This is a genomic window from Bacteroides sp. L008 (assembly GCF_040812255.1).
Taxonomy (GTDB): domain Bacteria; phylum Bacteroidota; class Bacteroidia; order Bacteroidales; family Bacteroidaceae; genus Bacteroides; species Bacteroides vicugnae.
This window is the reverse complement of sequence record NZ_JBFNXO010000001.1, coordinates 2,306,860-2,422,202: the sequence shown is the minus strand read 5'-3', so window position 1 is coordinate 2,422,202 and position 115,343 is coordinate 2,306,860. Positions and strand designations below refer to the sequence as shown.

Sequence of the window (115,343 nt, the reverse complement as noted above, 5' to 3'; positions counted from 1 at the left end):
TGTCATGTCGGCATTGACGTAGGTACGAATACTACCGCCCCGAAGATTTTGATGGAGCGCATCGGCATGGGATTGGATGATGCTGCTTTTGCAACCAGTCTTTATTTTATTTTCCGTACGGCAGGTTGCTTTCTGGGTTCTTTCATCTTGCGTAAGATGTCTCCGAAATCTTTCTTCGGCATTAGTGTGGTGATGATGTTGATTGCCATGATCGGTTTGTTTATCTTCCATGAAAAGGCAATTATCTATGCTTGCATCGCTTTGATTGGTTTCGGCAACTCCAATGTGTTTTCCGTTATCTTCTCGCAGGCATTGCTTTATCTGCCGGGTAAGAAAAACGAAGTTTCCGGCTTGATGATTATGGGACTTTTCGGCGGGACGGTGTTTCCGTTGGCAATGGGAGTGGCTTCGGATACTTCCATGGGACAGAATGGTGCTATCGCCGTAATGACGGTGGGCGTGCTTTATCTCTTGTATTATACGTTCCGTATCAGAAAATAATTTTATAACTTTGGAAACAATAAAACCAGTATATCATGAATAATATAATTGTAGGAATGGGCGAAGCACTTTGGGATGTGTTGCCCGAAGGAAAGAAAATCGGTGGTGCTCCGGCAAACTTTGCCTATCATGTATCACAGTTTGGTTTTGACAGTCGTGTAGTGAGTGCCGTAGGCAGGGATGAACTGGGAGAAGAAATTCTGAAAGTATTCAACGAGAAGAAGTTGAAGATGCAGATTGAACAGGTAGACTATCCTACCGGTACGGTGCAGGTGACGCTCGATGACGAGGGCGTGCCTTGTTACGAAATCAAAGAGGGCGTGGCGTGGGATAACATTCCCTTTACGGATGAACTGAAACGTTTGGCCTTGAGCACACGTGCTGTTTGCTTCGGTTCGCTGGCTCAACGTAATGACGTGAGCCGTGCCACTATCAATCGCTTTCTGGATACGATGCCCGATATAGACGGACAGCTCAAGATATTTGATATCAATCTCCGCCAGGATTTCTACTCAAAAGAGGTATTGCGTGAATCGTTCCGCCGCTGCAACGTCCTGAAGATAAACGACGAAGAACTGGTGACTATCAGCCGTATGTTTGGTTATCCCGGTATCGATTTGCAGGATAAATGCTGGATTCTGTTGGCAAAATACAACCTGAAGATGCTGATTCTCACTTGTGGAATCAATGGCAGCTATGTGTTCACTCCGGGCGTTGTCTCTTTCCAGGAGACGCCCAAAGTACCGGTTGCCGACACAGTGGGTGCAGGCGATTCTTTTACGGCTGCTTTCTGTGCTTCCATTCTCAATGGAAAACCGGTGCCCGAAGCGCATAAACTGGCTGTCGAGGTTTCTGCTTATGTCTGCACACAGAGCGGTGCGATGCCCGAACTTCCGCAGGTTTTGAAAGATAGACTGATGTAATTCTTTTATTGATAGTAAGCATAGAGGTATATTTCATTTCGTGGGGGTGTACCTCTTGTTTTTTGTACGTACGAAAGATACAGGCATAAAAAAAGGAGCAACGCCTTGCTCCAACCTTTGTTAACCTTAAATCTAATACTATGAAAAACACATTGCAAAGATACGGACTTCTGTCAACTTTGCAAATAATCCAAATAAAAAGAGATGTTTTATAACATCAATTAAGTGTTTGTATCACGCTTTATACGTTTGTTAATGGTTTCCTGGGTAAGTATGGGGACTATTTTTACTTTTTTTCAGAGGATAAGATTGCGAATAATCGGGTGATTTATAGCATACTCACAGTTTTATTTTCTATTTTTGTTCTCAATCTATCTATTTATCGAATACCATGAACACAATGCTATGCCAGCTAAAGAGCCTGTTGTTATTGGGAGTCCTGCTTTTTGCCAATGGAGCATTCGGACAACCGATGCTCTGGGACGATGCCTCTTCCGAAACGATCGTTTTCGAACTGACCAACAAAGAGGCCTTGAAACTTCTCAAAGGCAAACTCCGACAGAAACAGTGGAAAAAAATACAGCAGACTCCTTTTGCCCGTTTCACGGAAACTTGGAACAACCCTCCGGTCAAAGGGCATTTTCTGCTGGCTGATGTAGAGCGGAACGAAGTTCATTACCGTTATGCTCCGGTGATTCCTTTTCATGTTTTCCTTTTCAAGGAGTATGGTGTACTTACCTTGCAGGTGGTTGATGCCGGGGGAACAATCAGGAAAGATGCCAAAGTGCGGGTAGGCAGCAAGGTTGTTTATTACGATGAAGACAGTCAGACATATACTGACGATAACTGGTCCCAGAAAGAACAGCACATTTTGACGGTTGAAGTGGATAAGTTTCGTGCGGTATTCGATTTGAGGAAACACCTTGTACCACCCTGGTATAAAAATGATTATGACCGGCAAGATGCACCGGAGTTTTATAGTTACCTGATTACTGACAAGAATAAATACAGACCGGGCGAAACTGTCCGTTTCAAGTCTTATGCTCTCTCCGAACATAAACGCCCTTTGAAACAGGAACTTTCATTGTGGATGCGTGTCGGTTCTTCCTGGCGTGACTATAAGAAGATAATGTCCGTCGTCCCTTACCATCCGGGAGGCTTCGCCGGAGAATTCCTGTTGGCGGATTCATTGAATCTGAAGCTCGATCAGAGATATACTGTACAGCTTCGGGATAAGCGGGGACGCATCGTAGCCTCCACCAATTTCAAATATGAAGACTACGAACTGAACGGAAACAAGTTGTTGGTGAAGCTGGCTTCGAATGTGCAATATGCACCGCAGAGTAACCGCATGGATATCAGTGCAACGGATGCCAACGGACTTCCTTTGCGGGAGGTGAATGTAGAAGTGACTGTGGGCAGACAGCAGGTACTGAAGTCGTATGCGCAGATACTTTCTTTGCCCGATACACTGATGTCCGTGCAGGCGGAACTGGATGCTTCCGGGAAAGCCTCGGTAGATATTCCTGCTCGGATATTCGGAGCTTCCGATTGCTTCTATGCAGTGAATGTAGTTTTGCTTACGGCAGACAATAACCGTTTGGAGCAGCAGAGCAAAGCGACTTTCTACTATTCGTGCTATGATATGCAGTGCACTACGCAGGCGGATACCATTTGCTTTTCATTCTTCGACTTGGGAGTGGAGCGTCCTGTGGCAGCCGAACTGACCTATGGTGAAAAGAAAGAAGTGAAGAAAGTGCGTTTGCCCTATCGCGAACCGTTCAATCAGGCAGTGACGGACTATCGTTTCAAAATACCGGAAACAGGATATGAAACGACGATTGCTTCCGCCGCACTTGACTCCAAACTGGAACTGAATGGCGGCATAGAAAAAGATTCGTTCTGTGTCTCCCTTTCCAATCCTTTGCAGCTGGAGCTTTCCTGGTATGTGTATCAAGGCAACCGCCTGTTGCAGAAAGGTTCGGGAAAAGAGATGGAACACAAATCCGGAGAGATCGATCCCTCTTCCGTCTATTACGTAGAAGTATTTTATTTCATGGGGAATAAGGAATGTATGTTGAAACGCTCGTACACTTCACCCTCCGAACGGCTGGTGATTGAATCTGATTTGCCGGAACGAGTGTATCCCGGTCAGAAAGTGAAAACAAAACTGAACGTGACCAATATACAAGGGCGTCCGGTATCCAACGTCGATCTGACAGCTTTTGCGGTCAACACGCAGCTGGATTATCACGTACCTGATTTACCCTATTACGGGAGTGCACCCCGTCCACGCGAGCAACGTGCTTCCTACTCAATGAAGCAAAAAGAGTATCTGCATACGGCCACATTGGATTATCAGCATTGGAACCAGTTGCTTCATTTGGATAAGTTGCCTTATTATCAGTTTGCTTATCCTGCGGGAAAGCTGTTCCGTCAGACGGTTGACACACCGGATGGAACCACCCAGTTTGCTCCTTATGTGATGCTGAACGGACGAGCGGTGAATATCTATGTGATTGAGCAGAACGATGTTCCCTGCTATTTTTCGTGGACGGAACAGCCCAAGCAGTATTCTTTTCCTGTATTGCATCCTTCGGGAAAGCAGAAGATAACGTTGCGAATGCACGACAGGGCTTTCATCATTGATTCTCTGGCTTTCGACCGAGGCAAGAAAACGATTTTGAGTTTCGATATGAATCAGTTGCCGCAAGGAGTGGAAGTAGTCTGGTTGCGGCAGAAGAAAGGGAAATATGATGAGTATAAATTTACTTCGGAAGAGAAGAAGCGTTATGAACGGTATCTTTGCCGTCTTCCGGTGATGGATGGGGCGGTATATACTTCGCTCGAACATAATGGAAAGCAGTTTCCGGTTTCACTCATGGAGCTGTCGCGCTACAAGAAAAAGATATTGGCAGGTCCTGTGGAGCCGGGACCTTGGAAATATATGAATGGTGTGTTGTATCGGCATGAGGGAGGTTTCTCTTATGAATTCGAGGGCAATGTGGTTTATAAATATAAGGATGAGGAACTGTGTCCGGCTTATTTGAATTTTTCGTCTGTGGCAAAGATTCCGACTTTGAATGATTACCACTTATCACCGGAAAGATTCTGTAGTCTGGTGGCAGAACTTCGCAAGGGGAAGAGTTGGCATCCTACCCGGATTTATTTCTCCCTACCGGATAAGACGCTGAATTTCCGGCTTCCGGAAGAAAAAGATTCTATCGGAGTGGCTAATTTGCTCTTTAAAGACTGCACTACCGGAGAACTGGTTTATCCGGATACCTTGGTGCAGATGAACAGGATATACTCCAAATTTCCTGCCGGAACGTATGATGCGATTTTACTTTATAACAATGGAAAGTATCTGAAACAGGATGCTCTGAAGATACAATCATATACCTATCTGGATGTAGATATGGAGTCTCTGCCTCTACATGAACGTGATTCGTTGTCATCTGGGTGGCTCTTGCTGGGAAGAGGAATTGGCAGGATCGGTACAAACTTTCTTGGTCACAGGGAAATGAGGATCAGGCAGTATGTACGCAATTATGGCGGTAAAGTCTCCGGTTATGTGACGGATACTACCGGAGAGCCTTTAATCGGGTGTAGCGTGGTGGTGAAAGGAACGACGGAGGGAACGATCACCGACATGGACGGATATTTTGAAATGGATTGTGACAGGGGAGGGGAGCAGCTCTTGTTTAGCTATGTCGGCTTTAAACAGCAGGAGATGAGAGCAACTCCCGGAGCCAATCTGTTGGTTACTTTGGAAGAAAATAGTCAGACGCTGGAGGAAGTGGTCGTTGTAGGATACGGCACGCGTTCAAGATATTCGTTGACGGGATCCGTTGCCGGACTAATGACTGGTTCTTCTTCTGCTGCTGCAACCGCACCTTTGGAGAAATTGGAGGAGCAGGATCGGGAAGCGAAAGAAGAAGCGGATACCGAACAGTTGTATAATGAACTTATGCAATTGAACGGCTTGCGTCGGAATTTTTCGGATGTGGCTTTCTGGCAACCTCGTTTGTTTACGGATAAAACCGGAACGGTACAGTTTGAAACAACTTTCCCCGATAACGTGACGAAATGGGAGACTGTCGTTTATGGTATGAACCGTCGTTTGCAGACGGGTACTTTCCGACGTTCCGTCCGCTCTTACAAACCGTTGATGGCGGAGTTGAAAACTCCCCGTTTCTTGGTGGAGGGGGATCAGAGTACGGTGGTCGGGACTATCCGCAATTATCTGGATGGGCAGCACATAGCCGGAAAAACACAGTTCTGCGTCGGAACGGATACATTGAAACGGCAGGAAGTGGGTCTCACGGAGGGATTTCATGAAACAGTGCCGATGCAGGCAGCACATGCCGATAGCGTGACCATCAGCTATCTTTTCACTCGCGATGATGGGTATCAGGATGGAGAGGAATATACGATTCCGATACTACCACAGGGAACTGAATTGGCACAGGGCACATTGGGGATTCTGTCCGATGCAAAGACGGTCAAAGTGCAATCCGGCGAGGATGAAGAAGTGATGGTGAGTATCACCGATAATCAGTTGGATATCTATAAAGAATCGGTGAATTATCTGACAGGATACAAATATTTGTGCAATGAGCAGCTGGCATCCAAGTTGATCGGTCTGCTGGCTTACCAACAGTATATGCAGAGTAAGGGGGAAAAGGTGAAAGTAGACAAAGCGATCCGATCTATTATCCATCGACTGACGAATCATCAGAACAAACATCAGTTATGGTCGTGGTGGGGGAACTCTGAAAATACTTCTTTCTGGATGTCTGCGCATATCCTGCGGGCTTTGAAGATGGCGCAAGATGCAGGTTATCCTGTGGAGTTGAATCTGAATGGTTTGAAAGTGGAGTATGCTCATACGAGTCCTTATCGAGGAATGAAACTGGAAGATATAGAAATAGTTCATGCTCTTCATGAGTGGAAAGTGGAGGCGGATTATTCTTCGGCAGTCAGATTATTGGAACCTTTCGTCCGGCAACTGGAACAGAAAGAAGACTCGTTGGCAAATAGAAACAAGTATTATCGTCCTCTTTCCTACCTGAAAGAGAAACTGCTTCTCTGGGAAATCAAGCAACAGGTGGATTCGGTGAATGTGGGTGATAGTGTACGTCCTTATCTGAAAAAGGATCTGCTCGGAGGTGTTTACTGTGACGACGGACGGCGTACTTATTATTGGGAGGGAAATCAGCTGATAAATACATTGATAGCCTACCGGATTATTAAAAATGACTCTTCTCTGTGTAAGTTGAAAGAAAATATGCAATTGCATATTTTGCGGACTAAGGAGCACGGATGGAATACGTATCAGGCTTCTTCGGCTGTGACAACTGTTCTGACCGATTTGCTGGCAGATTCCGGAGGGATGTCAGGAACATCGGTATCTGTGAGCGGTAAGGATCACCAACGGATTACGGATTTTCCTTACCATACCCGGCTGACAGCAGGCGACAGTCTGCTTATTTCAAAAACGGGAAAAGAGCCTTTATTGTATAGTGTCTATTCAATGAAGCGTGTGATGGATGCTCGTCAGAGTGATGCTTTCAAGGTGGAGGCGACTTTGGACAAAGATTCTTTGGTGGCGGGTGTACCTGTTACATTGACAGTTACCTTGCAGGTGAAACAGGAGGGTGCGCAATACGTGATGCTTGAAGTTCCTGTTCCGGCAGGTTGTAGTTATGCCTCAAAACCTGTTAATTTCTCTCGTTCTGAAGTGTATCGTGAGTATTTTAAAGAGAAAACTGTTATCTTTAGCGAAAAATTACCGGTAGGTACTTATCAGTTTACGGTTCTTTTGCTTCCACGTTTTACTGGAAAATACACGCTGAACCCTGTGAAAGTGGAACTGATGTATTTCCCGGTGGTGAATGCAAATAATGCGGGGAGAGAAATTTGGATTACAGAAAGAAATACAAAAGATATACGAAAGAAAGGGAATGATTGAAGCGATGAAATATACGAAGTGGATAACAGTCTTGTTTTGTCTTTTGGGCTTGGCGGCCTGTCGGCAGGATGCGCCTCGTTTCCGTATTGGGGTGGCCCAATGCAGCGATGACTCTTGGCGGCACAAGATGAATGATGAGATTCTTCGTGAAGCGATGTTTTATGATGGAGTATCGGTTGAAATCCGCTCGGCGGCGGATGATAACCGTAAGCAGGCGGAAGATGTTCATTATTTTATAGATAAAGGAGTTGATTTACTGATAATTTCCGCCAATGAAGCGGCTCCCATGACTCCAATTGTGGAGGAGGCCTATCAGAAAGGAATACCCGTCATTCTTGTAGACCGGAAGATACTTTCTGATAAATATACTGCCTATATCGGTGCCGATAATTATGAAATAGGTCGTGCGGTAGGAAATTATATCGCATCAAGTCTGAAAGGGAAAGGGAATGTAGTGGAGCTTACCGGACTGGGTGGTTCCACCCCTGCCATGGAACGCCATCAGGGATTTATGGCCGCTATCAGCAATTATCCGGATATCAAACTGATTGATAAAGCGGATGCTGCTTGGGAACGTGAACCGGCAGAAGTGGAAATGGATAGTATGCTTCGCCGTCATCCGAAGATTGATGCGGTGTATGCACATAACGACCGTATCGCTCCGGGAGCTTATCAGGCTGCGAAGAAAGCCGGACGTGAAAAAGAAATGATTTTTGTTGGCATTGATGCACTGCCCGGCAAAGGAAATGGGCTTGAATTGGTGCTTGACAATGTGCTGGATGCAACTTTTATTTATCCGACTAATGGGGACAAAGTGATGCAACTGGCTATGAATATTCTTGAGAAGAAGCCTTATCCTCGCGAAACGGTCATGAATACTGCCGTTGTAGACCGCACGAACGCGCACGTTATGCAACTTCAGACTACCCATATCTCGGAACTGGATCAGAAGATTGAAACATTGAACGGACGTATCGGTGGGTATCTGTCGCGTGTAGCTACGCAGCAGGTCGTGATGTATGGCGGCTTGGTTATTCTTTTATTAGTAGCGGGATTGTTGTTGGTAGTTTATAAATCCCTCCGTTCCAAGAATCGCCTGAATAAAGAGTTGTCCGAACAGAAGAAACAAGTAGAGCAACAACGCGATAAACTCGAAGAGCAGCGGGATATTCTTGAAGAACAGCGGGACAAACTTGAGGAACAGCGGGATCAGCTTATCCAGCTTTCTCACCAACTGGAAGAAGCGACTCATGCCAAGCTGGTTTTCTTCACAAATATATCTCACGATTTTCGTACTCCACTGACATTAGTTGCCGACCCGGTAGAGCATTTACTGGCTGATTCGTCTTTGAATGAAGACCAGCGACGAATGTTATTGTTAGTTCAGCGAAACGTGAATATCCTCTTGCGTCTTGTCAATCAGATTCTGGATTTTCGTAAGTATGAGAATGGAAAAATGGAATATACTCCTATTTCGTTAGACATTCTTTCTTCTTTTGAGGGATGGAACGAATCTTTCATGGCTGCAGCCCGGAAGAAACATATTCATTTCTCATTCGATTATATGCCGGATACGGATTACCGCACGTTGGCAGATGCAGAGAAATTGGAACGCATCTATTTCAACCTCCTTTCCAACGCTTTCAAATTTACTCCGGAAAACGGAAAAGTAACTGTACGCTTATCTTCCCTGACTAAAGACGATCATTGCTGGATTCGCTTTACCGTTGCCAATACCGGTTCAATGATTTCTGCGGAGCATATCCGGAATATTTTCGACCGTTTTTATAAGATAGATATGCACCATGCCGGTTCGGGTATTGGATTGGCATTGGTAAAGGCTTTTGTGGAATTGCATAAAGGTACCATCACGGTGGAAAGTGATGAAAAGCAGGGAACTATCTTTACCATTGATTTGCCTGTACAGACTTGCGAGACTGTTATTTCTGAAAACTTTCCGGCATTCTCTGTGCCTGCTACTTCTGTAACCTTCACCGATGCAGCAATCTCTGCCGTTGCTGGGGCTCCCGTAACTCCTGCAACTTCCGGTTATTCCGGTTCTTCGAGCTTGAATGATGCTTTAACTTACGAAGAAGAGGAATTGGAAAAAAGCTACGACTCTTCCAAACCTTGCGTTCTGATTATTGATGATAACGCTGATATTCGCTTATATGTGCACGGATTGCTCCATACCGATTATACTGTTATAGAAGCTGCAGACGGCTCGGAAGGTATTCGTAAAGCTATGAAATATGTCCCGGATTTGATTATCTCCGACGTAATGATGCCCGGAATAGATGGAATTGAATGTTGTCGTCGTTTGAAAAGCGAATTGCAAACGTGTCATATCCCTGTCATTCTGTTGACAGCCTGTTCTCTGGACGAACAACGGATTCAAGGATATGATGGTGGAGCAGACTCCTATATATCCAAACCTTTCAGTTCGCAATTACTGGTGGCACGTGTCCGCAACCTGATAGACTCACATCGTCGTCTGAAACAATTCTTTGGTGACGGGCAGACATTGGCCAAAGAAGATGTCTGCGATATGGACAAAGACTTTGTGGAGAAATTCAAGGCTTTGATTGAGGCTAAGATGGGAGACTCTAATCTGAATGTGGAAGACTTGGGCAAAGATATGGGATTAAGCCGTGTGCAACTCTATCGCAAAATCAAATCCCTGACTAATTATTCTCCGAATGAATTGCTTCGCATCGCCCGTTTGAAAAAAGCAGCTTCTTTGCTTGCTTCCTCGGATATGACAGTGGCGGAGATTGGTTATGAGGTTGGTTTCAGTTCTCCCTCTTATTTTACCAAATGTTATCGGGAACAGTTTGGAGAAAGCCCGACGGATCTGTTGAAGCGGAAAGGATAGCATTAGCTATTTGCGCCAAGATATAATAAATCCCAGTAATTTGAGTTTTCAATACTTACCGGGATTTATTTATATGGGTTAATTGTAAATCAATAAACTTTTATCTGCATTTCCTTGATTATACCAGTTCTGTTCGTTTTTGCCGCTGCTTTGCGCCCATTTTGCGAATCCTTTATAGGCCTTTAAGAAATCCGCTTTCTCAATAGCATGCGCTGCATTACCTGGTACTCTTAATCCCCAAATTAGGCGTTCTGCGCTAAAATAATAGTTGTCATCTTCTTCGTCTCCGTTTGTATATATCGGCAACAGATTTTTGTTATTGAATGGATATTGGTAAATTATCGGTTCGATACCATTCATATGGATTTCTATTCCATTATCATTCCGTTTTAAATATAAGTCGAGCTCATCGTCTTCTAATATTTCCTTTACTTCTTTTCTTTTCTTTAATTCGATCAGAATATGAATCTCCGGTAAATCATTTGTAGTAACCAAAGCATTCTTCTCTGTATTATAATATTGACTGCCTGCAGGTTTAGCCAGATTCTTTATTAAAGGACTATAATCAATAATAAGATGTTTGTCAGGGATAAGTGCTACTTTATCAGGTATAGGGTTCATATTTTTAGTTTCATAAACCTCTATATTTTCCACTTCGTCAGAATTTATTTCTTTTAGCCTTAAATACGGAGAATAAGGAAATATCCCTCCAATAGCCTTTAGACGTAATCCTATTTGTATAAACTGTGCGGTATATTCATGATCAATCTTCTTAATACCTTGGAACTGTACCTTATAATTAACTACAAAATCATTAAAGTCATAATCGCCCAATGATGGGAATTGGTCTTCGAACATGATTGTTCCCCAACTGTCTTTAGGGTGATAGATAACTCCTCCTTTGTGTGCTATATCATCTTCTATATCGTGTCCACGAGTGATTGCCCGAGTAGTGTTAGCTTTAACATCATCGGTGATATTTAATGAGAAACTTCCATCTGCATTGACAGGTATGGACACTTTTCTTGTTCCGTTAGCGTTGGTTTCGTATTGGGCATACAATGTATTTACGCAGGTCGGAATACTTAAAGGGAGACTTGAGATTTCTGTATCTACAGGAATGGTTGCTACTTTCTCTTCATTACTGCATGCTTCATCTAGGAAGAAAGAAACCATAGTGGGAATGGTAGCTGTTACTGTTCCTCCTGCTACTTGAGTTAATTTCCACTCAAAGTCTGCGGGTATATCCAAGTCTTTTACTTGAATTTCTTTTTCAGGTTGTTTACTTTCATCGTAGAGGTTCTTCTCACAGGAGCTGAAAGCAAGTGCTCCTAACAAACAAGAAGTGAATAGAATGTTTTTTCTTTTCATGACGGTAGTGTTTGTCTTGTTAATAATCGGGTTGTTTTATGGTTACAAAGGTCGGTATTATTTGTATAAGAAACAAGTAAAGTTGCATATTTTATTTGATGCGATCTTATTATTTGCAGATTCTCTTCTTTTTATTTAGCTTTGGGAATGAAATAAGTGAAATCTGGGTGATGAAAGATTATAAAGTAGACAAGGCGAGCCTTTCCGCATCCTTTTGTCGAGAGGTGTATCAGGTTGTCCGGGAAATTCCGGTAGGTAAGGTTTCTACCTATGGAGGAATCGCAGCATTATTGGGAATGCCTCAATGTTCCCGTATGGTGGGGCGTGCTTTGAAGCAGATTCCGGATGATTTATCTGCACCCTGTCACCGGGTTGTCAATGTGTCGGGACGCCTTGTACCCGGTTGGACAGAGCAAAAGCAGCTCTTGCTGGAAGAGGGGATTTCTTTCAAGCAAAATGGATGTGTAGACCTGAAAAAGCATCTTTGGAATTACTCCACTTCTGAATAAAATTTGCATGTTTAATCTATTTTCCTTACCTTTGTGCCAACAATATGCAAGAACAGACTGTTATTTATTTATGAAAATACTGTTTTTTACTGTTCATTGAGAGGATAATCTTATCAAATTCTATTCCTTTTAAACTACTCAGTCTGTTTTTTTATCATTAAGAAACTCATCGGATTGTCATGTTGCCATGTGACAGGATTGAACCATGCGGATATTCAACTTGTTTATCGTAAGTGAGAATAATGGACGCAGCAGTTGAGAACAAAACAAATATTATAATCTAAACCAATATATTATATGAGTAAAATAGAAATAAAGGATTTGTACCTTATCTTTGGTCACGAGAAGCAGAAAGCACTCAAGATGCTGAAAAAAGATAAGAGTAAGGCGGAAATACTGAAAGATACCGGTTGTACGGTAGGAGTGAAAGACGCCAATCTTTCAATAAATGAAGGAGAGTTTTTTGTGATAATGGGGCTCTCGGGAAGTGGAAAATCGACATTACTGCGTTGTATCAATCGTCTGATACGTCCTACAGCCGGACAAGTGCTTGTAAATGGAGTAGATATATCTAAAATATCCGAAAAAGAATTGTTGCAGGTTCGCCGGAAAGAGCTGGCGATGGTTTTCCAGAATTTCGGTTTGTTGCCTCACCGTTCTGTATTGAGTAATATTGCGTTCGGCCTTGAACTTCAGGGAGTGAAGAAAGAAGAGCGTGAAAAGAAAGCCATGGAAAGTATGAAGCTAGTCGGGCTGAAAGGATATGAGAATCAGATGGTAGGTGAACTTTCCGGTGGTATGCAACAGCGTGTCGGACTGGCACGTGCCCTAGCCAATAATCCCGAAGTACTTTTAATGGATGAGGCTTTCTCTGCGCTCGATCCTCTGATTCGCGTGCAGATGCAGGATGAACTACTGGCCTTGCAATCAAAGATGAAAAAGACGATTGTCTTTATTACCCACGACTTGAGTGAAGCGATTAAACTAGGTGACCGTATTGCAATTATGAAAGACGGAGAAGTGGTGCAGGTAGGTACTTCGGAGGAAATCCTGACTGAACCGGCTAACGATTATGTAGCCCGTTTTGTTGAAAACGTGGACAGGAGCAAAATTATTACCGCCTCTTCTTTAATGATTGACAAACCGTTGGTAGCCCGTCTGAAGAAAGAAGGTCCCGAAGTTTTGATTCGTAAGATGCGTGCGAAGAATATAACTGTATTACCAGTAATAGATGCCGACGATAAACTGGTCGGAGAAGTACATTTGAACGATTTGCTTAAGCTGCGTAGCAAACAGGAAAAATCCATTGAAGCGGTTGTGCGTAAAGAAGTACATTCAGTGTTGTGTGATACAGTGCTCGAGGATATACTTCCTCTAATGACAAAGAGCAATTCACCGGTATGGGTGATAGATGAAACACACGAGTTTTTGGGAACAATCCCACTTTCATCCTTAATCATAGAAGTGACCGGGAAAGATAAAGAAGAAATAAATGAAATAATTCAAAACGCAATAGACTTATGATAAATATAGGACAATATATAGAAATTGCCATCAATTGGATGATGGTACATTTTTCCACATTCTTTGATGCCGTGAATACAGGCATCGGTAGTTTCATTACAGGTTTCCAACACATTCTTTTCGGAATTCCATTTTATCTGACGATTTTGGTACTTGCCGCAATTGCATGGGTAAAGGCAGGACGGGGGATTTCCATTTTTACCGTATTAGGATTATTATTGATTTATGGAATGGGGTTTTGGGAGGCAACCATGCAAACTCTGGCTCTCGTTTTATCATCTACCTGCCTGGCTCTGATTTTTGGAGTACCTTTAGGAATATGGACAGCAAACAGTCCGCGTGCGGATAAAATACTTCGCCCTATTCTCGATTTGATGCAGACAATGCCTGCCTTTGTCTATCTGATTCCTGCTGTTTTGTTCTTCGGATTGGGAACAGTGCCCGGAGTTTTTGCGACAATCATATTTGCCATGCCTCCTGTGGTCCGTCTTACCGGGTTGGGAATCCGGCAGGTTCCTAAAAATGTAGTGGAAGCTTCCCGTTCGTTCGGAGCTACCCGTTGGCAGCTGTTATATAAAGTACAGCTTCCTTTGGCGCTGCCCACCATCCTGACTGGTGTAAACCAGACAATAATGATGTCACTTTCTATGGTCGTAATCGCTGCAATGATTGCTGCCGGTGGTTTGGGAGAAATCGTATTGAAAGGTATTACCCAAATGAAAATCGGACTTGGGTTTGAAGGTGGTATAGCAGTTGTTATTTTGGCTATCATTCTGGACCGTATCACACAAGGAATGGCAGGAAGAAAAAATAAACAGGATTAAAATGGAAAGAACTAAACCCAAAAGGACTAAAAACAGAAAGGAAGAAAAATGAGAATATATAAATTAGTAGGAATAGTACTGTCCGCGCTGCTTTTGCTAGCTTCCTGCACGAATTCCGACCCAAATAAGAAAAAAGTAAAAATAGCCTATGCCAATTGGCTGGAAGGCATTGCCATGAGTCATTTGGCTAAGGTGGTATTGGAGGAACATGGATATGAGGTTGAACTGCAAAATGCGGATCTTGCCCCTGTTTTTGTATCCATGTCTCGGAAAAAGTCAGATGTCTTTCTGGATGCCTGGCTACCGATAACGATGAAAGATTATATGGACCAATATGGTGATAGCATCGAATTCTTGGGTGAGGTATATGAAGAAGCTCGCATCGGGCTGGTTGTACCTGAATATGTCACGATTCAATCTATTAGTGAACTGGCAGATTATAAAGACCGTTTCTCTTCTGAAATAGTGGGAATTGATGCCGGGGCAGGAATTATGAAGACTACGGATAAGGCCATTGCTGCTTATGGACTTGACGGATATGCTCTTATGACTTCAAGTAGTTCAACCATGTTGGCATCTTTGAAAAAAGCGATGGATAAGGGAGAATGGATTGTCATTACAGGGTGGACACCACATTGGATGTTCGATCAGTTTGACTTGAAATTCCTGGATGATCCGAAGAAAGTATATGGAGATTTGGAAGAAATACATGCCATTGCCTGGAAAGGTTTCAGTGAAAAAGACCCGTTTGCCGCTGAATTTTTCGGTAATATCAAATTAACGACAGAAGAACTTAGCTCTTTTATGACAGCTATGAAGGATGCCCGGATGGATGAAGAAGAAATAGCCCGTAAATGGAGGGATGAACACCGGGAACTGGTTGATAGCTGGATACCGAAATCAAAGGAATAAATAGATGAATAGACTGATTAAATAATGCGAATCTGTAGTTGAATAAGAGTAAAAACGGTCTAAAATTGATTCAAAACCGGCCTAGATATGAAATTGGCTTAGACATAAAAAAGGGAGTCTGCTCAATGCATGACTCCCTTTTTATATTTATCTGAGTGTGATTAATTATTCAGCACCCCAGTTTTCTCTAGCCAAACGTTTGTAACTGTTATAACGCCATTTTGCGTTTTCTTCAGCAGCCTTGAACAGTTCTTCAGCTTCAGTAGGATATTGTTTCATTACAGAAGCGTAACGAACTTCACCCTTCAAGAAACCTTGGAATTCTTCCCAGTTCGGTTCTTTGCTATCCAACTGGAATGGGTTCTTGCCTTCTTCTTCCAAAGCAGGGTTGTAACGCCACAAGTGCCAGTAACCGCACTTAACGGCCTTTTCTTCTTCTTCCTGACTCTTACCCATACCTGCTTTCAGACCGTGGTTGATACACGGAGCGTAAGCGATAATCAAAGATGGTCCAGGATATGCTTCAGCTTCACGGATAGCTTTCAGAGTTTGAGCTTGGTCAGCACCCATAGCGATCTGTGCAACATATACATAACCATAAGTAGTAGCCATCAGACCGAGGTCTTTCTTACGTACGCGCTTACCAGCAGCAGCGAACTTAGCGATAGCACCTACCGGAGTAGCCTTAGAAGACTGACCACCTGTGTTAGAGTAAACTTCAGTATCCAGAACGAGGATGTTAACGTCCTTACCGGAAGCGATTACATGGTCAAGACCACCGTAGCCGATATCATAAGAAGCACCGTCACCACCAATGATCCACTGGCTGCGTTTAACAAGATATTGTTGCAGTTCAGCGATTTGTTTGCAGTGGTTGCATTTATCTTTGTTAGCTTCAACAATAGGAATGATCTTAGCAGCCAATTCCTTAGTCTTGTCTGCATCCAGCATATTGTTGATCCATTCAGCGAATAGTTCTTTCACTTCAGCAGGAGTACAGTCAGCAGCAATAGCTTCGTTCATCACTTTCACGATACGGGCACGCATCTTTTCGTTAGCCAATTCCATACCCAGACCGAATTCACAGAAGTCTTCGAACAGTGAGTTAGCCCAAGCAGGACCGTGTCCGTTTTCGTTTGTAGTATACGGAGTAGAAGGAACTGAACCAGAGTAGATAGAAGAACATCCGGTAGCGTTAGCAATCATTTCACGGTCACCGAACAATTGAGAAATCAATTTCACGTACGGAGTTTCACCACAACCAGAGCAAGCACCAGAGAACTCGAACAACGGAGTAGCGAACTGTGAGTTCTTCACGTTAGACTTGATATCAACAAGATGTTGTTTAGTCTTCACGTTTTCAGCACAGTAAGTCCAGTTGTCAGCTTCAGCCAATTGGCTTTCGAGGTGTTTCATTGTCAATGCTTTGCCACCTTTCTTCGGATTACCCGGACAGATGTCAGCACAGTTACCACAACCCAGACAGTCGAGAACGTCAACCTGAATACGGAATGTCATACCATCGAATACTTTACCTACCGCTTTCAGTTGTTCGAACTTGGCACCCTTCTGCTCTTCAGCATCGAGTACGAACGGACGGATAGAAGCGTGAGGACAAACGTATGCACACTTGTTACATTGGATACAGTTTTCAGGATTCCATTCGGGAACGAATGCGGCTACACCACGTTTTTCGTATTTAGAAGTACCTTGATACCAAGTACCGTCTTCGATACCCTTGAATGCAGATACTGGCAACAAGTCACCGTCTTGTGCATTGATCGGACGAACTACTTCGTTGATGAATGCAGGATCATTGTTTTCAGCTTTAGCGTCATCCGGCAGGTTAGCCCAAGCAGGATCAACAGCCAAAGTCTTGTATTCACCACCGCGGTCAACGGCAGCATAGTTCTTGTTGACAACGTCTTCACCCTTCTTACCGTAAGACTTAACGATGAATTTCTTCATCTGCTCAACAGCTTGTTCTACAGGAATAACGCCTGTGATACGGAAGAAGGCAGATTGAAGGATAGTATTGGTACGGTTACCCAAACCAATTTCCAGTGCAATCTGTGTTGCGTTGATATAGTATACAGAAATGTTGTTCTGTGCGAAATATTTCTTAACCTTGTTAGGCAGGTTCTTAGCCAGTTCTTCACCTTCCCAGATTGTGTTCAGCAAGAAAGAACCGTTCTTACGCAAACCACGAGTTACATCGTACATGTGCAGGTAAGCCTGAACGTGGCAAGCTACGAAGTTTGGAGTATTAACCAAATAAGTGGAACGGATCGGAGTGTCACCGAAACGCAGGTGAGAACAAGTGAAACCACCAGATTTCTTAGAGTCGTAAGAGAAGTAAGCCTGGCAGTGTTTGTCGGTGTTGTCACCGATAATCTTCACAGAGTTCTTGTTAGCACCTACTGTACCGTCAGCACCCAAACCGTAGAATTTAGCTTCGAACATACCTTCGCCGCCTAAAGCGATTTCTTCTTTTTGAGGAAGAGAAGTGAAAGTAACGTCGTCTACGATACCGATAGTGAAGTGGTTCTTTGGCATTGGCATAGCCAAGTTTTCGAATACTGAAAGGATTTGAGCAGGAGTAGTATCTTTTGAACCCAAACCGTAGCGACCGCCAACGATAACCGGAGCATTTTCTGCACCGTAGAAGCAGTCTTTAACGTCAAGATAAAGAGGCTCACCGTTAGCACCCGGTTCTTTAGTACGGTCAAGAACTGCGATAGTTTTGGCAGTCTTAGGTACAGCGGCCAGGAAGTGCTTAGCAGAGAACGGACGATACAAGTGTACGGCAACCATACCCACTTTTTCGCCGTTTGCTACCAAGTGGTCGATAGCTTCGCGGGCAGCTTCTGTTACAGAACCCATAGCGATAATTACGCGTTCTGCATCTTCTGCACCATAGTAATCGAACAAACCGTATTTACGACCTGTAATCTTAGAAATTTCATTCATGTATTCTTCTACGATAGCAGGAACTGCTTCATAGTAGTTGTTGCATGATTCACGATGTTGGAAGAAATGGTCAGGATTTTCAGCCATACCACGAGCTACCGGTTTCATCGGATTCAGTGCGCGGGCACGGAATTCTGCCAAAGCTTCCTGGTCGATCAGCGGAGCAAGATCATCATTTTCCAACATTTCAATCTTTTGGATTTCGTGAGATGTACGGAAACCATCGAAGAAGTTCATAAACGGAACGCGGGATTTGATGGTAGCCAGGTGAGCAACACCAGCCAAATCCATAACTTCCTGTACAGAGCCTTCAGCCAACATCGCAAAGCCAGTCTGACGAGCTGACATTACGTCTTGGTGGTCACCGAAGATACACAATGCGTGAGAAGCCAATGTACGAGCAGATACATGGAATACGCAAGGCAAGAACTCACCGGCAATTTTGTACATGTTAGGGATCATCAGGAGAAGACCCTGAGAAGCAGTGTAAGTAGTAGTCAACGCACCAGCCTGAAGAGAACCGTGAACTGCACCGGCAGCACCACCTTCAGATTGCATTTCCTGTACCAATACTGTTTCGCCGAAGATGTTCTTACGTCCTGCGGCAGCCCATTCGTCTACGTACTCAGCCATAGTCGAAGAAGGAGTGATGGGGTAGATAGCCGCTACTTCAGAGAACATATACGAGATATGTGCTGCAGCCTGGTTACCATCACAAGTGATGAATTTCTTCTGTTTAGTCATAACTAAATTAAATATTTAAGTAAATAAATCTTTTAATATAAAAAGCCGAACATCCAGAGAGGTATCTGGTTGCCCCGACCTATTTCAGCCTTATGCAACGCGTACGTCACATTCGGATTGTTCTTGATCTTTGCGCCTTCCTGGCAAATTTTGAACGGCATTACTTCGTCCACCATAAAAGAGACGTTTTTATCTCCTTTATGTACCTTATGGTCTTTCCATAAAGAATTTGCAAAGAATGTGTCGAGCACATCCTGCTCCTCCACTTTCACCGGATAGATGGAGTACATCAGGTTGGAGTTGTGCATCATTATCTTCGACGGTTTTTTAGGGAATTCTTCCCCTTTCGGATAAACCAGATTAATGAGTCGCGCATCTGCCAGATACTTGATATAGTTCATCACCGTGGCGCGAGATGTCTGTATGTCGCTTGCCAGTTGGCTCACATTCGGAGCCTTCGGTCCGTCGACAGCGAGCAAATATAGCAATTTTTTTATCTTTGAAAGATATTTCAGTTCAATTTGTTTGATGAGCAGGATATCTACTTCTACCATCATGTTCATTGTTTTCAGCAGATTCTCCGAAAAGTTACGCTTCTCGAGGAAGAATGGATAGAATCCATGATGCAGGTAATCCTGGAAGTAATCCAGCGGACGAACTTTGGAGAGTACTCCTTTGGCAATCTGTTCGTGAGTGCTAAGAATTTCTTCGAGGCTGTATGCCCTGAATTTCATGCCTGTCTGCAAGTTCAGGAATTCACGGAAAGAGAATCCGCGCAGGTTATAGCTCTTTGCAATATCACGCAGTTCAAGATTTTCCTCTTTCAGTCGCATTACGGATGAGCCGGTAAAGACAATCTTCAAATTAGGAAAACGGTCGTAACACATGCGCAACTCTCTGCTCCATTCCGGGTGTTTGAACACTTGGTCGATCAACAATACTTTTCCACCACGTTTCTGGAATTCGTTAGCAAAATCTACAATGCTGTGGCCAGAGAAGTAGAAGTTGTTCATGTTGATGAACAGGCAGGAGCGGTCGTTCCCGAATTTTTCTTTGGCGTATTGGAGAAGGAAAGTGGTTTTTCCTACGCCACGTGTCCCTTTGATACCAATCAGGCGGTCGCTCCAGTCGATCTCGTCCATAAGATCGCGGCGAACGGGGGCATTGGTGTGCTCAACGAGGTAGGCGTGTGTGCGATAGAATGATTCCATTTCAGTTCTTTGTTTTTCGGGTGGCAAATATACTGCTTTTTTTAGGATTTGCAAAGTAGAGATGGCAAAATTGTGCTTTTAATTCCAACTTTCTGTTTATTGTAGCTATTCCTGATTATTTCCTGTATATATTTGCAGAATAAAGTTTTGAATTCGTTTAAAATGACAAAAAAGGCTCTTTATATATTCAATCCGGAACATGATTTGGCGTTAGCCAGCGGTGAAACAAACTATATGGCACCGGCTTCCGCCCGGCAAATGGCATCCGAATTGGCTTTGTTGCCGATGTGGTATGCGGAAGAGGGAAGTGTTGTTTTGGCTCCTTCCGCTTATAATCTCGACTATGTGAAGAAGATACAGGAATTATTAGGACTTTCGGTTGATTTGATGACAGAACCTGAACTTGCTTCCGAGCGGAATTTGGATATTCATCCTTGGGGCTGGGATATAGCAGTAAGAAAACGACTGTTGGATTTGGGAGTGGAAGAAAGCGAACTTCCTTCTATTGAGCAATTGGATAAACTGCGTTCTTGTTCCCATCGTTCCTGCGCTGTGGAACTATTACCACAGTTACAACTGGGAGCTTGTTTTTGTGGAGAGTCTTTTTACCTGACGATTCCCGAAGAATGGAAGTCATTTGTAGAATCACATGATACTTGTTTACTGAAAGCTCCTTTATCCGGTAGTGGAAAAGGATTGAACTGGTGCAAAGGTGTATATACTCCTTCCATTTCCGGTTGGTGCTCACGCATTGGCAATCAGCAAGGAGGTGTTATTGGTGAACCTTTATATAATAAGATGGAAGATTTCGCTATGGAATTTCGTTCTTCGGGTAACGGTAGATTTGACTTTGCCGGATATTCTCAATTCCGTACGGGTGGGAGTGGGGCATATGAGGGTAATTTGCTGATTTCGGATGCTGCCATCGAACGGAACCTTTCGGAATATATCCCTGTTGAAGAAATTTATAAGCTGCGTAACCGTCTTGAACAAGAGTTGCTTCTTCGCTTCGGAACTATTTATAATGGTTATTTGGGAGTGGATATGATGATCTGCCGTTTCCCGGATTCCCCTGTTTATCGTATTCATCCCTGCGTGGAAATCAACTTGCGGATGAATATGGGAGTGGTGGCGCGTCATATATATGACCGTTATATATATCCTACTTCGACAGGAGCTTTTCAAATAAACTATTATCCTTCGGAAGGAGCAGCTTGGAGCGCACATAAAGAAATGGAGGAGACTTATCCTTTGGAGATAGAACAAGGAAGAATAAGATCAGGCTATTTGCCATTGGTGCCGGTTCATAAAAAAAGTAGTTATCGGGCGTGGATTCTTATCTCAAAAAGCGTACATTTATAACTTTATGCATGGCATACATACATGCATCCATCCATACAGTGGTATAAAGTCTGATTATTCTACTTCTTTCACCAGCCATTTTTCTATATTCCGGGTCTTTGAGCTGAAATTAACCCCAACCTTTACAATCTTACGATTATCTTTTGCAAAGGGTAGTATATATCTTTTTTCTTCAATTTGCTGAAGAGCTTCTTCCGCACTTCCGTCAAATTTGAATTCCATTACATAAATGTATTTATCAGTTTGTACAGTAAGATCAATGCGTCCGTCAGAGGTGTGATACTCTGCCTGTACATAGAACCCCAGTAATTTGCTGACGATAAATAATACATTCTGATAATGTAATTCCAAATCGCGTATCAGTTCGTAAGGAGTGTCGGCAAAGAGACTCTGCAGACGTATGAAGAAGTCCTCATAATTACCTTCTTCTACATCATGGACGAATTCTGTAATGTAGAAAGCGGTCTTTCCTTCGTCGATTGAAGTATAAAAAGGGACTAGGTATTTAATGAATCCCTCTTCTACTTCCCGGTTGGGGAATCCTAAATAGTAGATACCGAAACGTTTATCATAATCTTTGATGGTAAGATAACCACTCTGATAAATCACGGGCACAGGATTCTTGGAAGAAGAATCAATACTATTCAGCGTATCGGAAGTCGCTTTATCATTGGCCAATTGGTGTAAGTCATAATTATCCCGTTTCAGAAGTTTGACGAGATAGGAAGGAGTACCGGTTTCAAACCAGTAATTACCGAATGACATAGAGTCGAATGTATTCAGTAAACTGAAAGGGTTATATATACCTGCCGAATCGAAAGTAAAGTGGTATCCGTCATAGCACTCTTTCAATTCTTGGCACGTCTCTTCATAGCTCATGCCTTGCGTATCTGCAAGGATATGTAAATCCGTCTCTAAATAATGGTGGATTTCTTCGTTTGTGATACCGCAAAGTTCGGTATACCGTTTATCCATAGAAATATCTTTAAGATTATTCAAATCGCTGAATACACTCACTTTCCCGAACTTTGTCACTCCTGTGAGAAAAGCGAATTGAATATACTTATCCATCGTTTTGAGTACTGAATAGAACGCTTTTAAAGTATCACGATAACTATCCTGCAATTCTTCATTCCCAATGGCCTGCAACATCGGCTTGTCATATTCATCAATGAGAATCACTACCCGCCGACCACTCTGTTCAGCGGCACGGCGAACAATGCCGAGAAAACGGAGAGGTGCACCTATTTCCACCGGATTGGATCCATATAGCGATTCCCATTCATCCAGCTTCATGTTAAGTATATTATCCAAACTTTCGGGGCTGTCATACTTCTGCGTATTTAAGTCGAGATGCAGAATGGGGTATTGAATCCAGTCTTTCTCCATTTTTTCAACAGCAAGACCTTGAAATAGCTCCTTTTTGCCTTGGAAGTAAGCTTCGAAAGTGGATAGAAGAAGGCTTTTCCCAAAACGCCGGGGACGGCTAAGAAAGTAGTAGGAACCGGATTTTACCAGTTCATACACGAATGAAGTTTTGTCTATATAAAGATAATTTTCTTTACGCAATTTTTCAAAACTCTGTATTCCGATGGGATAAAGCTTCTTCATAATATTCTTGCTTTTGTTTATTCAAGTAACAAAGATAATAATTCTTCTGTTTATCTATGCCGCTAATGATCATTTTATATGTTTCATTGGTTATCATTCTTTCGCATACAGTGTAGCTAACTTTTGGTACAGTTGCCTAGTTTGTTCGTCTATAACACTATGTAAAAGTGTCCCAACTTATTTTCAATATTGCACTATATTAGAAATAATTGTCTGAAAACGGACAACTTCCGAACAAAATCAAACTTCATCGAAACGGAAACGGACATAAAAAGATAGTTTTATAAAACCAATGCCTGTAAGTTAGTCTAACTTTGTTGCTAGTGATAGAGTGTAATAGCAGAATGAATATCTAATGAGACAATGAATAGCAAATATCTTATGGTGGCAGCGGGAATTGCTTTCCTGACTGCTTGCAATGTCCCGAGAGAAAATGAGATGAAATGGTTTGACCATGCGGTGAGTACGTCCGAACATCAATTGCTCTATATGGCAGAAAAGTTGAAACACGAACCGGATACCCTCTGTTTCCCACGTTCTCTAAAATATGGAGAATATCGGTTGGAAAAACCATCAGATTGGACTTCCGGTTTTTTCCCCGGTTCCATGTGGCTGGTGTATGAGCTTACTGCTAATGAGGAATTGGCACAACAGGCACGCTTGTATACAGACCGCCTGGAAGCGATGCAATATTACACGAAAAATCATGATTTGGGCTTCATGATGTTTTGTAGTTATGGTCAGGGCATCCGGCTGAAGCCGGAACCAGCGGACAGCCTGATTCTCGTTCACTCTTCCGAAAGCCTTTGTACACGTTTTGAACCGAAAGTCGGATTGATTCGTTCCTGGAACTTTGGTAATTGGAGCTATCCTGTCATTATTGATAATATGATGAATCTGGAAATGCTTTTCTGGACATCAGAACAGACTGGTAATCCGAAGTACAGGGAGATTGCCATAGCACATGCTGATAAAACGTTGAAAAATCATTTTCGGAGAAATATGACATCTTATCATGTAGTCAGTTATTTGCCGGAAAATGGTGTGGTTGAGTCGAAGGGAACTTATCAGGGATATGATGATGAATCGTCTTGGGCGCGTGGTCAAGCTTGGGGCCTATATGGATATACCATGTGTTATCGTTTCACAAAACAACATACCTATCTGAAAGCGGCATATAAAATCGCAGAATTTATAATGAATCATTGTCCGTCTGAAAAAGATTTAATTCCTTATTGGGATTATAATGCTCCGAACATTCCCAACGAACCTCGTGATGCTTCGGCGGCTGCCATCACAGCTTCCGCATTGTTGGAGTTGAGCGGGTATGGGGATAAAAAACAAGGGCAGAAATACTTCCATTATGCAGAACGAATCTTGAAACAGCTTTCTTCAGAAACATACTTGGCAAGGGAAGGAGAAAATCATGGATTTATTCTTATGCATTCGGTGGGAAGTTTTCCACATAATAGTGAAGTCGATACTCCGTTGAATTATGCCGATTATTATTACTTGGAAGCTTTGAAACGATATAAAGAGATCAAATCTAATGGATATATGTGATCAATGAAGCTGTTTATGGCAATTGTAGTTTGGCGATAGCCGGACTTTTAACGAATGAGTCGTTTTGGATTCTATTGGAAATGCGTATCTTTGCTTTAGTTGAAGTGTTCTTGAATTATAATTGCTTATGAAAGACCGATATATACAAATTTGTTATTTGATTGTTTTGTCCATTTGTTTCCAGTTTGTTACGATATCTACTTTATTGGCAGATGAAACTCAAATTCGTTTTAAACGTTTGTCCGTAGACGATGGTTTGTCGTACAATACGGTGCTTGCTTTAACTCAAGACCATAATAATAAAATATGGGTAGGCACTACCGAGGGGTTGAACTGGCATGATGGCTTCCGGTTTGCATCTTTTTATAAATCGTTGGGCGATACTACCAGTTTGGGGAATAACTATATCTATTCTCTCTATACCGACCGTAAAGGAACCGTATGGGCAGGGACAATGGTCGGACTTTCTCGCTATAATATTATAGGTAATGACTTTACAAATTATTCATTACCGGGCGATCAGTCGGTTCAGGTGTTTGCAATAGAAGAGCCGCTAGACAAGGAACAACTGTTGTTAGGAACGAATCGGGGATTAGTTCTTTTTGAGAAAGCAGATGGCAAGATGAAAATTCTTCCCCAGTTAAAGGAGGAGAATGTTTATTCTGTTCGTGCTATAGGAGACGGGGCATTACTTGGAACTTCAAAAGGTATTTATTTCTATTATTTTCGTAATGGTAATATTGTTCAATTGCTTCCTGAATTAAAAAATGAAGTAATCTCCAGTATCATTTATGATGATAAGACTCGGAATTGTTGGTTGGCGTCATTGACGAACGGAGTATATTTGATAGATGACAAATTTCAGGTTCGAGAACATTATAACCGGAAAAATTATCCGAAACAGTTTGTTTCTGATGCTGTCCGGGCTCTGCAACTGGATGACCGGGGAAGATTATGGATTGGAACGATAGAAGGACTGCTGATTCTCCAACCAGATACAAAAAGTATTTCGCAATATCGCTTTTCTTATGAAGACCCTTCTTCTTTGGGACATAATTCTGTACGTTCTCTTCTAAGGGACCATCAAGGAGGAATGTGGGTAGGCACTTACTATGGAGGACTTAATTATTATCATGCATTAGCTCCCGACTTTCGTGTCCTGCAACATTCTGTCTACCGTAATTCTCTGAGTGACAATACCATCAGTTGCATTGTGGAAGACCCTTTTAACCATACTCTTTGGATGGGTACAAATGATGGAGGGGTGAATCATTATGATAGGATAACAGGGCATTTTACTTGTTATTCCGGTAAAGAAAACAACAACAACTCTTTGCGGTCGAATAACATAAAATGTGTGTTTCCCGAGAAAGATGGTTCTGTGTATATAGGTATGCATAACGGAGGGTTGAGCCATTTGGACGTTAGGACCGGACGTATAAGTAGTTATGATATTCCCGGCACTACGTCGTTGAGAAATAGTTGCTATTCGCTGTTGGATGGAGAAGATGGCACACTTTGGATTGGTTCGATGGCTGGCTTATATCGTTTTGATTATCAAACAAAAGAAATGTCTTTGCATCCATTGGCTATAAGGTATCCTCAACTGAAAGATGTGCTTGTCTCTACTGTATTCCGTGATTCAAGGCGGCGTGTCTGGATTGGCACGGAAGAAAGCTTGTATATGTATGCTGATGGAGAAATGCAAGTTATGGCTGATTCGGCAGGGATTTATTCACTTGGTCTGATACAAGCATTGTGTGTATATGAAGACAGTAGCCATGCCATTTGGATAGGTACTACTTCCGGATTGTACCGCTATAAAGAAGGTTCTTCTTCCTCATGGGAGCGTTATTCTATGAACGACGGTTTGCCCAATGATTGTATCAGTGGTATTTTGGAAGATAAAAAAGGGCGGTTGTGGCTGGCTACAAGTAAAGGACTTTCTTGCTTTGATTTGCAGAAAAAGAATTTCTGTAACTATATCAAACAAGATGGATTGCCGCACAATCAGTTTATGCAGTCGGCTGTATGCAGTACTAAAGACGGCACTTTCTTTTTAGGAACTTTGAATGGGGTCGTCTTTTTCAATCCCGAACATTTCTCCAACAGTCCTTTTACTCCCAATGCGGTAATAACCGGATTGTCCATACAGAATCATCCTATAAGGCAGGCAAAAGACGGAGATATCAATTTTTATCAGGCTGACAACGGGAAGTTGTTGGGTGTCTCTTTTCCTTCGGAACTCAAAATGTTCAGAATCACTTTTTCTGTGATTAACTACCTGTCAAACAGCCGTAACAAATTTGCGTATAAGTTGGAAGGTTATGATTCGGACTGGATTTATGATGTATGGGCAGGAAGCCGTGGAGTGAACTATTGGAATTTGTCTCCGGGAAGATATGTTTTTAAAGTGAAGGTTTGCAGTGACAATGGACAGTGGTCTGAAACACCTGCGGAATTTTTTATTGATATTATTCCGATGTGGTATCAGACATGGTGGGCGAAAACTCTGTTCGTTTTCTTCATTATCGGTATTTTAGTTTTTATATTTTATTTCTTTATTGTTCGTGCCAAGATGAGAATGCAGGTACAGATTGAGCATATCGAACGGAATAAAATTGAAGAAATCAGTCAGGAGAAAGTTCGTTTTTATATTAATATGTCTCATGAACTGCGGACACCTTTAAGCCTGATATTGGCTCCGTTGGAAGAACTGCTGGGAGAAAAGAATTCTTTTGATCCCGGTGTACAACAGAAGCTGTCTTATGTTTACAAGAATGGACAAAAGTTACTGCATATCGTCAACCAGCTACTCGACTTCCGGAAAGCGGAGTCGGGGACATTACCTATCAATATAGTTTCAGGACCGGTTGAAAGTTTGTCAATGAATGTATTCAATTTATTTAAAGAGAATGCAAGGAAACGAAATATTAATTTTCATTTCCATTCGGATTTGAAAGACGAATTACTTCCTGTCGACAGGATGTATTTGGAAACCATATTGATGAATTTGCTCTCCAATGCGTTTAAGTTTACTCCTGATGGTGGAGAAATTTCATTATCATTGTGGAAAACGGAAACTGTTTATGGGCTTACGATACGTGATAATGGCATAGGAATCTCTGTGGAGAAACTTTCCCGTATTTTCGAACGCTTTTACCAAGTGGATGATAATAAGAAAGGTTCAGGCATTGGTTTGTCTTTGGTGAAATTATTGATAGACAAGCATCGGGGCACAATAGAAGTCGCTAGTGAAATCGGAAAGTTTACAGAATTTAAAGTGACTCTGCCTGCTGATATTCAGGTGTTTCCGGCTGAAGAACAAAGACAGGATAAAGAGGTGCCATTTTCTTTATCCGAACCTATGCCATCTTTGGACGTTTCATATACGGAAGAGGTTGCAGTGCCCCCTGCTGATATGGATAAACAGGATAGCTTGGAAGGGGAGGGCAGAGCGACTATCCTGCTGGTGGATGATAATAAGGAGATGGTTGATTATTTGAAAAATAATTTTAAGTCGGAGTATATCACGTTGATAGCCGGAAACGGAGAGGAAGCTTTGGAAATGATGAAGGAACAGAAAGTGGATTTAATTCTTTCTGATGTCATGATGCCGGGAATAGATGGTATTAAACTATGTGAGATTGTGAAAAAGAATATGCAAACCTGTCATATTCCGGTTATTCTGTTGTCGGCGGAAGGTAGTATCGAGGCGCAGGCTGCCGGTATTCAGGTAGGTGCGGACGATTATATCTCCAAACCTTTCTCTATGTATCTTCTGAAAGGGAAGATTAATAATATTCTGAAAGCCAGACAACGTTTGAGATATTATTATTCCAGTACGATTGATATCGATGCGGCAAAAATGACTTCAAATAAACTGGACGAAGAATTTATAACCAAAGCTATTCAGACTGTAGAAGAAAACATTTCTGATGAAGACTTTACGGCTGATGACCTTGCGGAGAAACTCTTTATGAGCCGTTCGTCACTATACTACAAAATGAATTCTATATCGGGTGAACCGCCGGCAAATTTTATTCGGCGAATACGTTTCAATATGGCTTGCAAATTATTGTTGGATGGTCGTTACTCCATATCGGAAGTGAGTGCCATGGTCGGTTTTGCATCTCGGTCTTATTTCTCTACCAGTTTTAAAAAGTATATGGGATGCTTGCCTTCGGATTATGTGAAAAAGCAGAGAAAATAGTACTCTGAAAGCTCTTCTGAATAAAATCTAAAAAACTTTGATAGTTTTTAGCACTCTTCTGGCAGTTATCGGACAAACAAAAAATGATACAAAACACCCTTTCATTCTAATCCTCATATCTTAGCGGAGGAATTTAAAACCTCTAAAACAACGATAAGTATGAGACAAATGAAAAGCATGAAAGTAGTGTTGGCTACTTTGTTCGGACTCTCTTTTTCCTGGAATGTATATGCACAGCAAAGTGATATTAAAGAACAAGGGTATGTGCATAAATCATCAACTTCCTATGAATATCCGACAGAACCGGCAGTTCTGCAGAAATTAGACCAATGGAGAGATTTGAAATTCGGTGTACTGTTCCACTGGGGACTTTATTCCGTGCCCGGAACTTTCGAGTCATGGCTGTTGTGCTCGGAAGAGAAATTTATTCCTCGCCGTACCAAAATTTTCGGTGATATGCCTTATGACGATTTTAAAAAGTGGTATTGGGGATTAAGCGAGTCTTTCAACCCAACAAAGTTTGAACCGGAAGTATGGGCAGATATTATGAAAGATGCCGGCATGAAGTATATGGTTTTCACCACCAAACATCACGACGGTTTTTGTATGTTTGATACGAAGGAGACTGATTTTTCCATAGCTAAAGGACCTTTTAAAAATAATCCTTTAAAGGATGTGGCTTATCATGTATTTGATGCTTTCCGTCAGAACGGATTTATGATAGGTGCTTACTTCTCCAAACCGGACTGGCACTGCAATGATTATTGGAGCACAGACAGGGCGACACCCACCCGGAATGTGAATTATGATATCAAACTTAATCCTGATAAATGGAAGCGGTTTCAGGAATATACAGCTAATCAAATCAATGAACTTATGACACGTTATGGCCGGATGGATCTTCTTTGGTTGGACGGAGGCTGGGTAAGAGCCCCAAAAGAAGATATAAAAATGGATCAAATCATAGATAAGGCGCGTGACAGCCAACCTGGGCTGATAGCAGTAGACCGGACTGTACCCGGCCGGAACGAAAATTATCAAACGCCGGAATTGACTATTCCTAAGCAGCAATTGGATCACCCTTGGGAAAGTTGCATCACACTGACCAATCATTGGGGGTGGTGGAAAGACGCTTCATATAAATCTGCTGCTCAAGTAATCAACATTCTCACGGAGATTGTAGCCAAAGGAGGTTCTTTGGTTTTGGGGGTAGGACCTACGGCAGAAGGCACTATCGAAGAAGAGGGAATACAGCGGCTGAAAGAGATAGGGCAATGGCTGAAAGTAAATGGTGAAGCCATCTATAATACACGTATTACCCCTGTCTATCAAAGTGAAAGTGTCTGGTTTACAGCTAATAAAGATGGAAAAACGCTGTATGCCATCTACTCATTGCCGGAGAATACGGAATTGCCGCAGAAGATTGTGTGGGAAGGAAATGAACCTATCGGCAAGATGGTACTGCTTCAAACTGGCTGTAGCGTGAAGTATCAGACTAAAGATGGCAAAGTGACGGTAATTCTGCCAAAAGGATTGAAGAATGAATCGCTGGCTTTCAAATTTAAACAGAAATCCTAATAATACTTTTTGTTTAACTATTTAACATTATCAAAGTATGAAAAACATTTTAACAGGTTGTCGCATGCGGAAGATTTTATTTATTGCCGTATGCATTAGATCGTCTTTGTGGGGGGAGGTTTGTTATTCCGCAGAGACGAGTAGTAATTGGCTGGGCAGAGACACTGGCAAAGAGTGGGTAAATTCCGGTTTACAACAGAACAATAGTATAAAAGTTACCGGAATTGTTACGAGTGAGAGTGGCGAACCTATTATTGGCGCTACTGTGCAAGTGAAAGGAACTTCCACAGGAGTTATCACAGATATTGACGGCCGTTATACAATTACGGTACCTTATGGAAATTCAATTTTATCGGTTTCATTTATTGGTTATCAATCACAAGAAATAAAAGTAAACTCCCGAAGGGGAATTAATGTACGTCTGCAGGAAAATGTTCAAAGTCTGGATGAAGTAATGGTTGTTGCTTATGGTGTGCAGAAGAAGGCCACACTGACTGGTGCTATATCGAGTGTCGGTACAGAAGCTTTACTGAAATCGCCTAGTGCCAGTGTTACCAACTCTTTGGCAGGGCAGTTGCCCGGAGTCTCTTCTATGCAGGCAAGTGGGCAACCGGGAGCTGACAATGCGAAAATATTTGTACGTGGTGTTGGATCATTGACAGAAGGGGGAGCTTCTCCGCTTATTCTTGTGGATGGTGTAGAACGTTCTTTCTATCAGATGGACCCTAATGAGATAGAATCTATTAATGTTTTAAAAGACGCTTCGGCTACGGCAGTGTTCGGTGTGCGTGGTGCAAACGGAGTTATATTGGTTACTACTCGTCGGGGAGAAGAAGGAAAAACTAAAATCTCGGTTAGTTCGAATGTCGGCATCCAGATGCCTACACGTATACTGGATGTGGCAGACAGTTATACAACCGCTTCTTTATTCAGAGAGGCTCAACGTAATGACGGAGTTGCCGATGACCAACTGGCTTTCTCGGAGTATGATATGGAACGTTTTCGTTTGGGAGATTCCCCTATTCTATATCCCAATGTGAACTGGTATGATTATTTGATGAATAAGGCTGCTGTTCAGACTCAACATAACGTCAGCATTTCCGGAGGAACAAAAGATATCCGTTATTTTGTATCGTTAGGCTTTTTGTATCAGAATGGTTTGTTTAAACAACTGGACGGGCTTGATTATAACAACAATTATAGCTATACCCGTTATAACTATCGTGCTAACCTGGATGTAAATCTCACACGTACCACTACGTTAAAATTCGGCATGGGTGGAATTGTTGGTAACCAACGTGACCCAGGAGGTAGTGGCAATGTGTGGAAACAACTGACGTGGTCGTTACCATTCTCATCTCCGGGAATTGTTGATGGGAAAAAAGTGATGACACAAAGTACACGTTTTCCCGGAGTTAAAATGGAGAATCAAGTATTTAATGGATTTTATGGGTATGGCTATGACCGCAAAGTCTCGAATAATATGACATTCGATTTGAATCTGTCTCAAAATCTGGATTGTATAACAAAGGGGCTTTCTATTGAAGTGAAAGGAGCATATAATACTGATTATTCTTACATTAAAACCGTACGGGGACATGTGGAAACGTATACTCCTTTTTATAAATCCGAAATAGACGGTTCAGGACTTGATGTGAAGGACCCTGATTTTGATAAGAGTCTTGTGTATCGGATAACAGGAGAGAATATGATGAAAACGTATGGAACCGGAGATAAAAGTCGTGCCCGTGACTGGTATGTGGAAGGAAGCATTCGTTATAATCGCAAATTCGGAGAACATAATGTCGGTGCCTTATTGCTGTACAACCAAAGTAAAAAGTACTATCCTAATTATCCTAATAAGTTTTGGGATGTTCCGACTGCTTATATTGGTTTAGTAGGTCGTTTGACTTATGATTACAGGTCGAAATATATAGCGGAATTTAATATTGGTTATAATGGTTCCGAGAACTTTGCACCGGACAAACGTTTTGGTACATTCCCTGCGGGTTCTATCGGTTATGTAATAACGGAAGAAAAATTTATTCCTAAAAATGATTTCTTAACCTATCTGAAAGTGCGTGCCTCTGTTGGATTGGTCGGTAATGACAACATGTCTAGTAACCGCTTCCTTTATTTGCCGGACTCTTATTCTATAAATAATTCCGATTGGCTCCAACAAGCCTATCAGGATAAGAACGGGTATATCTTCGGCTTGACAAATATGGCCTATCAGACAGCAGCGAAAGAACTTATGCTGGGAAATTCGAATGTAACCTGGGAAACTGCCTTAAAGCAGAATTACGGTATAGATGCTTATTTCTTCAGCGACCGTTTGAAGTTGACTGTCGATTATTTCCGTGAAAATCGGCGTGATATTCTGATACAACGTAGCACCGTTCCTTCTTTGATTGCAATGAATGGCATATTACCTGTGGTTAATATGGGTAAAGTCAATAATCACGGATATGAGGTGGATTTAAAATGGAATGATCGTATTAAGGACTTTTCATATTATATAAATACAAATATCTCTTATTCTAAAAATAAAATTATTTATCAGGATGAAATAGAACCGAACGAGCCTTATATGTGGCGTACCGGACATGAAGTGGGAGCCCGTTTTGGATATTTGGCACAGGGATTCTATAATGAAAATGACTTCGACGCGGATGGTAATGTTCGTGAGGATTTGCCTCAGCCGCAAGGGAAAAAATATCCCGGTGATATTAAGTTTGCAGATTTGAATGGCGATAATATAATTGATAATGACGACCAAACCAAAATAGGGAATCCCAAACGCCCGGTTTACACTTTCGGTTTAAATTTGGGTGGAGAATATAAAGGCTTTTTTGCTTCTATGAATTGGACGGGAGTTGCCCAATGTGATATTGAAATGGCGAATGCTTATAAGCGTCCTTTTTATGAGGGGCAGGTACTTTATCAATATATGGCTGACGGGCGTTGGACACCTGAAACAGCAGCAACGGCCATATATCCACGTTTGTCCATTGCGAGTTCGACTAATCAGGAGACATCAAGTGTGTGGCTAAAAGATGCCTCATATGTAAAACTGAAAAATCTGACGATTGGATATAATATCACTCAACAGAAGATTTTAAAAGCTATCGGTGCTTCTAAATTGACCGTTCAATTTACAGGCTATAATCTTTTGACATTTGACAAATTAAAAGTTTTTGATCCCGAAGGAGAATTGACACGTGATACGAATACGTATCCTATTATGAAAATCTTCAGTTTGGGAGTGAATGTAACTTTTTAAAATGATTATTATGAAAAACAAAAGTTTAATTATTCTATGCGGACTTCTGGCTAGCTTATTCATCGGATGTGAGGACTTGAAGTTCGGTGATAATTTTTTGGAGAAGCCCAATAGTGACGATGTATCTATTGATACGGTGTTTTCTTCCAAGAAATATGCAGACCAGGCTCTAAACCAGTTTTATAAAAGTTTGTGGGATTTTATGCCTACCTTGAGAGGGTGCCATCCGGAAGGACTTATTTTGGATGGATATACTGATATAGGATATGCACAAGTAATCTCATGGACACGTGGAGACTTTAATTCTTCTTCCAGTTGTATCAACTTTCCTTATTTCCCTTTTCATCCACAGATTACTGAGGTAACGGGAAATCCTTCTTTTGGTATCCGAAAGGCTTATATCTATATTGAAAATGTGGATAAAGTTCCCGATATGACTGCTGAAGAAAAGCGTATTCGAAAAGCGGAAGCTAAAGTAGTCATTGCTTTTCACTACACTCAAATGATTCGTTTTTATGGCGGCATGCCTTGGATAGACCATGCGTATGCGGCAGATGAGATATTTCAGTTTCCTCGTTTGACGTTAGAAGAAACAGTCAACAAAACAGTGGCGTTACTGGATGAGGCAGCAGCCGATTTACCTTGGTATACAACTGCAGAGGAATATGGACACATGACGGCTGCTGCCGCTAAAGCGTTGAAATTTCGTTTACTCTTGTTTGTCGCCAGTCCATTATTTAACAATAAGGCACCTTATTATGACGGACAAGCGGCTACTGAACTTTTAAGTTGGTATGGAAATCAGCAGGATAGTCGTTGGGAAGCTGCTTTGGAAGCAGGAAGGGAGTTTTTGCGTCTGAACAAAAAGAATAGTGATTATTATCGGATTGAAAATACAGGGAATCCCAGAGAAGACTATGTAAACGGTTATTTTACCAAAGGCAATCAGGAGGTTGTGATGGCTTCTTTCCGTTGGGGAACCTATGATGGCGTAGATAAGCCGTTCCGTATGTATGAATCCGGCTATGGTATCCCGCGTGGAAATTATGCGGATATGTTTCAATGGAAAGATGGTTCTACGTTTGACTGGAATAATCAGACCCATCGTGCGCATCCGTTTTTTGATGAAAAAGGGCAACCGAACCGTGATGTGCGTTTATATGAAAACTTGCTTGTAAACGGTGATAAATGGCAGGGACGGACAGCAGAAGTTTATAAAGGTGGACGCGAAGGATATGGTTCGGGAAGTTCTGTACAGAAGAAAACTCAATTTGGCTATGGATTCCGTAAGTTTATTCGAGATAAGAAGAATGAGATGAAAGGTAAACCCTACTCTTGTCCCTTAATTCGTATGCCTGAAATTTATTTGAGTATAGCCGAAGCTATGAATCAATTGGGAAAGGCTAATGTACCCGATGAATTTGAAAAGACCGCTTATGATTATCTGAATCTGGTATGTGAACGGGCAGGGTTACCGTCAGTAACTTCTGCTAAAGTACCGCAAGGTGATGCATTGCTGAACTACTTATTGGATGAACGTGCCCGTGAATTCGGACAGGAAGATGTTCGCTACTTTGATATGATACGTCATAAAAAAGGAGCGGAATGGGCTACACGTCCTATGGAAATGCTGGAAACGACGAAGGTGGGAAGTGGCTTCGAGTATACAGTGAGTACGCGTGATGATATTAAATATTATTGGAATGAATATTGGTATTTATTGCCATTTCCTGTGAGTGAAATCAATAAGAAATATGGATTGGTTCAAAATCCCGGCTGGTAATAAGGTTAATTAAACGATTTGATTATGAATAAATTATTATTTACGATAAGCTTGTTATTCATCTCTTCGGTAAGCCTAATGGCGCAGGAGATGATGAATGGCATTGTGAAAGATGTCTCCGGTAAACCTCTTTCGGGTGTAAAGGTATCAAAGGTAGGAGAATTCAGAAATAACAATGTCACTAATGAAGACGGTTTGTTTTCACTCATGTTGGAGAAAGGTGATTATATTGAATTAAATTATGCGGATGTAGCAACCAAACGGTTTAAAGTCACAGGGGATGCTCTGGATTTGGTGTTTGATATCAAGAAAGACGCGATTGTTGACTTGGGATTCCTAAAACGGACAGAAGATACCCAAACCCAATCTGTGACTGCTATTTATGCAGACTTATTAGAAAAGAACGCGACTTCTCCCGACCGGGTGAATAATGCACTTTTCGGATTGATATCAGGGCTTCATCTGACTCAAAAAGTTGGTTGGGATGCTAATGCCGGGATGAATATACGCGGCCGTGGTGGTTTGGCTGGCGGAGAGCCTTTGGTGTTGGTGGATGGATTTGAACGGGGACTGACTAATATGACAATAGAAGAAATAGAGTCCGTCCAAGTCTTGAAAGATGGTGCCGCTACGGCTTTGATGGGCGCCAGAGGAGCTAATGGAGTAATTTTGGTGAATACTAAAAGAGGTATTTATAATTCGTTTGATGTGGATGTGAACTATCGTCATGGTTTTGATTTCCCGATCAACCGGCCGGAAATGGCAGATGCTTATACATATGCCATGGCACAGAACGAAGCGCTGTATTATGATGGCTTGCCGTTGCAATATACGAAAGGAGATTTGGAACGATTTAAGGATAGAACGAATCCGAATTATCATCCGAACGTCAATTGGTATGAAGAAGGTACGAGGAATTTCAGCGAAAACAACCAGTTTAATGTCATGATGCGGGGTGGTGGAAAAAGAGTACGCTATATGGCATTGTTAGATTATAAGAATAAGTTTGGTTTGTTGAATGAAGATTATACTCACTATTCAGACCGTTATAATTCTCAAATACGGACTTATGAACTAGGGCTGCGTATGAATTTGGATGTGGATATCACTTCCAGCACCCAAATGAAGTTTGGCTTATATGGCATTATTGGAGAAGATAAGCGACCGAATACGGATATTAATACAATCTTCCAGAATTTTTATAAAGTACCTGCCGCTGCGTTTCCGGTGAAGACGTTGAATAACAATTGGGGTAGTAATACTCTTTTTAAGATGAATCCGATTGCAGCTATTGCAGATGTGGGATATGTACAGGAAAATCGTCGTATGTTAGAAACTGATATGCGGATTACTCAAGATTTCTCTATGTTCCTGAAAGGGTTGAGTGCAGAAGTGGCTGTCGCTTATGATAATACTGCCACTTTTCAGGATATAGGTAGTAAGACCTATAAGTATGAAGTCGGTTATCTGTCGGAAGAGGGACTCCCTGTAAGTGAAACTTATGGTACGGATAGCAAAGTGCAAATAAGTAAGTCGGCATTGTCTGCCCAATTGATACGTGCCAGCGTTGAGGCTAAATTAAATTATGACTATACATCCGGTAAGCATCAATTATCAGCTTCGGCTGTCTATCGGCAGGATATGAAAGAACCGTTAGAAAATAACGCGTCTTACTATCGGCAGAATGTGATGGGATTTGTCGGTTATAATTACGATAACCGCTATATGGTAGATGTTGTCGGCAATTATTATGGTACAAGTGTTCTGTTGAAAGGCGATAAGTTCCGTTTCTATCCGGCTGTTTCTGCCGGTTGGAATCTGGCTAACGAAGATTTCTTGAAAGGGGCTTCTAACCTGGACTTGTTGAAGCTTCGAGCTTCTTGGGGACGTTCTGCGGTAGATGAACTTGATTATGGATTGGGGAATTATTTCTGGACAGGGGGTACGGGATATCCTTTTGGAGATGGTATGACAATAGTTAATGGTCTGAAAGAACAAAGATTACCTGTATACAGCTTGAATCTGGAGACTGCTGATAAATATAATGTGGGAGTAGACGTACGTTTATGGAAGAACTTCACTGCAACGGCGGAGGTGTATTATGATCATCGTACAAATATTTTGGTCGCTAATAACAATGTGTCTGGAATTTTAGGTATCGAACCGTCGAAAGCTTGCATTGGTGAGGTAAAGAGTCGTGGTGTAGAATTAAGCTTGGGATGGAGTGGACAGCATAAAGACTTCAATTATTTTATAAATGCGAATTGGGCATTGAATGATAGTGAAATTGTTGAAAGCGGACAGGCCTATCAGCCTTACGACTATTTATATACACGCGGACATAAAGTCGGGCAACTGTTTGGATTGGAAGCCATCGGTTATTTCCGTGATGAGGAGGATATTGCCAAGAGCCCGGAACAGACATTTTCAGTGGTTCGTCCGGGAGATGTGAAATACAAAGACCAGAATGGCGATGGAAGGATAGATAGTGAGGATAAGATAGCAATCGGCAAGTCTACAACTGTGCCCGAAATGGTGTTCGGATTGAATCTTGGTTTTGAATATAAAGGGTTTGGAATAGATATGGTCTTCAATGGAGTAAGTGGACTGACCAAACAATTAAATGTAGCAAATGTGCATCAGCCATTGCGTAATGGCAATACCAATATCGCGACTTGGTATTTGAAAGATAAGATTCGTTGGACAGAAGCTATGAAAGATGTCGCCAATGTGCCCCGTCTTTCTACATTGTCGAATGAAAATAATTATCAGACTAGTACACAATGGATTGAAGATGGTTCATTCTTGAAATTACGTAATCTGAATGTCTATTATAATCTGCCGCAGAAATGGGTTAAAAAGATAAAACTAGATAAACTTCAGATTTATGCTAAGGCACAGAATGTATTTTCTATAGATAAGATTGATTATTTCAATTGTGAAGATCTGACATTGGGGTATCCGGATTTATTCTCTGTATGTCTGGGTCTGAATATAAACTTTTAAATAAAGATAGTTATGCGAAATATAAAGAACTATGTAGTAGCGGCTTTCGCTCTGTTTTTATTGGACGGATGTGATTTTCTTGATTACGATGAAACTAGCGGAAAAACCAAGGAAGAAGCCTACAGCTATTTTAATAATATGAACTCATCAGTAGCTTATGTATATAGTTTCTTGCCGACTGATTTTGGGAGGGTGAGTGATGCGATGATGGAATCTGCTACCGATAATTCTGTCTATACTTGGGAGAATAATAGTATCTATTATATAACCAATGGTATTTGGAGCCCTCTAAAGCGTGTCGACGATGGCTGGAGTTTCTGGAACGGAGTTCGTAGCGCCAATTTATTCCTTGAAGATTTTGATCCGAAAGTGCTTGAACGTTTTCAGTATAATGAAGATTATGATGAAATGATAGACAAGGCTTCTAAATTTTCTTTGGAAGTCCGTTTCTTGCGTGCGTTTTATTTATTCGAACTGGCTAAGCGTTATGGGGATATTCCTTTGATAACACGTACTTATACGCAGGAGGAGATTAATTCTGTACGAAAGACTTCATTTGCGGATGTGATAGATTTCATAGCAAAGGAATGTACGGAGATAACCCGGGAAGGGGGACTGCCGGAAGATGGTGTCAGAGGCGAGACAGGCAGGGTGACCAAAGGTGCGGCACTGGCCTTAAAATCAAGAGCTTTACTATATGCGGCGAGTGAATTACATAATCCCGGTCATGACTTGACAAAGTGGGAAGCGGCAGCTAAAGCGGCTTATGAGGTTATAAAAATGAATAAATATCAATTGCCTAAAGTTTCTACTGACCCGTTGTATTCGGATTTGGGGGGTAATGAGGTCTTGAAGTCCAAACAGTTGATTTTTGAGCGTCGTGCCATTGCAACTACCAGTGATTTTGAATCACGTAATGAACCGATGGGATATGAAGGTGCGGAAGGAGGAAATACTCCTACACAGAATTTGGTCGATGCTTATGAAATGAAGGACGGAACTCCGTTTGACTGGAATAATTCGACTCATGTGGCAAATATGTATTATGATGCTTCCAATAAGGAAACACGCGATCCGCGTTTATACAAAAACGTACTGACCAACGGTTCTACATGGCAGAAACAAAAGGTGGAGACTTTTGAAGGTGGTAAAAATAAGATCTTGGATGGTTCAACGAAAACAGGATATTATCTGCGTAAATATATGAATCCGTCCGTATCACTCGACCCGGACAAACCGAATAAACTGTATCATCACTATGTTTTGTTCCGTTATGCCGAAATATTATTGAATTATGCAGAAGCTATGAATGAGTGGAAAGGCCCGGATGCTACGGCAGAAGGATGTCCATTGTCGGCACGTGAAGCCCTGAATCAAGTTCGTGATTGCGCTGATATGAAACATGTGACTGAAAACGGAACTGATTTTACAGCAAAGGTTCGCAATGAACGTCGCATTGAGTTAGCTTTTGAAGGACATCGTTTTTACGACATTCGCCGTTGGAAGATAGCGGGGTTGGATGAAGTCAGAAATCTTTATGGAGTAAAGATAACAAAGAGCGGCACTTCCCTGTCTTATGAAAAGGTGTTATTACAGCAAATGTATTGGAATGATAAGATGTATTTATTTCCTTATCCTCAGAATGAAATTTATATGAATCCGGACTTGGGGCAAAACCCGGGATGGAGTACTGGTAATTAATTAAATTTGAAACAATATGAATTCAAAAATATTTAGTTTGTTTTTTTTGCTGGGTCTGTTCATGACTGCCTGCAATGATGATAAGATTATTTTCTTTGAGAATCATGTCAAGGAAGAGGATAATGGTGGAAGTGAAACATCAGTTCCGAGACTTTTTGAAGTAATCAATCTTGATTATCCCGGTTTGGAAAAAGTGAAAGCATATTATGACAAGAAAGATTACAACTCGGCCACTTCTGAATTGTTGGAATACTACCGAAACAGAGAGACTGTTGTCAATCCTAATATAAATATGAATCAGACCTCTATTGGCGATTTCAATAAAAATATTGCTGACCAAGCCTTAGAATATCGTTTTTATATAAAAGATAAATATGAGTCTAAAGATGCATCAGGAAAAGAGACGTATGTTCTGTTTAAACAAGATGATAAGATAGACTGGAAATATATTCCTGAAAAGTATAAGGGAGATGCTGAATTTGTTTATCAGTTGCATCGTCATCAATGGATGATACATCAGGCTAATGCGTATGTGGTTACTCATGATGAAAAATATGTCAAATCATGGATAGAAGTATATGGTGACTGGCTGAAAACATTTTCTTGTCCTGAAGGGAAAGTGGATAATAGCAAAAATTCGGAGTGGTATGGGCTTCAACCTGCTCATAGAATACAAGCGCAGCTTGACATGATGTCCTATTTTCTTCAATCGGAGAATTTTACTCCTGAATGGCTTTCTACATTTTTGGTTGCACTGTCGGATGGAGTGGAATGTATCCGTAAGAATTATTATAAAGAAACTAATATTCTTATTACCCAAGTGGAAAGTGTGGTTTCTGCCGGAATATTAATGCCGGAATTTAAGAAAGCGGGCGAATGGTTGAATGAAGGTACAGCGAAAATCACTGAACAGGTGGAATCACAATTCCTGGATGATGGAGTACATGTAGAATTGACTCCAGGTTATCATATAGAAGCTGTTTATGCTTGCAATAAGCTTTATAATATGGCACAAGTTAATAATAAAGTCGGGTATTTCCCGGCCAATTATGTCAGCTTATTGAAGAAAGCCGCCCGTTTCGTAATGGATATTACGTATCCTGATTATTCCTTTGATAATTTTAATGATACTGGAGCCAGTTCATGGACTAAAAGCGTATTGTTGGGTAATTTCCGTAGATATATGGCTATGTTCCCTGATGATAAAGAAATTGAATGGATGGCAACCGAAGGGAGACAGGGAAATAAACCCAAAGAACTAATCCAGCTTTATAAGGATGGCGGTTATTATATGATACGCAGTGATTGGGCACCAAATGCAACAATGATGGTTTTGAAAAATAACAATAATCCCAAGAATTATGTGCACTGTCAGCCGGATAACGGGACTTTCAGCCTATATCGTGACGGACGTAATTTCTTACCGGACGCAGGCTTCTTTACTTATGGAGGAGATACTGAAAGTGATGCTTTGCGTAAAGCATATCGGGCAACAACCATGCATAATACGATGACAAAAAACTCGGCTACTATAGCAGATGGTTATATGAACGGAAAATTCTTGATGCAAGAAAGCAAAGATAATATTGATGTGGTTGTGACGGAAAATAAGTCTTATGGTGACTTGACACACCGTCGTGCGGTATTCTTTGTGAACAAGACATTTTTTGTTTTGGTGGATGAGGGCTATGATGTTGGCAAAACTACTCCTACGGTCGATGTGACTTTCAATTTAGGGGAGGCTCGTTATGTGCTTATTGATGATGCTCACGCGGGCTTTCAATATGGTGCTTATACAAATTTTGGAGATAATAATAATATGCAGTTTAAGACATTTGTTGAAACAACTGCTGGTTATCAATATAAATGGAATACTAATTACTCATCTAGTAAACAGAATGAGAAAACACTTCAACGCAAATGGTATCGGGTGAGTATAACTAAACCGATGGGAGGTGCGGCACGTTTTATAACGGTAATTCATCCGTTTACAAATGAGGCTGAACGTGCAAACTTGAATATTAGTGCCAAATTCACGGATAATACAAATGAAACTGCCGGCACATTCCATGCAGACGGTGCTTCTGTAGAAGTCTCTGTAGGTGGTAAAAAGTACGATTTATCTTATAAATTAAAGTAGATTTCTTTATTTTGATAGTTGTATTATAGGTGAGAAAATTGATATAGAGGTAAATTTATGAATTGACTCTTTTTCAGGTAACTGGAATGGTATGGGATTGATTATTTTTGATGTAATACCCATACCATTTCTTTTATGGTACGTAAAGTTATTAAAATTTCATTTACTGTTAATTAAGTATTTTATTTAAGCTATCTTTGCTCGTGCATATAGCCAAAACAATCATATCGTATGAAAACGCAAAGAATAAAAACAATCCTTCTTTTTCTGTCAACAATACCATTTATGAGTATTTATGCTCAATCCATATACTATGTTTCTCCTCACGCATTATCGGGTGGGGACGGCAGTCTGGCAGCACCTTTTCATTTAATTCATGAAGCTGTCGAAAAAGCTCGAAAGGATAAGAATTGTACTACCATCTATTTGAGGGAAGGGAAATATATTTTAGATAAACCTTTGGTGCTGACCTCTGATGATGGTAATGATTTGAAAGAATTAGTGATAAAGAATTATCCCGGAGAGAAAGCCATCATATCGAGTGGAATTATTTTGGACTTGAAATGGGAAAAATACAGAAATGGTATGATGCGGGCTACTGTGAAAGGGAATCCGGTTATGGATATGCTGATTGTGAATGGAGATTTGAAGTCTATGGCACGTTATCCTGATTATGACAAAAACGCAGTCCGTTTTAATGGTACATCTGCTTTGGCAACAGCTCCGGAACGAGTGAAGAAATGGAAGCATCCGGAAGGAGGTTACCTTCATGCTATGCACAGTCATGATTGGGGTGATTTTCATTATCGTATTACTGGTAAAAATGAAAAGGGAGAGTTGCAATTGGAAGGTGGTTGGCAGAATAACCGTCCAATGGGGATCCATAATGAAAACAGGATGGTAGAGAATATCTTTGAAGAACTGGATGTTCCGGGAGAATGGTATTATAATAAAGAAGAAGGCCGGTTGTATTATTATCCTTTACCTGACGAAAAAATAAATGAACTGACGTTTGAAACTCCGCAACTTAAAAACTTGATTGAATTTGCAGGAACCTTATCCGCGCCAGTGAAGAACATAACCATCGAAGGAATTGAACTGACGCAAACGATACGGACATTTATGGAACATTACGAGCCCCTGCTCCGTTCGGACTGGACAATATACCGTGGAGGAACCGTTATTTTCAGAGGAACGGAGAAATGTGCTCTGCGTGATTGTTATATCCATAACGTAGGAGGAAATGGTGTCTTTTTTGATAAATATAATCGCTATTCGGCAGTGACCGGCTCTTACCTGACTTCTATTGGAGCCAGTGCAATCTGTTTTGTCGGAGATGTGGCGGGAGTACGTTCGCCGAGTTTTAAGTACGGGGAATTTGTTCCTTTGGATAAAATGGATGATGCTAAAGGTCCTCAGAATGACAATCATCCTGCTTATTGTGAGGTTTATGATAATTTAATATGTACTATCGGTTTGTTTGAAAAGCAGATTACCGGAGTGGAACTCTCCATGTGCCGTAACATAACGGTAAGTCATAACAGTATTTACAATACTCCCCGTGCCGGAATTAATATCAGTGAAGGTACATGGGGAGGACATATAATCGAATACAACGATATTTTTAATACAGTGAAAGAAACGGGTGATCATGGAACTATCAACTCTTGGGGACGTGATCGTTTTTGGCATCCGGATTATAATGTAATGACGCAAATTACGGATGAAAACCCTGCGTTGATTTTGGCAGATGTAGTTGAACCTATTATTATCCGTCATAATCGATTGCGTTGTGATAGAGGATGGGATATTGATTTGGACGATGGCTCCAGTAATTACCGAATCTACAATAATCTTTGTTTAAATGGTGGTATTAAATTGCGTGAAGGTTTTTATCGGACTGTTGAAAATAATATTATCGTCAATAATACTCTACACCCGCATTTGTGGTTTAAAAATAGCGGAGATGTCTTTTCACGTAATATTGTAATGACCAAATATAAACCTATAAGAGTGTATGGCTGGGGCAGAGAGGTAGACTATAATATCTTTACGGACAGTTTGGCGTATCTTGCAGCCCGTCAACTTGGTGGGGATGCTCATTCCATAGTAACTACAATCAGGTTTATGGATGCTGCGAAAGGTAATTTTAATGTAGTGGACGATTCCGACGTCATAACCAAAGGAGGTTTCCGTAATTTTTCGATGAATAATTTCGGAGTGTTGTCTTCCCATCTGAAACAGTTGGCTGAAAGTCCTGTAATGCCTGTTCCGCTTGTGACAGATAATGCTTTGAATGCTGCTAAAATAATGCTTTGGAAAGGAGTAACGTTTAAGAGTTTGGATACATTGGAAGAACGTTCCGCTACAGGTATGGATATGGAACGGGGAGTTTATGTCGTTTCTGTAGATGCTCTGGGAAGTCCGGTCAGAGATTTTATTGCTCCGAATGATGCTGTTCTTAGTGTAAATGGAAAGCCGGTCAATTATCTGGATGACATGAAAGAGGCGTTGAAAAACGTGAACACACGCAAAAATGTAGAGTTCGTTATTTTTAGAAATCAGAAGGAACATAAAGTTATTATTCCTCTTTGATTTTATATTATTGCTGTCCGATAAATATTCGCTAGGCTTAAAAATTAGGGCTGATTCCATTTGCAGGAGTCAGCTCTTTATGGTTATTTAGCAGTTTTCACGCAAATCCAAATAACCATGTAACGTTTAAAAAATAACTTGGGACAGAGATCGGTCTAGGAATTAAACACCCCATTCTTTCTGTCAACTTCAGCTTCTCCTGAAAAAGATTTTTCATTTTCATTTCTCATATTCTCATAATGTTCTCATAAAGCAGAGATTATCAGATAGATAGTCTATGAGAAATGATTTCTAAATAGGCATTTCTCATACTGCTATGGCAAAATATCGCAGGATTCAGGTCATTTCTCATACTCGTTTTAGGTATTTCTCATCGTATTCTGTCACATTTCTCATTCACAGAAGGGATGGCTTTCTCTGTGTACTGTTCTCTTGTTCCTACGCAATAGCATCTTGCAAACAGTTCATTGTTTATCTGTATGAAATGCACTAATTAATCATTTGTGAATCATTAAGTTATACTGTTTTTTATAAGGGGGATCTCATTCGTTCCACTTTAGTGAACAGATCGTTGCACTCCAGTGGAAAGAATCGTTCACTCTAGTGCAAAGATCTGTTCACTGGAGTGCAACGAACCGGATAGCGGTAAGACAAAACGGTAATGGTGAAGGAAAAACAGATAAGTATACGGTGAATGATACACAGAAAAGCAATAAACAATAGAGAGTTGCTAAGGAAACTGAAGAAGGAAAGGAGTATGAGAATAAGATGAGAAATGACTCGGAACCTATGAGAAATGCACCGTTTTTAGCTAAAAATAGTGAAAATACTATGAGAAATGCTATTTTATGTTTTATTTCTCATAGTGTCATGTAGATGATTTACAGTAGATTAGCTTGATTTTATGAGAACATGAGAAATGAAAATGAAAAATCTTTTGCAGGAGAAGTGAAAGTCGATAACAGGGCAGGGCAAACGCTCAATAATTTAGACACCCTTCTATAGGAGGAATACAGCGCATTTCTATAACAATTGTATCATGATATTGCGAAAATGCATGGTATATGTCTCTACTGTATGGCCTTGAGAGGCTTATAAGGGCGTCAATATTATTGAGCGTTCGCCCTGATAAAGAATCGGTCTTTGTATATCATATCTGCGTCGCTGCACTTTCATTTCCGTAACGGTCTACGGCTGTAACGGCAAAATGTTTCTTACTATTCCAAGGGAGGATGGGAGCATAGATATAACTTGTATCCCGAATACCCTGTGCAACAATATTTTCCGGTCGGCTGATGTCTACCGGATATTCATTTGATGCGTAAATAACATACATCGGCTGATTACGCGAATCATTGTCAGTAGCAGCCTGCCACTTTAATTCCGTATATCCATTGTCGATATTCGTTGTTTTCAGTTCGGATGGAGCCGTAGGCGGAACATTGTCCAGCCACGGCATAGGTGGCTGTAAAGCTGGATATGCATAGAAGTTCTCGGCCAATTCGTCATAAATACCTTGTGTGTTTTCCATTAGATATTTCACTCGGTAGTGTGCTTCACCCGCCAGTTTATGAGTGCGAATGAAATTCATCTGACGGTCAATCTCGTCACGCGTCCATTTTCCTTCGTCGGGATGAAGGAAGTAGATGCCGAGTCCCGGAATGACCTGCCGTCCGTTACTCTGTTCCTGCCAGTCGAGGGCAAAAGGATAGAAACTGTTTCCTTGAAAATACATCATTGGATATATTTGATCCATGATACCTTCGCCAAGCCATCCTTGCGGGTCTTGATAAACGGTAAAGAAGGCGTTCCAACCACGGGAAGGGTAACGCGAAGTGTCCTTGTATTTTCCTACCGGACTGGCACTTAGTTTCACCCATGGCTTCATGGCCTTTACACCTTTATGTATATAGCGTACGATTTCCGAAATATTATCCCGCCGCCACTGTTCCACTGTGCGGCCTTTGCCATATCGGCGGAAGTCGTACTTGTCGGGGAAGAAAGGAGCATTCTCCGGATAGCGCAGATAATCGAAATGCACTCCGTCGATGTCATAGCGACTGACGACTTCCCGCACCAGCTTCATCAGATATTCTTTAGTCCCCGGGTGTCCCGGATTCAGGAAATATTCATTTTTATACGGTACGCAAATATCTTTCATTCGTTTGGTAACAGACCGGCTACCGAGAGAAGCAACATGCTTTCTGTTTCCCAACGGGATAGTCACCATCCAGGCATGACACTCCATGCCTCGCTTATGACACTCTTCAATGGCAAAAGCGAGCGGGTCATAACCGGGATTCCCATCGGATTTCCCTGTCAGGATAGAATTGAAAGGTTCGATGGACGAAGGATATAATACATCCCCGCGTGTACGCGTCTGAAACAGGACAGTGTTGAAGTTGGCAGCTTTCAGTTTATCGAGAATATCTACCAGTTCTTCCTTCTGCTTACGGATACTTTGCGGACTTACAGCACGTGTACGAGGCCAGTCGAGACCATACAAAGCAGTAAGCCAGGCCGCACGGACTTCATACTTGGGCTGCGCAGCCATCGGGAGTAAAGGAAACAAAAGTGAAAGAATGAAAATAGTCAGGCGCATATTCTTTATTTTTTGTTTTAAATCCCTGCAAAGTTAGTAAAAGTGTCGGTATTGTTGGGCTGTTTCGTGAGATTATGTTACATTTGCCAAGCTAAAAAACGACACACTATGATTACATTTACTCTATGCCTGCTTGCGTTGATAGTAGGCTATTTTACGTATGGACGCCTGATGGAGCGCGTCTTTGGTCCTGATGATCGTAAAACGCCGGCACTGACCAAGGCTGATGGAGTGGACTATATCCCTTTGCCAACCTGGAAGATTTTCATGATTCAGTTCCTTAATATTGCGGGATTAGGTCCGATTTTCGGGGCGATTATGGGAGCGAAGTTCGGTACTTCTTCTTATTTATGGATTGTACTGGGAAGTATTTTTGCAGGTGCGGTGCACGATTATTTTGCCGGGATGCTTTCTTTACGTAATGGTGGTGAAAGTTTGCCCGAAATTATCGGTCGCTATTTGGGACTTACGACGAAGCAGATAATGAGAGGATTTACCGTTATCTTGATGATTCTGGTAGGTTCTGTATTTGTTGCCGGTCCTGCCGGACTGCTGGCGAAGCTCACACCGGAAAACTTGGATGCTACGTTTTGGATTGTCGTTGTGTTTGCTTATTATATTTTGGCAACTTTATTGCCTGTAGATAAAATTATTGGTAAAATCTATCCGCTGTTTGCGGTGGCGCTGCTGTTTATGGCAGTAGGTATCCTGGTGATGCTTTACGTCAATCATCCTGCCTTGCCGGAACTATGGGATGGTTTGCAGAATACGAATCCCGAAGCGAGCGAGCTTCCTATTTTCCCGATTATGTTTGTGAGTATTGCTTGCGGGGCAATTTCCGGTTTCCATGCTACGCAAAGCCCTTTGATGGCACGTTGTATGACTTCAGAGCGTCACGGACGTCCGGTGTTCTACGGTGCGATGATTACCGAAGGTATTGTTGCCCTTATTTGGGCTGCCGCCGCTACTTACTTCTTCCATGAGAACGGAATGGGAGAGAGTAATGCTTCCGTTATAGTAGATGCCATTACAAAAGAATGGCTGGGGGCAATCGGCGGAGTGCTCGCTATTTTGGGAGTGATTGCAGCCCCGATAACTTCGGGAGATACGGCTTTCCGTTCCGCCCGTCTGATTGTAGCGGACTTTCTGGGACTGGAACAAAGAAGTATGCGTCGCCGTTTATACATTTGTATTCCGATGTTTGTGGTAGCTATCGGTCTGCTTTTGTACAGTCTGCGCGATGCAAATGGATTTAATATGATATGGCGTTATTTTGCTTGGGCTAATCAGACATTGGCGGTGTTTACCTTATGGGCCATAACAGTATTTCTGGCAGTATCCAAGAAACCTTATATCATTACTTTGATACCGGCACTGTTCATGACGAGTGTGTGCTCTACTTATATATGTATTGCCCCCGAAGGATTGGGACTTTCGCACGTGATTTCTTACAGCGTTGGTATAGCGTGTGTAGTGATCGCTGCTGTCTGGTTCTACGTTTGGCTGGGCAAGCAGAAAACAAGAAAATTATCAGAATGAAGAAAATAAAAAAATCAACAGGAGTGGCAATTGCATTCCTTATTTATGTATCCGTAACAGCGGCTTATTTGTTGCCTCGTAATACGGAAGTCAGCTTAACGGAGAAAATAATTACGGTGGCAGTTTCTTATGTCATCGTCTTTCTTCTTTGGCTAGTGCTTCGGAAAAAGGAGCAAATGCGTGAACGCCGCAAAAAAGACGAACAATCTATTCACTTAAAAAAGTAAGTTTATGAAAAAATTAGCTTTGGCACTTTGCTTATTGGCAGTCTCTTTCACTGCACAGGCGCAATTTGAGAAAGGAACTACGATTATTAATCCTTCATTATCGGGATTGGACTTTTCGTATAGTAAAAATGATAAAGCAAAGTTTGGTGTTGGTGCACAAGTCGGTACATTCTTTGCCGAGGGTATTGCCTTGATGGTAAATGCCGGAGCCGATTGGTCGAAACCGATAGACGAGTATACATTAGGTACGGGAGTACGTTTCTATTTCAATAAAACCGGTATCTATTTAGGTGGAGGACTCGACTGGAATCGTTTCCGCTGGAGTGGTGGCAAGCATCAGACTGACTGGGGACTGGGTATCGAAGGCGGATATGCTTTCTTCCTTTCGCGCACGGTAACGATTGAGCCTGCTGTTTATTATAAATGGCGTTTCAATGATGGCGATATGTCACGTTTCGGTGTCAAGATAGGATTCGGTTTCTACTTATAATAGTTGGATTTAATATATTATCCCTCTTGGTAAGCGAAAATTTGCCAAGAGGGATTGATGTATCTTAATCTTATAAGTTTATTCTTTTTGTTTTAAGATGTAGAAGCAACTTGTGCTAGCGAAATTCCTCAGGTAAGGTATTTCGGAAATCATTTTATTCAATTTATGTGGGGATAGCCCGAATTTTATTTTATAATGCGGGTTGATGAACCATAGTTGCCTGTTTAGTATTTTTAGATTTTTCTTTTTAATTAATCTTTCGAATAATTCTACCGTTACACCTGTCTTTTTAATGGAAAGTAATTCATTTATACAGTCAGCATCCGCTCTAAAAGCTTTCAGAAGTAATCGGTATATGGAAGTGGGGAATAAATGAATAAAAGGCAAACAGGACAAAATTTGGTTTCTACATATTTGTTGATGACCTCCGAACGGCATTTGCCATGCAGGAAATGTCATAAAGACAATACCTTGTGGTTTCAGGTATTTGCTCAAATTAGATAAGAATAGTTCTTTTTCTGTGATGTGTTCAAATACATCATGGCAGATAATAATATCAAAATTCTGCTCCAATTCCTTTAGCTTAAATATATCTGCTGCTATAAATTCACCTTCTGCATGAGATTCATTAAAAAAAGTTTTTGCATCTTTAATACGACTTTGGGCTATGTCAACTCCAACGGTATTACATCCAATTTCCGAAAAAGGAAGTAAGTTACCTCCATCACCACAACCAATTTCTAATACATTCATTTTTGCTTCTATTGTATGCCAATACTGGATATATGGGATAAAATAGTTCCTACTTGTTATAGACAGTTCTTTGAAATAGATATTTCTGTTTTGATGACGCTCTTGCATAATAATAGTTCATGTGTAATGATTGATACAATTAGAATAACTTTCTATAATCATGATAAATTATTCCTTGAAAGACTGCATGATGATCGTTCTTTTTTTACCAGGATAGGCGAATACCTATAGGTAATGTCACATCGAATGGCTTTGTAGTCCTAATTGTATTTAGTGTACTTCCATTATTAAAGTAGTAGCGTAAATTAGGTTCTGCATAGATTCCGATAGAGGATGTTATATGATACTGGATTCCTATACCAAAATCTGCCGACCACTGTAAACGTGGATATAGATTACTCATCTTTTGATATATAATTTGCCCATTATCTGATGTGAGTTCTTCTAATGTTGCTCTTACAGGTATATCCAAAGTTATTCCTGCGGAAGTATATATGGAGAATCTTTTTTGTTTCCATATATTGAAAGAACCTTTGAATGGGATTCCTATATAACTGATTTTCTGTACTTTTTCTAAATAGGAATCGTTGATGATAGTGAAATCAGAACGTAAGTATGTATACCGTACTCCGGTTTCTATGCCCCAATGTTCATTTATATTCTTACGCACCGAAAGTGATAGCGTAATGGGAATATGATGATATGATTTTTCTACTACCTCTTTGGAATCTCCGGATGAAATATCACCGGGGATTCTTGAGCGTTGAGTGTTGGTTTGTTTTTCTCCTCCTGAATAAGATAAAGCTAATGACCAATTCTTTTTATCGTTGGAAAGTTGTTTGATTGTATAAGCGGAATAATGTTCTTGCTGCTTTGGGGTATCTTGCTTTTCTGTTATTTGATGATAAAAAGAGTTTATGCTGTCTTTCTCTTCTGTAGCACTGTCTTGCAAAATAACCTTTTGTGTGGATAAATTTCTTATAGGTTCGGAATGTACATACTTGGGAGGAGCAGACACATAATCTTGGCTCAAAACAGTTTTTATGGAATCTTTTAATAATATATTTGCAATTTCGTGTTCTTTCTCTTTCTGTGTAATTGCTATATTTTGTTTTGTAATGATAGTATTCTTAGATATATATAGCCATATTTGTATAGAAATAATAGATGATAATATAAATAATCCTATGACAATGCGGTATTGGGAGATGAGCTTGCGTAGCATATCCTTTGCTCTTGACAATTGCGATGAGGAAGAATGAGGGGCTATGTTTAATAATAAACTAATCTCTTTGTGAGACAATCCTTCTAATATGGCTAATTTGAAAACTGTGCTATATCCCTCCGGGAGTGATTCTATCATTCTGAGCATCGTTTTGTAAGGTGGAAAATCATTGGATGGGAATGTATCCACAGGGTCTTCTTCCTCACTTATTTCTTCTAAAGAGATTGTAGTCATCGAATTGCGCTGTTTTAAATATCTTAAAGATATATTTTTCATTATCGTCCCCATCCAATGCTCTAATTTTTCAGGAGAATGTAAGGAATCTATAGATGTGTAGATGATAATAAAACCGTCATGTAAGAGGTCTTGTGCTATTTGTTTGTCAGAGACATAATGAAAGCAAATTTTTATCATCTTATCGGCATAGGTTTGGTAAAGCCAGCTTAAAGTTCGCTCATCTCCTTTTTTACACAATTCTACAAGTTCCTTTTTGTTCATATGTTTTATTATCTGTACAACACTCTATAATAAATATGATACACAAAAATTAAAAAGACTGCATGTCTTTTGCTATTTTAACATTTATATTCTTTGCTTTTAGTGGTGAGGGGAAGATGCAGTACGTCAGGATATGGACGGTCTGAGAATTGTTTATAGCCTTTGCTTACCTGAGTGTTGATCGACTTGTTTGTGTTAAGAAGTAAAGATGCAATTGGGGTAAAAAATGAGAGCAAGATTTTGTACATATCTACCAAAAGTAGATAGTACAAAGATCTTGTATATGTAGGGAGAAATACAACGAAATAATAATGCTTATCCCAGTTTTTCTTTCAGGAACTGTCCTGTATAGCTTGCTCCGCAAGCGGCAACTTCTTCCGGAGTGCCCACTGCTACAATGTTTCCGCCCTTATCTCCACCTTCCGGTCCGAGATCGATTACATAATCGGCACATTTGATGACATCCATATTATGTTCGATGATAACGATGCTGTGTCCCCGGCGAATCAGTGCGTCGAAAGCATCCAGAAGTTTGCGAATATCATGGAAGTGTAGTCCTGTAGTCGGCTCGTCAAAGATAAACATCGTGGGGTCGGCTTTCTCCTGGCTCAAATAGAATGCCAGTTTGACACGTTGGTTCTCACCACCGGAAAGAGTCGAAGATGACTGCCCTAATTTAATATATCCCAATCCTACATCCTGCAAAGGAAGCAGCTTCTTTACGATTTTCTTTTGTCCATGTTCATTGAAGAATTCAATGGCTTGATTCACGGTCATTTCCAATACATCATAGATGCTTTTATCGTGGAATTTCACTTCCAGCGTATCAGACTTGAACCGTTTTCCATGACAAGATTCACACTCCAGTACCAAGTCTGCCATAAATTGCATCTCTACAGTAATGGTTCCTTCCCCTTTACACTCTTCGCAACGCCCGCCTTCACTGTTGAAGCTGAAGAATCCGGGAGTATACCCCATTTGTTTAGCTAGTGGTTGTTCAGACCATAGTTTACGGATTTCGTCGTAAGCCTTGATGTAGGTCACCGGATTAGAACGTGATGATTTACCAATAGGATTCTGGTCTACAAATTCTACATTTCGCAGGTCGCGCAAACTTCCTCCGATTGAAGAGAATTCTCCCGGTCGGTCACTGCATTCATCCAATTCGCGTTTCAATGCCCGGAAGAAAATGTCTCTCACCAATGTACTCTTTCCGGAACCGGAAACACCGGTAACGACTGTCATTACATTAAGTGGGATGCGTACGTTTACTCCTTTCAGGTTATTCTCACGTGCACCTTTCAATTCTATATAATTATTCCACGGTCGGCGATGCTCCGGAACGGGAATTTCATCTTCTCCCAAAAGATAACGTACCGTATAGCTGTTGCTTCCCTTCTTCAAATCCTTCATATCGCCTTGGTAAACAACCTCTCCACCCAGACGTCCTGCATTAGGACCTATATCAATAATGTAATCTGCGGCACGGATAATCTCTTCATCGTGCTCTACCACCACTACTGTATTGCCTAATTGTTGTAGTTGACGCAACACATGGAGCAGACGGTCCGTATCACGGCTATGCAGTCCGATACTTGGCTCGTCGAGAATATAAAGGCTACCAACAAGGCTACTTCCCAGTGAAGTTGCCAGATTGATACGCTGACTTTCTCCACCCGATAAAGAATTACTAAGCCGGTTCAAAGTCAGATAGCCCAAACCTACATCAATTAGAAAACGAATCCGGCTATTTATTTCAACCAGGATACGTCGGGATACGTTGCTGTCGTGCTCGTCCAGTTCCAAATGATCGAAAAATTGCTTCAGCTCTGTGATAGGCAAATCTACCAGTTCGGAAATGTTTTTTCCACCCACCCGGACATATCCGGCTTCCGGTTTCAGGCGAGTGCCGTGGCATTTCGGGCAAAGTGTCTTTCCGCGGTAACGTGCCAGCATTACCCGATATTGTATCTTATATTGATTCTCTTCCAGCATCTTGAAGAAATCATTGATGCCATGGAAATATTGATTTCCTTCCCAAAGTAAACGGCGTTGCGCATCTGTCAACTCATAATAAGGAGTGAAAATAGGGAAGTCGAATTTATCCGCATTGTGAATCAGTTCTTCTTTCCATTCACCCATCTTTTCACCTCGCCAGCACACGATAGCACCTTCATATACGGATAAGGAACGATCCGGAACAACTAAATGCTCATCAATACCGATCACTTTACCGAATCCTTCACATACGGGACAAGCACCGATAGGAGAGTTGAAAGAAAACATCTGGTCATTAGGCTCTTCAAAGGTGATACCGTCTGCTTCGAATTTAGTGCTGAAAGTATGTAACTTCGTAGTTCCGTCTGATAGATAAAAACGCAGCATACAGGTTCCGTCACCTTCATACATGGCTGTTTCGGCAGAATCGGTCAGTCGACTGATGGCGTCCTTGCTGTTGGCAACAGCCATACGGTCTACCAGTAGATATACTTCATCACCTGCCACAGGCGTATATTCATCGATACGCTTCATCTCCCCGTTCACTTCGATACGGTTGAACCCTTGTTTCAGGTCTATCTCCAGTTGCTGTTGCAAGGTGCGGTCTTCACGCAGGCGGATAGGTGTCAGTACCGTATATCTTGTACCTTCCGGGTATGAGAGCATGCAGTTGACAATGTCTTCTGTAGAGTGTTTCTTCACTTCTTGTCCGCTGATGGGACTATATGTTTTCCCTACCCGTGAATATAACAGGCGTAGATATTCGTAAATTTCAGTCGAGGTGCCCACGGTAGAACGGGGATTACGGCTGTTCACTTTCTGTTCGATAGCAATGGCGGGAGGAATTCCTTTGATAAAGTCACATTCCGGCTTGCTCATTCGCCCCAGGAACTGACGCGCATAACTGCTTAGACTCTCCACGTAGCGGCGTTGTCCTTCTGCATAGAGAGTATCAAAAGCGAGAGATGATTTTCCCGAACCCGATAATCCGGTGATGACAACAAGCTTGTTGCGGGGAATATCTACATCGATGTTTTTTAGGTTGTTGACGCGTGCGCCTTTGATCGAAATATAGTTGTTTTCTGACATAAAATACTCCTTTTTTATGGTAGTCGGCAAAGTTAGCGAATTTATCGGGAGTTTGTATTATCTTTGCGTCACATTATTACGATTTAAGAATATTATGAAGCTGAAAAACTATCTTTTACTTTTAGCTCTTCTTCTGGTGGTAGGAGTGAGGGCGCAGGTGCCGTCAGGCAATAAATATCCTAAACGTGAATTCCGTGGAGCATGGATACAAGCTGTTAACGGTCAGTTTCGTGGCATTCCCACAGAGAGATTGAAACAAATATTGATTAGTCAATTGAACTCTCTTCAGGAAGCCGGCATTAACGCAATCATCTTTCAGGTACGCCCTGAAGCAGATGCATTATACGCTTCCCAGCATGAGCCGTGGAGCCGTTTCCTGACAGGAACGCAAGGTCAGACACCTTCCCCTATGTGGGATCCGATGCAGTTTATGATTGAAGAATGTCAGAAACGGAATATGGAATTTCATGCCTGGATCAATCCTTACCGCGTGAAGACCTCATTAAAGAACAAGTTGGCACCGGAACATATTTATCACCAGCATCCGGAATGGTTTGTTACTTATGGCGATCAGCTATATTTCGATCCGGCACTTCCCGAAAGCCGTGAACATATCTGCAAAATTGTGACCGATATTGTGTCTCGTTATGATGTAGATGCTATTCACATGGATGATTATTTCTATCCTTATCCGGTTAATGGGTTGGATTTTCCGGATGATGCGAGTTTCGCCCGTTACGGTGGAGGTTTCACCAATAAGGCAGATTGGCGTCGTAGTAATGTGAATGTGTTGATAAAGAAGCTTCATGAAACGATTCGTGGCATCAAGCCATGGGTGAAGTTCGGTATTAGTCCGTTCGGTATTTATCGTAATCAGAAAAGCGATCCGTTGGGAAGTAACACCAATGGTTTGCAGAACTATGATGATCTTTATGCCGATGTGCTTCTTTGGGCACGTGAAGGATGGATTGATTATAATATTCCGCAAATTTATTGGGAGATTGGTCACAAGGCTGCCGACTATGAGACATTGGTGAAATGGTGGGCTACTCATTCGGAAAACCGGCCGTTATTTATCGGCCAGTCAGTGCCAAAGACTGTTCAGTTTGCCGATCCGCAGAATCCTTCTATCAATCAGCTTCCCCGTAAGATGGCTTTGCAACGTGCTTACCAAACAATCGGAGGAAGCTGTCAATGGTATGCAGCAGCTGTTGTTGAGAATCAGGGTAGATATCGTGATGCTTTAATCAGTGAATATCATAAATATCCTGCTTTGATTCCAGTCTTTGATTTTATGGATGATAAAGCTCCGGGCAAGGTACGTAAGATGAAAAAAGTATGGACAGAAGATGGTTATATCCTTTTCTGGACAGCTCCGAAAGCTGATACAGAGATGGATAAGGCAGTTCAATATGTAGTCTATCGTTTTGATAGTAAAGAAAAGGTGAATTTGGACGATCCTTCCCATATTGTAGCTATCACGCGTAATCCATTCTACAAACTTCCTTATGAAACAGGAAAAACGAAATGCCGTTATGTAGTGACAGCTTTAGACCGCTTGCATAATGAATCCAAATCTGTAAGTAAGAAGTTGAAACTTTGATTATTTGATAGTTGATAGTTGATATTTGAAAGTGACTATGCAGCATAGCGCAGCTAACTATCAATTATCAACTATCAACTAATAAAGTAGTAGCCCTGCAATGCCGCAGCCGATAATCATTAATATCGGATTGGCTTTGTATTTTCTTGTTCCGATGAAAGCGATCAGGAATATAATGATACTGATGACGAACGAATAAGTATCTTTCGTAGGCGAACCGAAATTCTCCACATTCATTAATACTAGCGCAGCGGAAGCGAGTAGTCCTACTACTGCCGGGCGTAGCCCGTCGAAGATAGATTCCACCACAGGATGTTTCTGATACCTTAAAAAGAACTTGCTAATGGTCAGCATCAAGATAAAAGAGGGGAGGACCACTGCAAAAGTTGCAATGATGGAACCCCAAACACTTCCGGTAGAAGTAAACCCTACATAGGTCGCTGCATTAATGCCGATAGGTCCCGGAGTCATCTGACTGATTGCTACAATATCAGTAAACTCCTGTGAACTCACCCATCCGTAACGGGTAACCACTTCACCTTGAATCATGGAAAGCATGGCGTACCCACCTCCGAAACCAAAGAGGCCAATTTTGAAAAATGTATAGAATAACTGTAGGTAAATCATGTGATTAATAATTTATTATATAATAATTTTAGGCACGGATTACACGGATTTCGCAGTTTTTGGAATTATGAATCTGTAAAATAACAGCGTTAATCCGTGTAATCCGTGCCTTCTCAACTCTCCTTTCTTAGCTCTTGACTTTTCTAAGTTTTCCCCACAGGAACCCTCCTACACCGGCAGCAATGATAATCCAGATAGGGGAGAAGCCCAACAGCCAGATTAATAATGCCGAGACAACAGGAATCCACAGATTGTAGCGGTTGATTTTAGCGGATCGTCCCATGGTAAATGTCGGTGCCGCGATGAGTGCCACCACTGCCGGGCGGATTCCTTTAAAAATACGTTCCACTATCGGATTGTCTTGGAAACTATGAAAGAACAGGGCGATAGCTAATATAATAATGAAAGACGGCAAAATAGTACCCAATGCTGTGATAATACTTCCCCGGATGCCACGCAGCTTATATCCTATGAAGATAGAAATATTGACTGCCAGAATTCCCGGAGCGGATTGGGAGATAGCCAACAGGTCTATAAAATCTTCCTGCGCAATCCATTTTCGCTTGGTGACAATTTCATTTTCAATCAGTGGCACCATTGCATACCCTCCTCCAATGGTAAAGGCGCCTATTTTAAAAAAGATTCCAAATGCTTCGAGATAAATGTTCATTCTTTCTTTTCTCCTCCTTCCTTACTAGCTGTTTTTTTCTCTTTGCCATACTGGCTGGGACTTACATTAAAATGCTTCTTAAATACTTCGCGGAAGTACTTGGCATCACTGAATCCCGTCATTTCTGCAATTTCTGTTATGCTATGTGTGTCTTCTTTTAGTAATTGTACGGCACGTTTCAGACGAATCAATCGGATATAATCTCCCGGTGCCTGATCGGTTAGCGCCCTTAATTTGTTGTAGAAGCTTGTGCGACTCATTCCCATCAGGCTGCATAACACATCTACTGTGAGAGCCGGATTGTCGATGTTGTCTTCCACATTCTTTTTAACGTTTGCAATAAACTTCCAGTCAATATCCTGTGAACAGTTGATGCAGTCTTCGTCATTTTCCTCATCATTCAGATCCAGGTTTGCGTATTTGCTGCGCAAGAGTGCACGATTAGCCAATAGATTGGCCACATTTGCTTTCAGTATACCAATGTTGAATGGCTTCACAACGTATTCATCCGCACCAATCTGAAGTCCCGAGAGAATATCTTTTTCATTATTCAAAGCAGTCAGCAGGATAACGGGGATGTGGGAAGTCTCGATATTGTTCTTGATAGCCTGGCATAATTCATCACCCCGCATTTCCGGCATCATAATGTCTGAAATAACCAGCTCCGGCTTGTACTCGGGAATAATCGTCAGTGCTTCTTTTCCATTGGAACAAACCTGTACGACATATTCTTCGGATAACGTTTGCGACAGATAGTTGCGCAACTCATCATTATCTTCCACAATTAAGATACGACGATGATTTATGTTTTCTTTCTTCTGTGCGTTTTCGTAGATTTCAGGCGATGAAGACGGAACGTTTTCGATTTCTATACGCTGTTTGCTCGGAGTTGCCAGATGTGCTTTCCGGAAACGCTTGCTGTCTTTGGGGAACGTTATTTTGATAACTGATCCCTGGTTTTCGATACTTGACAGATTAATCTTTCCTTTGTGCAAACGGACTAACTTCCATACAAGCATCAGACCGATACCACTTCCTGTTACTTTGGAGTTAATGGCATTGCTGCCGCGGAAATGGAGCTTGAACAGCTTCTTTTGTTCGTTAGCCGGAATTCCGATTCCTGTGTCTCTGACTTCCACACTCCATGAATCTGTTGTTTCAGAAACGAAAACCTGTACATTTCCATTTTCGGGAGTATATTTCAATGCATTCGAAATGATGTTCTTAAAAATAGACTCCATTTTCTCTTTATCAAACCATACATTCATATACCTGAAATTACTTTCATAAGTGAAGTTGATATGTTTGATGTTGGCGTACTGCTGAAATGCATTGAATATTTCATTCATAAACGTGTTTAGTTCATGCTCTGAAATATATAGCTCGGAAGAATATACGTCCGCTCTCTCAAAGTTGATAAGATTGGTCGTCAGGCGTAGCAGGGCATTTACGTTTCGTAATGCCGTATTCATGTTCGAAATCCCTTCTTTGCTCAACTCCTCTTTCTCGCGTAGCTCTTCCAAAGGTGCTTTGATAAGGGTCAATGGGGTACGGATATCATGCGCTGTATTGATAAAGAAATGTATTTTCTCATCGGAGACTTTGCGTTGCTTCCTCAAAATCAGTATACGCAATAGGACGATGGCAATGAGACAAAGGATAGCTGTATAAACCAGCATGGCCCAGAATGTCAGCCAGAAAGGTTGGGCTATGATAATATCCATACTTCTTTCTTCAAGCATGATGCGTTTGTCTTCATTGGAGATGGCACGTACCCTTAGCGTATATTTGCCCGGGGCAAGATTGGTGTAACGAATCGTGTTCTCTGTTCCGGGTTTGCTCCATTTATCATAGAAACCTTCTAGCCTCCAAGAGTAAAGAATATTGGAAGGATAGTCATAGTTGATGGAAGAAACCTGCAAAGAGAATATGTTTTGATTGTATTTTAACTTTAGTACCTTTGTATCATTGATGCTTGCTTTCAACGGAGAATCCTCATCACCCGGATAGATTGTTTGATAAAAAAGCTTGAAATCGCTGAAAATCATTTTAGAAGAATAACTTCTGGGCAATTTCATATCCTTGTCAAATTCCACTGCTCCGTCAGAACTGCCTAAAATGAATTTATTGTTTTTCCGTAACGTACCTGATAGCGCATTGAAATGGGTGGTCATCAATCCCATATCTTTGGTCCAGTTATAGAATTTTTTCTCATTGGGATAAAAACTTGTCAATCCGCTTTCTGTACTCATGATTATATCTTTGTCCGCATCCGATAATATGGTATAGATATTATTGGATATCAAAGCACAGTTTTCCGTGTGGTAATGAGTGAACAGTTTTTTATTAATATCGTAAATCAATAGTCCCGACCCGCTGGTACCTATATACAATGAACCGTTTTTTGCTTGGTACAGGGAATAGATATAGCTCGACTCTACCGGAAGTTTTATGCGCTCGAATTTTCCGGATTCTTTATCTAAAAGACATAGGCCGGTGGCACTACCGATCCACATACTTTTTTCATCTTTCTCAACGATGGCGGTAATGGAATTTAATCCATCATAAAACCGTACTTCCTGCGTCTTCAGATTAATACGCTTGAGGTTGTAGAATCCTCCCGACCAGATATAACCCTGCATATCTGTACGAATATCACGTATATATTTATCCGGTCGCTTGTTTGTATGAGTGTACAAAGGCGGCATGAAATAGCTGACACTGAACGTTTTCTTATCTATCTGGTAAGCACCGGAAGAGTACCCGCCTGCCCAGATAATTCCGGGAGCCACTTCGCATATAGTAAGAAAGATATGGCTTTTATTACCTTGCGACTCTTCAAAAGCACTAAGCACCGATCGCCATTGTCCGGTCTTTGAATTAAAAAAACTGATGCCATTGTTCGTTGCAAACCATAAATCTCCCTCTCTGTCTTCAATAATGGCATTTACTTGATCGTTGATTAAAGACTGTTTGTTACCGATGGAGTGCTTAATCCATTTGTAGCTCGTATAACGGTTGTTTTGTATCGTGATTCCGATGGGATAATTAGCCAACCATATCCGTTCTTCATCATCCACAAAATGTCATTGATACTGTTACCGTTCATGCCACAATTACTGTTATAATCAGCCACAATTTCGGGTACTATTTGATAAGTATCCATATTTATTTTGTGTACTCCTCCGCCATCGGTAGCTATTAATAACTCTTTGTCATTTAGCGGCTTGAACCGTGTGATACTGATATCTTTCAGGTTATAATCCGGTCGTATGACGGATTTGGTATTCATATCATAAACCATAATTCCCCGCAAGAAAGTGCCGATGAATAGTTTCCGAATCTTTTTGTCGAAGTGTAAATCGCTTACTTGGGCTTTCACGCTCTCCAACTTATCGCAATTGATAAGTTTCAATGCGTTGTTTTCTAATTGGGCATAATGAATCCCCATTTCCGTACCGATGAAGAAATGCGATTCGTCTATTTGTTCAATATCAGTGATTTCTTCACTTATATCATTCTTTATATGGGTGACTTGTTTGGTGTCCGTATTATAGAGAAAGATAGTATCTTTATTGCATAGCCAGATGTGTTTGTTCTGGTCGAGCCAGGCATAAGTGACCGGGTCCGGCTGTTCGCTGAAACTTTCCATCGGTAATTTATATACAAGACTGAAGCAGTCGTGAATCTGGTCATACCGGAATACTTTTCCTTTTTTCCCGATTTCCCATAAGACTCCTTCCTGATCAATATAAAGCCAGTTTAGATTTAACAGAGAGTTCACTTCTGCGTCACCATCCATTAACTTATATCGTTTAAACTCTTTTCCATTGTATCGATCAATACCTTCGTGCGTGAGGAACCACATGTATCCGGTTTTATCTTTTTGAATGCAGTAAACCCGCCGGTTACTTAACCCATCCTCCACTCCGAGATATCGATACGTCTGCGCGACACAAATTAGAGGAAACAATAAGATTAGAAAAAGCCATTTTTTCATACAAATAGGACTTTTAAGGGTTATTGAATCTTTTATGAGGGGGAAAGTTTGACAAAATTAAGAAGATTTTTTGATATTACAAAATTTTGATGAAAGATAACAGCGCTCCAAAAATGAAGAAAATAGACTATTTTATAACTATTTGTATATACTGTTTGTTTTCGGTATTTTGGTATCTATCAGAAGTCTTCCGGTAGAATGGAAAGTTCCGTAAAATAAGAGGCTGGCACTATTTAAAGTACCAGCCTCTGTAAAATATGGAAATGATTTATTTCATTTTCGCTTCCACCCACTTGCGGGCATTGACAAACGCTTCTATCCATGGAGTAACCTGATCGCTGTTCTTGCGGTCGGCCGGATAGCAACCGTTCTGCCATGGGAAGATGGAACGTTCCAAGTGAGGCATGATAGCCAAGTGGCGTCCGTCTGCGCTGGCCAGTGCTGCGATAGAATAATCGGAACCGTTCGGATTGCCCGGATATTCATCATAGCTATACTTCGCTACTACATTATATTTATCTTCGTCATATGGCAAAGAGAATTTTCCTTCTCCGTGAGCTACCCAGATACCCAGTTTGCTTCCACTTAAAGAGCCGAACATCACACTGCGGTTAGTCGGGATAGTAAGACCAAGGAAGCGTGATTCGAATTTGTGTGAATTGTTATGTAGCATTTTTCCTTTCTTCTTCAGTTCCGGGTTGATAAGATTGAGTTCCATCATCAGCTGGCAACCGTTGCAGACACCCAATGACAATGTATCTTCGCGTGCATAAAATTTATCCAATGCTTCTTTAGCTTTCGGGTTGAACAGGAATGCGCCTGCCCATCCTTTAGCAGAACCCAATACGTCGGAGTTAGAGAAACCGCCACAATAGACGATCATGTTTACATCTTCCAATGTTTCGCGTCCGCTGATGAGGTCGGTCATCGTCACGTCTTTCACGTCGAAACCTGCCAGGTAGAGTGAGTAAGCCATTTCGCGTTCGCCATTCGTACCTTTCTCACGGATGATAGCTGCACGGATACCGCTTGGAGTGCGACGGTCCGGAGTGATACCATATTGAGAAAGCTTGCCTTTGAATTCCGGCATGAAAGCGAATTCAACGGGCTGCATCTTGTAGTTCTCGAAACGTGCTTTAGCACAACCGTTCATAGATTGTTTGCGGTCGAGCAGGTAAGAAGAAGAATACCACACATCACGCATATAGTCGATACCGAATTGGTAAGTAGCTCCGTCTTTAGATACCAGGATGTGACGTTCATCAGTCGGTTTACCCAACTTCATATAGCCTACGCCGGCATCTTCCAGAATCTTCTTCACTTCATCCTTATGCTTGTCGCTGATCTGGATAACGATACCCGGATTTTCAGCAAACAGAATCTTAACGATATCCTGTTCTTTCATCTTGTCGAGGCTGATTTCCATACCGCCTTCTACATTAGAGAAGCACATTTCGAGCAATGTAGTGATCAAACCACCGGCAGAGATATCGTGTCCTGCAAGAATCAATCCTTTGTTGACAAGTTCCTGTACGGCAAGGAAAGCATCACGGAAATATTCGGCATCTTGTACGCAAGGTACTTCGTCACCAACTTTACCCAGAGATTGTGCAAAAGCCGAACCACCCAGTTTCAGTTCATCGAAGCTGAAGTCAATATGATAAAGCGTAGTCTTTTCATTGTTAACCAATACCGGAGATACCACTTTCTTCACGTCGGAAACTTCACCACCGGCAGAAACAATCACAGTTCCCGGAGAAATCACTTTCTCGCCGTTCGGATACTTCTGTGTCATAGACAGAGAGTCTTTTCCGGTAGGAACATTGATCTGCAGCGCGCAACAGAAATCGCTTAAAGCTTTTACAGCTGTGTAAAGACGGGCATCTTCACCTTCTTGAGAGCGGCAAGGCCACATCCAGTTGGCAGACAGTGAAATGCTATCCATACCTTCCGCCATTGGAGCCCAAACAAGATTGGTCAGCGCTTCGGATACAGAAAGAATAGAGCCGGCAGCCGGATCAGCCAATGCTGCTTGCGGAGCATGTCCGATAGAGGTAGCGATACCTTTCTCGCCACGGTAGTCGAGTGCTACGACACCGCAGTCGCTCAACGGCAACTGAAGTTCACCCTGACATTGCTGACGAGCCACTTTGCCTGTAACCGAACGGTCTACCTTGTTTGTCAACCAGTCTTTGCAGGCTACAGCTTCAAGCTGCAATACATTCGTCAGATATTCATGTAGTTTAGACAATTCGTATTTCGGCATTTCATAATGACGTTCTACGGTCTTGTCTACCATATAGGTTTTGGGAGAAGAACCGAACATCTGTTCTACGGCAAGGTCGAACGGACGTACACCGTCAGCCTGTTGGAAAGCGAAACGATGATCGCCGGTTGTTTCACCGACTACGTACATTGGAGCGCGTTCGCGTTCGGCAATCTTACGTACATGTTCAATAGCCTCTTCTTTAATCAGCAGACCCATACGTTCCTGACTTTCGTTAGCGATGATTTCTTTGGCAGACAAAGTCTTGTCGCCGATAGGCAACTTGCTCATATCGATCAAACCACCACATTCTTCCACGAGTTCGGACAGACAGTTTACGTGTCCGGCAGATCCGTGGTCATGGATAGAAACCACCGGATTCACCTCTTCTTCACAAAGAGCGCGTACTACGTTATTGGCACGTTTTTGCATTTCTGCGTTGGCACGTTGCACGGCATTCAACTCGATGCCACTGCTGTAACGACCGGTATCAACAGAAGATACGGAACCGCCACCCAGTCCGATACGGTAGTTGTCACCACCGATAACCACTACTTTGTTTCCAGCTTCCGGTGTGCCTTTCAGGCAGTCACGTTGTGTACCGTAACCAACACCACCGGCAAGCATGATTACTTTGTCGTAACCATAAACTTCTTTGTTTTCTGTATGTTCGAAAGTCAGTACCGAACCGCAGATCAGCGGTTGGCCGAACTTGTTACCGAAGTCGGAAGCACCATTGGATGCTTTGATTAGAATCTGTTCCGGAGTCTGGTATAGCCATTTGCGTACCGGAAGAATCTCTTCCCATTCGCGTCCTTCTTCTGTGCGTGGATAAGAAGTCATGTAGACTGCAGTACCTGCAATCGGCCATGAACCTTTACCACCACCCATACGGTCGCGGATTTCGCCGCCGGTACCGGTAGAAGCACCATTGAATGGCTCAACAGTAGTAGGGAAGTTATGAGTTTCCGCTTTCAGTGAGATAACACTCTTGATGTCCTTTACTTGGAAGAAATCAGGTTTTGAATGATCTGCCGGAGCAAACTGTTCCACAACCGGACCTTCAGCGAAGGCTACGTTATCTTTATAAGCAGAGATTATTTTATTCGGATTTTCCTGTGTAGTCTTTTTAATCATCTGGAACAGGGAAGATTCCTGCTCTACGCCGTCGATGATAAACGTTCCGCCGAAAATTTTGTGGCGGCAGTGTTCGGAGTTGATTTGTGCGAAACCGAATACTTCAGAGTCGGTCAGCTTCCGTCCGAGGTCCTTTTCTACTTTCTTCAGGTAGTCCATTTCTTCTTTGGAAAGAGCCAAACCTTCTTTTTCGTTGTACACTTCGAGATCTTCAATGTAGATGATCGGTTCCGGCTGACGGTTTGTCGTGAATACGTTTTGGTCGAGTCCTTTGTACATGCGTTGGAGCATCGGGTCGTAATCGGCATTTTCGTCCTTAACAGGGAAGTACTCCTCGATGCGGCTTATGCCTTCGAGCCCCATGTTTTGGGTGATTTCTACAGCGTTTGTACTCCAGGGAGTGATCATTTCGCGGCGTGGGCCAACGAAACAGCCTTTCAGGTTTTCTTCACTTTCCATCACGGCTTCGCCAAAAAGCCAGCAGAGTTTATTACTTTCGTCAGGGGTGAGCTGATGGTTGCTCTCTACGGCAATCACGCTCTTGGAAGGGGTTCTGAAAAAAAGAATCATGTTGTATATTTACGATTTTACGATTTACGATTTTACGATTGAAGTTCCTGCAGGAGAAACTCTTCTCTTTTTCTGTGGCGCAAAGATAATCAATTTCGTTGGTGGTAGGAAAAAAATAGAGAATAAATTCCTATACCTTATTTAATATGTTTATTTTCGATGTACGTTTTACTTATTATCGCTATATATAGTGATTCTTGTGTGGAAAAAACGTTAATATACTATCCCCATATCACAAAAAAGTGCGATATTTGCGACATGATTCAGATAGAGACAATATTCGATATATTAGTGAAAGGCTTTATTATTGGCGTTGTTGTGTCCGCACCCCTCGGTCCGGTGGGCGTATTATGCATCCAGAGGACTTTGAATAAGGGGCGTTGGTATGGATTTGTAACAGGTCTGGGAGCCTCTTTGAGCGATATAGCATACGCTTTGCTCACCGGCTACGGGATGAGCTTTGTGTTCGATTATATTAATAAGAATATTTTCTATCTGCAATTATTGGGGAGCATCATGCTACTCCTTTTTGGTATATATACCTTTCGTAGCAACCCGGTGCAGTCCATTCGTCCGGCTTCCTCCAGCAAAGGTTCTTATTTCCATAACTTTATTACCGCATTTTTCGTCACTCTCTCCAATCCCTTGATAATCTTTCTGTTTATCGGACTTTTCGCCCGTTTTGCCTTTGTGCAGCCGGGGGTTCTGGTGTTCGAAGAGATTACAGGATATGTTGCTATTGCTATAGGGGCATTGACCTGGTGGTTGGGGATTACTTACTTTGTGAACAAAGTGCGCACTAAATTCAACTTGCGTGGTATCTGGATACTGAATCGTGTTGTAGGAAGTATTGTAATGCTGGTATCCCTTGCCGGACTGATTTTTACTTTGTTGGGAGAATCACTTTATTAAGAGATAACTTATGAATCAGATAGCACAACAACTGAAAGAGAAGAATATTGCCGAGTACCTTATATATATGTGGCAAGAGGAAGACTTGATCCGCGCCAATCATTGTGAACCGGAAGAGATGGAGGTAAATATAATTGCCCGTTATCCGGCAGATCAGCAGCCTGCCATGAGAGAATGGTATACCAACCTGATTACGATGATGAGTGAGGAAGGAGTACGGGAAAAAGGTCATTTGCAGATTAATAAGAATGTGATTATCAATCTGACAGAATTGCATAACGCATTGGCTTCTTCTCCTAAATTTCCTTTTTACAGTGCCGCCTATTTCAAGGCATTGCCGTTTATAGTAGAATTACGGAATAAAAACGGCAAGAAAGACGAGCCCGAATTGGAGACCTGTTTTGAGGCGTTGTATGGAGTGCTCCTGCTTCGTCTTCAAAAAAAGCCTATCAGTGAAGGTACTGCTAAGGCAGTGGAAGCTATCACTAGTTTCCTTTCTATGTTGGCAAACTATTATGATAAAGACCGTAAAGGTGAATTAAAACTGGATGAATAAATGAGAATTTTGGTAACGGGTGCCAACGGTCAGCTTGGCAATGAGATGCAGGTGCTTGCAAAAGAGAACCCGCAACATACGTATTATTTCACGGATGTAGAGGAGCTTAACATCTGTGACAAGCAAGCCGTTTGGGCTTATATCGCAGAGAAGCGGATTGAGCTTGTCGTGAACTGTGCCGCATATACGGCCGTAGATAAAGCGGAAGATAATTCGGAACTAGCCTATCAATTGAATTGCGAAGCACCGAAACAATTGGCAAGTGCGGCACAATTCAACGGAGCCGCCATGATACAGGTATCTACCGATTATGTCTTTGACGGTACTGCACACACTCCGTATACGGAGGATTGCGACCCTTGTCCGGACTCCGTATACGGCACCACCAAACTGGAAGGAGAATATGACGTGATGAATTATTGCGAGAAAGCAGTCGTAATCCGTACTGCATGGCTTTATTCCACTTTCGGCAATAATTTTGTGAAGACAATGATCCGTCTTGGAAAAGAGCGTGACAGTCTGGGAGTTGTTTTCGACCAGATCGGAACCCCGACTTATGCTAATGACCTGGCACGTGCCATCTATACCATTATAAATAAAGGTATAGTCCGCGGCATCTACCATTTCAGCAATGAAGGCGTTTGTTCCTGGTATGATTTCACAGTGGCTATTCATCGCTTGGCAGGAATAACCTCCTGCAAAGTGAAACCTCTGCATACAGCCGAATATCCTGCAAAGGCCAACCGTCCGGCATACTCTGTACTTGATAAAACAAAAATAAAAACAACATTTGGCATCGAAATCCCCCATTGGGAGGAAAGTCTCCAACGATGCCTGGAGAAATTGGAAATTAAAAATTGAGAGTTGAGAAATAAAAAAGAAACCACTTTGAGTATCATTTTTTAATTTCCAATTTTCAATTCTCAATTTAATAACTATGGCAGATAATACAGAAATTTTGAGACGGCGAACGTTCGCCATTATTGCGCATCCGGATGCCGGTAAGACATCATTGACGGAAAAGCTATTGCTTTTCGGTGGTCAGATACAGGTAGCAGGTGCTGTAAAGAGTAATAAGATAAAGAAGACGGCTACGTCCGACTGGATGGAAATCGAGAAACAACGTGGTATTTCGGTAACGACTTCCGTGATGGAGTTCGACTATCGGGATTATAAAATCAACATTCTCGATACTCCGGGTCACCAGGACTTTGCTGAAGATACATACCGCACACTGACTGCTGTAGACAGTGTTATCATCGTTGTAGACGGTGCGAAGGGGGTGGAAACGCAGACGCGTAAACTGATGGAGGTATGCCGCATGAGAAAGACTCCGGTAATAATCTTCGTCAACAAAATGGACCGTGAAGGAAAAGATCCGTTCGACTTGCTCGATGAACTCGAAGAAGAACTGATGATTCAGGTTCGTCCCTTGTCTTGGCCGATAGAGCAGGGAGCACGTTTCAAAGGAGTATACAACATCTACGAACAGAAACTGGACTTGTACCAGCCATCCAAACAGATGGTAACGGAAAAAGTGGCAGTCGATATTCATACGGAAGAACTGGATCAGCAGATTGGCAAGCCATTGGCAGACAAGCTGCGTGGTGATCTGGAACTGATCGAAGGTGTTTATCCCGAATTTGATTCGGAATCCTATCTCGCAGGAGATTGTGCACCTGTATTCTTCGGATCAGCGTTGAACAACTTCGGTGTGCAAGAGTTGCTGAACTGTTTCGTGGAGATAGCTCCCAGTCCTCGTCCCGTACAGGCAGAAGAGCGTGAAGTGAATCCCGACGAACCGAAATTCACCGGATTCATCTTTAAGATCACAGCCAATATTGATCCCAATCACCGTTCTTGTGTGGCATTCTGTAAGATTTGCTCCGGCAAGTTTGTCCGCAATGCTCCCTATGTGCACGTTCGTCATGGAAAGACCATGCGTTTTTCATCGCCCACCCAATTTATGGCACAGCGTAAAACAACGATTGACGAAGCCTATGCAGGAGATATTATCGGTCTGCCGGATAATGGTACCTTTAAGATTGGCGATACGCTGACAGAAGGTGAAATGCTTCATTTCCGCGGATTGCCGAGCTTCTCGCCGGAGATGTTCAAGTATATTGAAAATGCCGATCCGATGAAGCAGAAACAGTTGGCGAAAGGTATCGATCAGTTGATGGATGAAGGTGTGGCACAGTTGTTTGTCAATCAGTTCAATGGCCGTAAGATTATCGGTACGGTGGGACAGTTGCAGTTTGAGGTCATTCAGTACCGTTTGTTGAATGAATACAATGCGTCCTGTCGCTGGGAACCGGTAAGTCTTTATAAAGCCTGTTGGGTAGAAAGCGATGATCCCGCAGAACTGGAAGCCTTCAAGAAACGTAAATACCAGTATATGGCAAAGGATAGAGAAGGGCGCGATGTGTTCCTGGCAGACTCCGGTTATGTACTTCAGATGGCGCAGATGGACTTTAAACACATCAAATTCCACTTTACAAGTGAGTTTTAAAACATATTCCGTTGATTTTAACTAAAAAATCAGGTAAAAAAAGGAAAAACATATCTCATATAAATGAGTGAATAGAAATGAAGACACTATCCTGGGATAAAATTCAGCAAGGGGATGAAGAGGCATTCCGGCAGCTTTATGAGCAATATGCAGATTTACTGTATGGATATGGCATGAAGATAGCCGGTGATGAGACTCTGGTAACCGAGGCGATACAGTCGTTGTTTGTTTACATCTTTGAGAAAAGAGAAACTTGCGCGGCTCCTCAATCCATACCCGCTTACTTATGTGTTTCGTTGAGACACATGATAGTGAACGAACTGAAAAAGGAGAATAGTGGCTCATTAAAATCACTGGATGAAGTAGGCACAAATGAATATCAGTTTGATCTGGAGATTGATATTGAAACTGCTATTATCCGTTCAGAGTTAGAAAAAGAACAGCTAGAAGTTTTGCAGAAAGAGCTGAACAATTTGACAAAGCAACAGCGGGAGGTATTGTATCTTAAGTACTATAAGAAGATGAGTCCGGAAGAAATAGCCCAGGTGATGGGACTCACTTCACGTACGGTTTACAATACTACTCATATGGCTATCTCCAGTTTGCGGGAGCGTATGAGCAAATCTTTCTTGTTGTTGGTAGCAGCTAATTTGTGGATTTTTAATTGAGGTGTGAGATATGGAAAAGTGGACAGAATCTTTAGATAAATACTTAGAAGAAGGAAAACTTCCTCTGGTTGGCGAAATCTTTTCTCGTAAAAAAGAAATAGGTGATAAGCTGAAGTTGCAACGTGAGGAGAGCCATAAGATCGCCTTAAGCCGGAGAAGAAAGCAAGGTACGGGAAGAAGTTTCTCTTTTTCATGGGGAGCGGCAGCGGCAGTTGTCCTTCTTTTGGGGATAGGCGGTTACTTCCTGGCAGAAGAAAAGGTGGTGACTGATAATACGGCTATGAACTATGAATTTCCAGATGGCAGCACTGTGCAGGTGATGGAAAATTCCCGCCTGACTTACAATCATATCACATGGCTTTGGGAGCGCAAATTGCAACTGTTGGGTAAAGCCTCTTTTAATGTAACCAAAGGCAAGACATTCACCGTCCGTACAGAAGCCGGCGACGTGACCGTACTGGGAACGAAATTCCTCATCGATCAGCAGGGAAAGAAGATGACCGTCAACTGTGAGGAAGGAAGCGTGAAAGTCGAGACTGCTGTAGGTAAGCGTACATTGCTTGCCGGAGAAAGCGTGCATTGCGATGAGAACAAGATTGTGCCGGTAGAGAAAAAGGCAGAAGAATCGGAGTTCCCCGAGGTGTTGGGGTATGAAGACGATCCGCTGATAAATGTAGTGGCAGATATTGAACATATATTTAAGGTAACAGTCGTCGGGCACGAGAAGTGCGAGGGATTGACCTACAACGGGACGGTTTTGACGAAAGACCTGAACGCCACACTGGAAAAAGTCTTCGGCTCGTGTGGAGTCAGTTATCAAATTCGAGGGAAAGAAATTATTTTGCAATAAAAAAAGCCTCTTCTGGATAGTCAGGAGAGGCTTTTTTGTTTTTCTTCAAATTTTCTTCATTTTTTCTTGGTAAAAAACAAACGGATGCTTCTCTTTCTAATATAAGAGCTATTTAATGATGTTTGAAAAAAACGGTAGAATTAATTAGAAGATTAAATGTTGTAGAAGGAATTATCCGGCCATCTTCCTTATTAGGAATAAAGGCCGGAGCTCAAAACAAACAATAGAAAGCCTTGTAGTGAATAACAAGCTAAATTCAGAACAAACAATATTTCGAAAAGAAAACAAACTAGGGCTCAAAGCAAACAATAGACAGTGGGCAGATGAAAAATTCCTGCTGGAGACGTAGGTCAGAAATGGTTCCCTCACCAGGGTTATATGAGCTTTAGAAGGCTTGTTTTTCCCGATCAAACAAGTTGGCTTAAAAGGGTTTTTCAACTAGACTGCTACGCTAATTAAAAGAATGAAAGCCGTGATGGTGCATGAGAGGTTTAACAAGACCGGTTTTATCTGGTAATTTAATAGGTTAAGAAGAGGGTATGAAACCAGATGAGGGCTAAACCGGTTTATCATTGAGTATTTTTATTTAATAATTGTTTTATCAGAGTGTGAGAGAAAGTTGAGGGGCTTTCTCTCACATTTTTTTGTAATAAGTTTCTGCTCATAAATACCCTGATTATCAATCAGAGAAATGACAGTTTTATACATTATATTCCTTTCTTAATTTATTTTATAATAAAAATTTGGTATTTTCGAACGCTTTTTAGACGAACAACTTAAATTACTAATAGTTTATTATATGGAAAATATCGAAACAGCGATCCTGCTGATGGTGGTCGGAATGGCTACCGTGTTTGTTATTCTGCTGATTGTGATTTATTTAGGTAAGTTGTTGATTACATTGGTCAACAAGTACGCCCCCGAAGAAGTGGTTCCTGTGAAGCGGGAAGCACCGCGAGGTCCTACACCTGTTCCGGGAAATATTTTAGCAGCCATTACTGCTGCTGTGAATGTAGTGACACAGGGTAAAGGAAAAATCACTAAAGTAGAAAAATTATAAATCTATAAAGAATATCACTGAAAGACATGAAAAGAGAAGTAAAGTTTAGCTTGGTTTTCCGAGATATGTGGCAATCAGCCGGAAAATACGTACCTCGTGTAGACCAACTCGTAAAGGTAGCTCCGGCCATCATTGAAATGGGTTGTTTCGCCCGTGTAGAAACAAACGGCGGAGGTTTTGAACAGGTAAATTTATTGTTTGGTGAAAACCCGAATACAGCCGTGCGCGAATGGACAAAACCGTTCCATGAAGCCGGTATTCAAACCCATATGCTCGACCGCGCACTGAACGGACTCCGTATGAGCCCCGTTCCGGCAGACGTCCGCAAATTATTCTACAAAGTAAAGAAAGCACAAGGAACAGACATTACCCGTACGTTCTGCGGATTGAACGATGTGCGTAATATCGCTCCTTCCATCACATACGCAAAGGAAGCAGGCATGATTTCACAATGCTCGCTTTGTATCACTCATTCGCCTATTCATACGGTAGAGTACTATACCAATATGGCACTGGAACTCATCAAACTGGGTGCAGACGAAATCTGTATCAAAGATATGGCAGGTATCGGCCGTCCCGTATCATTAGGTAAGATTGTAGCCAATATCAAGGCAGCACATCCTGAAATCCCTGTTCAGTATCATAGCCATGCAGGTCCCGGATTCAATATGGCAAGCATCCTCGAAGTATGCGAAGCAGGTTGCGATTACATCGATGTGGGTATGGAACCACTCTCATGGGGAACTGGTCATGCTGATTTGCTTAGTGTACAAGCCATGCTGAAAGATGCCGGATATCAAGTGCCTGAAATTAATATGGAAGCCTACATGAAAGTGCGTGGCATGATTCAGGAATTTATGGACGACTTTCTCGGCCTGTATATCAGCCCGAAAAACCGCCTGATGAACTCCTTGCTGATTGCTCCCGGACTTCCCGGCGGTATGATGGGTAGTCTGATGGCCGACCTCGAATCCAATCTGGAATCTATCAATAAATATAAGGCAAAACACAATCTGCCGTTTATGACACAAGATCAGCTTCTCATCAAGCTGTTTGACGAAGTGGCTTACGTATGGCCTCGTGTCGGTTATCCTCCATTGGTGACTCCGTTCAGTCAATATGTGAAGAACCTTGCCATGATGAACGTGATGGCGATGGAAAAAGGGAAAGACCGTTGGGGAATGATTGCCGATGACATTTGGGACATGATTCTGGGTAAAGCCGGACGTTTGCCGGGCAAACTTGCTCCGGAAATCATTGAAAAGGCGGAACGTGAAGGCCGCAAGTTCTTCGAAGGCGATCCACAGAACAACTATCCGGATGCTCTTGATAAATATCGCAAACTGATGAAAGAGAACAAATGGGAAGCCGGACAGGACGACGAAGAACTCTTCGAATATGCGATGCACCCGGCTCAATACGAAGCCTACAAGAGTGGCAAAGCTAAAGAAGACTTCCTCGAAGACGTGGCAAAACGCCGTGCCGAAAAAGATAAATCACCGGAAGAAGATGTCAAACCGAAGACACTGACCGTACAGGTAGACGGACAGGCTTATCGTGTCACTGTAGCTTATGGTGATACCGAGCTTCCTGCTACTCCTGCGAGTGCTGCCGCTGCTCCGGCAGGCGAAGGCAAAGAGGTGGTTTCTCCGTTGGAAGGCAAGTTCTTCTTGGTGAAAAATGCACAAGAAACTGCTTTGCAAGTAGGCGACACGGTGAAAGAAGGAGACGTAATCTGCTATGTAGAAGCGATGAAAACCTACAATGCGATTCGCGCTGAATTTGGCGGCACAGTGACTGCTATCTGTGCCAACCCGGGAGATGCTGTTTCAGAAGATGATGTATTAATGAGGATAGGATAATGAACGAAATATTTGAGAACTTATATGACATGACTGCGTTCAGCAATATCATTGCCGAACCGCAGTTCCTGATAATGTATGCCATCGCGTTCATCCTGCTCTATCTCGGAATTAAGAAACAGTATGAACCGTTGTTGCTTGTGCCTATCGCTTTCGGTGTGTTGCTTGCCAACTTCCCCGGAGGAGATATGGGTGTGATTCAGGCTGATGAGAATGGTATGATTATGGTGAACGGAGTGATGAAGAACATCTGGGAAATGCCTCTGCATGACATTGCCCACGAACTCGGCATCATGAACTTTATTTACTATATGCTGATTAAGACAGGTTTCCTGCCTCCGATCATCTTCATGGGTGTCGGTGCGTTGACGGACTTCGGACCGATGTTGCGTAACCTGCGTCTTTCTATTTTCGGTGCAGCCGCACAGTTGGGTATCTTTACCGTGCTGTTGGTGGCTATCCTGATGGGATTCACTCCGAAAGAAGCTGCCTCTCTGGGAATTATCGGTGGTGCGGATGGGCCGACGGCTATCTTTACCACCATCAAACTTGCTCCGCATTTGCTGGGTCCTATTGCCATTGCAGCTTACTCATACATGGCACTCGTTCCGGTGATTATTCCGCTGGTAGTGAAGCTGTTCTGTACGAAGAAAGAGTTGAGTATTAACATGAAAGAGCAAGAAAAGATGTATCCCTCAAAGACGGAAATCAAGAATCTGCGTGTATTGAAGATTATCTTCCCGATTGTGGTAACTACCGTTGTGGCCCTCTTCGTGCCAAGTGCTGTGCCATTGATCGGAATGCTGATGTTCGGTAACCTGGTGAAAGAGATCGGAACCAATACATTCCGTTTGTTCGATGCTGCTTCCAATAGTATCATGAATGCAGCTACTATCTTCCTCGGATTGTCTGTAGGGGCAACAATGACTGCCGAAGCATTCCTCAACTGGACAACAATCGGTATCGTGATCGGTGGATTCCTTGCATTTGCACTTTCTATAACCGGTGGTATTTTCTTTGTGAAACTAGTGAATCTTTTCTCGAAGAAGAAAATCAATCCGCTTATCGGTGCAACCGGTTTGAGTGCTGTTCCGATGGCAAGCCGCGTAGCCAATGAAATAGCTTTGAAGTACGATCCGAAGAATCACGTATTGCAATACTGCATGGCAAGCAACATCTCCGGCGTAATCGGTTCTGCCGTAGCCGCGGGTGTGTTAATTTCCTTCCTTGCGTAGTCAATATAGCTGACCTTATATACAATAATCCGGAGATATGGGTATTGCCCATTTTCCGGATTTTTTATTATATACTGCTTTATGAATGCAGATTTCAGATTCTTCTTTTATTCACTAATCACTTTTCTGTATTCCGCTACCGCCATCTTTTCCGACAGATACGCATTAATCAGATTTGTGTGTGCTTGTGTCCATGATAGTTGTGCCGACAACACATCTACCATATTCGCTTTTCCCTCATTGTAAGAGAACGAAACCAGGTCGAGATTTTCATTGGCCAGATTCATAGTCTCGGTGGCAGTTTTCACTTGATATTCCGTTTCCGTCAGTTTGGTCAGTGCGGCAGAAAGTTCCTCGTTGATATTGTCCGTCACATAACTCTGTTGCAGTTTCTGTATTCCGATGTACGCTTTTTGCTGGCGGTTCGTTTTGAACCGGGCTCCCCACCGGAAAATCGGGATATTGATATTAATGCCGACGATGGGATTGAAAGATACATCATATCCGAGATTAGGCGTAGCCGTAGCCCATCCGCCACTGAAATACATATTCAGTTGCGGGTTGAACTGACTAAGAGCTGCTTTGCGCTGTGCCTCACTCTTCATGATGTTCACTTCCGTACTTTCAAAATCCGCACGGCGTTGCAACACATTCTCTAAAGAAAGTATCTGTACCGGGGCAGAAGCCTTGTCAATCGTATAAAGACTGTCTACAGGACTATTTGGTTCTTCTCCCATTAAGATATTCAGCTTTTGCAGGGCTAGCGTATAGTTCTGGCGAGCCTTGATATATTGCAGTTCCGCTTCTTTTAACCGGGTGGAAATCATTAATAAATCCGTGCGGCTAATCATCCCGTCGCTGAAACGATCCTGTATGATGTCATACTGCTGTTTCACGATGCTTTGATACTTATCCGCTGCTTGCAACATAGCTTGTGAGGCAGAAGCATTCCAGTAAACCGCATCACTTTGATAATGAATCTGGTCGATGGTAAGCTCCTCGTTCAGCTGATTCAGCTTTTCATCCGCTTTGGCAATCTTGTGCTGGGCGTTGAGCGCACCTCCTGTATACAACGGTTGCGAAACGATAAATACTCCTTGATAAGTATGATTGCGGTATTCGCCCAATGGCTCGTTCCATGCACTAAGGTCGCTCATGTTAAGCGTACCGTCCGCATTGACATCGATTTTAGGTAAGAAACCGGTATGAGCAATTTTCCGTGCTTCCGTACTTGCCATTGTCTTTAGTTTCTGTTGCTTCAGTATTTGGCTGTAAGCTTCCACCTTATCCCGGTAGGCTTCCCGGCTAAGATAAGGCTGTTGTGCCCCGGCCGTGAGGCCGAGGAACAATAGAGACAGAGTTATAAGTTGAGTTTTCATTTTATTCAATCTAAACAATAAATTCAAGTTTCATATAAGAATAGGCAATTAGCCTTTGATTCTCTGAATGGCACAATAAGCTACCGGAAGAACAAACAATGTCAGCGCCGAAGCCACCAACAAACCTCCCATAATCGTAGCCGCCATACCGCCAAACATTGCATCGAACAACAATGGTAACATACCCAGAATAGTAGTACCGGACGCCATTGCTACAGGAATAATACGGCTGGTCGTGGCACTGACAACAGCATCCAACGGTTTTTTGCCTGTCTTTGCCTCTAGGTCAATCTGCTCTACAAGCACAATCGCGTTTTTGATATTCATACCAATCAGTCCGAGCAACCCCAAAATAGAGAAGAAGTCGAACGACTTGCCGAGTAACACCAATCCTAACACGATACCGATAAAGATAAGCGGCAGCATCAACAGAATCACTGTCGGTTTACGGTACGTCCTGAACAAGAACAACAGAGTGACAAACATCAGGAAGAACGTCAACGGCAAGTTCTTGGCCAGCGCCTCATTAGATTCCACCTGACTTTCCTGCTCCCCGAAATATTTCATTGTATATCCCTCCGGCACTTTTATTTCTTTCTGTACCAGCGGCCAAACCTCATTGAAAGCAGCAATCGCATTTACCCCGCGACGCGGATCGCACTGTGCCATCATCACCATTTGCCGGTTGTAATCTTTCACGTTCGAGAAACGGTACTGGAAATCAAATTCCGATACCACCTGTTCCAGGCTGGTTGTCTCATTCCCTGTGCCAAACACAGGCAACGTGCGCAAGTCATTGATGCGGAATGAATCCACCGTGTTGTCCTTCAATAAGATAGGCAACACCTGATCCCCCTGCCGGTATTCTCCGAGCGTCATACCCGTAGTTCCGATCTGGATACTCTGTGCCATGCCCTGACGGGACACCCCTAATGGCTGTGCCCGTTCGGGACTATATATCGGTTTCCACACAGGAATCTTGTTTCCCCACGAATTGCGTATGTTGATTAAATCCGGATTCCGGTGCATAATCTCCAATGCCTGATTGGTGAGTGCCACAAGTGTGTCTACATCCGGTCCTATAAACCCGATTTCGATAGCGGCATCCACCGCGGGCGACAGCTTGAACAGACTTGTACGCGTAATCGCATTCGGATAATTCGCCTTCATATATGCGTCGAAATCTTCCTCATACTCTTTTGTATATTTACTGTCTGTTAATTCAATCAACACATTGGCAAAATTCGGTTTCGGTCCTACGGAAGTGGAAGCGAGGTAATACCTTAACGGCGTGCTGCCGAAGGTGATCGACACTTTTTTCACTTCCGGCTGCTTTGCCAGATGCTCTTCCACCGATTTCATCTCTTTCACCACATCGTTGATGCTATATCCGTCGGGATAGAACACGTCTGCCCGGAAATAGGGCTTGTCCAAAGAAGGGAAGAAGTTTTGCGGCATCGTCCCCATGATAATCAGCGAAGCAACGAAAAGCACTACCATCGAACCCAGTGTCAACGTTTTCCTACGAATCAGTGTACGGAGGATAGAAGCGAATTTGTGATAAAACGGTTTATCATACGGGTCTTTGGCACCATCTTTTGCTTTCGCTTTCAGGATGAAATTACCAAAAACGGTGGTCTGCGTCAGTGCAAGTACCCAGCTCAATCCCAACGAGATGGCAAGTACCACAAAAAGCGGTTTCACAATTTCCGCTACGGCAGAAGGAGCAAGGTAGAGCGGAAGGAACGAACAGATAGCGATAAAAGTAGCCCCGAGCAATCCCCATTGCGGCCCCGTTGCACCATCTATTAGTGCTTTCCGCCGGTCTACTCCACGGGCAATGGCAATCTGTGCGTTATCCGTCACCACAATGGCGTTGTCCACCAGCATACCCATGGCGATGATAAATCCCGCCAACGAAGTACGGTTCAGCCCGACACCGAAGAAAGACATGATAAGCAATGTACCTCCAATGGAGAAAATAAGTGACGAACCGATCAGCATACCTGCACGCAAGCCCATCACCAACATGATAATCACAATCACAATCAGAATAGATTCGATCAGATTGATGATAAATCCGTTGTTGGCTTCATTGGCTATCTCGTTTTCCAGATATAGACTTTGTAGCTCCAATCCCACAGGCATCAGTGGCAGCAATTCGTCCAGCTTGGCTTTCACATTCTTACCCGTTTGCACCACATCCCGTTGCGGGTCGGTGGAGACACCGATGCCGATGGCACGTTTGCCGTTCACGTGCATAATGTTGGATGGGGGATCCATGTATCCTTTTTCGATAACGGCGATATCACCGAGTTTCACCTGTCCGGCCTTTGTGGTAATTACTTGGTTGCGAATATCGTCTACAGTGGTGTACATGCCGTTGGCAGTCACCCGGAGTTGTTGCTCGCCGGCACGGATTTCTCCGGTATTGATAATCTGATTCTGCGATTGCAGCAGACTGGCAAGCTGTTTCGGGTCGATGCCCATACCTACGAGCTTATTAGTAGAAATGAAAATATTAACCACTTCTGTCTGCGTTCCGAACAAAGCCACTTTCATCACTCCGTCTGCCGTCACTACCTGTGTCTTGATCCGTTCCGCCCAGTTGCGCATCTCTTCGTATGTGTAACCGTCGTCCGCCGTCAGACCGTAATAGATGCCGAACACGTCACCGAAATCATCGGAAACAGTTGGTGCGGAAGCACCGCTCGGCAACTGTGGCTGTATGTTGAGCACCTTCCGTCGTAACTCGTCCCACTTCTGTGGAATGGAGCTTGCTGACAAGGAAGGTTGTAATTCGAATGTGATTTTTGAAAGTCCGTACATAGATTCTGATTTAATCTTGTACACACCGCTCATACTTTGAATCTCGCGGGAGATGGGCTCGGTAATCAACCGCTCCACTTCAGCCGGTTCGGCACCCGGATAACGGGTCATGATAACCGCCGACTTTATCACGAAAGGAGCATCCTCTTTCTTACCCAGCTTGCCAAAGGAAGTGATTCCCCCAATCAGCAGCACGGCAAGAAAGAAATAGATGATTTTCGTATTATCTAATGAATATCTAGCTAAACTCATAATAAATGATAGTTGATAGTTGATAAATGATAGTTGGGATTAAATGATAGTTGACAATTGATAAATGATAGTTGGTAAGTGATCGGTAAAAAAAATGATTACTAGCCGATTCCAATTAGCAGTACCCTATGGCACAGCCCACTATCATTTATCACCTATCACCTATTATAGATTCTCCTTCCACTAGTTGGTGTACGCCTGCAATGACGATTTTTTCACCGGGTTTCAAACCTTCCGAGATGAGCGCCTGTGCTTCTCCGGTCGGGGCGTTGACGGTCACTTCCCGTTTGTGGACTTTGTTGTCTTCTATCACCCAGACATACATTTTATTCCCTTCACTTTCACCGAATACGGCACTAAGTGGTACAATCGTCCAGCTATCCTGCACCAACGGACCTACATCTGCTGTGAAACGGATGCCACACGTGAAACCGGGTTTCACTGCATAAAGATCACGGTCGAATGACGGGTCGTCAATCGTGATACTGACCGGGATACCTGTGCCATCGGTCGAAATATCCAGATATTCTTCCAGTTTCGCTTGAAACACGTGTCCTTTGAAGGTATCAAACTCAACAAGGAAACGCGGATCTTTGGCGCGCAACAAATAAAGATAAGCATCCGGAATGGTGAATTTGATACGCAGATTGTGCGTGTTGACAAGCTGAACGATACCTTCACCGGAGTTGACACGCTGATAGTTTTCTACCAGTCGTTTTTCGATAGAACCGTCGAAAGGAGCGGTCAGTTTAGTGTCGCGCATATTGTTGGCAGACAGTTCGTATTCAGACTTCGCCTTTTGGAAGTTGGCGAGGCTGATTTCATATTCCTGTACGGAGATCGCTTGTCGGGAGAGGAGCCGTTTGTTACGTTCCACTTGTGCGGAAGCCGTTTCGTATGCTGATTTTGTAGCAGCATATTGCAACGCGATGTCTCTGGGGTCGATAGCTGCTATGAGTTGTCCCTTTTTCACTTTCTGTCCTTCGATGACAGGAAGCTGGATGATTTGTCCGTTGACCCGGAAAGCCAGCTTCACATATTCCACCGCTTCCACGATTCCCGAGAAATCTTTTCTGATAATCGATCTTGACTCGACAATCGTAGTCTTTACGGGACGGGCAGTTGTCGTTGTCGTTTCTTTTTTCTGTCCGCAGCCAGCAAGCAAGATTGCAGCCGCAGCCGCCAGGACGAATCCAATTTTCTTTTTCATATACCACGTTGATGTTTAGAGGTTTTGCGTTGATAAATAGCGAATAATATACTAAAACAACTCCCGTTTATTTATGTTCAACATTCCTATCTTTTCATATTCTGCCTCTTAACCATTATATGGAACACAAAAAAACGGGAACTTTACCGTTTCTAAGGTAAAATTCTCATCCAACTCTTTTGAAGGTTATTGCATTATTCATAACGAAACCGTACGAATTTGAATTAAATGAACTATTTCACCACAGAGGACACGGAGGACACAGAGTTTTCAGAGTTCTAATTCAGAGATTATTATAACCTCTGTGTCCTCCGTGTCCTCTGTGGTGAAAACCGTGTAATAATGTGTCAATATGCTAATTGTTTACGCTGTGTCCCACATGGTAATTGGCATATTAACATATTGGCGTTTTGATTCATCATTAGCAGGTGCACTGACAATTATTCACTATTGGAACCTTTTGCACAGCCTTTTTATCCAACTGTTACTACGTATAACGTTGTTATTCTCTCCAATCGCTTTTTTCAAATCCCGGATTCGTTCGTTTTGTCTTTTCATTGCTGCTTGTATCTCGTTTATCAACGTATTTATTTCCTTTTGCAACTGAATTTCCTTTTCTTTCAATTGAATAATGTGGGCGTATTTCTCGCAGACCATCGTTTTGTCTATACACAGTTGTTCCAGCGTATCAATATATTCTGTTGTAATACCGGCTTTACTTCGGCGAAAGAGTTCCAGAATACATTCTTCGTCAACGTTCGGAACATTGTCTATGTATAACATAGGGAATTGTCCCATTTCCACCCAAAGCAGGATCGCTTCTTTTTCGATGTGATACTTAATCACTGCTTTTTCTACACTAATCCATTCTGGCATATCGCTTTTGTTTTAATGTGTTATAAGAAAAAGGAGTAAATAACGTATTGTCCGGAGAGGTGCAACGAACACCCACGATTTTTGTGATTTCGGTCGGGGGGGAGAATTGGTTTGGGGTATAAGGATTGTTGAAACCGACCGGATACAATAAAAACGTGAGTGCTGTTATACTATTATCTAAATCGAGGTCTTAGCATACCGTGCACCAGATAATGATAAACAACAGACACCTATGCTAATCAATATATATATATAACATCTTTAATCGATATGTTGATATACGATCATCTACGTGGAGTATCTGTTGTATCATCTCCCGGTGCATGAAATTTGCTAAGTTTCGATTTGGGAGACAATACGTTATTTACTCCGTTAGGAAATAAAAAACGCTTTTGCTTTTTCATCACGCTGATGGGTAGAAAGCGTATGACAAAGATATATGTTTTTTTCGGAATTAGATGGAAAAGCGGGATTGATTACAGGAAATATGGTATATTGATAGGGTAGATATGATATATAGATAAGGAATATGGTGATAATGATGAAAAGTTTCCGACAGTTTAATCATGAACTGCACTCTTAAAGTTGGATACAAAACTTTAGGAGTACAGTTCACTAACCGCCAGAAACATTATATTTCTGTACAACTGTTTTTTTATTTCGTTTTAGTTCCGTTTTCTTTCCGGCTTTCCGGAGAAGATAGTCAGTTCTAAAATTTCAAATATGATTTCTGTTGTGGTATATCCGTTAAATGTATATTCCAGATTTTCGTCCTCAAGAAAGTATTTGAGATAAATGGTTGGAGTGCCATTGTGGAAGTCGAGAAAAAGGTAAGAAGTATAGTTATAGATACCCAGATCGGCAAACTCATTTAGAATAGCAGTATTGAAAACTGTGCACCAGCCTGTTTTTGATTCGTTTCCGGACATTTCGAATCTACGATGTTCTTTTGCGAGATCGTCCTTTTTTACATGTCTGAACTGCTCGAGCAATTCATCATTGAAAGAAAGGCGTTGTCTGATAAAATTAAAAACTTCCTCCTTTGTCATTTGTTTTAAATCAGTTATTTCCATTTTTACTTAATTAGTCGGGTAAAGGTACTCCCTTTATTTGATAATAAATCGGATTTGGTGATATTTCTTTTATTTCTTATTGGGGTTATATCTCTAAAAACTTTCTGACTCCGGCTGAAACCATTTTATTTCGAAGGGGGAGGAATAAACAAATCGAAAGGAATAAGGAATACAGAAACGAAAAAGAGGAAATTCTCTACGAGAATCTCCTCTTTTTTCATCTTTCACGAAAGATCGAATTATTTCTTCTTACGGTCACCGTAACGGCTCATGAACTTATCAACACGACCTGCAGTATCCACCAATGTAGATTTACCTGTATAGAACGGGTGAGAAGTGTTTGAGATTTCAATCTTCAGCAACGGATAAGTTTCACCTTCGAATTCGATGGTTTCTTTAGTTGCTACAGTTGACTTAGACAAAAACATGTCACCATTTGACATATCTTTAAATACTACCGGACGGTATGATTCTGGATGAAGGCCTTTTTTCATTTCAGTATCTGTTTTTTTAATTTATATTCTGTTACTATTTTGGTAAGAAATAGTGTAATGGTCATTTTCAGAGCGCAAAGATAATGCTTTTCTGTGAAATAGAAAAAGGTTTTATGGAAAAAACTTCGATAAAGATGCTCTGCTTTCTAAATTTAGGCAATCCGTACCTATAATATATCTATATTAATATGATTCGCATTATTCATATACGAATAGCATAACTCATATTGATGAATGATGGATAGAATGCAGAAATGCACTTTACTGTCTTTTATCCGTTTATTTGCAAGGTAGACATTACAATCTAATGTCACACTCGTATTCCTGCTAATTTTTGGTGTCTGATTTAAACCTTTTTCTACTATATTTTTCTTTCCAATGTTCGTTATTCGATGGATAATGCTTACTTTTGCGTAGAATTTTTATTCACTAACAATAAACTTTAAACAAAATGGTAAATTACAAAGATTTAGGATTGGTAAACACAAAAGAAATGTTTGCTAAGGCTATCAAAGGTGGATATGCTATCCCAGCATTCAACTTCAACAATATGGAACAGATGCAGGCTATCATCAAGGCTGCTGTTGAAACTAAATCTCCTGTGATTCTTCAGGTTTCTAAAGGTGCTCGTCAGTATGCTAACGCTACTTTGTTGCGTTACATGGCACAGGGTGCTGTAGAATATGCTAAAGAATTAGGCTGCGCACATCCGGAAATCGTTCTTCATCTTGACCACGGAGATACATTCGAAACTTGCAAATCTTGTATCGATTCAGGTTTCTCTTCAGTGATGATCGACGGTTCTCATCTTCCTTACGAAGAAAACGTTGCATTGACTAAGAAAGTTGTTGAGTACGCTCACCAGTTCGACGTAACTGTAGAAGGTGAACTTGGCGTATTGGCTGGTGTAGAAGATGAAGTTTCTGCTGACCACCACACATATACTGACCCTGAAGAAGTAATCGACTTCGCTACTCGCACTGGTTGCGACTCTTTGGCTATCTCAATCGGTACTTCTCACGGTGCTTACAAGTTTACTCCGGAACAATGCCACATCGACCCGGTTACAGGTGTAATGGTTCCTCCTCCATTGGCTTTCGAAGTATTGGATGCTGTAATGGAAAAACTTCCGGGATTCCCTATCGTTCTTCACGGATCATCTTCAGTTCCTCAAGAAGAAGTGGAAACTATCAACAAATACGGTGGTGCACTGAAAGCTGCTATCGGTATTCCGGAAGAATGGTTGCGTAAGGCTGCTAAGTCTGCTGTCTGCAAAATCAACATCGACTCTGACTCACGTCTGGCTATGACTGCTGCTATCCGTAAGACTTTCGTTGAAAAACCAGCTGAATTCGACCCACGTAAGTATCTTGGTCCGGCTCGTGACAACATGGAAAAACTGTACAAGCACAAAATTCTTAACGTGCTCGGTTCTGATAACAAATTGGCACAGTAATCCTCGGATTATTCCATAAATAAAAGAAAGGCTGCTCCCGGTTAACCCAGGACAGCCTTTTTTGTTAACTTAAATATTGTCCTAGCGAATATCATTGCAGAGCAGAGCCATACTTATTTATTGTTCTGTTCATTTTTCATGGATGTTGAGTGTCCGTTTTGAAAGAATTCTTCTACTTTCTGTTTGTCTCGAAGAACTTTCAGCCAGTTGGCAGCAGCATTATAATAATTAGATTTTCCCAGGATAAGTTCGCCTTCCTCATTTATTTCCGGCTCCTCTTTCTCGCTGTCTTTAGGACGTGTTTTTAGAAATGCTTCCAGGCAGCGCTCGGTGTTTTTCTTGTCTTTCAGGGCATAGAAGTATATATAGGCCATGTCATACAATAGTTTGTGGTTTTGTTTGTCATACTGTTGGTAACGTTCTTTGATGGATTCGATCTGTTCTTTATGCATTTGTGCCATCTTGTAGCAGTCGGTCATTCCAATATAGAGTCTGGTCATGCTGCTATCTTTAGGTATGGATAATTCAATTGCTTTTTCCAGATAGTTTACGCCTTCTTTTTTCCAGGAAGTTTTAGAACACACCCGGCCGAGATAATAAAGGAGATTGATATTATCGGGATCGTATTTACGGGCGACTTCCAAAAAATCATGGGCTTCGTAATATTTCTCCACTGCATAATAGCTAATTCCCAGATAATAACAAGTGTGGAAGGTGCTATCTCCTTGGCTAACAAGATATTCATAACGCCGGATGGCAGTGGGATAGTCTCGTTTGAGGCAATATGCCAAGGCATTCTGCCGGTTGACCGAGATATTGGTACTGTCAATTTGACGGTATTTTTCTGTAGCTTCGATGGCCTCATCGAAATATGAACCGGATATATTCAAAGCTCCCAGTTTGGTGGCAGCCAGGTAATCGTCGGGATATTTCTCCTGAATATTGTAATAGCAACCTGCGGCAGGCAGAAGTTCGCCCATCCCTTCAAAACTTTGAGCTTGCAGATGCAGGACAATAGCAGAACTGTCTTTTTCCGTCATTAGACTACTTTCGCCAAGTGCATCGCGAAACTTTTGCTGGGTCAGGAGTAAACTGATATATTGAATACGTACATATTTGTTCTCCGGATTCAGATCAAGGGCGTGTTCGTAATATTTCAGCGCTTGATTGTATTTGGCCAGTGCCCGGCAGCATTCGGCTGCTTCAATGAATGCACGAGCATTGGTGGTATCGTTAGAGATAATTTCTTCGTAGGTGGATAGTGCCTCTGTGGTGAGTCCTAGTCCCCGCAACGCTTTGCCTTTCTGTAAGAGTAGGTGAGGGGTTGATTTCTTTTGGGCGATAAGAGAAAGAGCTGTCTCGTAATCGTAGTTTGCCATAGCTTCCTGAATATGGTCTGTGTGTTGTGCCATGAGAGGGATGGTGCAACCAAGGAAGAACAGAATAATAATCCGTTTCATAAAATCTTATTTTAGTTGTTTGACTTATTTGTTGCAAGTTACTAAAAATATTTTATTTACGAATTATTCGTAGATCGTTTTGGATAGATTAACGGAATGATAAGAGAAGATAACACTATGGCTGTATATAAAGAACACCCGTGTCGCAACTGAATGTAACACGGGTGATCTTTATATATATATGTTTAAAGCATACCGAATGGAAATCCGGCAGGGGCATTTGTCTCTTACATCAAGAATCCAAGCAGGATACCGGCAGCAACTGCTGAACCGATCACTCCGGCAACGTTCGGCCCCATAGCGTGCATCAACAAGTAGTTGGTTGAATCGTATTCCAAACCGATTACTTGCGAGATACGTGCAGAGTCAGGAACGGCAGATACACCTGCGTTACCGATCAACGGATTAATCTTGTTGCCCTTCTTCAGGAAGATATTGAATATCTTAACAAAGATGACACCGGATGCAGTTGCAATGATGAATGACAATGCACCGAGAGCGAAAATCTTGATAGAGTCGAGCGTCAGGAATTCGGAAGCTTGCGTAGAAGCACCTACTGTCAGACCCAACAGGATAGTGATAGTATCAATCAACGGACCGCTGGCAGTATTAGCCAAACGACGGGTTACACCACTTTCTTTCAATAGGTTACCGAAGAACAGCATACCTAGCAAAGGCAGACCTGAAGGAACCAGGAAGCAAGTCAGCAACAAACCGATGATTGGGAAAATCACCTTCTCTGTGTGAGAAACTGCACGCGGCGGTTTCATGCGAATGACGCGTTCACTTTTGGTGGTGAGCAGGCGCATAATAGGCGGCTGTATCACCGGAACCAACGCCATGTAGGAGTAGGCGGACACCGCAATGGCTCCCATCAGGTTAGGTGCTAGCTTGGAGGAAAGGAAGATGGCCGTCGGACCGTCTGCTCCACCAATGATACCGATAGCACCGGCTTGCATCGGGTCGAAACCCATTTCCAATGCGATCATGTATGCACCGAAGATACCGAACTGTGCAGCTGCACCGATCAACATCAATTTCGGGTTGGAGATAAGTGCCGAGAAGTCCGTCATAGCACCGATGCCTAAGAAGATGAGCGGCGGGTACCAGCCGGAGGTCACTCCCTGATACAGGATATTCAATACAGAACCTTCTTCATAGATACCGACTTTCAGTCCCGCATCCATATTAAAAGGTATATTACCGATCAATATACCGAAACCGATAGGAATCAGCAACATCGGTTCGAACTCTTTGGCTACTGCCAAATAGATGAACCCCAAACCCACAAGAATCATAACGATGTGCCCTACAGTAGCATTTGCAAAGCCCGTATATGTCCAGAAGTCGGCGAGGTTATTTCCTAAAAAGTTTATAAAATCTCCCATATTATTCAATAATTACGAGGTCATTACCTTCAAGAACAGAGTCACCTTTGTTTACGTTGATGGCAGTAATTTTACCGTCTTTATCCGCATTGATATTGTTTTCCATCTTCATGGCTTCCAATATAATGATAGTCTGGCCTTTCTTTACAGTATCGCCTACGTTTACTTTGATGTCAAGGATAACGCCCGGCAGCGGAGATTTCACTCCCGATTTTCCGGTAGACGGAGCAGCTGGTTTCACTACTTGAGTAGGAGCAGTAGGAGCATTAGGCATAGGACGCACTGTTACTGGTTTCGCAGCAGGCTTCGGTTGTTTCTCCATTTCTACTTTATAGTGTGTACCGTTCACTTCTACATGAGCGATATTATCTTCAATATTTCCGATGGTCACTTTATAAGAGTTACCATTGATCTTATATTTGTATTCTTTCATCGTTTTATTTTTTTATGGGGTGATTTACTTTTTGGGAGTTTCACGCAAGGTGTAAATCTTCGAACTCCATGGTGAATAGCTACGTTTTACACGAGTGATGGTGAGTACCGTTTCTTCTACGTCGTGTACCTCATCCTGCATCTCGTGTAATGCCATAGAGATGGCAGCGTAAACTTCGCCCGGAGCTTGTGACAGCTCTTTCGCTTCTTGTTTGTCGATGCCTTTAGATTTCATAGCATTACGTTTGCTCAAATTTACGGCTACTTTTCCTACAATCTTGAAAGCAATAAAGAGAAGAATCAATCCGCAGAATACTACGCTCATGGCAGAAATAGACATTCCAATACCTTCAGCATCGTGTTCCTCAAATTTTTCCATTTTGGCATTACTGTCAAGAGTCTTATTGTTAGTGCTCGGAGTCACGTATTTGTCACCACTTCCACCTTTTACTTCCCACTCCATTGCTCCGTCGCTTATGCGAGCGTATGATTGGTCGGGACCGAGAGCGCCTGCCGGCACTACAATCTGGTCAAGCAACTTTCTGCCGGAGTCGTACAAGCCAATCCAGTTGGCAGTCTCCGGATTCAGCTTAAAACTGGTATGGAAAGTACCGCGGTTAGGCTCGCCGTCTGCCCAGAACAGAGCATGTTGACGTGGTTTCACTAATGTCAGTATATCACCTTTCGGGATAAAATAAGTAACTGTATCGCCCGGTTGGCTACTTACTTTCAGCAAACAAGCTGCCAGGTCGGCGCTACCGAATGATTTATTGAATATTTCGATCCATGCACTGTGCAACCCGTAGTCGTCCTGAAAATTACTCTGATTGTCTATCAGGATTTCATTCAGTACCAACTTGTTGTTTGACTTTTGCTCTCCACAAGAAGTCAGCCCAATCAGCAACAGCAAAGAAAGGAATATTCCGATTTTGGTTTTGTTCATAATCGTTCTTGTTTTAATGTGAAAAGTTGGATTACAACGGAATATTACCATGCTTCTTAGCCGGATTACTCAATTTCTTAGTCTGCAACTGCTGCAAAGCACGGATCACGCGGAAACGTGTGTTGCGTGGTTCAATCACATCGTCAATGTAGCCGTATTTTGCTGCATTGTAGGGATTGGCAAACAGTTTCGTGTATTCTGCTTCTTTCTCTGCAAGGAATTGGGCAGGATTTTCCTGATCTTTAGCCTCACGTGCGTACAATACTTCTACTGCTCCTGCACCACCCATTACTGCAATTTCGGCAGTCGGCCATGCGTAGTTCATATCACCGCGAAGTTGCTTACAGCTCATCACGATGTGAGAACCTCCGTAAGATTTACGTAATGTGATAGTAACCTTGGGCACAGTAGCTTCACCGTAAGCGTACAACAGCTTAGCTCCATGAAGGATAACACCGTTGTATTCCTGCCCTGTTCCCGGAAGGAATCCCGGTACGTCTACCAACGATACGATAGGAATATTGAATGCATCACAGAAACGGACGAAACGTGCACCCTTGCGAGATGCATTGCTGTCGAGCACACCAGCCAGATACTTGGGCTGATTAGCAACGATACCTACTGACTGGCCGTTGAAACGGGCAAAACCGATGATGATATTCTTTGCATAATCTTTCTGGATTTCAAGGAATTCACCGTTGTCCACGATAGCGCCGATTACTTCGTACATATCATACGGTTTAGTTGGGCTGTCGGGAATGATATCGTTCAAAGAATCTTCCAAACGGTCGATTGGGTCTGTACAATCTACATAAGGAGCTTCTTCAAGATTATTTTGAGGAATAAAGCTTAACAGTTTACGAATCAGTTCGAAACCTTCTTCTTCTGTTTTAGCGGTGAAGTGAGTCACGCCTGATTTTGTGGAGTGAACGCTTGCACCACCGAGGTTTTCTTGGCTAACATCTTCACCTGTTACGGTTTTCACAACTTTTGGTCCGGTAAGGAACATATAAGAAGTGCCTTCCATCATCAGCGTGAAGTCGGTCAGAGCCGGAGAATAAACAGCACCACCGGCACAAGGACCGAAGATACCGGAAATCTGTGGGATAACACCGGAAGCAAGGATATTGCGTTGGAAGATTTCTGCATAACCGGCCAAAGCATTGATACCTTCCTGGATACGTGCACCACCCGAGTCGTTGATACCGATACAGGGAGCACCCATTTTCATTGCCTGATCCATGATTTTACAGATTTTCAGTGACATTGTTTCTGACAGTGAACCGGCAGAAACGGTAAAGTCCTGTGCGAACACATATACCAAACGTCCTTCGATCGTACCGCAGCCGGTCACTACTCCGTCGCCCGGATAATGTTTTTTATCCATACCGAAGTTCGTGCATCTGTGCTCAACGAACATGTCCATTTCTTCGAAGCTACCCTCATCAAGCAGCATAGCCAGACGCTCGCGTGCTGTGTATTTCCCTTTTTCATGTTGCTTCGCAATTGCTTTTTCACCGCCTCCGATACGTGCTACGGCACGGCGTTCAATAAGCTCTTTAATTTTTTCAAGTTGATTACTCATGAGTTCTTGTTGGTTTTAGAGTTTATGATTAATGTTCGCAGAGTTCTGTTAACACGCCCAGAGTTGATTTCGGGTGAAGGAAAGCGATATTCAAACCTTCAGCACCTTTGCGGGGAGCTTTGTCGATAAGGCGGATTTCTTTGCTTTCTGCTTCTGCCAAAGCATTAGCTACACCATCTTCTACAGCAAATGCAACGTGATGAACACCTGCACCTTTGTTTTCAATAAATTTGGCAATGGTACTTTCAGGGCAAGTCGGTTCCAACAGTTCGATTTTGGTTTCACCTACTTTTAAAAAAGCGGTTCTTACTTTCTGATCTTCCACTGTTTCAATGTTGTAACACTTCAGACCTAATACATTTTCGTAGTAAGGAAGGGCTTCTTCAATGCTTTTTACAGCAATGCCCAGATGTTCAATGTGTGAAATCTTCATAACTATACTTTTTTTATTTGGTTTTAAATCTGTGCTCATAAGGCATAAAACAGCACAAAGAAAGACAATTCTTACCTAATAAAGAAATATTTCTGCATTTAATTGTTGGGTGATAAAGCAGAAAAAATGGTGGATAAGGAACATAAAGAGTTGTTTTGTAATCTTGAGATTACATTTAGATGTAGAATTTGACTAAGAGTTTGTTCAGCCAATTCCAGTTGACGCGGAACCAGCGGCGGGTACTACTTTGTTTTCCTCCGAAGCGGAGAACAAAATCACGATAGCCGTGTCTGCGGAACGGAAGACCCACATCCATAAATTCCATGTGGCGGAATCCTCGCTGGTGTGCATCTTCCAATGCTTTCCAAACGGCTAGCACGCCCGGATATTGAAGTGCGTACGTCTTTCTCATCCCTCCTGAAAACCAGAGGTATGCATCGTCTCCCGAATAGATGCAGACGGAACCGCCGATGATTTTCTCTTTATATTTAACAACGAATATTTTTGCTAGTTTTCCTTTAATTAGCACGCTGTTCATGTGACGGAAGAAATCGTTGGCAGGAAAATATCTGCGTATGCGGGAAGAATAGACTTTGTGTAGCATTCGTGAGAAGGCGTGTATTTCTTCCACTGTATGTGCTTCCTCTACTCTGGCTCCATTTTTGAGTCCTTTTTTGATCTGCCGGATGCGCGACGGACTGAATCGGTCTTCCGTCTTTTTCATGCTGTGTAACGAATTGCGTACCCGTAACCAGTTGACAGGGAAATAATCGTTGGCTCTGAAAACCCGATAGCCGAACATCGAATTGTTCAGGTTTCGGAATTCGATCAGGACACAGCTGCGCGATGCTTCCTGCGTGAGATGTTCGAGCATATCCCCAAAGACTTCTTCTGCTTTCTCTTTATTGTCAGAAAGGGATTCGTCCAGAAATTCACCTTCGCTATATACTACACAATGTTTCACTAAAGAGGAAGGAAGCCACTTTTTAGCTTTGCGGATAGCGGCGAGCAGGCGTGCCACAGGTTTGCCGTCTTCCGTTGCGACTATTAATAAAGGAGTATACCCGGGAGTTGCTTCATAAATCTGAAATAACTCTTTGGAATGGAAGGTGTTTTTTCCCGGTAATTCAGGAATATCCTTCCCTTGATAATATGTCGTTAGTTTAAGTGGCATCTAGGTACAAATTTACACTTTTTATTCTTTATTCAACAACAAAACGGAGAATTTGTTGGAGATGCTTGAAGTAAAGTGCTGTTTATCTTTGCGAATTTATTGGAAAAAATATATCTTTTAAGAGAAAAATGGTATAAAAGGTGAGTACGTGTATAAATTATGTTCGTCATAATTATGATTATAATCAAATAGTTTTTGCAAAACAACGAGAATTAATATTAACTTTAAATTAGAACGAATGAGATACAATGCATTTGTTGAAGCATGGAAGAATCATCATAGACGCGCTTCCATGATTTTAGGGCTGTCTTTATTGTATGCCCCTCTGTCATATTCTGTTTATGCAGAAGATGGAGTCTCTAATACTATGGTGCAAGTTGTCACACAAACGAAAACTGTGAAAGGAACTGTTGTTGATGAAAGCGGGGAGCCACTGATTGGTGTTTCTATTGTTGTGAAAGGAACAAGTACAGGTACGATTACTGATTTTGACGGAAACTTTTCTATCAATCTTCCAGCGGGAAGAAAAGAGCTGGTCATTTCTTATATCGGTTATAAAGAACAAACTGTAACAGTGGCGGGGAATGGACCGGTCAATGTGAAAATGGTTTCGGATACAAAGGCATTGGATGAGGTTGTTGTGGTAGGTTACGGTACGATGAAGAAACGCGATTTAACCGGGGCTATCACTTCTGTAAAAAGTGAAGATGTCGTAATGAACCCGGGCTCGAATCCGATGCAGGCTTTGCAAGGTAAAGTAGCAGGATTGGACATTACGCGTGAATCGGGACAGGCCGGTTCGGGAGTAAAGATGCAGCTGCGTGGTAACCGGTCATTCCAGAAGGATTCTGGAAATCCTTTATTTATAATTGATGGTATGCCAGGGGATTATTCTACATTGAATCCTAATGATATTGAAAGTATTGAAGTTTTAAAAGATGCTTCCTCAACGGCTATTTATGGTTCGAGTGGTGCAAATGGTGTTATTTTAATTACTACAAAAGGCGGTAAGGAAGGTAAAGCTATAGTTAATTTTAATGCGTATGTAGGTGTAAACGGCTGGTCAAGAACACCGGAGATGCGTAGTGGAGAGAGCTATATACAAACATTGAGAGATGCTTCTATTGGTGCTGGTGATGGACGTTGGAGTTCAGTTGCAGATGATAAAAATCTGTTTACTACTGATGCTGAATGGAATGCGCATCAAAATGGACAATATATAGACTGGGTGGATGCTTTGTTGAAAACTAGTGTAACACAGAATTATTCAGTTTCTGTGGCCGGTGGAACGGAAAAAACAAAAGCCTATTTTTCTCTGAATTTTTCTAATGAGGATGGGCAGTTTGCACAAGATAGCTATAAACTTTATTCATCTAAAATCCGGGTAGACCATAAGATTAAGAACTGGATGAAGGTTGGGATTGATACGCAGTTATCCTATGTACATCAAAATAAAGCTGATTCTGATTTGCAGACTTTGATGGCATCAAATCCCCTTGGAACTTTGTATAATGAAGATGGGAGTATAAACCCTCAACCAGTTGCCGACCCTTCATCTACAGTATATAATTATCTTTTGAATGAGGATAAAAGTTTGTATCGCAATCAGGCCCAAAACCTCAAAGTATATTTTAATCCTTATTTGGAAATCACTCCTCTTAAAGGATTGACTTTTATTACTCGTGCCGGTGCCAGTTTGGGATATTCACGTAGCAATACTTTTACCGGAGAGGGATCTGTTCAATGGTATAAAGCAAATCAAACGGCAGATGGCATTAAGGCACAGGTAAAAGACAGCCGTTCGTATAACTATAAATGGGAGAATATACTTACCTACAATTTCCAAATTAAGAAAGTACATGATATAACTCTTACCGCGGTTACGTCTTGGAATCATAATCGTAGTGATGTCACTACTTTGTATCAGAAAGGTGTTTCTGATAATAAATTCTTATGGCATAATATTCTTGACGGTAATTCTGCAACTTCGGGAAGTACTTCATATAGCATGTCTAAAGGAATGGGATATGTCGGTCGTTTGAATTACTCATATTTGGGCAGGTATTTGCTCTCTGCATCTGTTCGTCATGACGGATCTTCCAGACTGGCAGAAGGTAATAAATGGGATACCTTCCCGGCTTTTTCTTTGGGTTGGAGAATTTCTGACGAGAAATTTATGGAGAGTACGACAAATTGGTTGAGTAATCTGAAAATTCGCTTTGGATACGGTGTTACAGGTAGTACGGCAGGTATTGATCCTTACTCTTCTGCTGCGTCATTGGATGCTACTTCTGTCAATATGGTGTTAGGGGGTGTTTTGACGCCTATTTATAAGTTCTCGCAGAATATTCCAAACTACTTGCTTACGTGGGAAAAGTCATATAATACCAATATCGGTATTGATGCTGCGTTCCTGAATAATCGTATTGATGTTAGTATGGAATATTATAATACAAAAACGAAAGATGTTATATGGAATAAAGCTCTTCCTGTTGTAAACGGTGCATTCTCACCAGATGGTGGAACTACAGCGAATTATACCACAAATTTGAATATGTGTGAGACCAGCAATAAAGGTTTTGAGTTGGCTCTTAATACACGCAATATTATAACAAAGAATTTTACTTGGAGCTCTAGTGTGACTTTCAATCATAATAAGGAAGAAATTACTAAATTGTCCGGTGGAGATTCTGATGTGCTTAATAATGGTGACACTGGATATGCATTGGCATTGGGAGAAGCTATTAATTCTTATTATCATTATAAGTTGGACGGTGTATGGCAAAAGGGGGAAGAGACTGATGCGGCAGTATTTGGGGCTGCACCTGGTGATTTGAAAATCAATATACCTAATTTGGTAAAGGAGGCAGATGGCAGATTCTATAAGATTGATGAGGAAACGGGGCGTGCTGCCGTAGATGCAAATGGTAATGTTATTTATTATACATCTGATAATAAATATACTCCAAGTGATGCGGATTATCAAATCTTGGGTCACAATTCTCCGGATTGGTCTTTAGGTTTTCAGAATAATTTCACTTGGAAGGACTTTGATTTAAGTATATTCGTGTATGCACGCTACGGACAGATGTTTGCCTATGATATGCTGACATCTTATGACCCGAAGGGTATACGTAACTTCCCAACATATTTCAATTATTGGACGGAAAACAATCCATCAAATGATTTTCCTGCTGCCAATGCTAATAAAGGGCTTGAACAATATACAGGATATTATGGACTACGTTATGTAGACGGTTCATTTATAAAGATTAAGAACATAACCTTGGGATATAGCTTGCCGAAATCCATATTAAAATCAGCCGGTATAGAGAAATGTCGTTTCTATGCTACAATTACAAATCCGTTTGTATTTGCAAAAAGCCATTTGCTGAAAGACTATGATCCTGAAATGAATGGCTCTCTGAAGTACCCATTGACCAAACAATTTGTATTTGGTGTAAATGTTACATTCTAGTTTTCACTAAAAAAAGTATTGAAATGAAAAGAACAATCTATAAAATAGCAGCGCTTACATTCGCTGTGGCTTCAATGTCTGCCTGCTCGCTTGATGAGTATAATCCAAGTCAAAAAACAGGGGATGAAATTCTTGCTACTTTTGATGGGCTCAAAGGATTACAATCTTACTGTTATTCATCACTTTATGGGCAGTTATTCAGTGTGTATGATTTCTTATCCGTTGCTGAAGGCGGAACGGACTGTTGGATAACTCCTGCAGGTAATCCTGATTATGCCAAACAGGTGATTTATTATGATGGTTTAGCCACAAATACTAATGCGACAAATAAGTTGTTTGGTCAGGCTTATTCTATGATCGGTAATTGTAATGCGGTAGTGACCAGAGCTGAATTGGTAACTGACGGTAATGAAAAGGATATAACGACTTTAGTGGCTGAAGCCCGTTGTCTCCGTGCATTCTATTACTCTATATTAGTGAATAATTATGGCAATGTAACATTAACATTGGAAGAATCATCCCAAGATCCTATTTTGACTCCGCGGCGTAACTCGATTGAAGAACTATATACGCAGATAATTGATGATTTGAAATTTGCAGCCAACAATCTTGAGGACACCCCTTACGATAATAATCGTGCGCGTGTGACTAAGAAGACTGCGTTAGGACTTTTGGCTCGTGTCTACGCTCAAGGTGGAGGTGAATATGGTTTGACAGAGGATGGAGTATCTTATTGGCAGCGTGCAAAAGAAGTGGCAGAAGATATGATTTCAGCATATAGCAGTTGTCTTTATGATGATGTGGAAGATGTTTGGGCACCGGCGAACAATCGAAATAATAAGGAGGCCTTATTTATTGCTGCCGGTCCGGATGCAACAAATCTGGAGATTTGGAACGCGGGGACACAATGTAATAATAACTTTACTTATATGTATCCAAAACCAAATACTTTAACTATTTATCCAACACCGGATAATCAAAACTATTGGTATGGACGTACAAATAATAGTACTTTGGCACCCTCCAAGTATTTGTTGGATTGCTTTGATGCAGATTATGATAAGCGATGGGAGGTAACCTTTACGACCGCCTTTGTGCAGTTCTCCGGCGTACAGTCGGGAGGTAGCTACCTATTTACTAATAAGAAGCAAACATTGGATGATGGTACTACACCGAAAATAGGAACCAAACATGGTGTAAATGATAACATTAGTTCATTTACAATTCTTACTCAAAATATGATTAATACTTATGGGTTGGATGCAAAATTTCATAATGAGTATATTTATCCATATGGTGACTTGAATTATGCATATTACGATGGAACTTGGGCTCCGAGGCTTACTGCCAAGGTTTGGCCTAAAGGAGAAAATAGCGGTGATCCTTCCAAGTTGCAAGAAGTGAAGAATCCTTATGTAATCCCTTATCCTGTTGCTGAAGACGATGATAGAATTTGTTTCTATTTGTCAAAAGAAAAACTTTCGGATGCGGAAAAAGCGAAACGTAGATATTATGTAATCAATATTGATGATTTGTTTGATAACGGACAATATCGTAAAACGGATATAAAAGTCACTAATGACAAAAACATGTATCCTGGTTTCAACAAATTTAATTGGCTATCGGAAGATTCATATAGTAGTAATCTGCAACGTAAGACAGGTGATGTATTCATTATGCGTATGGCTGAAGTATATCTGATTGCTGCTGAAGCTAACCAGCAATTAGGAAATGGCGGAAAAGCGGCAGAATATCTGAATGTACTGAAAAAGCGTGCAGCTCGTGATGATACATCTTACAATGCCATGAAATTGAGTAATGCTACACAAAATGATGTTATGGACGAGTATGCTCGTGAATTATGTGGAGAATATCAACGTTGGGTGACGATGAAGCGTCACAAAGATTCTTTCAAACAACGTCTTACTGTTGGTAATCCTCGTGCGGCTGAAAACTTTGATGAAAACAAGCATTATTTACGTCCGATCTCTTTTAACTTCTTGAGTCAGATTGATAATGCAGAAGAATATGGAAATAATGGGTATTAGAACTCTTACAGATTAAATTTTAAATTAGGAGGGGATATGTCGCGATGACATATCCCTTTTTTATATATTTTCTTTATCTTTGTGCCATCGAACAGAGCTTTATAATTTAAGCGGAACTATGATAGAAGAAATATTAGCTTACAACAAAGAATTTGTTGAGAACAAGGGATATGAATCGTATATTACCAACAAATATCCCGATAAGAAAATAGCTATTCTTTCCTGTATGGACACCCGACTGACTGCTTTGCTTCCAGCCGCATTAGGAATTAAGAATGGCGATGTAAAAATGATAAAGAATGCAGGTGGCGTTATTTCCCATCCTTTCGGTAGCGTGATCCGGAGTTTACTCGTAGCTATCTTTGAACTGGGTGTGGAGGAGATAATGGTGATTGCTCATTCTGATTGTGGAGCTTGTCACATGCATAGTGAAACGATGCTTGAAAAGATGACGGCACGGGGGATAAATCCGGATTATATTGACATGATGCGCTTCTGCGGAGTTGATTTTCATGCCTGGCTGGATGGCTTCGAAGATACGGAAAAGTCCGTGAGGGGAACAGTCGATTTTATCGTGCGTCATCCTTTGATTCCTTCAGATGTGACAGTTTACGGATTTATTATCGATTCTACAACTGGAGAATTAACACGGATTGTATAGATAAACTATCTTTTTAATACCTTTAAATATAGTGACGCTATCCTGAATACAAAAAAATAAGGCAGCTTTTTATCGGCTGCCTTTATCTTTCTACGGTTATATACTTTCTTTGACTGGTGCACTCGTTTGTGACAAATAGGGTGCCCGTACATCTCAATTTCTGCCTCACGGCTAGCTTTACGATTCGCTTTAACGTAATCGTCTTGTGTAATTCGCTTTTTCATAATGAAATTATTTCTCTGTGCAAAGATACGATATATTCTTCATTTAGTATAAACTTTTATTTCCTATTACGCTCGGTTTGCATTATCTTTGCATACATTAATCAAATGAAACCGGAAATAATATGGAAAATTTCAGTGAATTGATAAAGAACCGTCGTAGTATGCGGAAGTTCACCGATGAAGAATTGACACAAGATCAGGTAGTTGCATTGATGAAAGCAGCTTTGATGTCTCCTTCTTCCAAACGTAGTAATAGTTGGCAGTTTGTAGTGGTTGATGATAAAGAGGTATTGAAAGAATTGTCTCATTGCAAAGAACAGGCTTCTTCGTTCATTGCCGACGCAGCTTTGGCGATTGTTGTAATGGCCGATCCGTTGGCCAGCGATGTTTGGATTGAAGACGCTTCCATTGCTTCCATCATGATACAGTTGCAGGCTGAAGATCTTGGCTTGGGAAGTTGTTGGGTGCAGGTTCGCGAACGTTTCACTGCTACCGGAATGCCTTCCGATGAATTTGTCCATGGAATTTTGGATATTCCTTTGCAACTTCAGATTCTTTCTGTCATTGCTATCGGCCATAAAGGGATGGAACGTAAACCTTTCAATGAGGAACATCTTCAATGGGAGAAAATTCATATTAATAAGTTTGGAGGAAAATAAGCATGGGAGCTGCTAAAGCGAATAATAGTAAAGATACCTATCTGGCTACCGCTGTTACCTTTATTGTAATCGGAGCACTTTTTCTGATCGATAAGTTGATTCATTTTTCTTCCATCGGGCTACCCTGGGTAATGAATAAGGACAATATGTTATTGTACGCTTCGATCTGTTTCCTTATTTTCAAACGCGATAAATCAATTGGTCTGGTGTTGCTTGGCCTTTGGCTAGTGATGAATATCGGTTTGGTAATATCCTTATTAGGTTCGTTATCCGGATATCTGTTACCATTGACATTGCTCATCATCGGAATCATTTTATTCTGGTTTGCAAAACGATAAGAGAATAATGAAAAGAAGTATAGAAGATACACCGATCGTGTTTATCGGTGCAGGTAACTTGGCTACTAATCTGGCGAAAGCTCTTTATCGTAAAGGCTTCCGCATTGTACAGATATATAGCCGGACCATGGAATCTGCCCGTACCTTAGCCGAGAAAGTAGAAGCTGAATATACTACAAATTTGCAGGCTGTCTCCAAAGATGCAAAATTGTATATCGTATCGTTGAAAGATGCCGCTTTAGTAGATTTGTTACCGCAGATAACAGAAGGAAAGCAGGCGTCTTTGTTGGTGCATACGGCAGGAAGCATTCCGATGAGCATTTGGGAAGGGCATGCAGAACGTTACGGAGTATTCTATCCGATGCAGACATTCAGCAAACAGCGTGAAGTCAAATTTCAGGAAGTGCCTTTCTTTGTTGAAGCGAAAAGGCCGGAAGATGTGGAGCTGTTGAAGGCTGTTGCCGCCACTTTTTCGGAAAAGGTCTACGAAGCTTCTTCCGAGCAACGTAAAAGCCTTCATTTGGCTGCTGTTTTTATCTGCAACTTCACAAATCACATGTATGCATTAGCAGCCGATTTACTTGAAAAATACAACTTGCCTTTCGATGTCATGCTTCCGCTGATAGATGAAACGGCTCGTAAAGTACACGAATTGGCGCCACGTGATGCACAGACCGGACCCGCTGTTCGTTACGATGAGAATGTGATGAGTAATCATCTTGCCATGTTGGTAGATTCTCCGGCATTGCAGGAAATATATAAACTAATGAGCAAAAGTATCCATGAGCACCATCAACTATGATTTATCCCGTATCAAAGCTTTAGCTTTTGACGTGGACGGAGTATTGAGTTCGACCACTGTACCTTTGCATCCTTCCGGTGAACCGATGCGAACCGTGAATATCAAAGATGGATATGCCATCCAGCTGGCTGTGAAAAAAGGACTTCACATAGCTATCATCACCGGTGGCCGCACAGAAGCGGTACGTATTCGTTTTGAAGGACTGGGAGTGAAGGATTTATACATGGGTTCTGCTGTGAAGATACACGATTATCGTGCTTTTCGTGATAAGTACGGATTGACCGATGATGAAATTTTATATATGGGAGATGACGTACCGGATATCGAAGTGATGCGTGAGTGCGGACTGCCATGCTGTCCGAAAGATGCCGTGCCGGAAGTGAAATCCGTTGCAAAGTATATCTCATATGCAGACGGTGGACGCGGATGCGGACGTGATGTAGTGGAGCAGGTGCTGAAAGCTCACGGTCTATGGATGGCGGAAGACGCTTTCGGTTGGTGAATGGATTAGACGATTGGACAATTTACGATTTACGATTGGAGTATCTTTGTAAATTAATCCGGTGATGTCAATAGCAGTACTTTTGACCGTCAACGAAATTGCTCTTAATCATCAACAGAAACATTTTTCAATCATCAATAAAAAGTATTTTCAATCGTAAATAGTAAATCGTCAAATCGTAAATAAAATCATGCTTGATAACTTAAAGAAATACCGGATTATATTAGCTTCCAATTCTCCCCGTCGGAAAGAACTGATGTCAGGACTGGGAGTAGACTATGTAGTCAGAACATTGCCGGATATAGACGAGTCATATCCGGACACATTGGTGGGTGCTGAAATACCTGAATATATTGCTCGTGAAAAGGCAGATGCTTACCGTACCATGATGAAGCCGGGAGAATTATTGATTACGGCAGATACCATAGTCTGGTTAGATGGGAAAGTACTTGGAAAACCGGAGGGCAGGGAAGGAGCCGTTGAAATGCTTCGTACTCTTTCGGGAAAATCTCATCAGGTCTTCACAGGAGTTTGCCTGACTACTACCGAGTGGCAAAAAAGCTTTACCGCTTCCTCCGAAGTTTTGTTTGATGTCTTGTCGGAAGATGAAATCCTGTATTACGTAGATCGTTATCAGCCGATGGATAAGGCAGGAGCTTATGGCGTTCAGGAATGGATCGGATATATCGGGGTTAAATCAATTTCCGGTAGTTTCTATAATATTATGGGACTTCCTATACAGAAACTGTACGGAGAGTTGAAAAAGCTATAGTAAGTATCTTGAATCTATCTGAATATATCAGTGTAATTAACGTATTGATTACATAAAATACATAAGATATACTTAGTACAATAATGCAAAAAAGGCTGCCTCGAAATAGAAAATGAGGCAGCCTTTTTCTGTATTTTTAAGCAGGAACATTTACTGAATATCCCAAACTGAAAGATGCGAAAACTATAATAAATCCAGCATCAGAGGAATATCTTCTTCCCGAATTCCTTGTGTGAGAAGAGCCTCTTCATCTTTATGGAACATTTCCAAGAATCGTTCCCGGTTTCCACTTGCTGTAATGGCTTTTCCATAGAAAACGGCAGCTTTCTGAATATCTCCCATCACCCAAGCAACATGTCCTGCATTCATATAGTCAATAGCCAGAGGCTTTTGTTCTATTATTTTTTCATAATACTTCATCGCCTGTTCATGTTTCTGGCTGATGAATGAACACCAGCCGATACCACGCCATGCCTTGATGCAATTGCTCTCGATGAAATCCAGTTTGAAGAAATAATTCAGTGCTTCTTCATATTGCCCCAATTCAGCCAGACAACTACCGATATGGAAAGTCACGTTGGTATCTTCCGGAGCAGCTTCTTCTACCTTTTTGTAGTAGGTGATTGCTACCTGATAGTTTCTGTTCAGCCGATAACAAATAGCCAGATGGCGATTGTTCCAGATATTATCCGGTTTCAGCGTGTCTGCTTTCAGGTAAGCCTGAATAGCCTCTGCATATTTCTTCCTTTTTTGCAATGCATAGCCAAACTTCTGATAATATTCCGCACTCTCTCCTTCGAATCCGCCAATCGTTTCCAACTCCTCATAAATTTCGATAGCCTCGTCCCAACGTTCCTTTGACAGGTAGAAATCGGCAATGGGAAACAATACATCTTCCCAGTGCAATATATTATCGAGTGCAGGGACATGATGAAGATCGAGCTTCTCTTTAAAAATATCTCTGAATTCACTCTTACGCACACTAAGTTTGAAGAAACGATACAAATCGTGCAGGTATTGGTTGCTGACCGTTCCCGGACGTTCATTGAATTTCTTCATCGTCTCAACATTCGATTTCTCCGCCAATTCTGCAACCTGCTGTTCGTTCAGTTGGCTCAACATCATATCCTGTTGTGACTGTGGCAATTGATGGATCGTGAAAAAGAGCGAGTACTTATCACTATTGCTGAAGAACCCCGATTGAAGAATTAAATCCAGTAGACTGCCTCCCTGATTTCCCGCCTGCTTCATTGCCTTGAGCACATTAGACTGTTGCTTGCTGAATGGATAAAACCAGTTATGTACCTCGCGGAAGAACGGATAGTTTTTCAATGCCGCAAAAGTGCTCATATATACATCTGCACCCTCCAACTGCAATTCGTTCATTTCACGCAATTTATCCCCCAGTCCGGATTTCTCGAATGCATCTTCCCAATCCGGATTCATATCGTTGTTCTCTTCATCGCTTTCTTCAAAGCCGAACCGCATATTTTTCATGGAGGAAACATTCTTCAGCATTTCGGGAATAATCTCCTCCCTCATCTTTTTATCAATCTTTTCCGTTTCCTGACATAATAGCATTTGGCGGTAAATACGTGCGACATCTTCTCTGAATGAAGGAATTTCTTCCATGAGATCCACCCTTTTTATCAGTTCCGGATAGAAAGTAAGGCGGCTTCTGTAAATGTGGAAAATAATCATCGCACCAACCAATGCCCGTTGACTGACGTTGACGTTGGGATGCTCGTAAGCATCAAGCAACCACATTATTTTTCGTAAGTCGAAACATTCCATCAAGCTTAATGTGAGGGCGCTGACAAACAAACATAAGTCATCTCCCGGAAGTAATTCCGAGGCAAGCATGGCTTTTGCATCTTCCTCGTCTTCGGGAGTCCATGCACTATTCGTCCATGTTCTGATAAACATAAACTTGAGCGTGTCCTCATGCCGCTTTAATACTTCATCCATCTTTTCGTCAGACAGTAATCCGCTGACTGCCAAGTCGTCATTAAAAGACTCCAGTATGTGCAATATGGTTTTAAGACCATAGTTTGACAAGTCTGGCGATTTGGGAGTGCGTCGTACTTCATGATAGTATCTTGATGAAGCGTTATCCAATATGAGCAAACGTGATTGGTCGGCAATTCCCCACGTGTCTGATACCATTTTCTGATACAGATTCCACCGTTCAGGGTCATTTGCTCCTTGTTTCATGTATTCCAGCATATACTTGTAGGAAGTCTGCAATTGTTCCAGGCGGGTACGCAGATCCCAGTCAGGACACTGCCACAGCAGAGATTCCAACTGCATCAAAGCTTCCTTGAGTCTTTTCTCTTCAAGTAAGGTACGTATATATGCGTATTGTTCATTAATCGTTTTTTCGTTCATCATTATTTAATTATTTACTTTTTCCAATCCAAGTCAAACGTTTCCAGAGACCCTCAAAAGGACCATGTTTATGGTGTCGGAGCCACCACGAACAGAATACCATTTGTAATAGAACAAAAAGGATGCCAAAAAGGAAACTATATGTGATTCCTAAATATCGTCCCAATTCGAATCCCCAATGATAGAACAAAAGAGAACCGAAAATAGATTGCCCGAGATAGTTCGTTAAACTCATTTTACCATAAGAGGTGAAACGCATAAAGAAACTGCGGTCTTTCACACGGTAAAAAGTCAACAGTAATCCTGTCACCAGTAATACCATGAAACTAAGGCTGCTGAATGAACTTAATATCAATTGTAGAGGAACAAGGACGGCACTCCGTTCGATGAATTCCGGCAACATATTATTTAATCCGTAGATGGGGAAGAAGCAGAGAAGCGAAATTGCCAATGCTTTTAGCCACAAGCGTTCGTTCTGTTCGCTATACAGGAAATATTTGCGGCGACCAACCAGCATTCCGAATAGGAATAGTCCCGGTGTTTGTAAGATACGTCCGTGTTCCAATGCCCAGGTCATGTTAGCCATTTGTCCTTCCCACATATTCATGCGGACTGTTTCAAGGAAGTTGCCATGCTTTTGCACGTCGAAAGCGATGCTGAAATAATAGCCTGCCAGACTTTTACCTGCCACATAGTCAGGATTGCATAAGGCATAGATCAATTTTGCCCAGTCGATAGGTTGAAGGATTAATAAAGTAGCAAAGATAGCAACTGTACGGTCACTCATCCGGCAAAATATCGGCAGGATAATTCCTAAAATCGCATACATGGTTAATATTTCACCGGTAAAGAAAGCGGCATTGAATTGTCCTATAATGAACAGGATGAATAATCTCCATAAAAAACGCAGGCGGAAATCTTTCCCTCTCCGTTGTTGGTTATTGTCCTGAATATAGAAACTGAAACCGAATAGCAAAGCAAATACAGCGTATGCTTTATTGCTGAATGTGAAGAATAATCCTCTCCAGATTGCCTGATCGGTAAATTTCATCCATTCAAAAGGGACTTCTTCCGGAAAAGAATAGAAATTAAAGTGTTCAATACTGTGCAAGAGGATGATTCCCATTACTGCCAATCCTCTTAATACGTCGGCCACGTCTATTCGGGCATTGGTTTCGGCGATTTTACTTTCCATGTTTTTTTAGCTATTGTTATTAATAAGATTAATATTTGTTCCAAGAGGAATATATTCAGGCACGGATTACGCGGATTACACGGCTTCAAAAAGATTGCGCAGCCAAAACCGTGTAATCCGCGTAATCCGTGCCTAATTCCTTATTTATAATTTCATTCATAACCCTATGGGAATGAATGATAGTCTGTTTTCAACTACTACGATTAATACTTAATACTTGACACTCAATACTTGAATTAAAACCTCACCTGTACCTGTGCCTGTATCAGATTGGAATCTTTCTGTCCATCTCCTTTTTTGTCACAAAAGGTGTATTGTGCCTGCAATCGACATCTGGGATAAAACCAGTATTGTACGCCTGCAATATAGTTATTTTGTTTGAAATCTGCGCTCTTGTTCGGGTTGAAATAATCGTACGAAGCGATGAAATCGAAATTCCGTGCAAAGCGTAGGCTTCCCGTTGCATAGAAGCCTTCACTTGTCACACTTCGGTCTTTTCCGCCAAGATATTCCGTACGCAGATTAAAAGTCGGAGTAGTGACAACACCTCCTGCACTCCAACGTTTCTTGGCGTAATTTTCTCCCGCTTTGATTCCGGTATATTCCGAATCGGCTATGGCGTGCCCTGTTCCGCGGATGAACGAACCACCTACGGATAACCATTTCAGAGGATAAACCATCAAATTGCCGACCACATCTTTCTGGTTGTTTTTGTCTTTGGTATTCAATCCCTGCCCGTTCATTACGGCCACTTTATATTGCAGGAAGTCTCGAAATACTTTCCCGTGAAGCATCATGCCAATATCCCGTCCGGAAGTCATTCCGTAACACTTATCGCTACCGCTTACTCCTGCCAGATAGCAGACAGATTGTGAATAGCAATTAATAAGTTCTACTGTAGTAGGAGACAATTCGTTTTCTATGGTATAAGGAACTTTGAATTCACCGATACGTGCCGTAAGTCCGGGGAGAAACTGATAATCGGTATATACTTCGAGTAGCATACCGCCATTGTAGAAGTCGTACATAAAGTCGCAAGTCCACCGTTTGGTGATCTTTCCATGTGCCATGAAAATGATTCTTTTGATGTCGAATGTATTGTCAGGATTCGTTGCATCGTCGTATGTATATCCCAGCTGGGCATATCCGGAGAGGCTAATTCGTTCTTTCAGCGTGTTGACAACCTGATTTAGTGGCGTTTGTTCTTGTGCAAGAAGGGCATTTTGCATACCTATTATACATAATACAAAAGTGAAGAGTTTAAGTAGTGTTTTTCGCATGAGTCAGTTGTTATTTGATTATGGTTGATACTGTGGGGATAAACGTAGTGTCAATCAGATTCTTTTCAGAGTAGGTTTGGGGTATTCGGTGGTTTTCTTTCAACCAGTGTATAGCCTTGTCTATCGCTTCAGCGGAGGGGCGTTTTGCTTTTTGATAACCGGGGAGGGCAACGAGCCCTGTCAGATTTTCGGGCACACCTATTTCTATCAGTACTTGTTCCCATTCTTTCTGCGGGTGCATTTTTATATAATCTACTCCCAGGTTATATCCTGTGATGAGTAACTCGATTTCTTTTCTCTTTTCGTTGAGTGCTTTTCGTGAAAAAGCGGTAGCGGTGAAATCGATACCCAGCTCTTGCGTACTTACCAATGAACGATGTTTATTGTTCATGGCGATGGATGCGGCAGGATCGGGCAGGAAAGAGGCGTCAATCTGATTGTACTGCAACATTTGCAGGCGGAGAGGAAGCTGGCCGATTTCCGGCATGTTTATTTCCGTATGCTTGATTCCGGCTTTGCTTAATAGCTGGTCGGTGGCATATTCGATAACTGTGTTGCGCGATACAGCGATATTCTTTTCCTTGAGCTGTTCCAGTTGGTTGATATTACTTTCTTTGGAGACAATGAAGCAGAAATAACCGTCATTCTTCAGGATGAATGCTAAATCAGTATGATGAATAGCTTGTAATGCTACCGCACTGGGATAATCAGTAATCATGCCATCCATTTTCCGGGTTTGGAAAGCAGCGTTTCGGTCGTTGGCAGAGTTGAATGAAAGAATGGTCAAGTCCAGTCCTAATGAGTCGTAAATGCCTTGCGTTTTGGCTATATGAAAAGGAAGTCCGTCTAGTGTAGGCATCATGCCTAAGGTAAGTGGTTGCAGTTCGGCTAGAGGTAAAAAAGAGCTGTCTCCTTTCTTACTCTGGCAAGAGTAAAGGAAGAAAAGGATGAACCAAAAGAATAGTACCGGTCTTTTCATACCTCGTTTTTATAAATAAGAGGACCTCTTTTTTTATAAATAGGGGCAACTCTTTTCACAAAGAACTGCCCCGACCAACATTTTTGTGTGAAATTAACAATAATCTTATTCTTGAATAGCAGCGATACCCGGAAGAACTTTTCCTTCGATTGCTTCGAGCAATGCGCCACCACCAGTTGAAACATAAGACACACCGTTAGCCAAACCGAACTTGTTAACGCAAGCTACAGAGTCGCCACCACCTACGAGTGAGAATGCGCCTTTCTTAGTTGCTTCAACGATTGCTTCACCTACTGCACGTGAACCGTGAGTGAAGTTATCAAATTCGAATACGCCTGTAGGACCGTTCCAAAGAATAGTCTTAGATTCTTTGATCACGTTAGCGAAGATTTCTTCAGTCTTAGGACCGATGTCAAGACCTTCCCATCCGTCAGGAATTTCGTCAACAGCACAGAATTTAGTATTTGCATCGTTAGAGAATGCGTCAGCAATCTTAGCGTCAACAGCCAATACCAGGTTTACACCTTTTTCTTTAGCTTTCTTTATCAAATCCAAAGCCAGGTCAAGTTTGTCGTCCTCACAGATAGAGATACCGATTTTACCCCCCATTGCTTTAGTAAATGTATAAGTCATACCACCGGCGATGATCAGGTTGTCCACCTTGCTCAACAGGTTTTCGATGATTTCGATTTTAGAAGAAACTTTAGAACCACCCATGATAGCAGTGAACGGACGTTGGATGTCGTTCAATACTTTATCAACAGCTTTCACTTCTTTCTCCATCAAGTAACCGAACATCTTGTTGTTTACGTCGAAATATTTAGCGATCAATGCTGTAGAAGCGTGTGCACGGTGGGCAGTACCGAATGCGTCGTTTACGTAGCAGTCAGCGTAAGAAGCCAATTTCTTGGTAAATTCTTTCTGGCTTTCTTTTACAGCTTTCTTAGCAGCAGCTTTTTCTTCGTCAGTTGCATCTTCTGCCAAACCTCTTGGTTTGCCTTCTTCTTCAGCGTAGAAACGAAGGTTTTCGAGCAACAGCACTTCTCCCGGTTGCAGAGCAGCAGCTTTTACAGCAGCTTCTTCGCCCATGCAGTCGTTAGCGAACTGAACCTCAACGCCCAGCAGTTCAGACAGATGCTTGATGATATGTTTCAAAGAGAACTTATCGGCAACGCCTTTCGGACGGCCCAGGTGAGAGCCAATGATGATGCTTCCGCCGTCTGCCAGAATCTTCTTCAAAGTAGGAAGAGCTGCACGCATACGAGTGTCATCTGTAATGTTGAAGTTTTCGTCCAGGGGTACATTGAAGTCCACGCGAACAAATGCCTTTTTACCGGCAAAATTGAATTTGTCAATTGTCTGCATAATACTCTATTTTTATTTAAAAGTGTTTTTAAAATTCTTCTTTTAGAACGACTGCAAAGTTACTATTTATTTCGGTTCCTTGCTATTAAATCGTTATTTATTCTTGGCTTTTGGTTCCTCTTTTGTAACTTTATAGGTGTTACAGAAATATTTGCACATCATTTGCAAACCACAGGTGTCACATTTGGGAGTACGTGCCTGACAAACGTAACGGCCGTGCAGGATGAGCCAGTGATGGGCAATCGGTATGAGCTTTTCAGGAATATTCTTCACCAGTTCTTTTTCCACGCTGAACGGGGTGGTGCAACTGTCCGGGACCAGTCCGATGCGGTGGCTGACACGGAACACGTGTGTATCTACCGCCATTGCCGCTTTTTTGAATACAACCGACTGAATCACATTGGCAGTCTTTCTTCCTACACCGGGCAACTTTATCAGATCTTCCAGATTATCCGGCACCTCGCTATTGAAGTCATTCACCAGCATCTTTGCCATGCCGACCAGATGTTTGGCTTTGTTGTTGGGATAAGACACGCTTCGTATGTATTCGAAAATCACTTCCGGCGTAGTGGCAGCCAGTGCTTCCGGAGTCGGAAAATCTTTATACAAAGGAGGAGTGATGATATTCACCCGTTTGTCCGTGCATTGTGCAGAAAGAATAACAGCGATCAGCAACTCATACGGATTGTTGTAATGCAGTTCGGTTTCGGCTACAGGTATGTTGTCCTGAAACCAGGCAATTACTTTCTCATAACGTTCTTTCTTTCTCATCGTAGCTTGTTTTTATGGTAATGAGGCGTCACTTTTAGTCTGAAATAGAGGGCGGAAACTACCGTCAGGCAGGCTCCGAAAAGATAGGCCTTATCAAATGTACTTATTTCTGCGATATATCCTCCGGTCAGCATACCGATGCCGATTCCTACATCCCAGGAAGTGAGGTAGGTAGAAGTCGCTGTTCCCCGCTGGCTGTTAGGGGCGAGGTTGACAAACAGCGTGTTAAATGCCGGAAACATAATGCCAAACCCGACACCCATTAATAATGCGATGCCAAAAAACAGCAGGGTACAGACGGTATCATTCCATTGAATCAGGTATACACAGGCTGAAAGCAGGAAGAAACTGAAAACAACCAGGTATAATCCGGCAGCTATTACTTGCGTTATTTTTCCGCGATCCACCAGTTTTCCTGAAAAGATGCGGGAGATGGCCATACCGACTGCCATAAAGGTAAAGAAGAACCCGGTTTGTGTGTTCAATCCTATTTGGCGGGCGTACATGGCGACATAGTTAGTGGTCATTCCGTAAGGGATGGAAAGTAACAGCAGACTAAGTCCGGCAGGCAGTCCTTTCATCAGGATAAAGCGGTCGAGCGAGATCGGCTCCCGTTTCACAGGAGGCTTGTAGGGCGTTTTTACCAGACTTGCACATAGAAAACCTAAAATGCAGGAACCGAATGCATAACAGAATATCGTAGCAAAAGAAACTCCCGCATCATGCAGAAACAGTCCGAACATCGGTCCGATGGACATGGCTGTGTTGTTGGTAAGCCCGTAATAACCTAAGCCTTCCCCTCGCCGGGAAGAGGGCATAATGTCTATAACTACCGTGTTTCCGCCTACTGTGACCATTCCAAAAGAGACTCCGTGAATGATTCGGAAGATAATAAATAAGGTAAGGGAACCGGCAATTAAATATCCGCCGAACATCATCATGAAGATGAAGTAAGCAAACAGATAAAGAGGTTTCCGGGCAAACGTGTCGAGCAGATAGCCGGAAAACGGACGGATACAGAGGGCTGCCACCGTGTAGCAGGAGAGGACAATGCCGATAGTGGAATTTCCAGCCTGAAAGAATTCGGATAAATAGAACGGCAAAACAGGAATCAGCAACCAGAAACCGAAGTATAGCAGGAAGTTGGCTGCCAAGATGAAACAATAACTGGGAGTAATGAGTCTATCCTTTGCCATAATGAATGTATTTGTTTCACCACAGAGGACGCAGAGGACGCAGAGTCTCACGGAGTTTTTTCTTTCTAATGACTTTCTATGAAAAACGAGCCGTAGTTGATACGGCTGAAATAAGAACTCTGTGTCCTCTGCGTCCTCTGTGGTGAAATCTAATTTAGTAAGCGCTCTCGAATTCTTTTAGGAAGCGCGTATCGTTTTCAGAGAACATACGAAGGTCTTTCACCTGATATTTCAGGTTTGTGATACGCTCGATACCCATACCGAGAGCATAACCGCTGTATATTTTGCTGTCTATTCCGTTTGATTCAAGTACGTTCGGGTCTACCATACCGCAACCGAGGATTTCTACCCAGCCGGTGTGTTTACAGAACGGACATCCTTTGCCACCGCAGATGTTACAGCTGATATCCATTTCCGCACTTGGTTCGGTAAACGGGAAGTAAGACGGACGCAGACGAATTTTTGTATCAGCACCGAACATTTCTTTGGCGAAGAGCAGCAACACCTGCTTCAAGTCGGTGAATGATACGTTTTTATCTACATACAGTGCTTCTACCTGATGGAAGAAACAGTGTGCGCGATAGCTGATAGCTTCGTTACGATATACACGTCCCGGACAGATGATGCGGATAGGAGGCTGTGACGTTTCCATCACACGGGTCTGTACAGAAGAAGTATGTGTACGCAATACTACGTCCGGGTGGGCTTCGATAAAGAAAGTATCCTGCATATCGCGTGCCGGATGGTCTTCGGCAAAGTTCAGTGCCGAGAACACGTGCCAGTCATCTTCAATTTCCGGACCTTCGGCAATGCTGAATCCCAGACGGGCAAAGATATCAATGATTTCGTTCTTTACAATGGTGAGCGGGTGGCGTGTACCGAGTTCCACAGGATAAGCCGAACGCGTCAAATCCAGTCCGTCACAATCGTTGTCCTGACTTTCAAACATTTCTTTCAGCGCGTTGATTTTGTCCTGCGCTTTTGTTTTCAGTTCATTCAGTCTCATGCCGACTTCTTTTTTCTGTTCGGCAGCTACGTTACGGAAATCTGCCATTAAGTCGTTAATGGCTCCCTTCTTACTTAGGTATTTGATGCGGAGAGCTTCGAGTTCTTCGGCATTGGAGGCGTGTAAGGCTTCCACCTCTTTCAGAAGTTGTTCAATCTTAGCTATCATATTTTTGATGTATTGTTATTCAGTTTCTTAGTAAAAACCGTGCAAAGATATAATTTTATCACGAACCATCGAAATAATTTGTATCTTTGTTGCCGATATGTACCGAAAATCCGGCAACTTATGAAAAAGATTGTTTTCTGTCTTCTGCTTTTAACCTTTTCTTTTCGCCTTGCGGCCCAAATTGACTATTTGGAGCCGGTGAAGCCTTTTTCCACTTATACAGGCGAGTTAGGCGAATATTATCGTAGTGTGTTTTCTTTACTTAATACAGGCTTCCAGAAACAGCCTTATGCGCGTTTTGCAGCTATCCCTTCCTTTTCGCCGGAGTATGCAATGTCGGTAGAGAAGAGGAACGGACGTTATACGCTGGTTTCGAACACATTATCGCGTACTTATTGGCAGGCAGAGAAGGGGACGGTGACGGTGGATACTAAATCGGTTGTCATTAGTGCTTCCCTATATCAGTCTTTAGGGGCTATCTTTCGTTTGGTGACAGAGCAGGTACAGGATTTGGACGGTTCTACGGCTGGTTTGGATGGAATTGTTTATTTTTTCTCTTCTACGGATGCCAAAGGTAAAGAGCAGATGGGACGTAAATGGTCGCCGGAAAAGGGAACGTTGATGGAACGTCTCGTGTTGGTTTGTCAGTCGGCTTATATGTTATCCCGAGGGGAAAATATTTCGGAACAGACGTTGGCAGTGGAGGCTGCTGCTTTATTAAAAGCATTGCAACAGCGTACCAAGGAAGAGCCGGATGCTTATAAGCGGCCGATGTATATCGGAATTTATCCGGTGGGGCCCCGTTCAAAGACACTTTCCGGAAGACAGGTGGAGGAACCTGCTCATTTCTCTGCGATGACTCCGGAAGAATATATTGCCAGTGAAATGGTTTATCCGTCAGGGCTTTTGGAGAAGAATGTTTCGGGTTATGCTTTATGTGAGTTTACTATTGATAAAGAAGGGGTTATCCTTCGTCCTCATATTCTACGTTCCACTCATCCGGAATTTGCAGAGGAGGCTCTCCGCATTGTCAAAGGGATGCCGAAATGGTCACCTGCATTGGTGGGAGGAAAGCCGGCGGATAGTAATTACACTCTTTATGTTCCTTTCCGTCCGCAACTCTATCGGAATAAATAAGCAACTTTGCATCCAAAGTCCGATTAATAAAAAAAGAGATATTGCATTTATAAGTTGAACTTATACTCTCTCCAATAAATAAAAAAATAAATTTGCTGTCATCTGTCACAGATTGTGACTTAACTGTTTGATTATGAAAAGTTAATGGCGTGACAGCAGCATGGTGACAGCACTGTGACGGCAATAATGCTGTCACTGCAAAGCAAAGAAGAGATAAACGCACTGCAAAGGCGGTATGGTAGAGATGCATACCCAAATCAAGTAAAAATCACAGATGAAGTTTCATGGCCTGAATAGTATTAACCACAGGCAGATAAGCTATTTTATTTATTACCCCTGTACATACGGGGCGGGATCTGCCTTGTAACCGATAGTTTCAAGCCTTGAAACTATTGGTTTTGCGGTGTGAAACTACAGTTTCATCGCCTTGAAACTGTAGTTTCTCCTGCTTGGAACTATTAGTTTCTCTTAGGTGAAACTATAGTTTCACACTGATGGAACTTTAGTTTCTCGCCGATGAAACTATTCCCCCATGTAGTTGTTTACTTATTTATCTTATATAAAATTCCATTGTAACTAAAAAGCTTGTCATTTATTATCTTTCTTTTCAGAAAAAAGAAGTATATTTGCAATCAAGGACCGGACCTTTGACAGCCGGACTTGTATTTATAGGACATTTAATTTATCTAACAGGAAACTAGCAATTTTCAAACAGATGATAAATCAAATGTCCGTGCCAAGCTTATATCCTTATCGATATATAAGTTTTGGTGCGGGCATACTGTATTTTCATCTGTCGGTTTTGCTAGTACCGCTGTTGGGAAATATATGTATCGTTCGCACCTTTTTTATATTTGGTTGCGACGTATACATCTAAAAACAAAACGAGGTATGACAACAAAACAATGGATTGGTATTGAAGAAGCAGCAACCAAGTATCAGGTATCTACCAGACGTATTATTACTTGGTGTAAAAGACAGGAGATTATTTATTCAGAAATCGGTGATTATCTGATGCTTGATGAAAACAGTCTGACGGATTGTCTTGAACGAAATATCCGGTTCAGTCTTTCCGAAGAAGAACACAAACGCCGGATGGATGAGAAGATGAAGGAAAATGAAGAGGAACTTTTTCTGCTTCAATCGCTGAAAGAGTTGACCCCATTGATTCGGTTAATAATAAAAGAGCTTGCCGGAATGATAAGAAATGATGAAAGACGGCAACTGTTTCTCTATACCGTCTTGCAAGGAAACATCAAGGATTTTAG

Annotated in this window: 75 protein-coding genes and 1 pseudogene (2 of these 76 only partly in view); 42 read left to right on the top strand and 34 right to left on the bottom strand. The window is 41.9% G+C overall.

What is annotated here, in order from left to right; translation table 11 throughout:
- The 4 genes from AB3G73_RS09800 to AB3G73_RS09785 form a co-directional block, all read left to right on the top strand.
- Positions 1-501, top strand: the end of a protein-coding gene (locus AB3G73_RS09800) for an MFS transporter (RefSeq protein ID WP_074556869.1). 669 nt of this gene lie to the left of the window's left edge; the window shows 501 of its 1,170 coding nt (coding positions 670-1,170); its start codon lies beyond the left edge, outside the window; its stop codon occupies positions 499-501.
- 35 nt (positions 502-536) lie between these two features.
- Positions 537-1,424, top strand: coding sequence for a carbohydrate kinase (locus AB3G73_RS09795; RefSeq protein WP_004311736.1), 888 nt, complete (start codon positions 537-539; stop codon positions 1,422-1,424).
- A gap of 391 nt (positions 1,425-1,815) precedes the next feature.
- On the top strand, positions 1,816-7,398 hold the full coding sequence (locus tag AB3G73_RS09790) for a carboxypeptidase-like regulatory domain-containing protein (RefSeq protein ID WP_367744679.1): 5,583 nt from the start codon (positions 1,816-1,818) through the stop codon (positions 7,396-7,398).
- A gap of 4 nt (positions 7,399-7,402) precedes the next feature.
- Positions 7,403-10,273: a substrate-binding domain-containing protein gene (locus AB3G73_RS09785; RefSeq protein WP_367745427.1), complete on the top strand. Its 2,871-nt coding sequence runs from the start codon at positions 7,403-7,405 to the stop codon at positions 10,271-10,273.
- Between the two features lie 78 nt (positions 10,274-10,351).
- On the opposite strand, the gene AB3G73_RS09780 is transcribed toward AB3G73_RS09785, so the two are convergent.
- Complete coding sequence (locus AB3G73_RS09780) at positions 10,352-11,644, bottom strand: LruC domain-containing protein (RefSeq protein WP_367744677.1); 1,293 nt, start codon at positions 11,642-11,644, stop codon at positions 10,352-10,354.
- Positions 11,645-11,814: 170 nt separating this feature from the next.
- Here AB3G73_RS09780 and AB3G73_RS09775 point away from each other — a divergent pair, with 170 nt between their 5' ends.
- From AB3G73_RS09775 to AB3G73_RS09760, 4 genes are all read left to right on the top strand, one after another.
- Entirely contained in the window at positions 11,815-12,153 is a 339-nt protein-coding gene (locus tag AB3G73_RS09775) for an MGMT family protein (protein ID WP_099146077.1), read from the top strand.
- Between the two features lie 297 nt (positions 12,154-12,450).
- A complete protein-coding gene (locus tag AB3G73_RS09770) occupies positions 12,451-13,677 on the top strand; it encodes a glycine betaine/L-proline ABC transporter ATP-binding protein (protein WP_008651874.1) in 1,227 nt (408 codons plus the stop codon).
- Positions 13,674-14,501 (top strand): proline/glycine betaine ABC transporter permease, encoded by an 828-nt coding sequence (locus AB3G73_RS09765; RefSeq protein WP_008651872.1) that lies wholly within the window; start codon positions 13,674-13,676, stop codon positions 14,499-14,501. The genes AB3G73_RS09770 and AB3G73_RS09765 overlap by 4 nt, the downstream gene beginning before the upstream one ends.
- Before the next feature lie 48 nt (positions 14,502-14,549).
- Entirely contained in the window at positions 14,550-15,413 is an 864-nt protein-coding gene (locus AB3G73_RS09760) for a glycine betaine ABC transporter substrate-binding protein (protein WP_008651869.1), read from the top strand.
- A gap of 165 nt (positions 15,414-15,578) precedes the next feature.
- On the opposite strand, the gene nifJ is transcribed toward AB3G73_RS09760, so the two are convergent.
- Together nifJ and AB3G73_RS09750 are read right to left on the bottom strand one after the other, a co-directional pair.
- The gene (gene nifJ, locus AB3G73_RS09755) at positions 15,579-19,127 is read right to left on the bottom strand and encodes a pyruvate:ferredoxin (flavodoxin) oxidoreductase (protein WP_367744675.1); all 3,549 of its coding nucleotides are present in this window, start codon (positions 19,125-19,127) and stop codon (positions 15,579-15,581) included.
- 32 nt (positions 19,128-19,159) lie between these two features.
- The gene (locus AB3G73_RS09750) at positions 19,160-20,338 is read right to left on the bottom strand and encodes an ATP-binding protein (protein ID WP_008651863.1); all 1,179 of its coding nucleotides are present in this window, start codon (positions 20,336-20,338) and stop codon (positions 19,160-19,162) included.
- 162 nt (positions 20,339-20,500) lie between these two features.
- Here AB3G73_RS09750 and AB3G73_RS09745 point away from each other — a divergent pair, with 162 nt between their 5' ends.
- The gene (locus AB3G73_RS09745; protein WP_342989638.1) at positions 20,501-21,700 is read left to right on the top strand and encodes a hypothetical protein; all 1,200 of its coding nucleotides are present in this window, start codon (positions 20,501-20,503) and stop codon (positions 21,698-21,700) included.
- Between the two features lie 54 nt (positions 21,701-21,754).
- On the opposite strand, the gene AB3G73_RS09740 is transcribed toward AB3G73_RS09745, so the two are convergent.
- Positions 21,755-23,311 carry an ATP-binding protein gene (locus tag AB3G73_RS09740; RefSeq protein ID WP_195649701.1) on the bottom strand — a complete coding sequence of 519 codons (1,557 nt, stop codon included), beginning with the start codon at positions 23,309-23,311 and terminating at the stop codon, positions 21,755-21,757.
- 363 nt (positions 23,312-23,674) lie between these two features.
- Between AB3G73_RS09740 and AB3G73_RS09735 the strand changes: the two genes are divergently transcribed.
- The 9 genes from AB3G73_RS09735 to AB3G73_RS09695 all read left to right on the top strand — a co-directional run bounded on the left by AB3G73_RS09735 (position 23,675) and on the right by AB3G73_RS09695 (position 45,173).
- Positions 23,675-24,874: a glycoside hydrolase family 88 protein gene (locus AB3G73_RS09735; protein ID WP_217721201.1), complete on the top strand. Its 1,200-nt coding sequence runs from the start codon at positions 23,675-23,677 to the stop codon at positions 24,872-24,874.
- 127 nt (positions 24,875-25,001) lie between these two features.
- Positions 25,002-29,087 (top strand): hybrid sensor histidine kinase/response regulator transcription factor, encoded by a 4,086-nt coding sequence (locus tag AB3G73_RS09730; protein WP_217721200.1) that lies wholly within the window; start codon positions 25,002-25,004, stop codon positions 29,085-29,087.
- A 159-nt stretch (positions 29,088-29,246) separates the two neighbouring features.
- Entirely contained in the window at positions 29,247-30,665 is a 1,419-nt protein-coding gene (locus tag AB3G73_RS09725) for an alpha-L-fucosidase (RefSeq protein WP_254883731.1), read from the top strand.
- A 37-nt stretch (positions 30,666-30,702) separates the two neighbouring features.
- Entirely contained in the window at positions 30,703-33,948 is a 3,246-nt protein-coding gene (locus tag AB3G73_RS09720; RefSeq protein ID WP_367744667.1) for a SusC/RagA family TonB-linked outer membrane protein, read from the top strand.
- Positions 33,949-33,958: 10 nt separating this feature from the next.
- The gene (locus AB3G73_RS09715) at positions 33,959-35,731 is read left to right on the top strand and encodes a RagB/SusD family nutrient uptake outer membrane protein (protein ID WP_320980561.1); all 1,773 of its coding nucleotides are present in this window, start codon (positions 33,959-33,961) and stop codon (positions 35,729-35,731) included.
- A gap of 24 nt (positions 35,732-35,755) precedes the next feature.
- Positions 35,756-38,737 carry a SusC/RagA family TonB-linked outer membrane protein gene (locus AB3G73_RS09710; protein ID WP_217721198.1) on the top strand — a complete coding sequence of 994 codons (2,982 nt, stop codon included), beginning with the start codon at positions 35,756-35,758 and terminating at the stop codon, positions 38,735-38,737.
- A gap of 12 nt (positions 38,738-38,749) precedes the next feature.
- Complete coding sequence (locus AB3G73_RS09705) at positions 38,750-40,438, top strand: RagB/SusD family nutrient uptake outer membrane protein (RefSeq protein ID WP_320980562.1); 1,689 nt, start codon at positions 38,750-38,752, stop codon at positions 40,436-40,438.
- A 16-nt stretch (positions 40,439-40,454) separates the two neighbouring features.
- Positions 40,455-42,578 (top strand): heparin-sulfate lyase HepC, encoded by a 2,124-nt coding sequence (gene hepC / locus AB3G73_RS09700; RefSeq protein ID WP_367744664.1) that lies wholly within the window; start codon positions 40,455-40,457, stop codon positions 42,576-42,578.
- A 231-nt stretch (positions 42,579-42,809) separates the two neighbouring features.
- A complete protein-coding gene (locus AB3G73_RS09695; protein WP_367744663.1) occupies positions 42,810-45,173 on the top strand; it encodes a PDZ domain-containing protein in 2,364 nt (787 codons plus the stop codon).
- Between the two features lie 1,150 nt (positions 45,174-46,323).
- Here AB3G73_RS09695 and AB3G73_RS09690 read toward each other — a convergent pair.
- Positions 46,324-47,775: a glycoside hydrolase family 10 protein gene (locus tag AB3G73_RS09690; RefSeq protein ID WP_195650600.1), complete on the bottom strand. Its 1,452-nt coding sequence runs from the start codon at positions 47,773-47,775 to the stop codon at positions 46,324-46,326.
- Between the two features lie 108 nt (positions 47,776-47,883).
- Here AB3G73_RS09690 and AB3G73_RS09685 point away from each other — a divergent pair, with 108 nt between their 5' ends.
- The 3 genes from AB3G73_RS09685 to AB3G73_RS09675 are packed head-to-tail and all read left to right on the top strand — an operon-like array spanning position 47,884 to position 50,031.
- Positions 47,884-49,314 (top strand): carbon starvation protein A, encoded by a 1,431-nt coding sequence (locus AB3G73_RS09685; RefSeq protein WP_148364664.1) that lies wholly within the window; start codon positions 47,884-47,886, stop codon positions 49,312-49,314.
- The gene (locus AB3G73_RS09680) at positions 49,311-49,541 is read left to right on the top strand and encodes a hypothetical protein (protein WP_148364665.1); all 231 of its coding nucleotides are present in this window, start codon (positions 49,311-49,313) and stop codon (positions 49,539-49,541) included. Before AB3G73_RS09685 ends, AB3G73_RS09680 begins: the two co-directional genes overlap by 4 nt.
- Positions 49,542-49,545: 4 nt before the next feature.
- Entirely contained in the window at positions 49,546-50,031 is a 486-nt protein-coding gene (locus tag AB3G73_RS09675; protein ID WP_008999784.1) for an outer membrane beta-barrel protein, read from the top strand.
- Between the two features lie 78 nt (positions 50,032-50,109).
- On the opposite strand, the gene AB3G73_RS09670 is transcribed toward AB3G73_RS09675, so the two are convergent.
- From AB3G73_RS09670 to uvrA, 3 genes are all read right to left on the bottom strand, one after another.
- Complete coding sequence (locus AB3G73_RS09670; RefSeq protein ID WP_148364666.1) at positions 50,110-50,892, bottom strand: bifunctional 2-polyprenyl-6-hydroxyphenol methylase/3-demethylubiquinol 3-O-methyltransferase UbiG; 783 nt, start codon at positions 50,890-50,892, stop codon at positions 50,110-50,112.
- 97 nt (positions 50,893-50,989) lie between these two features.
- Positions 50,990-52,507 (bottom strand): sigma-70 family RNA polymerase sigma factor, encoded by a 1,518-nt coding sequence (locus AB3G73_RS09665; RefSeq protein WP_148364667.1) that lies wholly within the window; start codon positions 52,505-52,507, stop codon positions 50,990-50,992.
- Between the two features lie 315 nt (positions 52,508-52,822).
- Entirely contained in the window at positions 52,823-55,594 is a 2,772-nt protein-coding gene (uvrA, locus tag AB3G73_RS09660; protein WP_148364668.1) for an excinuclease ABC subunit UvrA, read from the bottom strand.
- A gap of 16 nt (positions 55,595-55,610) precedes the next feature.
- Here uvrA and AB3G73_RS09655 point away from each other — a divergent pair, with 16 nt between their 5' ends.
- Positions 55,611-57,197, top strand: a complete 1,587-nt coding sequence (locus tag AB3G73_RS09655) for a glycoside hydrolase family 10 protein (RefSeq protein WP_195650598.1) — start codon at positions 55,611-55,613, stop codon at positions 57,195-57,197.
- A gap of 78 nt (positions 57,198-57,275) precedes the next feature.
- Here the strand turns inward: AB3G73_RS09655 and AB3G73_RS09650 are convergent, their stop codons facing one another.
- From AB3G73_RS09650 to purL, 4 genes and pseudogenes are all read right to left on the bottom strand, one after another.
- Complete coding sequence (locus AB3G73_RS09650) at positions 57,276-57,824, bottom strand: chromate transporter (protein WP_074637856.1); 549 nt, start codon at positions 57,822-57,824, stop codon at positions 57,276-57,278.
- 127 nt (positions 57,825-57,951) lie between these two features.
- On the bottom strand, positions 57,952-58,494 hold the full coding sequence (locus AB3G73_RS09645; RefSeq protein ID WP_074637854.1) for a chromate transporter: 543 nt from the start codon (positions 58,492-58,494) through the stop codon (positions 57,952-57,954).
- Positions 58,491-62,494, bottom strand: a pseudogene (locus AB3G73_RS09640) (response regulator). Before AB3G73_RS09640 ends, AB3G73_RS09645 begins: the two are co-directional and overlap by 4 nt.
- A 268-nt stretch (positions 62,495-62,762) precedes the next feature.
- Positions 62,763-66,467, bottom strand: a complete 3,705-nt coding sequence (gene purL / locus AB3G73_RS09635; protein WP_148364671.1) for a phosphoribosylformylglycinamidine synthase — start codon at positions 66,465-66,467, stop codon at positions 62,763-62,765.
- Between the two features lie 258 nt (positions 66,468-66,725).
- On the opposite strand from purL, the gene AB3G73_RS09630 reads away from it, so the two are divergent.
- The 9 genes from AB3G73_RS09630 (at position 66,726) to AB3G73_RS09590 (ending at position 76,122) form a co-directional block, all read left to right on the top strand.
- A complete protein-coding gene (locus AB3G73_RS09630) occupies positions 66,726-67,379 on the top strand; it encodes a LysE family translocator (protein WP_008774798.1) in 654 nt (217 codons plus the stop codon).
- 10 nt (positions 67,380-67,389) lie between these two features.
- Positions 67,390-67,935, top strand: coding sequence for a DUF4924 family protein (locus tag AB3G73_RS09625; protein WP_008774797.1), 546 nt, complete (start codon positions 67,390-67,392; stop codon positions 67,933-67,935).
- The gene (gene rfbD, locus AB3G73_RS09620; protein ID WP_004300950.1) at positions 67,936-68,796 is read left to right on the top strand and encodes a dTDP-4-dehydrorhamnose reductase; all 861 of its coding nucleotides are present in this window, start codon (positions 67,936-67,938) and stop codon (positions 68,794-68,796) included.
- A 76-nt stretch (positions 68,797-68,872) separates the two neighbouring features.
- On the top strand, positions 68,873-70,447 hold the full coding sequence (locus AB3G73_RS09615) for a peptide chain release factor 3 (protein WP_008025990.1): 1,575 nt from the start codon (positions 68,873-68,875) through the stop codon (positions 70,445-70,447).
- 77 nt (positions 70,448-70,524) lie between these two features.
- Entirely contained in the window at positions 70,525-71,115 is a 591-nt protein-coding gene (locus AB3G73_RS09610; protein WP_008999793.1) for an RNA polymerase sigma factor, read from the top strand.
- Between the two features lie 10 nt (positions 71,116-71,125).
- Positions 71,126-71,965: a FecR family protein gene (locus AB3G73_RS09605; RefSeq protein WP_258981419.1), complete on the top strand. Its 840-nt coding sequence runs from the start codon at positions 71,126-71,128 to the stop codon at positions 71,963-71,965.
- A gap of 799 nt (positions 71,966-72,764) precedes the next feature.
- Positions 72,765-73,025 (top strand): OadG family protein, encoded by a 261-nt coding sequence (locus AB3G73_RS09600; RefSeq protein WP_148364674.1) that lies wholly within the window; start codon positions 72,765-72,767, stop codon positions 73,023-73,025.
- A 26-nt stretch (positions 73,026-73,051) separates the two neighbouring features.
- Positions 73,052-74,887 (top strand): biotin/lipoyl-containing protein, encoded by a 1,836-nt coding sequence (locus AB3G73_RS09595; RefSeq protein WP_217721190.1) that lies wholly within the window; start codon positions 73,052-73,054, stop codon positions 74,885-74,887.
- On the top strand, positions 74,887-76,122 hold the full coding sequence (locus AB3G73_RS09590) for a sodium ion-translocating decarboxylase subunit beta (protein ID WP_148364676.1): 1,236 nt from the start codon (positions 74,887-74,889) through the stop codon (positions 76,120-76,122). The genes AB3G73_RS09595 and AB3G73_RS09590 overlap by 1 nt, the downstream gene beginning before the upstream one ends.
- Positions 76,123-76,229: 107 nt before the next feature.
- Here AB3G73_RS09590 and AB3G73_RS09585 read toward each other — a convergent pair whose 3' ends face one another.
- The 6 genes from AB3G73_RS09585 to AB3G73_RS09560 all read right to left on the bottom strand — a co-directional run bounded on the left by AB3G73_RS09585 (position 76,230) and on the right by AB3G73_RS09560 (position 84,235).
- Complete coding sequence (locus tag AB3G73_RS09585) at positions 76,230-77,501, bottom strand: TolC family protein (protein WP_167511752.1); 1,272 nt, start codon at positions 77,499-77,501, stop codon at positions 76,230-76,232.
- A 48-nt stretch (positions 77,502-77,549) separates the two neighbouring features.
- Positions 77,550-80,582, bottom strand: coding sequence for an efflux RND transporter permease subunit (locus AB3G73_RS09580; protein ID WP_320979707.1), 3,033 nt, complete (start codon positions 80,580-80,582; stop codon positions 77,550-77,552).
- A 151-nt stretch (positions 80,583-80,733) separates the two neighbouring features.
- On the bottom strand, positions 80,734-81,792 hold the full coding sequence (locus AB3G73_RS09575) for an efflux RND transporter periplasmic adaptor subunit (RefSeq protein WP_367744653.1): 1,059 nt from the start codon (positions 81,790-81,792) through the stop codon (positions 80,734-80,736).
- 447 nt (positions 81,793-82,239) lie between these two features.
- The gene (locus AB3G73_RS09570) at positions 82,240-82,668 is read right to left on the bottom strand and encodes a hypothetical protein (protein WP_195650591.1); all 429 of its coding nucleotides are present in this window, start codon (positions 82,666-82,668) and stop codon (positions 82,240-82,242) included.
- A 665-nt stretch (positions 82,669-83,333) separates the two neighbouring features.
- Positions 83,334-83,741: a hypothetical protein gene (locus tag AB3G73_RS09565; RefSeq protein WP_148364681.1), complete on the bottom strand. Its 408-nt coding sequence runs from the start codon at positions 83,739-83,741 to the stop codon at positions 83,334-83,336.
- 239 nt (positions 83,742-83,980) lie between these two features.
- Entirely contained in the window at positions 83,981-84,235 is a 255-nt protein-coding gene (locus AB3G73_RS09560; protein WP_005678397.1) for a type B 50S ribosomal protein L31, read from the bottom strand.
- Between the two features lie 451 nt (positions 84,236-84,686).
- On the opposite strand from AB3G73_RS09560, the gene AB3G73_RS09555 reads away from it, so the two are divergent.
- Positions 84,687-85,691, top strand: coding sequence for a class II fructose-bisphosphate aldolase (locus AB3G73_RS09555; protein ID WP_195649554.1), 1,005 nt, complete (start codon positions 84,687-84,689; stop codon positions 85,689-85,691).
- Between the two features lie 113 nt (positions 85,692-85,804).
- Here AB3G73_RS09555 and AB3G73_RS09550 read toward each other — a convergent pair whose 3' ends face one another.
- The 7 genes from AB3G73_RS09550 to AB3G73_RS09520 all read right to left on the bottom strand — a co-directional run bounded on the left by AB3G73_RS09550 (position 85,805) and on the right by AB3G73_RS09520 (position 93,106).
- Positions 85,805-87,151, bottom strand: a complete 1,347-nt coding sequence (locus tag AB3G73_RS09550) for a hypothetical protein (protein WP_367744650.1) — start codon at positions 87,149-87,151, stop codon at positions 85,805-85,807.
- A 227-nt stretch (positions 87,152-87,378) separates the two neighbouring features.
- Complete coding sequence (locus AB3G73_RS09545; RefSeq protein ID WP_117937399.1) at positions 87,379-88,539, bottom strand: sodium ion-translocating decarboxylase subunit beta; 1,161 nt, start codon at positions 88,537-88,539, stop codon at positions 87,379-87,381.
- A 1-nt stretch (position 88,540) separates the two neighbouring features.
- Positions 88,541-88,972 carry a biotin/lipoyl-containing protein gene (locus AB3G73_RS09540; RefSeq protein WP_148364684.1) on the bottom strand — a complete coding sequence of 144 codons (432 nt, stop codon included), beginning with the start codon at positions 88,970-88,972 and terminating at the stop codon, positions 88,541-88,543.
- 24 nt (positions 88,973-88,996) lie between these two features.
- Positions 88,997-89,914 carry an OadG family transporter subunit gene (locus AB3G73_RS09535; RefSeq protein WP_195649552.1) on the bottom strand — a complete coding sequence of 306 codons (918 nt, stop codon included), beginning with the start codon at positions 89,912-89,914 and terminating at the stop codon, positions 88,997-88,999.
- Between the two features lie 31 nt (positions 89,915-89,945).
- Positions 89,946-91,499, bottom strand: a complete 1,554-nt coding sequence (locus tag AB3G73_RS09530) for an acyl-CoA carboxylase subunit beta (RefSeq protein ID WP_148364686.1) — start codon at positions 91,497-91,499, stop codon at positions 89,946-89,948.
- 28 nt (positions 91,500-91,527) lie between these two features.
- Complete coding sequence (mce, locus tag AB3G73_RS09525) at positions 91,528-91,932, bottom strand: methylmalonyl-CoA epimerase (RefSeq protein WP_002561104.1); 405 nt, start codon at positions 91,930-91,932, stop codon at positions 91,528-91,530.
- A gap of 175 nt (positions 91,933-92,107) precedes the next feature.
- Positions 92,108-93,106 carry a GNAT family N-acetyltransferase gene (locus tag AB3G73_RS09520; RefSeq protein ID WP_148364687.1) on the bottom strand — a complete coding sequence of 333 codons (999 nt, stop codon included), beginning with the start codon at positions 93,104-93,106 and terminating at the stop codon, positions 92,108-92,110.
- A 238-nt stretch (positions 93,107-93,344) separates the two neighbouring features.
- Here AB3G73_RS09520 and AB3G73_RS09515 point away from each other — a divergent pair, with 238 nt between their 5' ends.
- From AB3G73_RS09515 to AB3G73_RS09505, 3 genes are all read left to right on the top strand, one after another.
- Complete coding sequence (locus tag AB3G73_RS09515; protein ID WP_148364688.1) at positions 93,345-96,584, top strand: TonB-dependent receptor; 3,240 nt, start codon at positions 93,345-93,347, stop codon at positions 96,582-96,584.
- 23 nt (positions 96,585-96,607) lie between these two features.
- Positions 96,608-98,632 carry a RagB/SusD family nutrient uptake outer membrane protein gene (locus AB3G73_RS09510; protein WP_367744646.1) on the top strand — a complete coding sequence of 675 codons (2,025 nt, stop codon included), beginning with the start codon at positions 96,608-96,610 and terminating at the stop codon, positions 98,630-98,632.
- A 118-nt stretch (positions 98,633-98,750) separates the two neighbouring features.
- Entirely contained in the window at positions 98,751-99,293 is a 543-nt protein-coding gene (locus AB3G73_RS09505; protein ID WP_148364690.1) for a carbonic anhydrase, read from the top strand.
- 5 nt (positions 99,294-99,298) lie between these two features.
- Here the strand turns inward: AB3G73_RS09505 and AB3G73_RS09500 are convergent, their stop codons facing one another.
- Entirely contained in the window at positions 99,299-99,517 is a 219-nt protein-coding gene (locus AB3G73_RS09500) for a hypothetical protein (protein WP_367744644.1), read from the bottom strand.
- Positions 99,518-99,639: 122 nt separating this feature from the next.
- Here AB3G73_RS09500 and AB3G73_RS09495 point away from each other — a divergent pair, with 122 nt between their 5' ends.
- The 5 genes from AB3G73_RS09495 to AB3G73_RS09475 all read left to right on the top strand — a co-directional run bounded on the left by AB3G73_RS09495 (position 99,640) and on the right by AB3G73_RS09475 (position 102,590).
- Complete coding sequence (locus AB3G73_RS09495) at positions 99,640-100,176, top strand: nitroreductase family protein (protein ID WP_004327009.1); 537 nt, start codon at positions 99,640-99,642, stop codon at positions 100,174-100,176.
- A gap of 2 nt (positions 100,177-100,178) precedes the next feature.
- Positions 100,179-100,514, top strand: a complete 336-nt coding sequence (locus AB3G73_RS09490) for a hypothetical protein (RefSeq protein ID WP_148364692.1) — start codon at positions 100,179-100,181, stop codon at positions 100,512-100,514.
- A 7-nt stretch (positions 100,515-100,521) separates the two neighbouring features.
- Positions 100,522-101,316 carry a Rossmann-like and DUF2520 domain-containing protein gene (locus tag AB3G73_RS09485; RefSeq protein ID WP_367744642.1) on the top strand — a complete coding sequence of 265 codons (795 nt, stop codon included), beginning with the start codon at positions 100,522-100,524 and terminating at the stop codon, positions 101,314-101,316.
- Positions 101,297-101,818 carry an HAD family hydrolase gene (locus tag AB3G73_RS09480; RefSeq protein ID WP_148364694.1) on the top strand — a complete coding sequence of 174 codons (522 nt, stop codon included), beginning with the start codon at positions 101,297-101,299 and terminating at the stop codon, positions 101,816-101,818. The genes AB3G73_RS09485 and AB3G73_RS09480 overlap by 20 nt, the downstream gene beginning before the upstream one ends.
- 190 nt (positions 101,819-102,008) lie before the next feature.
- On the top strand, positions 102,009-102,590 hold the full coding sequence (locus tag AB3G73_RS09475) for a Maf-like protein (protein ID WP_148364695.1): 582 nt from the start codon (positions 102,009-102,011) through the stop codon (positions 102,588-102,590).
- A gap of 183 nt (positions 102,591-102,773) precedes the next feature.
- On the opposite strand, the gene AB3G73_RS09470 is transcribed toward AB3G73_RS09475, so the two are convergent.
- The 8 genes from AB3G73_RS09470 to pheS all read right to left on the bottom strand — a co-directional run bounded on the left by AB3G73_RS09470 (position 102,774) and on the right by pheS (position 112,938).
- Positions 102,774-104,981 (bottom strand): tetratricopeptide repeat protein, encoded by a 2,208-nt coding sequence (locus AB3G73_RS09470; protein WP_195649548.1) that lies wholly within the window; start codon positions 104,979-104,981, stop codon positions 102,774-102,776.
- Positions 104,982-104,988: 7 nt separating this feature from the next.
- The gene (locus AB3G73_RS09465) at positions 104,989-106,173 is read right to left on the bottom strand and encodes a DUF418 domain-containing protein (RefSeq protein WP_148364696.1); all 1,185 of its coding nucleotides are present in this window, start codon (positions 106,171-106,173) and stop codon (positions 104,989-104,991) included.
- Between the two features lie 236 nt (positions 106,174-106,409).
- Positions 106,410-107,402: a porin gene (locus AB3G73_RS09460; protein ID WP_367744640.1), complete on the bottom strand. Its 993-nt coding sequence runs from the start codon at positions 107,400-107,402 to the stop codon at positions 106,410-106,412.
- Between the two features lie 61 nt (positions 107,403-107,463).
- Positions 107,464-108,432 (bottom strand): ABC transporter substrate-binding protein, encoded by a 969-nt coding sequence (locus AB3G73_RS09455; protein ID WP_259023260.1) that lies wholly within the window; start codon positions 108,430-108,432, stop codon positions 107,464-107,466.
- Positions 108,433-108,537: 105 nt separating this feature from the next.
- Positions 108,538-109,797 carry a phosphoglycerate kinase gene (gene pgk / locus AB3G73_RS09450; protein ID WP_148364699.1) on the bottom strand — a complete coding sequence of 420 codons (1,260 nt, stop codon included), beginning with the start codon at positions 109,795-109,797 and terminating at the stop codon, positions 108,538-108,540.
- 93 nt (positions 109,798-109,890) lie between these two features.
- Entirely contained in the window at positions 109,891-110,568 is a 678-nt protein-coding gene (nth, locus tag AB3G73_RS09445; protein ID WP_004300865.1) for an endonuclease III, read from the bottom strand.
- Entirely contained in the window at positions 110,565-111,764 is a 1,200-nt protein-coding gene (locus tag AB3G73_RS09440) for an MFS transporter (protein WP_148364700.1), read from the bottom strand. Before AB3G73_RS09440 ends, nth begins: the two co-directional genes overlap by 4 nt.
- A 154-nt stretch (positions 111,765-111,918) precedes the next feature.
- Complete coding sequence (pheS, locus tag AB3G73_RS09435; RefSeq protein ID WP_148364701.1) at positions 111,919-112,938, bottom strand: phenylalanine--tRNA ligase subunit alpha; 1,020 nt, start codon at positions 112,936-112,938, stop codon at positions 111,919-111,921.
- A gap of 120 nt (positions 112,939-113,058) precedes the next feature.
- On the opposite strand from pheS, the gene AB3G73_RS09430 reads away from it, so the two are divergent.
- Together AB3G73_RS09430 and AB3G73_RS09425 are read left to right on the top strand one after the other, a co-directional pair.
- Positions 113,059-114,075, top strand: coding sequence for an energy transducer TonB (locus AB3G73_RS09430; protein ID WP_004300861.1), 1,017 nt, complete (start codon positions 113,059-113,061; stop codon positions 114,073-114,075).
- Positions 114,076-114,966: 891 nt separating this feature from the next.
- Positions 114,967-115,343: the start of a hypothetical protein gene (locus AB3G73_RS09425; protein WP_148364703.1), read on the top strand. The gene runs 490 nt beyond the window's last position; 377 of the gene's 867 nt are visible here — the first part of the coding sequence; the start codon lies at positions 114,967-114,969; its stop codon lies off the right edge, out of view.

Bases quoted from the DNA above. Each gene is read 5' to 3' on its own strand.
- AB3G73_RS09795 (WP_004311736.1), top strand. From the start codon at position 537: ATGAATAATATAATTGTAGGAATGGGCGAAGCACTTTGGGATGTGTTG.
- AB3G73_RS09790 (WP_367744679.1), top strand. From the start codon at position 1,816: ATGAACACAATGCTATGCCAGCTAAAGAGCCTGTTGTTATTGGGAGTC.
- AB3G73_RS09785 (WP_367745427.1), top strand. From the start codon at position 7,403: ATGAAATATACGAAGTGGATAACAGTCTTGTTTTGTCTTTTGGGCTTG.
- AB3G73_RS09780 (WP_367744677.1), bottom strand. From the start codon at position 11,644: ATGAAAAGAAAAAACATTCTATTCACTTCTTGTTTGTTAGGAGCACTT.
- AB3G73_RS09775 (WP_099146077.1), top strand. From the start codon at position 11,815: ATGAAAGATTATAAAGTAGACAAGGCGAGCCTTTCCGCATCCTTTTGT.
- AB3G73_RS09770 (WP_008651874.1), top strand. From the start codon at position 12,451: ATGAGTAAAATAGAAATAAAGGATTTGTACCTTATCTTTGGTCACGAG.
- AB3G73_RS09765 (WP_008651872.1), top strand. From the start codon at position 13,674: ATGATAAATATAGGACAATATATAGAAATTGCCATCAATTGGATGATG.
- AB3G73_RS09760 (WP_008651869.1), top strand. From the start codon at position 14,550: ATGAGAATATATAAATTAGTAGGAATAGTACTGTCCGCGCTGCTTTTG.
- nifJ (WP_367744675.1), bottom strand. From the start codon at position 19,127: ATGACTAAACAGAAGAAATTCATCACTTGTGATGGTAACCAGGCTGCA.
- AB3G73_RS09750 (WP_008651863.1), bottom strand. From the start codon at position 20,338: ATGGAATCATTCTATCGCACACACGCCTACCTCGTTGAGCACACCAAT.
- AB3G73_RS09745 (WP_342989638.1), top strand. From the start codon at position 20,501: ATGACAAAAAAGGCTCTTTATATATTCAATCCGGAACATGATTTGGCG.
- AB3G73_RS09740 (WP_195649701.1), bottom strand. From the start codon at position 23,311: ATGAAGAAGCTTTATCCCATCGGAATACAGAGTTTTGAAAAATTGCGT.
- AB3G73_RS09735 (WP_217721201.1), top strand. From the start codon at position 23,675: ATGAATAGCAAATATCTTATGGTGGCAGCGGGAATTGCTTTCCTGACT.
- AB3G73_RS09730 (WP_217721200.1), top strand. From the start codon at position 25,002: ATGAAAGACCGATATATACAAATTTGTTATTTGATTGTTTTGTCCATT.
- AB3G73_RS09725 (WP_254883731.1), top strand. From the start codon at position 29,247: ATGAGACAAATGAAAAGCATGAAAGTAGTGTTGGCTACTTTGTTCGGA.
- AB3G73_RS09720 (WP_367744667.1), top strand. From the start codon at position 30,703: ATGAAAAACATTTTAACAGGTTGTCGCATGCGGAAGATTTTATTTATT.
- AB3G73_RS09715 (WP_320980561.1), top strand. From the start codon at position 33,959: ATGAAAAACAAAAGTTTAATTATTCTATGCGGACTTCTGGCTAGCTTA.
- AB3G73_RS09710 (WP_217721198.1), top strand. From the start codon at position 35,756: ATGAATAAATTATTATTTACGATAAGCTTGTTATTCATCTCTTCGGTA.
- AB3G73_RS09705 (WP_320980562.1), top strand. From the start codon at position 38,750: ATGCGAAATATAAAGAACTATGTAGTAGCGGCTTTCGCTCTGTTTTTA.
- hepC (WP_367744664.1), top strand. From the start codon at position 40,455: ATGAATTCAAAAATATTTAGTTTGTTTTTTTTGCTGGGTCTGTTCATG.
- AB3G73_RS09695 (WP_367744663.1), top strand. From the start codon at position 42,810: ATGAAAACGCAAAGAATAAAAACAATCCTTCTTTTTCTGTCAACAATA.
- AB3G73_RS09690 (WP_195650600.1), bottom strand. From the start codon at position 47,775: ATGCGCCTGACTATTTTCATTCTTTCACTTTTGTTTCCTTTACTCCCG.
- AB3G73_RS09685 (WP_148364664.1), top strand. From the start codon at position 47,884: ATGATTACATTTACTCTATGCCTGCTTGCGTTGATAGTAGGCTATTTT.
- AB3G73_RS09680 (WP_148364665.1), top strand. From the start codon at position 49,311: ATGAAGAAAATAAAAAAATCAACAGGAGTGGCAATTGCATTCCTTATT.
- AB3G73_RS09675 (WP_008999784.1), top strand. From the start codon at position 49,546: ATGAAAAAATTAGCTTTGGCACTTTGCTTATTGGCAGTCTCTTTCACT.
- AB3G73_RS09670 (WP_148364666.1), bottom strand. From the start codon at position 50,892: ATGCAAGAGCGTCATCAAAACAGAAATATCTATTTCAAAGAACTGTCT.
- AB3G73_RS09665 (WP_148364667.1), bottom strand. From the start codon at position 52,507: ATGAACAAAAAGGAACTTGTAGAATTGTGTAAAAAAGGAGATGAGCGA.
- uvrA (WP_148364668.1), bottom strand. From the start codon at position 55,594: ATGTCAGAAAACAACTATATTTCGATCAAAGGCGCACGCGTCAACAAC.
- AB3G73_RS09655 (WP_195650598.1), top strand. From the start codon at position 55,611: ATGGTAGTCGGCAAAGTTAGCGAATTTATCGGGAGTTTGTATTATCTT.
- AB3G73_RS09650 (WP_074637856.1), bottom strand. From the start codon at position 57,824: ATGATTTACCTACAGTTATTCTATACATTTTTCAAAATTGGCCTCTTT.
- AB3G73_RS09645 (WP_074637854.1), bottom strand. From the start codon at position 58,494: ATGAACATTTATCTCGAAGCATTTGGAATCTTTTTTAAAATAGGCGCC.
- purL (WP_148364671.1), bottom strand. From the start codon at position 66,467: ATGATTCTTTTTTTCAGAACCCCTTCCAAGAGCGTGATTGCCGTAGAG.
- AB3G73_RS09630 (WP_008774798.1), top strand. From the start codon at position 66,726: ATGATTCAGATAGAGACAATATTCGATATATTAGTGAAAGGCTTTATT.
- AB3G73_RS09625 (WP_008774797.1), top strand. From the start codon at position 67,390: ATGAATCAGATAGCACAACAACTGAAAGAGAAGAATATTGCCGAGTAC.
- rfbD (WP_004300950.1), top strand. From the start codon at position 67,936: ATGAGAATTTTGGTAACGGGTGCCAACGGTCAGCTTGGCAATGAGATG.
- AB3G73_RS09615 (WP_008025990.1), top strand. From the start codon at position 68,873: ATGGCAGATAATACAGAAATTTTGAGACGGCGAACGTTCGCCATTATT.
- AB3G73_RS09610 (WP_008999793.1), top strand. From the start codon at position 70,525: ATGAAGACACTATCCTGGGATAAAATTCAGCAAGGGGATGAAGAGGCA.
- AB3G73_RS09605 (WP_258981419.1), top strand. From the start codon at position 71,126: ATGGAAAAGTGGACAGAATCTTTAGATAAATACTTAGAAGAAGGAAAA.
- AB3G73_RS09600 (WP_148364674.1), top strand. From the start codon at position 72,765: ATGGAAAATATCGAAACAGCGATCCTGCTGATGGTGGTCGGAATGGCT.
- AB3G73_RS09595 (WP_217721190.1), top strand. From the start codon at position 73,052: ATGAAAAGAGAAGTAAAGTTTAGCTTGGTTTTCCGAGATATGTGGCAA.
- AB3G73_RS09590 (WP_148364676.1), top strand. From the start codon at position 74,887: ATGAACGAAATATTTGAGAACTTATATGACATGACTGCGTTCAGCAAT.
- AB3G73_RS09585 (WP_167511752.1), bottom strand. From the start codon at position 77,501: ATGAAAACTCAACTTATAACTCTGTCTCTATTGTTCCTCGGCCTCACG.
- AB3G73_RS09580 (WP_320979707.1), bottom strand. From the start codon at position 80,582: ATGAGTTTAGCTAGATATTCATTAGATAATACGAAAATCATCTATTTC.
- AB3G73_RS09575 (WP_367744653.1), bottom strand. From the start codon at position 81,792: ATGAAAAAGAAAATTGGATTCGTCCTGGCGGCTGCGGCTGCAATCTTG.
- AB3G73_RS09570 (WP_195650591.1), bottom strand. From the start codon at position 82,668: ATGCCAGAATGGATTAGTGTAGAAAAAGCAGTGATTAAGTATCACATC.
- AB3G73_RS09565 (WP_148364681.1), bottom strand. From the start codon at position 83,741: ATGGAAATAACTGATTTAAAACAAATGACAAAGGAGGAAGTTTTTAAT.
- AB3G73_RS09560 (WP_005678397.1), bottom strand. From the start codon at position 84,235: ATGAAAAAAGGCCTTCATCCAGAATCATACCGTCCGGTAGTATTTAAA.
- AB3G73_RS09555 (WP_195649554.1), top strand. From the start codon at position 84,687: ATGGTAAATTACAAAGATTTAGGATTGGTAAACACAAAAGAAATGTTT.
- AB3G73_RS09550 (WP_367744650.1), bottom strand. From the start codon at position 87,151: ATGAAACGGATTATTATTCTGTTCTTCCTTGGTTGCACCATCCCTCTC.
- AB3G73_RS09545 (WP_117937399.1), bottom strand. From the start codon at position 88,539: ATGGGAGATTTTATAAACTTTTTAGGAAATAACCTCGCCGACTTCTGG.
- AB3G73_RS09540 (WP_148364684.1), bottom strand. From the start codon at position 88,972: ATGAAAGAATACAAATATAAGATCAATGGTAACTCTTATAAAGTGACC.
- AB3G73_RS09535 (WP_195649552.1), bottom strand. From the start codon at position 89,914: ATGAACAAAACCAAAATCGGAATATTCCTTTCTTTGCTGTTGCTGATT.
- AB3G73_RS09530 (WP_148364686.1), bottom strand. From the start codon at position 91,499: ATGAGTAATCAACTTGAAAAAATTAAAGAGCTTATTGAACGCCGTGCC.
- mce (WP_002561104.1), bottom strand. From the start codon at position 91,932: ATGAAGATTTCACACATTGAACATCTGGGCATTGCTGTAAAAAGCATT.
- AB3G73_RS09520 (WP_148364687.1), bottom strand. From the start codon at position 93,106: ATGCCACTTAAACTAACGACATATTATCAAGGGAAGGATATTCCTGAA.
- AB3G73_RS09515 (WP_148364688.1), top strand. From the start codon at position 93,345: ATGAGATACAATGCATTTGTTGAAGCATGGAAGAATCATCATAGACGC.
- AB3G73_RS09510 (WP_367744646.1), top strand. From the start codon at position 96,608: ATGAAAAGAACAATCTATAAAATAGCAGCGCTTACATTCGCTGTGGCT.
- AB3G73_RS09505 (WP_148364690.1), top strand. From the start codon at position 98,751: ATGATAGAAGAAATATTAGCTTACAACAAAGAATTTGTTGAGAACAAG.
- AB3G73_RS09500 (WP_367744644.1), bottom strand. From the start codon at position 99,517: ATGAAAAAGCGAATTACACAAGACGATTACGTTAAAGCGAATCGTAAA.
- AB3G73_RS09495 (WP_004327009.1), top strand. From the start codon at position 99,640: ATGGAAAATTTCAGTGAATTGATAAAGAACCGTCGTAGTATGCGGAAG.
- AB3G73_RS09490 (WP_148364692.1), top strand. From the start codon at position 100,179: ATGGGAGCTGCTAAAGCGAATAATAGTAAAGATACCTATCTGGCTACC.
- AB3G73_RS09485 (WP_367744642.1), top strand. From the start codon at position 100,522: ATGAAAAGAAGTATAGAAGATACACCGATCGTGTTTATCGGTGCAGGT.
- AB3G73_RS09480 (WP_148364694.1), top strand. From the start codon at position 101,297: ATGAGCACCATCAACTATGATTTATCCCGTATCAAAGCTTTAGCTTTT.
- AB3G73_RS09475 (WP_148364695.1), top strand. From the start codon at position 102,009: ATGCTTGATAACTTAAAGAAATACCGGATTATATTAGCTTCCAATTCT.
- AB3G73_RS09470 (WP_195649548.1), bottom strand. From the start codon at position 104,981: ATGATGAACGAAAAAACGATTAATGAACAATACGCATATATACGTACC.
- AB3G73_RS09465 (WP_148364696.1), bottom strand. From the start codon at position 106,173: ATGGAAAGTAAAATCGCCGAAACCAATGCCCGAATAGACGTGGCCGAC.
- AB3G73_RS09460 (WP_367744640.1), bottom strand. From the start codon at position 107,402: ATGCAAAATGCCCTTCTTGCACAAGAACAAACGCCACTAAATCAGGTT.
- AB3G73_RS09455 (WP_259023260.1), bottom strand. From the start codon at position 108,432: ATGAAAAGACCGGTACTATTCTTTTGGTTCATCCTTTTCTTCCTTTAC.
- pgk (WP_148364699.1), bottom strand. From the start codon at position 109,797: ATGCAGACAATTGACAAATTCAATTTTGCCGGTAAAAAGGCATTTGTT.
- nth (WP_004300865.1), bottom strand. From the start codon at position 110,568: ATGAGAAAGAAAGAACGTTATGAGAAAGTAATTGCCTGGTTTCAGGAC.
- AB3G73_RS09440 (WP_148364700.1), bottom strand. From the start codon at position 111,764: ATGGCAAAGGATAGACTCATTACTCCCAGTTATTGTTTCATCTTGGCA.
- pheS (WP_148364701.1), bottom strand. From the start codon at position 112,938: ATGATAGCTAAGATTGAACAACTTCTGAAAGAGGTGGAAGCCTTACAC.
- AB3G73_RS09430 (WP_004300861.1), top strand. From the start codon at position 113,059: ATGAAAAAGATTGTTTTCTGTCTTCTGCTTTTAACCTTTTCTTTTCGC.